The 81973-nt window shown below is 44.5% G+C and carries 71 protein-coding genes, 1 tRNA gene and 1 other RNA gene (1 of these 73 running past the window's edge); 20 read left to right on the top strand and 53 right to left on the bottom strand.

Annotated elements, in window-relative coordinates; all coding sequences use genetic code 11:
• Positions 1–150: 150 nt before the first annotated feature.
• From panD to pcnB, 6 genes are all read right to left on the bottom strand, one after another.
• A complete protein-coding gene (panD, locus tag AC4IE7_RS18150) occupies positions 151–531 on the bottom strand; it encodes an aspartate 1-decarboxylase (protein ID WP_490778278.1) in 381 nt (126 codons plus the stop codon).
• A gap of 332 nt (positions 532–863) precedes the next feature.
• Entirely contained in the window at positions 864–1721 is an 858-nt protein-coding gene (panC, locus tag AC4IE7_RS18145) for a pantoate--beta-alanine ligase (RefSeq protein ID WP_490778277.1), read from the bottom strand.
• Positions 1718–2518, bottom strand: coding sequence for a 3-methyl-2-oxobutanoate hydroxymethyltransferase (panB, locus tag AC4IE7_RS18140; protein ID WP_490778276.1), 801 nt, complete (start codon positions 2516–2518; stop codon positions 1718–1720). Before panB ends, panC begins: the two co-directional genes overlap by 4 nt.
• 14 nt (positions 2519–2532) lie before the next feature.
• Complete coding sequence (locus AC4IE7_RS18135; protein WP_490778275.1) at positions 2533–3186, bottom strand: deoxynucleoside kinase; 654 nt, start codon at positions 3184–3186, stop codon at positions 2533–2535.
• Positions 3170–3652 (bottom strand): 2-amino-4-hydroxy-6-hydroxymethyldihydropteridine diphosphokinase, encoded by a 483-nt coding sequence (folK, locus tag AC4IE7_RS18130; RefSeq protein WP_490778274.1) that lies wholly within the window; start codon positions 3650–3652, stop codon positions 3170–3172. The genes AC4IE7_RS18135 and folK overlap by 17 nt, the downstream gene beginning before the upstream one ends.
• A gap of 7 nt (positions 3653–3659) precedes the next feature.
• Positions 3660–4970: a polynucleotide adenylyltransferase PcnB gene (gene pcnB, locus AC4IE7_RS18125; RefSeq protein ID WP_490778279.1), complete on the bottom strand. Its 1311-nt coding sequence runs from the start codon at positions 4968–4970 to the stop codon at positions 3660–3662.
• Positions 4971–5124: 154 nt separating this feature from the next.
• On the opposite strand from pcnB, the gene AC4IE7_RS18120 reads away from it, so the two are divergent.
• Positions 5125–5199 (top strand) — tRNA-Glu (locus AC4IE7_RS18120).
• Positions 5200–5245: 46 nt separating this feature from the next.
• Here AC4IE7_RS18120 and galU read toward each other — a convergent pair.
• The 11 genes from galU to hrcA form a co-directional block, all read right to left on the bottom strand.
• On the bottom strand, positions 5246–6130 hold the full coding sequence (gene galU / locus AC4IE7_RS18115; RefSeq protein ID WP_490778273.1) for a UTP--glucose-1-phosphate uridylyltransferase GalU: 885 nt from the start codon (positions 6128–6130) through the stop codon (positions 5246–5248).
• Positions 6131–6261: 131 nt separating this feature from the next.
• A complete protein-coding gene (gene pyrF, locus AC4IE7_RS18110) occupies positions 6262–6969 on the bottom strand; it encodes an orotidine-5'-phosphate decarboxylase (protein WP_490778272.1) in 708 nt (235 codons plus the stop codon).
• Between the two features lie 51 nt (positions 6970–7020).
• A complete protein-coding gene (lapB, locus tag AC4IE7_RS18105) occupies positions 7021–8196 on the bottom strand; it encodes a lipopolysaccharide assembly protein LapB (RefSeq protein WP_490778271.1) in 1176 nt (391 codons plus the stop codon).
• 111 nt (positions 8197–8307) lie between these two features.
• Positions 8308–8592, bottom strand: a complete 285-nt coding sequence (locus tag AC4IE7_RS18100; protein ID WP_490778270.1) for a LapA family protein — start codon at positions 8590–8592, stop codon at positions 8308–8310.
• Positions 8593–9015: 423 nt separating this feature from the next.
• Positions 9016–10041 carry a flagellar hook-length control protein FliK gene (locus AC4IE7_RS18095; protein WP_490778269.1) on the bottom strand — a complete coding sequence of 342 codons (1026 nt, stop codon included), beginning with the start codon at positions 10039–10041 and terminating at the stop codon, positions 9016–9018.
• Positions 10042–10100: 59 nt separating this feature from the next.
• Positions 10101–10592 (bottom strand): hypothetical protein, encoded by a 492-nt coding sequence (locus AC4IE7_RS18090; protein WP_490778268.1) that lies wholly within the window; start codon positions 10590–10592, stop codon positions 10101–10103.
• A gap of 34 nt (positions 10593–10626) precedes the next feature.
• A complete protein-coding gene (gene dapB / locus AC4IE7_RS18085) occupies positions 10627–11430 on the bottom strand; it encodes a 4-hydroxy-tetrahydrodipicolinate reductase (RefSeq protein WP_490778267.1) in 804 nt (267 codons plus the stop codon).
• Positions 11431–11511: 81 nt separating this feature from the next.
• Complete coding sequence (gene dnaJ / locus AC4IE7_RS18080; RefSeq protein WP_490778266.1) at positions 11512–12648, bottom strand: molecular chaperone DnaJ; 1137 nt, start codon at positions 12646–12648, stop codon at positions 11512–11514.
• A 158-nt stretch (positions 12649–12806) separates the two neighbouring features.
• A complete protein-coding gene (gene dnaK / locus AC4IE7_RS18075; protein WP_490778265.1) occupies positions 12807–14744 on the bottom strand; it encodes a molecular chaperone DnaK in 1938 nt (645 codons plus the stop codon).
• A gap of 81 nt (positions 14745–14825) precedes the next feature.
• The gene (gene grpE / locus AC4IE7_RS18070; protein ID WP_490778264.1) at positions 14826–15443 is read right to left on the bottom strand and encodes a nucleotide exchange factor GrpE; all 618 of its coding nucleotides are present in this window, start codon (positions 15441–15443) and stop codon (positions 14826–14828) included.
• A 77-nt stretch (positions 15444–15520) separates the two neighbouring features.
• Positions 15521–16579 (bottom strand): heat-inducible transcriptional repressor HrcA, encoded by a 1059-nt coding sequence (hrcA, locus tag AC4IE7_RS18065; protein ID WP_490778263.1) that lies wholly within the window; start codon positions 16577–16579, stop codon positions 15521–15523.
• 201 nt (positions 16580–16780) lie between these two features.
• Here hrcA and AC4IE7_RS18060 point away from each other — a divergent pair, with 201 nt between their 5' ends.
• Positions 16781–17674: an NAD(+) kinase gene (locus tag AC4IE7_RS18060; RefSeq protein WP_490778262.1), complete on the top strand. Its 894-nt coding sequence runs from the start codon at positions 16781–16783 to the stop codon at positions 17672–17674.
• The gene (recN, locus tag AC4IE7_RS18055; protein WP_490778261.1) at positions 17668–19338 is read left to right on the top strand and encodes a DNA repair protein RecN; all 1671 of its coding nucleotides are present in this window, start codon (positions 17668–17670) and stop codon (positions 19336–19338) included. Before AC4IE7_RS18060 ends, recN begins: the two co-directional genes overlap by 7 nt.
• Positions 19339–19340: 2 nt before the next feature.
• On the opposite strand, the gene fur is transcribed toward recN, so the two are convergent.
• Positions 19341–19760, bottom strand: coding sequence for a ferric iron uptake transcriptional regulator (gene fur, locus AC4IE7_RS18050; RefSeq protein ID WP_490778260.1), 420 nt, complete (start codon positions 19758–19760; stop codon positions 19341–19343).
• A 37-nt stretch (positions 19761–19797) separates the two neighbouring features.
• Here fur and AC4IE7_RS18045 point away from each other — a divergent pair, with 37 nt between their 5' ends.
• The gene (locus AC4IE7_RS18045; RefSeq protein ID WP_490778259.1) at positions 19798–20286 is read left to right on the top strand and encodes an outer membrane protein assembly factor BamE; all 489 of its coding nucleotides are present in this window, start codon (positions 19798–19800) and stop codon (positions 20284–20286) included.
• A gap of 112 nt (positions 20287–20398) precedes the next feature.
• On the opposite strand, the gene AC4IE7_RS18040 is transcribed toward AC4IE7_RS18045, so the two are convergent.
• The 3 genes from AC4IE7_RS18040 to AC4IE7_RS18030 are packed head-to-tail and all read right to left on the bottom strand — an operon-like array spanning position 20399 to position 22535.
• Positions 20399–20692: an RnfH family protein gene (locus AC4IE7_RS18040; protein WP_490778258.1), complete on the bottom strand. Its 294-nt coding sequence runs from the start codon at positions 20690–20692 to the stop codon at positions 20399–20401.
• Positions 20689–21132, bottom strand: coding sequence for a type II toxin-antitoxin system RatA family toxin (locus AC4IE7_RS18035; RefSeq protein WP_490778257.1), 444 nt, complete (start codon positions 21130–21132; stop codon positions 20689–20691). The genes AC4IE7_RS18040 and AC4IE7_RS18035 overlap by 4 nt, the downstream gene beginning before the upstream one ends.
• Positions 21133–21134: 2 nt before the next feature.
• A complete protein-coding gene (locus AC4IE7_RS18030; protein ID WP_490778256.1) occupies positions 21135–22535 on the bottom strand; it encodes a sodium-dependent transporter in 1401 nt (466 codons plus the stop codon).
• A 161-nt stretch (positions 22536–22696) separates the two neighbouring features.
• Here AC4IE7_RS18030 and smpB point away from each other — a divergent pair, with 161 nt between their 5' ends.
• The 3 genes from smpB to AC4IE7_RS18015 all read left to right on the top strand — a co-directional run bounded on the left by smpB (position 22697) and on the right by AC4IE7_RS18015 (position 25004).
• Positions 22697–23176 carry an SsrA-binding protein SmpB gene (gene smpB, locus AC4IE7_RS18025; RefSeq protein ID WP_490778255.1) on the top strand — a complete coding sequence of 160 codons (480 nt, stop codon included), beginning with the start codon at positions 22697–22699 and terminating at the stop codon, positions 23174–23176.
• A 90-nt stretch (positions 23177–23266) separates the two neighbouring features.
• Positions 23267–23632, top strand: a transfer-messenger RNA (tmRNA) gene (ssrA, locus tag AC4IE7_RS18020).
• Positions 23633–23795: 163 nt separating this feature from the next.
• Positions 23796–25004 (top strand): tyrosine-type recombinase/integrase, encoded by a 1209-nt coding sequence (locus tag AC4IE7_RS18015; protein WP_490778254.1) that lies wholly within the window; start codon positions 23796–23798, stop codon positions 25002–25004.
• A gap of 183 nt (positions 25005–25187) precedes the next feature.
• On the opposite strand, the gene AC4IE7_RS18010 is transcribed toward AC4IE7_RS18015, so the two are convergent.
• From AC4IE7_RS18010 to AC4IE7_RS17980, 7 genes are all read right to left on the bottom strand, one after another.
• A complete protein-coding gene (locus AC4IE7_RS18010; protein ID WP_490778253.1) occupies positions 25188–28394 on the bottom strand; it encodes an RNA-directed DNA polymerase in 3207 nt (1068 codons plus the stop codon).
• Positions 28395–28527: 133 nt separating this feature from the next.
• A complete protein-coding gene (locus AC4IE7_RS18005; RefSeq protein WP_490778252.1) occupies positions 28528–31620 on the bottom strand; it encodes a type I restriction endonuclease subunit R in 3093 nt (1030 codons plus the stop codon).
• Between the two features lie 10 nt (positions 31621–31630).
• On the bottom strand, positions 31631–32557 hold the full coding sequence (locus AC4IE7_RS18000; RefSeq protein WP_490778251.1) for an FRG domain-containing protein: 927 nt from the start codon (positions 32555–32557) through the stop codon (positions 31631–31633).
• Positions 32554–33957: a restriction endonuclease subunit S gene (locus AC4IE7_RS17995; RefSeq protein ID WP_490778250.1), complete on the bottom strand. Its 1404-nt coding sequence runs from the start codon at positions 33955–33957 to the stop codon at positions 32554–32556. The genes AC4IE7_RS18000 and AC4IE7_RS17995 overlap by 4 nt, the downstream gene beginning before the upstream one ends.
• A gap of 91 nt (positions 33958–34048) precedes the next feature.
• Entirely contained in the window at positions 34049–34972 is a 924-nt protein-coding gene (locus AC4IE7_RS17990; RefSeq protein WP_490778249.1) for a virulence RhuM family protein, read from the bottom strand.
• Positions 34969–37179 (bottom strand): type I restriction-modification system subunit M, encoded by a 2211-nt coding sequence (locus tag AC4IE7_RS17985; protein WP_490778248.1) that lies wholly within the window; start codon positions 37177–37179, stop codon positions 34969–34971. The genes AC4IE7_RS17990 and AC4IE7_RS17985 overlap by 4 nt, the downstream gene beginning before the upstream one ends.
• An 18-nt stretch (positions 37180–37197) precedes the next feature.
• On the bottom strand, positions 37198–37374 hold the full coding sequence (locus tag AC4IE7_RS17980) for a type II toxin-antitoxin system antitoxin (RefSeq protein WP_490778247.1): 177 nt from the start codon (positions 37372–37374) through the stop codon (positions 37198–37200).
• Positions 37375–37487: 113 nt separating this feature from the next.
• Between AC4IE7_RS17980 and AC4IE7_RS17975 the strand changes: the two genes are divergently transcribed.
• From AC4IE7_RS17975 to AC4IE7_RS17960, 4 genes are all read left to right on the top strand, one after another.
• Positions 37488–38138, top strand: a complete 651-nt coding sequence (locus AC4IE7_RS17975; RefSeq protein ID WP_490778246.1) for a hypothetical protein — start codon at positions 37488–37490, stop codon at positions 38136–38138.
• Between the two features lie 100 nt (positions 38139–38238).
• Positions 38239–38451: a helix-turn-helix transcriptional regulator gene (locus tag AC4IE7_RS17970; RefSeq protein ID WP_490778245.1), complete on the top strand. Its 213-nt coding sequence runs from the start codon at positions 38239–38241 to the stop codon at positions 38449–38451.
• Positions 38451–38690 carry a hypothetical protein gene (locus AC4IE7_RS17965; protein WP_490778244.1) on the top strand — a complete coding sequence of 80 codons (240 nt, stop codon included), beginning with the start codon at positions 38451–38453 and terminating at the stop codon, positions 38688–38690. The genes AC4IE7_RS17970 and AC4IE7_RS17965 overlap by 1 nt, the downstream gene beginning before the upstream one ends.
• Positions 38683–39114 carry a hypothetical protein gene (locus tag AC4IE7_RS17960; protein WP_490778243.1) on the top strand — a complete coding sequence of 144 codons (432 nt, stop codon included), beginning with the start codon at positions 38683–38685 and terminating at the stop codon, positions 39112–39114. The genes AC4IE7_RS17965 and AC4IE7_RS17960 overlap by 8 nt, the downstream gene beginning before the upstream one ends.
• A 390-nt stretch (positions 39115–39504) precedes the next feature.
• Here AC4IE7_RS17960 and AC4IE7_RS17955 read toward each other — a convergent pair whose 3' ends face one another.
• The 6 genes from AC4IE7_RS17955 to AC4IE7_RS17930 all read right to left on the bottom strand — a co-directional run bounded on the left by AC4IE7_RS17955 (position 39505) and on the right by AC4IE7_RS17930 (position 45554).
• Entirely contained in the window at positions 39505–39876 is a 372-nt protein-coding gene (locus AC4IE7_RS17955) for a hypothetical protein (protein ID WP_490778242.1), read from the bottom strand.
• 87 nt (positions 39877–39963) lie between these two features.
• Positions 39964–40767, bottom strand: a complete 804-nt coding sequence (locus AC4IE7_RS17950) for a DUF8606 domain-containing protein (RefSeq protein WP_490778241.1) — start codon at positions 40765–40767, stop codon at positions 39964–39966.
• Positions 40768–41288: 521 nt separating this feature from the next.
• Positions 41289–41429, bottom strand: coding sequence for a hypothetical protein (locus AC4IE7_RS17945; protein ID WP_490778240.1), 141 nt, complete (start codon positions 41427–41429; stop codon positions 41289–41291).
• A gap of 255 nt (positions 41430–41684) precedes the next feature.
• Positions 41685–41867, bottom strand: a complete 183-nt coding sequence (locus AC4IE7_RS17940; RefSeq protein ID WP_490778239.1) for a hypothetical protein — start codon at positions 41865–41867, stop codon at positions 41685–41687.
• A gap of 1549 nt (positions 41868–43416) precedes the next feature.
• Positions 43417–43575 (bottom strand): hypothetical protein, encoded by a 159-nt coding sequence (locus tag AC4IE7_RS17935; RefSeq protein WP_490778238.1) that lies wholly within the window; start codon positions 43573–43575, stop codon positions 43417–43419.
• A 1169-nt stretch (positions 43576–44744) separates the two neighbouring features.
• Entirely contained in the window at positions 44745–45554 is an 810-nt protein-coding gene (locus AC4IE7_RS17930) for a class I SAM-dependent methyltransferase (protein WP_490778237.1), read from the bottom strand.
• A gap of 266 nt (positions 45555–45820) precedes the next feature.
• Here AC4IE7_RS17930 and AC4IE7_RS17925 point away from each other — a divergent pair, with 266 nt between their 5' ends.
• Positions 45821–46003: a DUF4372 domain-containing protein gene (locus tag AC4IE7_RS17925; protein WP_490778236.1), complete on the top strand. Its 183-nt coding sequence runs from the start codon at positions 45821–45823 to the stop codon at positions 46001–46003.
• A gap of 999 nt (positions 46004–47002) precedes the next feature.
• Here the strand turns inward: AC4IE7_RS17925 and AC4IE7_RS17920 are convergent.
• The 7 genes from AC4IE7_RS17920 to xrtD all read right to left on the bottom strand — a co-directional run bounded on the left by AC4IE7_RS17920 (position 47003) and on the right by xrtD (position 56012).
• Positions 47003–47998, bottom strand: a complete 996-nt coding sequence (locus AC4IE7_RS17920; protein WP_490778235.1) for an ExeA family protein — start codon at positions 47996–47998, stop codon at positions 47003–47005.
• Positions 47999–48181: 183 nt separating this feature from the next.
• Positions 48182–49078: a dTDP-4-dehydrorhamnose reductase gene (gene rfbD, locus AC4IE7_RS17915; protein WP_490778234.1), complete on the bottom strand. Its 897-nt coding sequence runs from the start codon at positions 49076–49078 to the stop codon at positions 48182–48184.
• A gap of 7 nt (positions 49079–49085) precedes the next feature.
• Positions 49086–49658 (bottom strand): dTDP-4-dehydrorhamnose 3,5-epimerase, encoded by a 573-nt coding sequence (rfbC, locus tag AC4IE7_RS17910; protein ID WP_490778233.1) that lies wholly within the window; start codon positions 49656–49658, stop codon positions 49086–49088.
• 2 nt (positions 49659–49660) lie between these two features.
• Entirely contained in the window at positions 49661–50548 is an 888-nt protein-coding gene (gene rfbA, locus AC4IE7_RS17905) for a glucose-1-phosphate thymidylyltransferase RfbA (protein ID WP_490778232.1), read from the bottom strand.
• Positions 50548–51609 (bottom strand): dTDP-glucose 4,6-dehydratase, encoded by a 1062-nt coding sequence (gene rfbB, locus AC4IE7_RS17900; RefSeq protein WP_490778231.1) that lies wholly within the window; start codon positions 51607–51609, stop codon positions 50548–50550. Before rfbB ends, rfbA begins: the two co-directional genes overlap by 1 nt.
• A 233-nt stretch (positions 51610–51842) precedes the next feature.
• Positions 51843–54254, bottom strand: a complete 2412-nt coding sequence (locus AC4IE7_RS17895; protein ID WP_490778230.1) for a tetratricopeptide repeat protein — start codon at positions 54252–54254, stop codon at positions 51843–51845.
• A gap of 180 nt (positions 54255–54434) precedes the next feature.
• Positions 54435–56012, bottom strand: coding sequence for a VPLPA-CTERM-specific exosortase XrtD (gene xrtD, locus AC4IE7_RS17890; RefSeq protein ID WP_490778229.1), 1578 nt, complete (start codon positions 56010–56012; stop codon positions 54435–54437).
• Between the two features lie 324 nt (positions 56013–56336).
• Here xrtD and AC4IE7_RS17885 point away from each other — a divergent pair, with 324 nt between their 5' ends.
• The 4 genes from AC4IE7_RS17885 to AC4IE7_RS17870 all read left to right on the top strand — a co-directional run bounded on the left by AC4IE7_RS17885 (position 56337) and on the right by AC4IE7_RS17870 (position 61172).
• Complete coding sequence (locus AC4IE7_RS17885; RefSeq protein WP_490778228.1) at positions 56337–57584, top strand: glycosyltransferase family 4 protein; 1248 nt, start codon at positions 56337–56339, stop codon at positions 57582–57584.
• Positions 57585–57594: 10 nt separating this feature from the next.
• The gene (locus AC4IE7_RS17880; protein ID WP_490778227.1) at positions 57595–58587 is read left to right on the top strand and encodes a sulfotransferase family protein; all 993 of its coding nucleotides are present in this window, start codon (positions 57595–57597) and stop codon (positions 58585–58587) included.
• Positions 58588–58593: 6 nt separating this feature from the next.
• Positions 58594–59694: a DUF1972 domain-containing protein gene (locus AC4IE7_RS17875; protein ID WP_490778226.1), complete on the top strand. Its 1101-nt coding sequence runs from the start codon at positions 58594–58596 to the stop codon at positions 59692–59694.
• A 77-nt stretch (positions 59695–59771) separates the two neighbouring features.
• Positions 59772–61172, top strand: a complete 1401-nt coding sequence (locus tag AC4IE7_RS17870) for a hypothetical protein (RefSeq protein ID WP_490778225.1) — start codon at positions 59772–59774, stop codon at positions 61170–61172.
• A gap of 36 nt (positions 61173–61208) precedes the next feature.
• Here AC4IE7_RS17870 and AC4IE7_RS17865 read toward each other — a convergent pair whose 3' ends face one another.
• The 8 genes from AC4IE7_RS17865 to AC4IE7_RS17830 all read right to left on the bottom strand — a co-directional run bounded on the left by AC4IE7_RS17865 (position 61209) and on the right by AC4IE7_RS17830 (position 71424).
• A complete protein-coding gene (locus tag AC4IE7_RS17865; protein ID WP_490778224.1) occupies positions 61209–62063 on the bottom strand; it encodes a glycosyltransferase family 2 protein in 855 nt (284 codons plus the stop codon).
• A 42-nt stretch (positions 62064–62105) separates the two neighbouring features.
• Positions 62106–63611, bottom strand: coding sequence for a hypothetical protein (locus tag AC4IE7_RS17860; protein WP_490778223.1), 1506 nt, complete (start codon positions 63609–63611; stop codon positions 62106–62108).
• A gap of 219 nt (positions 63612–63830) precedes the next feature.
• Positions 63831–65063: a polysaccharide pyruvyl transferase family protein gene (locus AC4IE7_RS17855; protein WP_490778222.1), complete on the bottom strand. Its 1233-nt coding sequence runs from the start codon at positions 65061–65063 to the stop codon at positions 63831–63833.
• A gap of 49 nt (positions 65064–65112) precedes the next feature.
• On the bottom strand, positions 65113–66519 hold the full coding sequence (locus tag AC4IE7_RS17850; protein ID WP_490778221.1) for a Coenzyme F420 hydrogenase/dehydrogenase, beta subunit C-terminal domain: 1407 nt from the start codon (positions 66517–66519) through the stop codon (positions 65113–65115).
• Positions 66513–68042, bottom strand: a complete 1530-nt coding sequence (locus AC4IE7_RS17845; protein ID WP_490778220.1) for a lipopolysaccharide biosynthesis protein — start codon at positions 68040–68042, stop codon at positions 66513–66515. Before AC4IE7_RS17845 ends, AC4IE7_RS17850 begins: the two co-directional genes overlap by 7 nt.
• Positions 68043–68076: 34 nt before the next feature.
• The gene (locus AC4IE7_RS17840) at positions 68077–68889 is read right to left on the bottom strand and encodes a CpsD/CapB family tyrosine-protein kinase (RefSeq protein ID WP_490778219.1); all 813 of its coding nucleotides are present in this window, start codon (positions 68887–68889) and stop codon (positions 68077–68079) included.
• Positions 68890–68982: 93 nt separating this feature from the next.
• Positions 68983–70584: a GumC family protein gene (locus AC4IE7_RS17835; protein ID WP_490778218.1), complete on the bottom strand. Its 1602-nt coding sequence runs from the start codon at positions 70582–70584 to the stop codon at positions 68983–68985.
• A 321-nt stretch (positions 70585–70905) separates the two neighbouring features.
• Positions 70906–71424 (bottom strand): VPLPA-CTERM sorting domain-containing protein, encoded by a 519-nt coding sequence (locus AC4IE7_RS17830; RefSeq protein WP_490778217.1) that lies wholly within the window; start codon positions 71422–71424, stop codon positions 70906–70908.
• Positions 71425–72520: 1096 nt separating this feature from the next.
• Here AC4IE7_RS17830 and AC4IE7_RS17825 point away from each other — a divergent pair.
• Both AC4IE7_RS17825 and cysC read left to right on the top strand, forming a co-directional pair.
• The gene (locus AC4IE7_RS17825; RefSeq protein ID WP_490778216.1) at positions 72521–73969 is read left to right on the top strand and encodes an undecaprenyl-phosphate glucose phosphotransferase; all 1449 of its coding nucleotides are present in this window, start codon (positions 72521–72523) and stop codon (positions 73967–73969) included.
• A gap of 53 nt (positions 73970–74022) precedes the next feature.
• Positions 74023–74631, top strand: coding sequence for an adenylyl-sulfate kinase (cysC, locus tag AC4IE7_RS17820; protein ID WP_490778215.1), 609 nt, complete (start codon positions 74023–74025; stop codon positions 74629–74631).
• A 200-nt stretch (positions 74632–74831) separates the two neighbouring features.
• Here the strand turns inward: cysC and AC4IE7_RS17815 are convergent, their stop codons facing one another.
• Both AC4IE7_RS17815 and AC4IE7_RS17810 read right to left on the bottom strand, forming a co-directional pair.
• Positions 74832–77021 (bottom strand): AAA family ATPase, encoded by a 2190-nt coding sequence (locus AC4IE7_RS17815; protein WP_490778214.1) that lies wholly within the window; start codon positions 77019–77021, stop codon positions 74832–74834.
• A 355-nt stretch (positions 77022–77376) separates the two neighbouring features.
• Positions 77377–78324, bottom strand: a complete 948-nt coding sequence (locus tag AC4IE7_RS17810; RefSeq protein WP_490778213.1) for a hypothetical protein — start codon at positions 78322–78324, stop codon at positions 77377–77379.
• A gap of 412 nt (positions 78325–78736) precedes the next feature.
• On the opposite strand from AC4IE7_RS17810, the gene AC4IE7_RS17805 reads away from it, so the two are divergent.
• Positions 78737–79450 carry an SDR family oxidoreductase gene (locus tag AC4IE7_RS17805; RefSeq protein WP_490778212.1) on the top strand — a complete coding sequence of 238 codons (714 nt, stop codon included), beginning with the start codon at positions 78737–78739 and terminating at the stop codon, positions 79448–79450.
• A 369-nt stretch (positions 79451–79819) separates the two neighbouring features.
• Here AC4IE7_RS17805 and AC4IE7_RS17800 read toward each other — a convergent pair whose 3' ends face one another.
• Positions 79820–80479, bottom strand: a complete 660-nt coding sequence (locus AC4IE7_RS17800; protein ID WP_490778211.1) for a YceH family protein — start codon at positions 80477–80479, stop codon at positions 79820–79822.
• A 580-nt stretch (positions 80480–81059) separates the two neighbouring features.
• Positions 81060–81251: a hypothetical protein gene (locus AC4IE7_RS17795; protein WP_490778210.1), complete on the bottom strand. Its 192-nt coding sequence runs from the start codon at positions 81249–81251 to the stop codon at positions 81060–81062.
• Between the two features lie 645 nt (positions 81252–81896).
• On the opposite strand from AC4IE7_RS17795, the gene AC4IE7_RS17790 reads away from it, so the two are divergent.
• Positions 81897–81973, top strand: partial view of an ArsC family reductase gene (locus tag AC4IE7_RS17790; RefSeq protein WP_490778209.1) — the 5' portion only. The gene runs 268 nt beyond the window's last position; 77 of the gene's 345 nt are visible here — the first part of the coding sequence; the start codon lies at positions 81897–81899; the stop codon falls past the right edge of the window.

Below are 81973 nucleotides of genomic sequence, written 5' to 3'. Positions count from 1 at the left end.
GGGGCAGGGCCCCACCCTACCGTTCAATTCAGGGCGTAGGGTGGGGCCCTGCCCCACCAAAATAGCTTGGTTACCTCAGAAAATTCTCGCTCTACGTAACAAATCCCCTTAAGTAAGTGCCATTCGTCTATAGGCCTACTTACAGCGCTATTACGCAGCCTGGATAGGAATAGAGTCACCTGTGCGAATAACTTTGTTCTCCTCGTTCAAATAGACGAGGTCAGGCTTGAATCCCTGCATCTGCTCTTCATCCAGTCCGGCATAGGCACAAATAATAATGCGATCACCTGGCTCAGCCTTATGTGCTGCAGCACCGTTTACCGAAATCACACGGGAACCCGACTCAGCCAGAATGGCATAAGTGGTAAAGCGCTCACCATTGGTCACGTTATAGATTTGAATCTGCTCATATTCATGAATACCGGCCAGCTTCATAAGCTCGGCGTCAATGGCACAGGAGCCTTCATAATCCACCTCGGAGTGGGTGACACATGCCCTGTGTAGCTTGCACTTGAGTACTGTCAGCTGCATGGATTCATGACCTTAAATTGATGAAAATTACTATCTTGCCTGCCTAAACGGGCCATAGATCCCTAGTTTAGACTGAAATTTACAGTTAATTATCCGTGAAAACGTCTCAGCTATCAATCAAAAAATGCTGCTATGCAGCAATTGGCCGATGCGAGTCAAATATCGTCTCTTTATTATTTCCAATTTTACCATTTATCAATATGGTTGCAGTTACTCGTTTTTCAAGCTAGATCCCAGAACCCGAGCTTAAACAAGTTAACCAAAACGATCTAATTTTTACTATAAAAACATAATGTTACTAGTTATTTTGCGATTTTATCACAATCCTGCATTTACTCAGAGATGAGATTATCTATCAACCTTGTTTTACCCAGATATGCTGCAGCCAGTACAACCAGTCGTGAGTCATGTTGACTGGGATGTGCCAACCGGTCAGCGCTGCAAATGGCATAATAATCGGGTCTGAATCCAGCGGAGAGCAGCATTTCCTGCGCCTCGGTTTCGAGTTGCTTAAAATCACGCTCACCATTCGAAAGCGCATGAGCTGTTTGCTGTAACGTCTCAAATAACTTAGGCGCCGACGCCCGCTCTTGAGCTGTCAGGTATCCATTACGCGAACTTTTCGCCAATCCATCCTCTTCCCTGACCGTTTTCAATCCTACAATTTCCACAGGCATAGCGAGATCAGCCACCATCTGGCGAATTACCATCAGTTGTTGGAAATCTTTTTCACCAAAAAGAGCAACATCTGGCTGCACCATATTGAAAAGTTTGCATACCACTGTCGCCACGCCAACAAAATGGCCAGGACGGCTAGCACCACAAAGGATATCGGAGATGCCTGGCACTTCTATCCGAGTCTGCTCCTCTTTTCCCGCCGGATAGATTGTTTCTGCTGTCGGAGCAAACAGAAGATCGACACCCGCTTCTGATAATTTCTGTCGGTCTGCCTCCAGGGTGCGGGGATAGTCTTCAAAATCTTCACCAGCACCAAACTGCATAGGGTTGACAAAAATACTGACAACAATGCGTTGTGACCACTTCTTCGCCTCCCTCACAAGGGCCAGGTGGCCTTCATGCAGATTACCCATAGTCGGCACAAAACCGATCTTCTCCCCGCTGTTTCGCCATACGCGAACCCTATCGCGAAGGGTTTTAATTTCGGAAAGAGTTAAAACATCGTCATTCATGTAAAACTATGCTCTTTGGATGGAAAGCTACCCTGTTTGACTGCAGTTGCATAGGCCCTGATCGCCTCTTCGATATCTCTTCCAGAGTGGAGGAAGTTCTCAACGAACTTTGGAGGTTGAGGGTTGATTCCCAACATGTCGTACAGCACCAATACCTGTCCATCGCAATCCACCCCGGCACCGATACCGATAACCGGCACAGCCAATGTCTGACTGATCCTAGCTGCCAGCTTGTCAGGCACACACTCCAGCACCAACAGATCAATACCGGCCTTCTGCAGAGCCATGGCATCATCCAGAATTCGCTCTGCCTCCTGCTCTCCGCGTCCTTGAACACGATAACCACCAAGTTTATGTACAGATTGAGGCAGTAGTCCCAAATGACCACAGACAGGAATACCTTGGCTGGAGAGCTGATTGATTGTCTCTAAATGGACAGCGCCCCCCTCCAGTTTAACCATCTGAGCCCCCCCCTCTTTCATCAACAGACCTGCTGACTCCAGCGCCAATTCGGGGGAGCGGTAGCTCATGAACGGCATGTCTGCGATCAGCAGAGCACTTTGCCTGGCGCGTGCCACATTACGTGTATGGTATATCATCTCTTCGAGGGTCACGGGCAAAGTGCTCTCCTGACCTTGAATCACCATACCCAGAGAGTCACCCACTAGAATTACCTCAATGCCAGCTGACTCTATAAGCCGGGTAAAACTGGCATCATAGCTGGTGAGTGTGCAGATCTTCTCACCCTTTGATTTCATATCCAGTAAGCTTCTGATTGTGATATTTTTTCTACTCATTTGGTTTTACTCGTTCAGAGAGATAGCGTTGGATTCAGGTAGCGTCTGTCAGCGCCCTCGCTACTGATGTGACGAACCAGTAAATCAAAATCCTTCTGCCTCTCCAAGGGATTGATTTCCGCCGCATTGATTATCAATAAAGGGGATTGGTCATAATAGTAGAAAAAGTCTGTATAGGCATCGCAGAGTCGCTTCAGGTAGTCCGCATCTATGGTTTTCTCCTGAGGTCTGGCGCGTTTTTTTATCCTTTTCATCAGGGTATCCACCGGTGCCTGCAAATAGACCACCAAATCAGGTGGTGGCGCTTGCAGAGTCAGGTGCTGATAGACCTGTTCATAGAGTGCCAACTCATCCCTGTCCAGATTGATCTGTGCAAACAAACGATCCTTCTCAAGCATAAAATCTGCAATCAGGCGTTGCCGAAACATATCGTTCTGAACAAGCCCATTCCATTGGCGGCTACGCTGAAACAGGAAAAAAAGTTGAGCCGGCAGTGCTGCTTCACGAGGATTTTCGTAAAAACGCTGTAGAAATGGGTTCTCTTCTGCCCCTTCCAAAAGCGTTTCACTCTGGAAATGTTCAGCCAGACGACGAACCAGACTGGTCTTACCCACGCCAATTGGCCCCTCCACAACAAGAAATTGAGGCATCTCAGGTGAGTCGCTCAACTTCTCCCTCCCCTTCTTCAGTTTTAATGTCCTGGAGTGTGCCCACACCGGGTATATAGAGATCTTCTGGTGCGATCTCCTTAAGTGGCAAGAGGACAAAACTACGCCTGGCAATTTCTGGATGAGGCACTTTCAAGCGGGGTGTTTTGATAACCTGGTCGCCGTATAAAAGTAGATCCAGGTCGAGACTGCGAGGGCCCCATCTTTCCCCTCTGATTCTATGATGACTCTGTTCCAATGCCTGTAGAGCATCCAATAGGATTTCAGCCTCTAAAGTGGTTGATAACCGGGCGACCGCATTGATGAAGTCGGGTTGATCCTGTGGACCAACCGGTTGACTGCGATAGAGGGATGAGTGGCCATCCAGATGAGCGCCATCCAGCCTGGCAAGTTCTGCAAGCGCATGTTCTACCTGTCTTCTTGGGAGATCCAGATTGCTACCCAAGCCAATATAAGCAACCACCATTTAGCAACTACTCATCGATAGTTTGTGGCTTTTTACGACGTCTTCTTCGCCGCTTACCTCGGCCTCTGTTTCCCTGTTCTGTCATAGAGAGCTTTTGCTGACTGTTTGCATCCTGATAGAGAGTCCACCAGTCAGACAACTCTCGTTCAACCTCTCCAGACTCTGCACGCAACAACAGAAAGTCATATGCGGCTCTGAATTTTGGATGGGTCATCAAGCGTTGAGGACGATTACCCTGACGCTGCGTAAAGCGAACCTGAAGTTGCCAGATATCGCGCATTGGATAGCTGAAACGTTTAGGAATCGAGACATGCTGTGACTGTTCAGAAAGTACATCAGAAGCAGCATTCTGTAGCGCCTCCACAGGATGTGCCCCTTGTGCCTGAAATCTTTCAGCCCTAAGCCTGACCGGCTCCCACAACAACACGGCAAAAAGAAATGCCGGTGTGACAGATTTGTTCTGCCTTAATCGCTCATCGGTATTCGCCATACCTCGACTGACGAAGGTGATCGGAAACTCGTGGTCTTCGTGGGACAGAGCCTCTTCAGTAGCTGGGAAAAGCTGTCCAAACAACTCGTAGTGTCTTAACTTTTCAAAACTTTCCAGGGCAGCACCACCCAGAAACAGCTTCAAAACCTCTTCATAGAGCCTCGAAGAGGGGACATCCTTGAGTAGTGGTGCGAGTTTGATAATCGGCGCTTCGGTTTGTGGTTCAATCACAAATCCAAGCTTGGCAGCGAACCTGATCACTCTCAATAGTCTTACAGGATCCTCCCGATAGCGACTCTCCACATCGCCCAACAGCCTGATAATCCCTTGCTGAAGATCTGACATGCCGTTTGCGAAATCGACGACAGAGAAGTTATCCACACTGTAGTAAAGCGCATTAATGGTCAAATCACGCCTTTGCGCATCCTCTTCCAGTGTGCCATAGACGTTATCCCGCAATATCCTGCCATTTTCCATACGACGGTCTCCACCATCGTCGGAGTCTTTGAGGTTACTGCGAAATGTGGCGACTTCTATGATTTCCCTTCCAAAATGGACATGAGCCAGACGAAAACGCCGGCCGATCAAGCGGCAGTTACTGAAGACCTCCTTAACCTCTTCCGGCAAAGCATTAGTCGCCACATCGAAATCTTTCGGCTCCCGGCCAAGTAGCAGATCCCGAACGCCACCACCGACAAGATAGGCCTCATAACCGGATTTACTCAGACGATAAAGTACCTTAACCGCATTTTTACTGATATTTGCGCGGGAAATATTATGCTCATCTCTGGGTATCAATAACACTGACGCAGGATCACCATTATCCAGCCCAGAGGTTTGGGCTGAGCCATTAACCAATCTGGAAAAGGTCTTTTTTAGCCAATTGGCAGCATGTTTCAAGGGTCGATTCACCAAAGATATTTTCGCCAGGTCATTGAGCCTGGCAACCAAGTCAGTATAATACCGCCTTTCGTAAGAAGCTGCTCCCTTCGTCTAGTGGTTAGGACGCTGGCCTCTCACGCCGGTAACAGGGGTTCGAGTCCCCTAGGGAGTACCAATCCAAAAAGGCCGCAACAGTGCGGCCTTTTTGATATTAATCCATTTTACAGCTTTTCTGCTAGATCCTTGATATAGCTCTTAAAACCTTCGCCCAACTCCTCATGGGCCAATCCTAATTCGACTGTCGCTTCGAGATAACCAAGCTTGCTGCCGCAATCATAGCGCTTCCCTTTCACCCGATAAGCTCTGACTTTTTCATATTTAATCAACTCAGCGATCGCATCAGTCAGCTGAATCTCACCGCCGGCACCACGACCAGTCTCTTTGATCAGTGAGAAAATTCGTGGCGTTAGAATATAACGCCCTACCACCCCCAGATTGGATGGCGCATCTTCCGGCTTTGGTTTTTCAACGATAGAGGTGATAGTAGCGGTCTCTCCATCATCATCCTCTACCTCTACGATGCCATATTTACCGGTCTCTTCAAAAGGCACCTCTTCAACCAGGATGACACTGCATTGATAGCGTTCGTAGATCTCTGCCATCTGCTCGATAGCGCCGATGCCGTCATCCCCTTGAATAAGGTCGTCAGCAAGAATAACTGCAAAGGGTTCGTCAGCAACCACCTGTTCTGCGCAGAGCACAGCATGCCCCAGTCCCAACGCCTCTGATTGGCGCAAATAGATACAGCTGACATCGGGCGGTAAGACATTCTGAACCTTTTCCAGCAATGCCGTTTTACCCGCCTCTTTGAGTTCACTTTCCAACTCATAGGCCTTATCGAAGTGGTCAGGAATTGAGCGCTTGTTTCGTCCAGTCACAAAAACCAGTGAGGTAACCCCAGCCTCTTCAGCTTCCTCTGCTGCATATTGAATCAAAGGTTTGTCCACAATCGGCAGCATCTCTTTTGGATTTGCCTTCGTTGCCGGCAGAAAGCGTGTCCCCAATCCAGCAACAGGGAATACCGCTTTACGAATCTTTTTAACCATTACAACTCCTGTATTTTCTAACTGTTTCAACTGAACATAAGAATATGGATGCACAAGACTATGGGGCCAGATTTAGACTGTCAATGGATGTTTCTGAGATGACACCCGATTATCTGCATCAGCTCTACTCTCTATAGGCTCTGCGCAACCTCTGCATTAATTGATTTCAGTGCTTGAATCGGATCTTCTGCCGCTGTGATTGGACGCCCCACGACCAGATAGCTTGAACCTGCACCAATCGCCTCAGCGGGGGTCATCACACGTCGCTGATCATCTTTAGCCGCACTGCTGGGGCGAACCCCTGGTGTAACCAGCAGAAAATCCTGGTTTAAATGACGACGTAGCTCACTCGCTTCTCTTGGCGAACAGACAACGCCGTCAAGCCCTGCTTCATCGGTCAGTTTTGCCAATCGCACAACATGCTCATCAGCTTCACCAGTAAAACCAATTTCGTGGATATCCTCTGCGCCAAGGCTGGTCAGAATGGTTACTGCAACCAGTAAAGGTCTGTTGGAACGGCTCTCCAGGCGTTCTCTGGCAGCCACCATCATTCTTCGTCCTCCAGATGCATGCAGATTCATCATCCATATCCCCAAATCAGCAGCGGCATCGCATGCTGCAGCTACCGTATTTGGGATATCATGAAATTTTAGATCCAGGAAAATATCATATCCCTTTTTTCTCAGCTGCTCGACAAATGGAGGGCCCAATCGGGTAAACATCTCTTTGCCTACCTTAAGCCTGCAAAGTGATGGATCGAGGCGTTCAACCAGATCCAAGGCCTGTTGCTGTTGCGGAAAATCTAGCGCGACAATGACCCTAGAGCCTGTTTCATTCATGGTTAATACTCCTTAACCAGGGTTAGTATTCTGTTGAGTAGCCGGGCAGCATCAACCTTTGATGTTTCTACCCAAACATTGAAGTGGCTTAATCGCGCCCCAGGTCTTACAACTGGGGCAGTGCCAGTGAATTTTTTTCGCAGTGAAACCGCAGTGTTCGCACTGATACGCAGGCACTTGGTCAAGCAGTTTAGAGACGGAACTCAATAACACATCCAATGTCTCCCTTGGACTCTCTTCACTACGCTGCAGACTCAGTCTGACCAGACGCTCCAAACCCTTCAGATCAGGGGTCTCGGCCAAATGGTCGAGGACAGCCTCAACGGCTGCATCTTCCCCATCCGTATCTGCAATCATATCTGTAAGAATCAACATCGCTTCAGTACAGTGGTGCCGCTGATAAAGCTGTTGCAGGTAGTCATACATCTCCTGCTGCTGGCTCAGTTTCCTATAGCACTCAACCAGGCGCGGCAGGGTATCGGAAAGATAGGCTGGATCACTCCCTTCGACCTGTCTCAACAATCGAATGACCGAGCGACAATCACCCCTGGAATATTCTATCTCAGCCTGAAGCATTAATACTCTGACATTGCTGCGCTTCATCTGCTGGGCACGTTTGAGATAGCCCTCTGCCGCAGCCATGTTCTGCTGACGCAACTGTTGTTCAGCCAGTTCGCAGTAGAAATGGGCAATCGAGTTTGGTAATGCCGGATAGTGAGAGACTGTTATTTTTTCAGCTACTTCAAGGCAACGTTTCCAATCCTTCTCTTGCTGGTAGATCTCCAGCAGGAAGACATTTGCCTGCTCATTGTAGAGCTTCAGCTCAGTCAATTCGATGAATAGGTTTTCCGCCCGATCAAATAGACCGGCACGCATATAATCCTGTCCCAGTTCGAGCAGGGCCTGGGCTCGCTGTTCTCTGCTCAGACTTGGTCGTGCAATGAGATTCTGGTGAATTCGTATTGCCCGCTCAACCTCTCCTCTGCGCCGAAAAAGGTTACCCAGGGCTAAATGTGTCTCTACTGTGTCGCTATCAACGTCAAGCAGCTTTATGAAAAGATCGATAGCCTTGTCTGGCTGCTCATTCAACAGATAGTTGAGGCCCTTGAAGTAGACAGGCGATATCTCCGCTGGCTTCTTCTGACTTTTAACTGCCATACCACGCCTTGCAGCATACCACCCAGAGGCGGCCGCAACCGGCAGTAGTAGTAACAGCACCTCATACATCAACAGCTCCCTGATGTTCAAATCCCGCTCGATCAGCAGTCAGAAACAGGTGTCGATTGAAGATGCCTGAGGCTGAGATTAGTAAAGTCAGTTCCATGAACACTACACAGGTTACTCTTTCAATGGCAATGCACGGAGATTATTCACCTCTTTGCTTACCATCTCACTACGCCGTTTGAGGCTCTGTATTTCACGTTTAAGCCCGACGATCCGCCCCATACTGGAGATGAGGCCCAATATCACTCCAGCCCCAAGCACCAGGGTCAACACCAGAGAGAGAGGAAGATCCCGGCTGCCAAAATAGTAATTCACAGGCACAGAATCTGAATTGAGCACGGCAAATACAGCACCGAACATCATAATAAAAATCACTATAAATAGTTTTATGAATCGCATCTGCCATTCCGCATATCTATCACTTTACCCATTTTCGCTTAATGTGCAGGATATTTCATCCAAACAAATTAAATTTTGACAACAGTTTATGTTTTAAGAAGCACCAAGGGTACCTTGGTTAGTAATATTAACCAGGCAATTATGGCAAGATTCCTTTGATCCAGCACCTAAATAGGTCATTTTCATGACCCTCTGAATAGCTTTCATTAAGCGTAATGAATAAACAAATGGTAAAAATGGGCTGCTGCAGGGAGTTTTTCTAAATATGGGCCTCAGAATGAGGCCCTTGAACTGTAGTGATATACTAACCAGGCCATAGATATTAATAGACTCAGGGCTACAGCGGCGTTTTGATGCCTAGCCGTGAGCAAACACTCGACGGCTGAGTGTATTAATATCTATGGCCTGGTTAGTAAGATCAATTCAAGCGTAAGTATCCAACAAACCATTGCCTGATTGAATCCGTGTGGAATTCGAATCAGATGACCAGCCTTCCATTGAACTCTCACTGTCAATCCCAACACCACTAGCTTGAGCCTCCGCACTACCATCACGGCCCGGCTCACCAGTCTGATGCTGACCTACATCCACGTTTGCCAAGTTCAGATTTATCTCACCGAACATCTCACGCAAACGGGGTATTGAAGACTCCAAAGCTTCACGTGTTGGTGCCTGTGCAGCGATGAATGTGACATTGGTTTGATCATTATGTACCGAAATTCTGATCTCCAACGGGCCAAGATTGGGGGGGGTTAGCTTTATCTCAGCCTGCTGTACATTCTGGCTGACCATCCACTGGACACGTTCACCAACAGCCTGGTCCCAACCTGGTTGCCCCACAGGGGTATTCAGCGGTAATGCAATGGCGGGTCGACTGACAGCTGAAGAAGAGGCTGATTGAGATAATGCATTGAGGGAAAATGGAGATACTGAATCACTCCCTCGGGAGACTTCTGGCGAAGCTCTATCGCTACTCTCAGCAGAAATCAGGGGGAGCAGATCAACAGGTTTTTCAGTGTTGATATAATTAACTAAATTGGCGAATTTTGGTGCCGCAACTTCTGTTTGGACCTTCTGAGTAAGTGTTGCTGAGACAGGCGCTGGTAATTCAGTTGCCTGTATTGTCAATAGAGGTTGTTCACTGATTTGCGGCAATGGCTTGCCGTCTGCCTGCTGTGGCAGCGGCAACAACTTGCCATCCTGAGTGAGCATAGGCATAGGCATAGGCAGCGGCTGGTTTTCCACATCGACCGGCATCTGCATAGCAAACAGTTGCACCCCCCCTTCACTATCCTGAGGGGTGAGCAGTTCCTGTAATGCTCGATCGAAGGGAATACCGATAACCATACCCTCTGCAGAGAGGCTGAATAGCTCTGACTCGCTTTCACTGGTTATTGCAGTAGATGAATTTCCACCAGTCATTTGGGGCATAAGAGGTATTTGTGCCATGGCGTTACCTGTCAGTGTGGTCTCCTGTCGACAGATAACAAGCAGATTCCGGGCCAAGATCAGTGAATAAAATCCTCCGGGCCTGCGCGGCGCCAATCAGCCTGAGTTAACAGCCAATCGTCATCCTGTTGTATAAATTTGAGCTCGAGGCGTATCAGGTCACCCCGCCACGCGGCCAAGGAGGGGGCGTTCTCTTGAGGAGAGCCGGCCAAACCGGCAAACAGCAGCACTTTAGCTTTATCCTCGTCTACTATTTCGAGATTTTCGATTTTGGTTAACATAAAAATCGATTTATGACGTAAAAAATAGCCGGCCAGCATTGCCCTCAACTGCCGAAGCTCAAATCCATTCTGATCCTGATAGCCTGCATCAATAAATGCCATGGTTGCAGATAAATCCCGAGCTTTGATAGATGTCTCAGCTTCGCTGATTGTCTGGCGGAGTTGTGCTTCGGGAGAGACTGCACTATCGCTGCAACCCAAGATAACCAGGGCAATCAAAGCAATGGCAGAGTATCTGTATGTAGCACTCATGAAATCTGTTATCGCCATATTGAGCTGTGGGGTAAAAATTCAAGGATTTGGTTTACCGCAAACTTAATACATCCTGCATATCAAAAAGCCCATTTGGCTTGCTGCTGATCCATTTGCAAGCACGGACGGCCCCGCCGGCAAAATTCATTCGACTCGAGGCCTTGTGGGCGATCTCCACCCGTTCTCCTTCCATTGCAAACCAGACGCTATGCTCACCAACAACATCACCGGCACGAATGGTTTCAAATCCTATCGTTTTCCTATCCCGTGCTCCTGTATTGCCCTCACGACCATATACAGCACAGCTTTGTAGATCCCGCCCAAGGGTTTCAGCAATTACCTCACCCATGCGCAAAGCTGTACCTGATGGGGCATCGACTTTATGACGATGGTGAGCTTCGATAATCTCTATATCCGCTTCATCACCCATAACCTTAGAAGCCAGCTGCAACAGTTTAAAGCAGAGATTGACACCCACACTCATATTCGGAGCGAATACTATGCCAATCTCATCAGATGCCTCTTGCAGCACCTTTTTATCATCATCACTTAGACCGGTTGTTCCGATAACCATACGTTTTCCTGCCTGGCGACAGATCTGTAGATGGTTCAGCGTTGCTGCGGGGGATGTAAAGTCGATAACCACATCAAAATTGTCCAAGACTTCATCCAAGCTAGATGAGATGGCCAAATCGAGTCTGCTGAGTCCCGCCAGTTCTCCAGCATCCCGGCCAACCAGACCTGACTCAGATCGCTCAGTGGCAGCCCCCAGAGTTAAGCCCTCAGCTTCATGAACCGCCTGAACCAGGGTTCTCCCCATCCGGCCTCCGGCACCAACCACTGCAATTCTTGTCATCTGCTTACCCCTCGTCCGGAGCCGTTATCCGTTTTTTATATTAAAATCCCACTGAAAGAGGGTTCTGAAGAGTAAAAAACCTTAGAAACCCATGTTCTCGAAGAATTTCTTCACCCCATCTACCCAACTCGTGGAATGGGGGCTGTGTTTCCCCCCACCATGTTTCATAGTTTCATCGAATCGCTTCAACAGCTCTTCCTGTTCGGTCGTAAGTTTCACTGGTGTTTCAACCAGCACACGACACATTAAATCTCCAACAGGCCCACCACGTACTGGTTTGACACCTTTCCCTCGCATACGAAACAGGCGTCCTGTTTGAGTACCGGCTGGAATTTTCAGAATGACTTTTCCATCCAAAGTCGGCACTTCCAGTTCACCACCGAGGGCTGCGATCACGAAACTGATTGGAACTTCGCAGAACAGATGGTTATCTTCCCGACTGAAGATGGTGTGCGGCTTGACTGCCACCTGCACGTAGAGATCTCCCGGCGGGCCACCGCTCTCACCAGCCTCGCCCTCTCCCGCCAGACGAATGCGATCACCTGAATCCACACCAGGTGGTACTTTTACTGAGAGGGTCTTCTGTTCTTGAATGCGACCTTCACCGTGACATTTAGGGCAGGGATTATCGATCATCGTCCCCTTGCCATGACAGCGGGGACAAGTTTGCTGAACTGAGAAAAATCCCTGCTGCATTCTGACCTGACCATGCCCTGCACAGGTTTCACAGGTCTTGGGTGAACTGCCTTTCTTGGCTCCGCTGCCATCACAGGTATCGCACTTCACCAGGGTTGGGACACGGATTTTGACCGTCGTTCCCGCTACTGCATCCTCCAGGGAGAGCTGCAGGTTATAGCGTAGATCGGCACCACGGTGAACCCGGGAGCCACCGCCCCCACGTGCACCACCAAAAATATCACCGAATACATCACCGAAGATATCCGAGAAACTGGCATCACCACCACTGAAACCACCACCCATGGTCTGATCCACGCCAGCGTGTCCAAACTGATCATAGGCAGCACGCTTCTGCGCATCTGACAATATTTCGTAGGCCTCCTTGGCCTCTTTGAAGCTCTTTTCAGTCTTTTCTGAAGCATCACCGGTATTTCGATCAGGATGATATTTCATAGCCAATCGGCGATAGGCCTTTTTGATATCGGCCTCACTGGCGTTCTTGTTAACGCCTAAAACTTCGTAATAATCTTTTTTCGCCATGGTAGGTTCTATCTAAATAACATCTATATTCAATGAAATAGTGATCGCATGAATTCTGATTCAACTGCGATCTCACCCTTTTTTCATGCTGATCCGTATAACGCCAAAAACCGCACACCGGACAAGCCGGCGTACGGTCTGCTGGCAACAGTGACAGACTAGTTTTTGTTGTCTTTAACCTCTTCGAACTCGGCATCGACCACATCATCATCAGTAGCACTCGCGGTGTTCTCCGCTTCCGCCTCTGGGGCAACACCTTCACCGGCATCGGCACCCTTTTGAGCATACAAACGCTCGGCCATTTTGCCTGAAGCTTCCGCTAATACTTTGGTTTTTTCTTCGATAACCTCTTTGTCATCGCTACTCATCACCGCTTCAAGATCCTTGATAGCACTTTCGATAGACTCTTTTTCGCCGGCTTCGAGTTTATCCTCGCCCAACTCTTCCATCGACTTCTTAGTGGCATGGATCATCGAATCCGCCTGATTGCGTACACCCACCAACTCCTGGAACTTGCGATCTTCGTCGGCATGGGCCTCGGCATCATTTACCATACGGTCAATCTCATCATCACTCAGCCCGGATGAGGCCTTGATCACGATCGACTGTTCCTTGCCTGTTGCCTTGTCTTTGGCAGAAACGTTGAGGATACCATTGGCATCGATGTCGAAACTGACCTCAATTTGAGGTACGCCACGAGGAGCCGGCGGAATATCGCTAAGGTCAAAGCGACCCAGGGATTTATTCGCAGCTGCCTGGTCACGTTCACCCTGCAGTACATGGACGGTCACCGCAGTCTGACTATCATCAGCTGTGGAGAAAACCTGTGAAGCACTGGTTGGAATAGTGGTGTTTTTCTCGATCAGCTTGGTCATCACGCCACCCAGGGTCTCGATACCCAGGGAGAGCGGGGTAACATCAAGCAACAGGACATCCTTGACTTCACCACCCAGAACACCGCCCTGAATAGCAGCACCAATCGCCACGGCTTCGTCAGGATTCACATCCTTGCGCGGATCCTTACCAAAGAACTCTTTCACCGCATCCTGTACTTTAGGCATACGGCTCTGCCCACCGACCAGAATAATCTCATCGATCTTCGATGCAGAGATACCCGCATCTTTCATCGCCAGCTTACAAGGCTCGATGGTACGACTTACCAGATCGTCAACCAGCGACTCCAACTTGGCGCGGGTCAGTTTCAGGTTGAGATGTTTAGGACCACTTGCATCTGCTGTTATGTAAGGCAGATTGATATCGGTCTGCTGGCTGGAAGAGAGTTCGATCTTAGCCTTCTCAGCACCCTCTTTCAGACGCTGCAGAGCCAAGGGGTCATTACGCAGATCAAAACCCTGCTCTTTTTTGAACTCCTCAACCAGGTGATCGATGATACGCAGATCGAAATCCTCACCACCCAGGAAAGTATCACCGTTGGTAGAGAGCACCTCAAACTGATGCTCACCATCAATTTCGGCGATTTCGATAATCGAGATATCAAATGTACCACCACCCAGGTCGTACACTGCCAGGGTCTGGTCACCACGTTTTTTATCCATACCGTATGCCAACGCAGCAGCAGTAGGCTCATTGATAATACGCTTTACGTCCAGACCGGCGATGCGTCCCGCATCTTTGGTGGCCTGGCGCTGGGAATCGTTAAAGTATGCAGGAACTGTGATGACCGCCTCTGAAACGGTCTCACCAAGATAATCCTCAGCAGTTTTCTTCATCTTCTGCAGAATCTTTGCAGCAATCTCCGGTGGCGCCATCTTCTTACCATTGACCTCGACCCAGGCATCGCCATTGTCTGCGCCAACGATTTTGTAAGGCACCATGTCAGCATCCCGCTGCACCACATCATCTTTAAACATGCGGCCAATCAGACGCTTGATAGCAAATAGAGTATTTTGGGGATTGGTGACAGCCTGGCGTTTGGCGGATTGGCCAACCAGGATCTCGCCATCATTAGCGTAGGCGATAATTGATGGTGTAGTACGATCACCTTCACTGTTTTCAATCACTTTGGTGGAACTACCCTCCATAACCGCCACACAGGAGTTGGTGGTTCCCAGGTCGATACCGATGATCTTGCCCATGATGATTAACTCTCCGAATTCTTTACTAAATAATAAAATTTCTTACTGACTGTCCCTAATGTGGGGTCATGTCGCCGGCTTTCAAGCCTGTTCGTCTATTGATGTGCTGGATGAGGCCTTGGAAACCATCACCATTGCAGGTCTCAACAATCGTCCATTCAGCAGATAACCCTTCTGCACTACGGCAACCACAGTATTGGGCTCCACATCATCACGTTCCTGCATCGACATCGCCTGGTGGAACTCAGGATTAAAGACCGCTCCCTCAGGGTTGACCTGTTCGATCCCGTGACGGTTCATCACATCCACCAGTAACTTCAGGGTCAGCTCAGTACCTTCACGAATTGTATTCACATCGGCGCTCTCATCCAGAGCTGCCTGATTGCCTAATTCCAGGCTATCCCAGACCTGCAGCATGTCCTGCGAGATCTTGTCCAAGGCGTATTTGTGGGCATTTTCGAGATCCCGCTGAGTTCTTTTGCGTATATTGTCGACTTCAGCACGGGTGCGCATCAACTGATCCCAGTGGTCATCAGCTTTTGCCCTAGCATCTTCCAGCAACTTCATCAGCTCACCATGATCCTGACCGGACACAGAAGCCTCTTCAATCACCTCATTTTCAGCAGCATCCTCAGCCTGAGAAGCCTGGGGTTCATCCACACTTTCTGCTGAATCTTGCGGTTGATCCTTATCTATCACTTGGTTTGACCTCAACTATAAAAATAGAACGTATAACACCCCGCTATATCGGGTTATTCTCTGACAAATTGGGATGATTAATTTTTTTTCAAGGCTGCACTAAGAATTTTTGCCGTAATATCGACTACAGGAATAACCCGCTCATAGTTCATACGGGTTGGTCCGATAACCCCCAACATTCCAACCATCTCTTCATTCACCTGATATGGGGCAGTTACCACTGAGCAGCCGTTGAGCAACTGATAACCTGACTCTTCCCCGATGAAGATCTGCACCCCATCCGCATTCTGAAATTGATCCAAAAGATGCAGAATCTCATGCTTTTCTGTAAATGCATCAAACAGTTTACGCAGCTGATCCAATCCGGATAGCTCTGCAAACTCCATCAGATTGGTCTGTCCGGCAATCATACAGTCCTCTTCAGACTCACTGGCATTGACCACTTCTCCTGCCATTTTCAGCGCCTGAGTCATCATCTGATCAAAATGATCCCGAGCCTCGTTCAGATCCTGCAAGAGGGTATGGCGCACCAGGTCCATATCACGCCCGGCAAAAGAATTTGTCAGGAAATTGGCTGCCTGTTCCAGTTCCACTCGCTCAAAATCCCGGTGGGTATGAAGTATGCGATTGTGTACCTCTCCAGCATCTGTCACCAGAATCCCCAAAACCCGGTGATCAGACAGGGGCAGGAATTCAATTTGACGGAAAGTGGTCTTTTCCCGTCTTGGCAGGGTCACCACACCTGCCATATGAGTGACGCCTGAAAGAAGACGTGAGGCTGAGGCCAGTAGTGCTTTGTTCTCTTCCCCACCCATAATCAGCTCAGAACGTATCTTCTCCACCTCACTCTTTCTCAAATCCTGTATGGTAAGCAGGGAGTCTATGAACATCCGGTAGCCGGTAATTGTAGGAATACGACCAGCAGATGTGTGGGGTGAAGAGACCAGCCCCAGATCCTCCAGGTCAGCCAAGACATTACGCACGGTCGCTGGACTGAGATCCAGACCAGTGTCTTTAGCCAAGGTGCGGGAACCTATAGGCTGACCTTCTTTGATATATCGTTCAATCAACGCTTTGAGAAAATGCTGCGCGCGCTCACTGACCGCGGTTTCATTGACCGATTTTTTCTCTGACAAGGGAGTCTCCGGGTGATTATTAGCACTCATTCCGGTCGAGTGCCAACTAATCAAAAAATTAGCAATTCAAATCGATATAGTCAAGCCTTCTACTACATTGAATGTCCTACTTGGATTGACCTTGACAGCATGCTAACGTTGAGTAATGGTGCATTTTAAGCACTCCTTCAATGACATAACCTACGAGCCATATACCAGAGTATGCATAAACGGTTTCAACAAATCGGACTGATTGGTAAACATGGCGACCCGCTAGTCAAGCAGACCCTACTGCGACTCTACGACTATCTCATCGAGCAGCAACATGAGGTGGTCATTGAGGAGGCTACCTGTCGGATGCTTAACAATAAACCGGTATCCAGTGTACCGGAGATCGATCTCCCAAAGCACAGTGATCTTGTCATTGTTGTCGGAGGTGATGGCACACTATTGCATGCAGCCCGGGTATTATCGAAACAGAATATCCCACTTCTGGGGATAAATCTGGGAAGACTGGGTTTCCTGGTCGATATTTCACCAGATGAGATGACCCAGCAGTTGACTGAGATACTGAACGGTCAATATGAGCAGGAGTGTCGTTTCCTGCTTGAGGTCGGGATGGGAGATGAGTCGTCAGATAAGCAGAATATTCTGGCATTCAACGACGTCGTTTTACATAAATGGAATATCGCAAGGATGATTGAATTTCAGACCTATGTTGACGATCAACTGGTCAATGATCAGAGGTCTGATGGTTTGATTGTCTCAACCCCGACCGGGTCGACTGCGTACGCACTCTCAGGTGGCGGTCCACTGCTCCACCCCTCGTTGAACGCTATCGTTCTGGTACCGATCTGTCCTCATACCTTAAGTAACCGGCCCATTGTTGTGGATGGTGACAGCTTGATAGAGATACGTCTTGATCCGGCCCACGCGGAGGATGTTCAGATCACCTGTGATGGACAAGCCACCATACCGGCCATGCCGGGAGAGGTAATCCGGATTCGCAAGTCGGAACAGATGGTCAGACTGATACATCCCAAAGGCTACGACTACTACAGTATCCTGAGAGCGAAGCTCGGATGGGCTGAAAATCCGAAAAAAAATAGATGCTGATTCAATTACAGGTCCATAATCTGGCCATCGTCTCATCCATGGAGCTGGAGCTGCTGGATGCACTTACTGCATTGACCGGGGAGACCGGCGCTGGCAAATCGATCCTCATCGATGCACTTGGACTAGCCCTCGGTGAGCGGGCTGACAACGGTATGATCAGGGCAGGTTCCGACAGAGCAGAGGTTACCGCTCAGTTTGATATCAGCAAACTTCAGCAGGCCAGTGAATGGCTGAAGCAGCATGACCTGGATGAAGAGGATGAGTGTATTTTACGACGCAGCCTCAACAGAGAGGGGCGATCACGCTCCTTTATCAATGGTCGTAGCGTACCTTTACAGCAACTTCAGGATTTAGGTGGATTATTAGTCGAAATTCATGGCCAGCACGCCCATCAATCCCTGCTCAAACCGAATCACCAAAGAAGCCTGCTGGACGCCTACGGCGGCCACACCGAACTGAGCACCAAGCTGGCACAACAGCACAAGCGCTACCAGAAAGCGCATAAAGAGCTGGTCACTTTAACCGCTGCTGCCGAAGAGCGGGCCTCTCGCCTTGATCTGCTCCGTTACCAGGCACAGGAACTGACCAGCCTGGGTATTACTGCAGAAGAGCTCACAACGATAGAGCAGGAACATTCACGACTGAGTCACCTGGAACAGCTCAGAAGCAGTTGCAGTGAGATTATCTCTTCACTTGATAGCGAAAATCACTCACTACGCAGCAAACTCTCCCATTCACTTGACAATATCAACCAGATGGCGCAGCTGGATGCAGCACTGGCAGACCCCAGAGAGATGTTTGACAGCGCCCTGATACAGCTCGATGAGGCCCTGGCTTATTTACGTAACTATCTGACAGACATAGCTTTGGATCCAGCCGGTCTACAGCAGCTTGAGGAGCGTCTGAGCACACTGCACGATACTTCAAGAAAATACCGGGTCAAAATAGATCAACTGCCTGAAAAACTCCAGCAAATCGAGACTGAGATAGCAACACTTGAGCGAGCGGGCGAAACCCTCGCTGATCTATCGAATCAAGTTGAGGAGCAAAGAGATACATACCTCAAATTGGCTGAAAAACTCTCTTTGAAGCGTCAATCATCTGCAAAACGGCTGAGTAAGGAGATTACCGAAGCGATGCAGACACTGGGCATGCCTGGTGGTCGGTTCACGGTCTCCTTAACCCCTTTGGATTCAACACAAGCTGGTCCCCAGGGCCTTGAGCAAATCGACTTTCAAGTATCTGCTAATCCAGGGTTACCACTCGACTCGTTGAGTAAAGTTGCTTCCGGTGGCGAACTATCCCGCATCAGTCTTGCAATTCAGGTAGCGACCATCCAATACAGCGCCACACCCACCCTGGTATTCGATGAAGTGGATGTAGGCATCGGTGGCAGTGTTGCAGAAATTGTTGGGCAAATGCTTCGTAAGCTGGCTTCTGACCGACAGATTCTATGTGTTACCCACTTGCCACAAGTAGCGGCACAGGCCATGCACCATTTCCAAGTCCAGAAGACAACGCAGAAAAAGATGACCCGTACCGATATTGCCAGACTGGATGATGAAGCGCGCATTCAGGAGATTGCCCGCATGTTGGGAGGCGTAAAGATTACAGAGCAGACACTGGCTCACGCACAGGAGATGGTCTCACTCGCAGCCCATTAATATTAACCCACCTGGCACTTTGGGTTACCGCAATGGCCATAAATAATCAGGGAGTGATCGACGATTTCAAAGCCATGCTCACTGGCAATTTCCCGTTGCCGCTTTTCAATGGTTGTATCGACAAACTCTTCCACCTTGCCACACACCACACATACCAGGTGGTCATGGTGACTGCCACGTTCCAATTCGAACACCGCATGGCCACCCTCAAAGTTATGTCGGGTAACCAGACCAGCTGCTTCAAACTGGGTGAGAACCCGATAGACGGTGGCCAGACCAATCTCTTCACCCTTCTCAAGGAGTAACTTGTAGACATCCTCAGCACTTACATGACGCTGAGCACTACTTTCCAGCAACTCCAGTATCTTGACCCTGGGCAGGGTCACTTTGAGACCGGCTTTTCGGATATCTTGATTATCCATCCCTTCTTTTCTCCAACAAGTGTCTCTTGGATATGGAATGCGTTATTATGACGACTGGAAACAGATTGTACTCGTAATGAAAAAGATTCTCATCTTCATTTTAACTCTTTTGCCTGGACTCAATGGGTGTACCTCCTGGGAGGAGATATCCCTGGTTCACTCACCTGATATTGAACAGGGCAACATTGTTACCCCGGAAATGGTTGCTCTGCTTGAGCCCGGCATGTCTCAACGTCAAGTACGGTTCGCTTTAGGTACACCGATGCTGAGGGATGTCTTTCACGGTGAGCGGTGGGACTATATGCTCTCAATAAAACGCCGCAACGAAGCAGTTGAGATCAAACGTTTTAGCGCCTATTTCGAGGGTGATTACCTGACTCGCTTTGGTGGTGACATCAAACCCGCTGAAAATGTGGAATCAAATCAGGAAAAGCGTGAACTTGTAGCCAGCGTACCCGATTATGACGGGGATTTTGGTATTCTGGAGAGACTTTGGTATTCACTAGGATTCGGTGAGCCAGACTAGTGGGCAGTGTAGTAAATTCATTAATTTCCAGAGCCCACGGTTAACCCGCTCAGGAAAATAATCCAGCTGTAGTTTTCTGAATTTAATTCATGCTGGAGCGAGCAGCAATCGTTCAAGCCCCCCCTTTACGCATCGTCTTACCCTCTGCAGCCCGTTTCTTCCTGGCCTCCTTGGGATCAGCAATTAATGGTCGGTATATCTCTACCCTGTCTCCTTCGGTCAACAGACTTTCAAGTTTGGCCGCCTTGCCGAAAACACCTGTTTTGTTGACTTTAAGGTCAATCTCCGGGAACCGCTCAAGAACGGCTGACTGTTCTATCGCCTGTTGAACTGTCAAGGGTTCACTGGACTCGACCACCAGTAATACCTGCTCGTCCAACTTGCCATAGGCAACTTCATATTTCATTGTCCTGCTTTCCTATAAATCTCGTCTGCACGTTGGCAAAAGGCATCTACCAGCGTATTGGCGATTTGACTGAAGACCCGACCAAAAGCAGCATCAATCAATCGGCCAGCGAATTCAAATTCCAATACTAATTCAACCTTGCAAGCATCTTGTTTGAGTGCAATAAAATGCCAGCTCCCGTGTAATTTTTTGAATGGACCATCCCTCAAATGGATATCCATTCTTTCATCTGTAACCAGTTTATTGCAGGTTGAAAACCGCTGTTTGATACCTACCCGTGACACTTCGAGTTCACCACATATCTCTTCAGGTGTACGGGAAATCAATCGACTAGCGCTGCACCAGGGTAAAAAATGTGGGTAGTCCTCGAAATCACAAACCAACTGAAACATTTCATGGGCTGAGTGTGTAACCAGCGCACTCTTTTTAACAACCGGCACTTTTAAAATATTCCAATAGCATTCAAAAAAACCACCACTACAGCTAATGGCGATACATAACGGATCAGTGTCCACCACAGTTTGTATCGTCCAGGGTCCATCTGAAATTCATCCTGACTGGATGATTTTTTCATCAACCAACCACTGAACACCGCGATCAGCAAACCACCCAGGGGCAACATAATGTTGGCCGTCAAATAGTCGAGCAGATCAAAAAAGGTCATACCGAAGAGTTTCAACTCCGATCCGATATTAAATGAGAAGACAGTACCCAGACCGATAACCCAAGTTGTCATACCAATCCAGATTGAAGCACGAACTCGCGTCATACTGCGGTTCTCAACCAACCACGCTACTGCAGGTTCGATAAGAGAGATCGAAGAACTCCAGGCAGCAAAAACCAGCAGAATAAAAAACAGCGTGCCAAAAATTTGCCCCCCAGGCATAGCCCCAAAGGCGATCGGTAGAGTCTGAAAAATCAGACCGGGACCTGCTCCTGGCTCGAGACCATTTGCAAAAACAATGGGGAAGATAGCCATACCGGCTAATAGAGCAACCGCTGTATCCAATAATGCGATTAATACTGCCGATCCCGCAATTGAGGACTTTTTCGGCATATAAGAGCCATAGACCATGATTGCCCCCATACCCAAGCTCAAGGTAAAGAATGCATGCCCCATCGCAACCAATAGCGGACTGCCACTGAACTTACACTGTTCAAGCCCATCAACAACCTGACAAGTATAAATTAACTTATTGAAATCCGGGGTAAAAAGAAACTCAACACCCTGAACAAAAAAGCCAGTATTCATTGCATATCCGACCAACACAATGAGTAGTACAAATAGTGCTGGCATCAGATAGGTGACGGCCCTTTCAAGACCCGACTTCACCCCTTTCGCAACCACAAACATACTCATCAGCATGAACAGGGTATGCCAGGCCAAGAGTCGTTCTGGACTACCCACCAATCCATTGAACAGTCCCTCGATAGCAACCGCATCCATGCCATTGAAAACCCCAGCACCGGCACGTACCACATAAGCCAACGCCCATCCCGCAATGACACTGTAGTAGGAGAGGATGAAAAAACCGGCTAAAACACCACTCCAACCAACCAGTGCCCAGGCTTTATTGGCACCCTCCTCCCGACTCAGAGCTGCCATTGTGTTGATCGGACTCTGTCTGCCTCTTCTTCCGAGCATGATCTCGGCCATCATGATAGGTATACCTACCAATGCGATACATAACAGATACACGATAACAAATGCACCACCGCCATTTTCACCGGTGATATAGGGAAACTTCCAGACGTTACCCAAACCAACTGCTGATCCGGTAGCTGCCAGAATGAATACCAGCCGTGACGACCACTGACCATGAATGGATTGTCTTTCAGTCATATAATCTTGCCCTTTAACAGCCCCTGAATGAGCACCCCCAAAGCTTAACTGAATATTGCCACGTGAGGTTAGGAATTTAAATGCTGATGATTTTCCTGATTTCGAGGGCATTTCACAAGCCAGCTCTAGCTAGTAGTCTAATACAGCATTAGAATAGCCCGATGGCAAGCAAAGCAAAGAAGAAAGGTCAGGGGCGCCCTACTATAGCGCTGAACAAGAAAGCAACCCACGATTTTTTCATTGAAGATCGATATGAGGCAGGTCTGGCTCTACAAGGCTGGGAGGTCAAAAGCCTACGGGAAGCACGGGTTCAAATCAAAGAGAGTTACGTCACCATCAAGGATGGTGAGGCCTTTCTATTTGGTGCCCATATCGTTCCTCTGAGCACCGCCTCCACCCACATCCACCCTGATCCAACACGCACCCGTAAACTCCTGTTGCATCGCAGTGAGCTGAATAAATTAATCGGGCTTGTGGAGCGCAAAGGCTACACACTGGTACCAACCGCGCTCTACTGGAAGAAAGGCATGGCGAAACTGGAAATAGGCATAGCCAAAGGCAAGAAGCTCCATGACAAAAGAGCGAGCGATAAAGACCGTGACTGGAAAAGAGAAAAAGAGCGCCTCTTTAAGCACAGCTGATCCCATTTTCACAGCTCAGCGACACTAAGCATATTTTCATTGGTCAGGAACCACTGCCTGGCATATAATGTCTGACTCACTAACCGTTACGGGGGCGACGTAGGCTTCGACGGGGGTTGCAAAACCTGAAGTGCATGCCGAGGTGCAGAATACCTCGCAAAACTATCTGCAAACTTATAGTTGCCAACGACGACAACTACGCACTCGCCGCTTAATACCCGGTAGGGTGCCGCCTGACTGGAGCCGTGCTTGTGCGTCCAGCTTTTCAGGCGTCATATCTCACAAGATCGCGTTGAAGCTCGTCCGGGGTGGATTCGTTAAAACCTTACCGGAATCGCTTATTGCGCGCCCTGTCCGTCGGGTGGTAATCGGCTAAATATAATAGGCTGGACTAAGCATGTAGAACTTTTGGCAGAGGACTCGCGGACGGCGGTTCGAATCCGCCCGCCTCCACCATTTCCCGATTCAAAGAAATCCAACAAGATCCATAAGCCAGCGTAAATGCTGGCTTTTTTATTGCCTGCTCGTCCGTTACCGTCTAGTATATTCCGGTAACAGCTACCCCCAAATGACGGTAAGTATGGCGGTAACTCTACTTACCGTCACAGGAGTTACCGTCATGCCACTAACCGACAGCGCCATCCGCAACGCCAAATCGAAAGAGAAAAACTACAAACTCGCCGATGGAGGTGGCCTCTACCTGCTGGTCACTACTAAAGGAGGAAAATGGTGGCGATTGGATTACCGGTTTAACGGTAAGCGGAAGACCCTCTCCATGGGCGTCTATCCGGATGTCTCACTGAAATCTGCCCGTGACAGGAGATCTGAAGCGAAAACCCAGCTTGCTGACGGTATCGACCCGGGTGAGATCCGTAAGGCAACCAAGGCTTCTCAGTCGGATGCAGATGGCTTCGAGGCAGTTGCTCGTGAGTGGTGGGGACAACGTGAGCCGACCTGGTCTAAAACTCACTCTTCCAGGATCATTCAAAGACTAGAAAAGGACGTTTTCCCCTGGGTTGGCAATCGGCCCATCGGAGAGATAAGCGCGCCTGAACTACTCACTGTTTTACGCCGTATCGAAAACCGTGGTGCATTGGAGACTGCACACCGCATTCATCAAAGCTGCGGTCAGATATTTCGTTACGCAGTCGCCACGGGCAGAGCAGAGCGTGATCCTTCTGCAGACTTAAAAGGTGCCCTACCCCCTACTCGACAGAAACACCATGCCAGCATCACTGATCCCAAGAAAATAGGTGAACTACTCAGAGTGATAGATGGTTATGAGGGCTCACTTGTCACACGCTGCGCCCTTCAACTTGCATCACTAACATTTGTCCGCCCTGGTGAGCTTAGACATGCCGAGTGGTCGGAAATAAACCTAGAGAAAGCTGAGTGGCGCATACCCCCCGAGAAAATGAAAATGAGAACGCTGCATATTGTCCCGCTCTCTCAACAATCTCTCGCGGTTCTGAATGAAATCAAACCACTTACAGGACGAGTAAAGTATGTTTTCCCTGGAGTCCGCACAAACAGGCGACCGATGTCAGAAAACACCGTGAACGCGGCATTACGACGGCTGGGTTACACCAAAGAAGAGATGACAGGACATGGCTTCCGTTCCATGGCATCCACCATTTTGAATGAGCAGGGTTGGCATAGAGATGCGATTGAACGGCAGCTTGCCCATGCGGAAAGAAACTCTGTCCGTGCTGCATATAATTATGCGGAGCACATGCCAAAGAGAATCAAAATGATGCAATGGTGGGCGGACTACCTAGACAATCTTAAATCAGGCGCGGAGATTCTACCTTTCAACTTAAAAGCCTGACCTATTTATTTGGCACCCCACCACTACCACTTCTACTCCTGTTACTTTTTGGTAGGGCTTATGGCTTCCCAAGCATTTCCTGCAAAGACTCTGGTCGGTATTGCCTAAAAATAATTGGATCAACCTGACTCGAATAACACGCAACCCCACAACCATACAAGGCCTCTGATAACCAAATTGATCTTATTTCGGTGGCTTTACCTTTCTCTGCCTGTTCAACATGAACCCCTCGGGTACCGGCTTAAACTGATCTGACTTCTCTGGCCAACGCTTAGCCCTGCTCTGAAACGCCCTAAGATCTTTGACATTGAACTTTACAGTCACACAATAATCATTTTCGCCGCCTCTTAGGCGCGCCAAATCGCGGAGAAAGGATTCTTTCGCAGGAGAACGAACGCGGCTATCGCCATATTTTCGGTTGTTTACAAGAACAGTGTAGGCGTGAACATCAAGGGCAGTTGCTTCTACTAAAGCGGAAAATGTGTCGAGATCCTGATTCCAGGAGAGTACCATTAACGCATCCACTTTCCCCTGGTAGCTCATCCGCGCTTTACTATTCTGAAGCTCAGAACAAACCATTACCCCGAAATAGAAATCGTTATGCCTGTAGACTCGCCGTCTACCGCGCAGACTGGATGCCCAGGCCTTCCCAAATTTTGAGGTTAGTTCCTTATCCTCACTCACTGCTGGTTTCCGCTTCTCCTGCCATATCCGGACTGGTGTTGAGAACCCCATACGATTATCAATCAACTGAAGATAGGCATGACTAACAATTGATTTGGTATCTGGGTGCCAATATTCTGTACCCGCTATCAAATTGATGCCCGCTGATGTCAATCGACTTGACAAGGTATAGACCCACTCTCTTGGCAAACTCAACTCCGGCAAAAGCAAATAGTCAGGTTTTGGTCTGACGTTGATCGCCTGATTCACTAAATCAGAAATTCTCTTGTACCGATCTAGTGTGAGTTTCGGCTTACCACAGGCGCTCGCGGCCCACATCTCATCAGTCGTGAGCAAATTTGTAACCGCGACTATAACACTGTCCTTTACACGATCACCTATATGGATTATTTGTTTTCCTTTAATCTTGTCACCTCTATCTGCTCTCTCCTCTCCGAGTAAAGTAGGCTTGACCCAAACCCCTCGCAACGCACGCACCAACCTCGCCCAATGTACTGTCGAAGCATACTTTTTAGGTTTACCCAACCCTACACACCATGGTACTAATTCAGCGACTTCCGCTGGTGAGTACGGCCGGGTCGGAAAAATATATGGCCTCAACGCCTCACATGACCGCTTGCCTTTTTCTATGCTATGCAGACGAAGTGAGCGTGAGTCATTTAGAAAATCTGACAGGGCATCAGTATCCAGTAACCCGGCCTCCTTAAACGCCCTCTCTAGATCACGATCTTTCTTATCCCGTTTTTTTCCACCGAACAGCGCCTTTGACGAATTTCTCTTTAAAATTTCCTTATAGGGAACACGCGCCAAATCACTGCAAGCCAAAAGCGGCGCTTTCTCATAGAATTCATCCACACCAAAAATAAAGTTTAAGAAATCTTCTATCGAACGCACTTCTGTAGATCGTTGCTCCAAAAAGATCTTCGCTAAGCGTTCCACCCGTTTTGATGGTGGCTTTCCAAGCAAGTTGTCTGGATTGTAGAACCGGGCCGCAGCATCGATGAAGCACCAAGCAAGGGCACTTTTGACGTAATCCCATACCTTACGCTTACCAATAAATGGCTTGCCATTTACTTCGATTCGATTGCCATCGCCCGTTGCAACTTCCAGTTGCTCAAGAGCTGCAAACGATCTACCCACAATGGTCTCTGCCTGTTCCCATTCGTCAAGGGCGATAGCAATTCCTAGTAGGCGTGGCAAATAACTGAAATGATCAAAAATCTTGTCTGGCCTTAACACATGATCATTGGCAAACTGATAGAAATCGTCACGCTGCTTTTTCCACGCTTTCGCAGGAAGATCACGACTCAACGTCTCAACGTGCCGCAGTTGCAACGACCAGCTTAACCGGCGAATGGTCAAATCATCCGCACGCCTTAAGTTATCAGCACCTTCAGCAACAGACTCGGCGGCAGACAACACCTTCGCGGCTGTCGTTTGTTCCAACTGATCAGGCGAAGGCATAAGTCGGTATTCGCTGGAAAGTTCGTGAATCTCCTTCTCAATGGTATCCAATAGATCCATGCCAGACTGCCCTCTAAGCACAAACATTTTTTGCTTTTTCGCTTGAAGGTGAATCACCGTATTTTTTTGGTATTTACTACCGAGCTCAATCTTCCAAATACCACTTTCGTAATTATTATCTTCCTTGAATCTACGGCGACTCAATCTTTTTTGTAGAAATATCATCAAGTCTTTCATGCCTGAAATATTTCCCGGGTCACGAATCACTAAGAACATGTCGTCGACGTATCGACCATAATGAACCGGCGAGAGCTTCTCCTGCACCAGCCTATCCCATCGCTGAAGCAGCACATTTGATACGATCCGGCTTGCAGTCAGTCCTATCGTCAAGCCACCAGTCAGCTCTATATCACCATCCTTTTTAACCTTCTTTGCAAACTTTTCTGCACCATGCGCCCAACTAACTAGAAACCTGGATAGCTCGCGTGTAAACTCAATTTCCTCCTCTTCCAAAGAGTGTTCGCCCTCAAGCCCAATAGCCTCAAGAAAGCCTTTTTCTCCAAGAAAAGCAGGATCGATCTGATGGTAGAAACTTCGAAGATCCAGTGATACTGCGACGACAGCCCGCTCTTTCTCTAATTCACTACGAATAGCCTTCAAGCCATCTGATCGCCAGCGCTTATATGGCTGGTAATAGGGCTGAAATGAACCCACGGCAGTGATGTGAAAGGGGCGCTGCGCCTTATCGTTCACTAGGTTCTCGGTGCGAACACGGCGAAGGCGTGAACCGTATACAGTGTCATCCAGGCAAGCATCAAGCTTGTGCCCTACCATGTTAATCCAGAGGGCAGAAATTACATGCGCATCAACAGGGAAGTCTCCGACAATGCGGAAACCTGGCTTCAGATTACGGCGTTCTAAAAAACTCTCGAATGCACGGCTGGCATCAGAGAAATGGACATGCCCTTGTGGCGCACCCTCTTTCTCTTCGAGCGCAAGCTTTTTCGGAACAAGGCGAAAATCACCAAGCAAAGTTTTATCTTTCGCAAAACCCTGCTGTTTTTTTAACCGCTCCAGTAGATCATCTAGATGTATGAGTAGGCCTTGTTCGTAATCAGCAAACTTAATAGCCGTAGGAAAACTGTTTTCAAAGAACACATCGGCTTTCGCCTTGCGATAGGCCACCAATAAATCCGATCGTTCCAGTTCATCCCATCCCTTGAAATCTGCTTGGTAGCTCATAGTCTAGTGCTCATAATTACGGTACAAATCGATGGCCACGGCCAGCATGATCAGTCACTAATTTTTTCCAAGCCACCGCTTACCCCTCGAGTGCACAAACTCTTAATGCGAGAGGCCATAACGAGCCTATTCTTTACTCATTATTTGGCGGAATAGCTTCATAAATCACCTTTGATAACACTTCAAACGCGATATCCTCAAAGACTTTGTCATCCATGTAGCGAGACACAATCTTATCGTTCTCACCCATACGCTGAATCATCAAGTCCTCTAACATCTGACGCAATCCAAGCTGAAATTTGTCGAAGGGATTTGCCTGGCGCAGCCTTACCACTTCGGGGCTATTCGCCGCCTTCTCCTTAATCTGTTCGAAAAACAGCCGGTCTTCTTCGGTGAAGTTGGTGCCAAAGCGATCATTGAGTACCTCGATGATTTCGGATAGAGGCGCTTTCTCATCGTTGGCTTTGCGGCTGCCCACATCCGTGGGACTCTTGACAGCGTATTCCGCACCGTCACCGTCTTTCAAGTCGATGGCGCCGGAATAGACCCGTTGTAAGCGGTAATACTGCAAACTCACCTCATCGCCCAGCTTGACCGTGCTGGTGTCTCTATCCAGCGGCAAATGAGGCAGAAGAAAACGTCCATAACTATAGAGCATCTCCAGGTCCTGATCGCCATAGGGGATGATCTGGCTCAGGAAACTGTAAAGCTTCACGTAGCCGCTCAACTTGTCACGGAACTCGTCACGCTGGTCGTTATCCTGCATTGTCTTGAAGCGATCCACCGCCGGTTGCAGATGACGCTGCAAATGGGCGTGATCGGCCGGATTCTGCTTATTCGGCGTGCGGTAGAAGATACGCGCGAAAGCCTCCACCTCATTCCAGTGATAGACCTGAAACGCATCTAGCTCGTGTTTCAACTGCTCAAGCTGGATCGGATCTGAACTCTCCTGCAAGCTGGTCGCGTCATAGTAAGGTTTGAAGGCGGCATAGATGTCCTCAGCCTCGTTGACGAAATCGAGCACAAACGGCGCCTCCTTGCCCGGAATCATGCGGTTGAGGCGAGAAAGGGTCTGTACCGCCTGTACCCCATCCAGCCTTTTATCGACGTACATCGCCATCAACAGCGGTTGATCGAACCCGGTCTGGTATTTATTGGCAACCAGCAATACCTGGTAGTCAGACGAAGAAAACCGCTCCGGCAACTGTTTTTCACTGATCGGTTTCCCGCTCACCACATCGGTATTCATACCCGGCTCGGTGTACTCTAGCCCGGTTTTCTCGTCTCTCACCGTGCCACTGAATGCAACCAAAGGGCGTACATCAGCATAGCCCTTTTCATCGATATATCGCTGGAATGCCTCCATGTATTTCACTGCGTGCATGCGGGAGCTGGTGACCACCATCGCTTTGGCTCGTCCGCCCAGATGGGTGCGCACATGATCGCGGAAATGCTCGACGATCACTTCAATCTTCTGGGCAATATTGGTGGGGTGCATCACTAAAAACTTGGACAATGCCCGCGCTGCTTTCTTCTTCGGCATGTCCGGGTCATCCTCCACCGCCTTGACCAGCTTGAAATAGGTCTGGTAGCTGGTGTAGTTCTGCAACACATCGAGGATGAACCGCTCCTCGATGGCCTGACGCATGCTGTAGAGGTGAAATGGATCGGGTGTATCCTTGGCACCCACGCGGCCAAACAGTTCCAGCGTCTTGCCCTTCGGAGTAGCAGTATAGGCGAAAAAGCTGAGATTCGGCTGGCGTCCGCGGGAAGCCATGACCTGATTCAGGCGATCTTCCCAGTCTGCCTCTTCATCATCGCCATTACCGCCCGTATTCGCACCCAGAATCGCCTTCAGCTCTCGCGCCGTCTCGCCGGTCTGTGAAGAGTGCGCCTCATCCACAATCACTGCATAGCGGCGCTTGCCGATCTCCCCCTCCCAGGCCTTGGCCCGAGCCTGAGCCGCCTCATCCGGTGCATCGACATCCTCGGCCCCTGCAGCATGCAGCAGGCCACGCAGCACAAAGGGAAACTTCTGTAAGGTGGTGACCACAATCCGCGTCCCGTCGATCAGCGCCTCGGCCAACTGCTTTGAGTCCTGATCGATGGCCTTCACTACCCCCTGCGCGTGTTCGATCTGGTAGATGGCATCCTGCAACTGGCGATCGAGCACCTGTCGGTCGGTAATGACGATCACACAATCGAACACCTTGTGATCCTGCGTGTCATGCAGGCTGGCCAGCCGGTGCGACAGCCAGGAGATGGAGTTGGTCTTGCCGCTCCCCGCCGAGTGTTGAATCAGGTAGTTCTGCCCCGCCCCCTCGTCGCGGGCGGCAGCGATCACCTTTCGTGTGGCATCGAGCTGGTGATAGCGCGGGAAGATCATCGTCTCCTTCGTTCTCAACCGGCTGCCGCCTTCTCCATCATCGATCTTCTCGTCCTTCTTCTCGATGAAGATGAAGTGACCCAGAATGTCGAGAAAACTCTCCCGGTCCAGCACCTCTTCCCAGAAATAGCCAGTGCGATAGCCCGATGGATGCTGTGGATTGCCAGCGCCACACTCCAACTCGCCGGGATGACTGCCTCGATTGAAGGGCAGGAAAAAGGTCTTGCCACCCGCCAGCCGGGTGGTCATGTGCACCTCGTTAGGATCAGCGGCAAAGTGCACCAGTGCCCGCTGCTTGAATTCGAACAGCGGTGCTCGGGGGTTGCGGTCCTCCTTATACTGCTTGATCGCATGCCGCCAGCTCTGACCCGTCCAGGGGTTCTTCAGCTCACAGGTCGCCACCGGCAGGCCATTGACCGCGAACACCAGGTCCACCGTGGAGTGATCGCCGGGGTGGCAAAGCACCTGCCGGGTCACGGTCAGACAATTTGCCCGGTATTGCGCCAGCACCTCTTCGTTCAGGCCGTGAGCAGGCTTGAAATAGGCCAGGTGAAAGGTCTTGCCGTAAAACTTAAAGCCGTGGCGCAGCACATGCAGGCTACCCTTGATGGCCAGCTCCTTGACCAGGGTCGCCAGCAGCATGACCTCCAACTGCTCGCCGTGCTGCCCGCGCATGGTCTCCCATAGTTTGGGCTGGGTCTCGGCGATGAAGTCGGTTATGGCCTGTGGAAAAAGCGCCCTATCCTTGTCCCATTCGCTGGCTGAACCCTGCTGCCACCCTTTAGCCCACAACATCTGCTCAACGTAGGACTCGAAGGCCTTTTCAGTGGTCTGCTGCATGGTGCTTCCCTCAGGTCATTCCGTTAATCTCGAACACCCGATACTTCAGCCACTTGGCAATACCGTCAAGGTCGGGGAACAACTGCTTGTCAAAGACGCCGTACTGATCGAGCCGGCGGCGGATATCGTCATGGGCCTGGTGGCTGATCACCAGCTCCAGCACATCCTTCTCCTCCAGCGGTTGCATTGGCTGATAGCAGGCCAGCAACACACCGTCCTGGGCGCGGATGCGTGGCGACACATGCGGTGGATCGTAAATGGTGTTCTCGTCTATATCAAACGGCCGGGGTAAGCCATTCGCAGCTTCCCAAACGTCTTTTTCGGCCTTCTCAATGACTGTTTCATCCTCAAGATAGGTATCGTCAGAAACTGAATCGTCTGCGAGGCCGAAGTCATCGTATGGATCATCATCTTCTTCCGATAATGTCTGCGACGCGCTATCCTTCACCGGCCTGATCTCTTTTTCCGCCTCCCGTCTAAGGTCACTCAACCGCTGAGGCTCGCTGATCAACACATAGACCGCACTATCGAGCGGATCGCCATTCCTGTCCTTCTTTGAATTGCGGCAGGCGAAGTAGAGCGCCACCAGTGGATTGGTAGTCCAGTCCATGAAGCGTGTGGGCAAGCCGTGATGCTGAGCGATGGCAAGCGCTTCCCAGTCGTTGCGCGGCAGATGGGTCACATAGGCCAGCAGGTGATTGCTGAATGTTTCCAGTACCTCGTTTTCAATCGTGTCGCGCTCAGCTAGAGAACAGTTTTTCAGATGCTCATACCGGCCGATGGAAGGTTTGAGGTCGTAGCCGTTGCCGGGAATGGCGCGTTTACTCTGGCCGCGAAAGTAGCGGCGCTTGCGTTTGCCATCTTGCTCAGAGACGCCAATCTCATCGCGCACGATGCGGAGATACTCCTCAAAGCTGTCAATGGCAAACTCGTTCATGCTGCTACCTCACGAACGTCGATTTTACCGGTGACGGCGGCGGTGATCAGGGCTGTGCGGTATTCCTGTAATCGGTCGATTGCAACTTCCACCTTCTCCACAAGCTGGTCAATCTCAGCAACCTGAAGATCCAAATATGTGGCAATAGCAGATTGTTCTAATCCATCTGGTATTAGAAATGAAAGCGTTTTTTGGTCAAGTAACCCTATATACGCTCTTGTTGATCCTAGTCCTGCTAGCAGCCTTAGTTGATCCTGCCAGAATATGCTTTGCATAAGCCAAAACAGAAATCTATTATGGACTTCCCTCAAACAACGGTAATACGTCACTTGGGGGGTCAACATTACATATGGATATTCACTCTCCTGGACCATCCCAACACGGCCGATAGTACCTTTGTGCGTAAGAAGCACATCCCCTTCGTGTGAAAAGCCAATTCTCAATGCATCTGCCTGTTGCTTGTCAATGTAGTTACATTTTCCAAAATCCACTTTTCCATTGATTATGTGATTTGCCATGACAAAAGGAATTCCTTCTCTCACGTAGTCTTCAGCTTTCGGGTGCAGTTCACCGTGATTTCCATCTTGCAGTTCAATATTTCTCGATACTCGTTCAATCCACACCTTTTTTACCTTCCACCCTTCGGACACTTCCCCCAACCATTCGATACCGGAATCCTTGAAGCGTGTATGGGGTTCGAGGCCAAATTCGCGGGCGGCGTCTTCGGGTAGACCACGGGTGACGGTGCGGGAGATGAGCGCGGTGCGCTTCTCCTTGAGCAGCGCGATCAACCGCCGCTTCTTCGCCACCAGCGTATCAATCCGCCCCGTCTCCCGGTCGAGGAAATTGGCGATGGCGGTTTGTTCGGGGAGTGGGGGAAGAGGTAATTCCGCTTCTCCGATTGATGCTTTTGGCAGTCCGTAGCGAGTCACGCCACTTGCAGCAATTTGAAACTGCTGATTTACAGCGCACGATTGAAATGCTCGTAGGAGATACCTTCCATCAAGCCTATGGATAACCGGTGAAATGATTGCCAAATGATAGCCACATACCAAATCAGGCGCTGTCTCGGCAACTCGGGCCGGGACAGCAATATCTCGCCAATCCTCAGAGTCCTTCGTGATAACAATGTCGTCGACTTGCAAATGAAACCTGCTTATTTCCTCTAGTGTGGCCGTGGTCTCCATCAGTTCCATATCAGGCGTGATGTGGTCGTAATAGTAAACATTAGTGTAATTGCAGAGCCGAACCGGTAACTCATCTTCTTTCGGAACTTTATCGACGTTACTGACCTTGTAAGTGGCAGATGTTTTCAGCCGATTCACCTCCCAGTGCCCTGGCACCTGCCCCAGCCACTGAACGCCGCTCTCTTTATATTCAGGGTAAACCTGATACCTCATGCCAGCCCCCTTTTTTGTCCACGGAGGACATAGAATTCACTGAAAAAAGAATTCCTGTCCGTGTCTTTCCTTGTTTTCCGTGGACCCAAATTCATTTCTCACCCCTCTTCTCTTCAAGTTGTTTTTCGATGCGCTCCATGGCTTCACGCGAGACGCTGCCGGCGTGGGTGAGCACGGCCCTTTCGTTGAAGTCCAGCAGGCGGTCAACATTCTGCCGCCAGTAGTCGAGGGTGAGCTGCTTGCGCTCTTTCACCCGCAGTTCGGCCTGTTCCAGGAAGATGACCACCAGCCGGTTGAGGGTGTCCACCTCGTCGGCGCTGAGGTAGTTCTTGGCCACGATCACGTCGTGCTTGCGCACTCGCGAACCGCTCCAATTGGTGAGCGCCATGTTGGGGGCGTTCGGGTCGGCGCGGGCGACGACGATTTCGGCGGCGGTCTGGCCGGTGACGGCAAACAGCAGCTTGTTTTGCGTTTCGGCGAAAAACAGTTGCGCGTTGCGGTCGTCGGCGCGGTAGTCGGCACTGAGGGCGAAGAGGTCGCGCACCTTCTGGTTGAAGCGCTTCTCCGAGGCGCGGATCTCGCGGATGCGGGCCAGCAGTTCGTCGAAGTAGTCCCAGCCACCGGGGTTCTTGAGCCGTTCTTCGTCCATAACGAAGCCCTTGACCAGATACTCGGCCAGATGGGCGGTGGCCCACTGGCGGAACTGGGTGCCCCGCGGAGAACGTACCCGATAGCCCACCGCCAGGATCATGTGCAGGTTGTAATGCTTTGTTTGGTAGCGCTTTCCATTGGCGGCAGTTGTCAAGTAATCCTTGACAACTGAAGCTTCGAGCAGCTCCGCTTCTTTCAGGATGTTCTTGATATACTGGCTGATGTTCTGCTTGGTGTTATCGAACAGCTCGGCTATCTCGCCCTGGTTCAGCCAGACGGGGCCGTCGAGGGCTTGCAGCCGGACTTCCGCCTCTCCGTCCACGGTGCGGTAGACGATCAGCTCACCTCGTTCAAGTGCGCTCATGCCGTAACCTCCCGCAGTAGGTCGAGAATCTCGCCTTCCAGCCCCTTAATCTCGGCCTCGATCTCGCTTAGTTCACGCGGTGGCTCATAGCGGTAAAAGTGACGGTTCAGGGGGATTTCGTAGCCGACCTTGGTCTTGCTGTGGTCGATCCAGGCGTCGGGCACGTGGGGTAGTACCTCTCGTTGGAAGTACTCCTCGATGCTCTCCTTGAGGGGTACGGTCTCGGTGTCACGCAGGTCGCTATCCGACTCCGGCTCGCCCTTTTTGTCATGGCAGATTCCGGCAGTTTCGTCGCGCTCACCCAGGGCTGCCAGTACGGCCTTCAATTCGGCGGACGAGAGCTTGACGCCACGCGCTCGGTCTATCTCGCGCAGGGCGATAAGAAACTGTTTGCGGTCCTTGAACAGGGTTTCGCCATGCTGTTCAGCAAACGCCCCCAGCAGGTCGCGGAGGGTCTGCTGGCGCGCCCTGCCTGCCTCGATCTCCAGCTGGCGGACGGTTTCGTTCTTTTTCTTGCTAGTGGCGATGTTCTTGAAGGTGGTCTGCTCCTCCAGCCGGGCTATTCGCTCCACCGTTGCCTGAAAGTTCAAGCGCAGAGGACGCTCGACGGTAATCTTGTGATAGCCGAAATCTTCGTTGTCGAAGAGTTTGCTGACGGTCAGTTGTTTTTTCTTTTGCCCCTTCGATTCATCAACCGCCGGTTCTTGCTCGCTGACACCTACTACCTTTTCGTCTTTCGTAAAAACAACCCAGCGATTTTCACCATCGGCAAAGTTCTCGTATACGCGGGTGATGTCGGCAATGTGGCTGGGGTCGCGGGGGTGGTTCGTATCATCCGGATCACCGATGCGGCGACGCTTGTTGCCGAGGGATTTCTCCATCGGCACCCAGAAGTTGCGGGCATCGATCAGCTGCACCTTGCCTTTACGCTGCCTGGCCTTGCGGTTGGTCACCACCCAGATGTAGGTAGCGATACCCGTGTTGTAGAAAAGCTGTTCCGGCAGGGCGACGATGGCCTCCAGCCAGTCATTTTCGATGATCCAGCGACGGATCTCACTCTCGCCACTGCCTGCGTCACCGGTAAACAGGGGCGAGCCGTTGAAGACAATGCCGATACGGCTGCCCTCTTTATCCCCATTTGCATTCACTGGGGGGCGCATCTTGGAAATCATGTGTTGCAGGAAGAGCAACGCACCGTCATTGATACGCGGCGTACCCGCACCGAAGCGCCCGGCAAAACCCAGGGTATCGGCCTCCTGTTTAATGTACTTTTGTTGCTGTTTCCACTCTACGCCAAAGGGGGGATTGGCCAGCATGTAGTCGAACCGATCGGGGCGCCCTTGCTCGTTACCTGGCCGAAAGCCGTCTTTGGTGAAGGTATCGCCTTGAATGATGTTGTCGGCATCCTCACCCTTGATCAGCATATCCGCCTTACAAACCGCCCAAGCCTCATCGTTCCAATCCTGGCCATAAAGATGAGGACGCGCCTCGCTATTAAGCTGGCGGATGTATTCCTCGGCCACTGACAACATGCCACCGGTACCACAGGCCGGATCATAGATGGTCTTCACTACATCGCTTTTAGCAAGATCTTGCTCCGGCGCCAGCAACAGATTGACCATCAGCTTGATCACCTCCCGTGGGGTGAAGTGCTCACCAGCCTCCTCGTTCGACTGCTCCGCGCCGATCCGGATCAGCTCCTCGAACACATAGCCCATTTGCATCTGATCTACACGCTGGGGCGATAGGTCAATCTGTACGAAAGCCTTGACCACCTCGAACAGGATGTTTTTCTCCGCCATGTGGGCGATCTGCTCGCCGAACTTAAACTTCTCCATGATGGCTCGCACGTTGGGGGAGAAGCCGTTGATGTAGCTATTGAGGTTGGGCGCGAGGTTGTTGGGATCATCCAGCAGGGAGTGGATACCCTCAGCCGGCAGTGTTAACTGCATTCGCGACAGGTTGTAGAAACGATGACCGGTAACCTGCTGCAATCGAGCCTGCTGCACGCGCTCGGGCTTGGTCTTCACTGACTTGAACTCTTCCAAAGCTGCCTGCCTGGTAGGCGCCAGCAGACATTCAAAGCGTCGCAAAACAGTGAGCGGGAGGATCACCTTGCGGTATTCGTTGCGCTTGTAAGGGCCGCGCAGCAAATTGCATATACCCCAGATAAAGTTGGCCAGCTGGCTATGGGTTTCGCCGTTCATTCTCGGTGCAAGTCCTTCTTATTTAATTGGTTTTTCTTCGGGAATCAGGACGTCATTACGCTCGCAATAGTCCCGGATCATCACCTCGATCATATTGGCCAGGCTGCGCCTCTCATTTTCAGCGACGGTTCTCAACCCCTCTTTCACAGCTGGATGTACGCGAACGGTCAGGGTCGTGGATTTGGTCTCACCCATCGGTAAACCTCAGTTTGGGAGTAGCATTCAATTGTACTGCGGATATACTACACAGTACGTCTTTGGATGAAAATAGCTTGTGCTGAATCCGACGATAGGAAAGTAGTGAACATATGCCGACCACCATAACTGAACCTGTACCAGATTTTATTCGCGAATATCGAATCAGGAACCTTGAGCGTTACAAGCTATTCAAACGTGGCGAATACACACTTTGGGCGGATGTACCAGAAAGGCTTGTTTTCTTACGAACACTGAATAGACAGCCAAAAATCAAGAACCTTTTTTCAACGTTCAGCAAGGTTCAGGCTTACCGTTTACTGGATTTTTTATGTGAAATCCGATTTTATGTAGAGGTTGGTAATAAAAGAGGCGTAAAAGCATTTATAGATCTTGTCAGAATACAGCTCGATTACGTGAATAACCTCGAGCAGAAGTTGTCTGAACTCCCTCCCCTCCTTTCTGCTGAAGATCAAGAGCGTCTAGATGTTGTACTTCAAAACACACGAAAGGTACAGAATAAATACAGGAATAAAGTTACCTGGTACTTTGCTGATAAACCACAAAACATAGGCACTAGTGGTAAAGCTGCAAGTAACCTGAAAGGACAATGGCTCGGCTACTTCAGCCGCACTTTAGCCGAATCCTTTATTCCTGAAAGTTATCCTGGTCGTTACCAATTAATAGCAGATTTAGCCAATCTCTGTGGCCTAGAAACCAGCCGCCAAAATATTCGAGGGATATTGCTCAATGGAAGAACATAAACGCTCGAAAAAATAAACACCTATTTTTCAGTCATTTCTTTTTCGCGGTTTGATTAGTCGACAATCTCAGAATGTTTAACAAGTACTTCTGAGGTGCAAAATGTCTACGAGAATCTTACGACTGCCCACTGTTATAACCCGTACCGGGCTCTCCCGCTCAACCATTTATCTGCGCATCTCAGAGGGGCGATTTCCAAAACCGATCTCCTTAGGGAGCCGTGCCGTAGGTTGGATCGAGGCGGAGGTAAATCTGTGGCTGAATCAGCAAATCGAGGCAAGCCGCAGATCTCTCGAACTTGGGGAGGCAGACTAGTGAGTAAAAGTTTCCATATTATTGCATACATCGAACAAGCATATCGATTGCGGGGCAGCAAAGATAAGCATGGCCTCATTATTGCTCTCGACGTGCTCATGAACTCCCATTGGAATGAGCTTCAGCAGTTTCATGATCCCGGTCACGTGGCAAATATGATTGTAAAACAGGGTGTTGCTGTAGATCACGCTGAGGCTCTTAATCTCCTGAATAGCGTTCACGCCAATGGCAATGGATAGGCGAAAAGCCAAAGGAAGGCGCGAGAGTGGAATCTTCGTGCCACTACCCTGCTCCGTATTGAACCATCCGAACTTCACACGATTGTCCGCTAAAGCAGTAAAACTGCTCATTGATATGGTTTCACAACTTCGTTTTAGGTCAGGAGGAACACGAAACAACGGTGACCTGACGGCAACCTGGAGCATTCTGAAAGAGCGGGGATGGAAGTCGAGAGATTCACTTCATCTCTCTTTGCAAGAATTGCTCTATTACGGCTTCATCAAACTGACAAGACAAGGTGGCCGACACCTACCTTCATTGTATGCTGTGACTTGGTGGGCAATTGATGAGTGTGGCGGGAAACTTGACATCCCGGAAACCAGGGCACCTTCAAATGAATGGAGAATAGATAAGAAGCCCTGGCAACGCCCAAAGCGAAATTAGAACTACTGCCCCGTTTTCTAAGATCATTAACACGTATAACGGGGCAAAATGATCTTCTTTACTGTGTCGTAGGAGCGAAAACTCTCTGATTAACCCGTATAGCGGGTCAATAATCCAGTTGAATTAACCCGTATAGCGGGTACCTTCTTAGATCTACCATAAGGGTAGTCTGTATTTAGATGAATAATGCGAGCTATTTCGAATATCAGTTCAGATTTCAAAAGTAGAAAACTCTGCGAGGAGTCCAATCCATACTGTATTCCCTAACTCAATTCTCATCTCTTTCCTTTATTGACCCTAACGCCCACGCTTTAGGGTATTCTGCGAAGCCTGGCGTCGCAGTGAGGAGCAAAGTATCGGACAACCAACGCCATTTGTTATTTGCGACACTCACTTAAACTCTGTGAATTCCATTCTTTTTCGACCTGGATCTTCAGGGGGACGAACATAGCGAACAATAATTTCATCACCCCATTCAGATTTCAGCCGCTTGGCTAATGCCATTCCTTGTTCATTGAATGCCGCCCAATTAAAATTAATTGGTACTTCGATTAATAGCGTGTTGCGTAAATATTCTTCGGCCCATTTGCAAAAATCAGAGAATAGAGCACTCGACATTATTGGATCGGGATCGGATCTATCCATAAGTGAATAGACATTGGCACCGCACAAGGGAATAGGAGCGTCGTTGTCTTTGTACCAAAGAAACTCTCCAACGCCGTTATCGGCCATCACTACATATATTCCTTGATCAGGCTTCATACTTATTGCTCATAACGCCACCAGCAGGGGGAGACAAAGCGCACGGAACCTCCCACAGCGATTTGGCTGTCCTTCTGACTGGCTTTGTTATGCCAAGAAATCTGTAACATTGATTGAAAACTCCGACTCTAAGTATTTTACTGTTGTCGGCTGACCATCCAATGAAGCTCGAACAAGCTGCGATGTGAACAACCCGCTCTTTGATTTCCATTTAGCCTCCTTACGCGAAACAACTTTAATCCAGTTTACTAATGCGACATATTCTGATTTTTCAGGGTCGTTTGAATTGTCTGCGATATTTGGAGATGCGAGCTCTTTTTGAAGTAATGGAACATTGCCAACCAAGACATCTCTTACCGGCAATGCACATTGAACAATTTGACCAATACCAACAAAACCATGTCCTTTTAAATAAGCAGCAATAAGATCACCTTTTTGCAACCCTAGCATGGCGTCTCTAAATCTTGGGGCTTGGCCAGCAGAGATAAATCCATACTTGACGTAATCTTCCCAATTCCTATGGATTCCCTCTCCGACATTGTAATAATAAAACCCATTTTGAAAATCAAAACCTCCAAGCTTCTTATGTAAAGAGTCATGCGGTCTAAAGTTGTCAGCATAATGGCCTGAAGAAATATTTGTTAATTGCTTACCCAATTTCCATAGTAGCGTCTTTTCTACCAATAGCGCATCATGCTCGGATAAGTTTCTCGCAATCACTCGAATTATGGGTTCAAGTCCTTCTATCTTAATATCTCTGATTCTTCGAGATTTTTCACTATCTGAATTTTCGGTCAGGTGAGCATCCTTTCGAGAACCTTTGCCCTTCCCATAGTAAAACTCCTCATAATTTCTTGGATCAATATATACGTAAACGTAGTAATTATTCATGGGACATTAAAGGCATAACGCCCCAGCTCACAGGAGAGCGAGCGAATCCTGTGGAGCTGATTGTTAGGCTACTACTCATCATTTGGCTTTGAATTTGATAGTACATAAACGTTGACATATCCTGTTCCTATATACTTCCTATATTCCGCTGCTTCTGACAAAGTCTCAACAATGAGCAATCATGGAATGCTAATACGCTTACAAGATAGCACTCTTGCAGCGCAACCCATCAAACCATTATCGCAAAATATATTGAGCATCTCATCAAGAATACCCTCAGAGCTTTTATCCTGATCGGTTCTTTTTACCAGCATCAAGGTGATATCACCAATACTGAATGATGACCAACCGCAGATTTCCCTGACCAGCTTCCATTATCGTGGCTTACGCGCCTGGTCAGAAGGGTAATTCAAATAAAACCGAACATTTTTAGTCAAACTTTTATCGATTGCTCCCTTTTGCACCGCATGGCGTGCTTGAGCAGGTCATAATTTCAGAGTCGGGTAGGTCACTCTACTTGATCAGATCTTTGGCGCCACCATTTCACGACATATACGATTTAGCTTCATCTCAAGCACTTCACCAAACAGCTTGCCCAAGCCATAATGTGCATAGGTCTCATGGAACAGCAAGCGCTCAACGTCTGCCCCGCTCTCCATCATGGACCGTATAACATAGGCTTAGCCCAAGAAGGAAACACCATGCGAATCTTTGAAGCGTGCGCCCGGTTCTTTCGCCAACTTTGTATTCGGCGCAAGAAGTCTAGTTTAGTCGTCAAGAGCAACAATCTCCGGTCTATCTTTCCGACTGCCGGAGATTCCATTAAAGATCGAGTCGAATTCTTCAGAAAATAGCTGCTTGCTCACACTGGGCAGCTCTACACTCTTATGAAGTTTCTACACTATCCTGTGCTGGGATTACTCTTCCTGATCCTTTAACAGTTGATTCATGATCGCCACGCCCTCCTGATACAGTCTTACTCCCTCGCTGTACTCTTCCTCGTCCTCCAGGCCCGGTTCCTCCGGAAGAAACAGATACCGCTCCCTCACCATCTCCCACGCTTCATGGTTCTGGTACCCAGCCTCCTCCAGTTCGCTCATCTCCAGATGTGTCTGTTCGGCCGCTTGCTGAAGTGCCTACTCCAGTTGCCCCGACTCCTTCAGCTCCTGGTACCTGGTCGGCTGAAACTCCTTCCAGTGTTCCTTGGCTTTGCTGATCCAGTTATGCAGATTCATTGGTATATGACTCGGTTATCATCAATCAAAGTCTAGAAGTCTCTACCTACTTTTCGACTTCCGGTATCAGTATAAATTCTTCAAGGCGATACTTTTCAGGATTAGAAACTTCCTCTATCCATCGTGAGACGTTGTACGGTTTTTCATGAAGTTTATTTTTATCCCACAGAAAGCAGTCTTCTTGTTCAACCATATGCCAAAAAACTGGCCCAAATGGGTTACCGCCATCTTGTTCCATATAGTTTGGGACGGGATTATAGTTACTGAAAATCTCAAGGGTCTTGTCTGATAAACAAACAAAGTGCGATTCAAATCATCCCTTTCGGCGTTGAATCCAAACTCTAACGATTCAGCGTTTTCTGCAAATATCTGTTTTTCTAGATAATATTGCAGTTTCCTTATGATAGAACACTGTATTTCATTCAGGCCTTTTTGGGCAATCAGCCATTCTCCTAGGGAGTTAGCAGCATTGATAATTGGCAACTCGCTAGGTGCAAATGGAATTTTCCGAATTGAATTTGATGTAGCAGAGAAAAATGTAATCCTTTGATTATCAAGTACACAAAAGTCCGTACACAAAACTTGTGAGCTTAGGATATTTTTACTAATTTTTACTAACCGTAGAGCTTGACCTAGATCCATCATTAGTCATTTTTGTCTGACCGTTGGGCATCGGTATTCATCAGGGGGGATAGACATACTCAGCCCAATGCCTACCCCCCCGATGTCCTTGGTTAGGTATTTGTAGTACCCTTTCTTGCCCTATCCCGAGCAGTTTTTCCCGGGCGCGCTAAACCAGTCTTTTTTAAGCAATTGGAATGGTAAGTAGGCAGGTTTTCCATCGATTTAAGCTGTGCCTTTGTCATATAGTCCCTGAGTGACTTTCTGTACGCAGTTTTCACAAATCTCTCCGTTATCAATACGCGATATTTCGCGTGCCGCAACAGAATCCAGCACTCTTAATTGCTGCTTTTCAGCAACAAAATGCCGTTACCAGTTACTAAACCAGTAATTGCGGTCTAACGGAGGTAAAATCGTCAACTCATACTATTAAAATTTTTCTCATCACTTGGTGTTATATATTTAAGGTCTCGGATGGGAGCGAACCCCACCATAAATGTCCGGCACATTTACCCCATTCGCCAGCACGCTTGGTTTTGGACCGGACAAACGTCTGCGAACGCACTGGGCTATTTAACAATCACATGCTACTTTTTGTTGCTGCTCAATCACACCCTGACAAATCCGACTCTCGTCTTTTCTTGCGGGATTATGGATTCATGATGAGAGTCGGGAATCCACCCCGTGCACTAGACAAAAAAACAGCGGTGAATAGTATTGACATTCAATGGCGGGATTGCAAGATTGATTGTGGATCTCAAACTCCTGAGATTATTGCGCTAGATTTCTACAATTAAACACTTTCAGCTTGTTCTCGTCCTTTGCCTATTGCAGCATCTGGACTCTTTGTAGAATCGCTTTGTCGAAGAGTTCGCGTCTGACTTTCCTTTCTCATATTCTTCTGTTTTTGTGCTCGCATAAAGGCAGCAACCTGTTTGGCTTTTTCACCCATAGCAAAATCTATTTATCCCATATATTCAGTTGGTTATATTGAAACCACATTCACAAAGACTCTACCACAATCAACATACTTTAGTGATTAATTACAATGCACTTAATACCAGGCTTCACAGGAATATGCTTTCAAGCTAGAACTCAAAGTGACGGTAACATTGACGGTATCTTGTGATTTATTAATTATATTTTTACTTATTATACAAACACTTGTGATTATTTTTCGAGTGAGCCCGCCCCACCATTTCCACTTCCAAAAAGATCTATAAGCCAGCATTTTTGCTGGCTTTTTTATTGCCTCATCATCCGTTACCGTCTATTTTTTATAGTTACAACCACCCAAAATGACGTTAACTCTACTTATTCCTGCCATTGGAGTTACCGGCAGCGCCATCCTCAATGTCAAACCGAAAGAGAAAAACTACAAACTCACCAATGGCTGTGGCCCCCAATTGAAAAAGGTGAACTGACCAGCACAGTTCACCTTTTTTATGCCCACAAACCGCGCTACAGACCTTATGAGAAAGGCATTCCCTTCATTGGACTATTAATCAGTTGGCCGCTCCATTCTTATATCAGGTTCCTGATTCTGTTAAAAATAGCTTCGATGCACCTGGTCACCTGTTGGATGAATCACTACAGCGAGAATTGCACACTTAACGCCGTCCAGCTGATCTTTTTAGGATTATACTTACAAGGACAAATGGTGGGGAATTGATAACTGTGGCAATAACCTTCGAATGATCGCTTTTATCCAGTTTGTCCGAACCGTATGTACGCGAAACACATCGTTACTCAAGCTGATACGATGTAAGCATCCAGCCAAAGATAGGATTCCCTCACTCACCCCCCTATGTGCTTAATTAATATTCCAGGGCAGCAATGCTGCACGTTCTTCATTACTTACTGCCAAAGGATAGCACTCGAATAACACGCTTAGTCTCAAGGTCAGCGGCCATATCTCGGAGCCAGGTGGTTCACTACACCTTTCCGGGTAGAGGACTTTCACCCCTAATCTCTTGCCGATTTCGCTCGGCACACTGGATATCCCCTTTTTCTCTAGGAACAAACGGTGCTTTTTATGGTTGGCTGATTACATGCGTAAGCTGACATTTTGATACAAAATATCGACATGATTGTATGGTCACGATGATTTACTAATGAGTTTTAATTGAATGACCGTGACCTACAAAGGCAAAGATGATTTCCATGCCCGACAAACTTCTGCATTAATTGCCATGTTACGCTGGGGAATCTGCGTAACACATCAAATATAAGTTTCTTTGGTCGCATGAAAGAACTCAAAAAACCAGGATCAAAAGATTCTGGTGTTAAGAACGCGTCAGCACCAGGTGGGACTATGCTTAGGACTAGACGAGACGAGACGATATCGAGATTAGCTGCATCTAGCAGGCTCTCGTATCCTCTGGCGGTGAAAAAGTTAACGTGACCGTCCGGATGGCTCTTGCCCTGACAAACCGGTGGCTTATTGCCACGCAAAATCCCACTCGTCTCCAGAGGAGTGATTAACATCACATATTTGCTTCTAGCAGAAACCTGTCGAAGAAAGGTCTCTGGATCAACAATATGCTCAACCACATCAAACAAGGAAATGAGATCGAAGCGGCTAACATCGCCATTCCATTGTCTAAACTCCGTTTTGACGAAAACAACGTTTGGTAATAGTAACTTACCTATCCTCACGAATTCTTCTGAAAGCTCGAAAACTACTGTCTTCGGTGAGGTGCCTTGTCGCTTTGATATCTGAAAGGCCATCGAGTTAGCACCGAAGCCAAAACAACCACCAATATCCGCATAGGTAGCAATCGTACCAATGTCATTCAAAACACACTGACCATACAGACCGAACATAAGAGTACTTTTATAAGCCGCTCGAGCGGGATAACCTGGCCGAGCAATCACCTTATTTGGGTATGATGCATAGAATTGTATGGGATCGAACGTATATTCATTCATAATATAAAGTCCTTTTAGTGTGTAAGCTAACGAGGCTGTAGAATTATCCTATTTCAGTAGTGCCCGGAACATTTTTACTTAATTGTCTACAACTATATGTTTCTCTAGTGAAATGATGCAGTACAGACAGTGACCGACTTGAACTGCCGAACCAACTGGAGCCACGCTCTAGCTTGGCACTCAGAGTTGGAGCGACTAAGCGATGCACACAGACAAACTCTTTTTCGCGCAGGCGTTCGAACACATGCCGCTGCACACATTTCGACGTGTGTGTTCAGTGCTACAATGGCAATCACCACATCGAGCACTTTATCTGCCAAGATCATGACCTGAGTATAGCCTTTGTGCAACTCACCTATCGGGAGAAGTTGCTCGATATCAAAGTCTACCTTCAGGTACAGAGCAAAAAGCTCTATCACATGGGCATCCGTTCAAAGGTCTCTCACTGACTCTAGCCGATGCCAACAAAAAATGCGATTGACTGATCTAGGCCGACTTCGTCAGTCTCTGATCCTAACGAGCAATGAAAATAAACAAAAATAAATAAAATAAACATGACACCCATCTAAAAAAATATCTTTCTCAATTACGATAAACAACCAGGCCTGAAAATGTGAGGTTCACCTCCTGTTGCAAAACTCGGTGATTTTCAAAGGAGTAATGATTAAGTTTTGGACAGAATGGTTGCTGAACTTCGTTAAATTATCAGCGTTAGACGCATATAACTCTCAGCATTTGATGATCTTATACTTTTTGATGGTTGCCACTTCAGTCAAGTGATGACTGTGACCGCCTGAGCCTTAATCTGAGTTCATCGAGTCTCAGAGGCTGTGCTGCTATCAGATTCAGGAGTGTCATCACTCGCCTTCAGCGGCTCTATGAGAGATATTGAGGGTAGTAGCAAACACCTGTGACGGTACCATTGACGGTATCGTTGAAATTCACATTCCTACTTTAGGAGTAATATCATATGGTTACATCGGCTATGCGGATGACGCCGCCACCATTTCAGCATTAAAAACTTTTTAATCCAAAAGCCCGTACAACAACCGGCTTTTTTTATGCCCAGGCTGCAAGTCAAGCTTGAATATCAAATGTTGGATTATTCGCAGGTATAAGTAAGTCAGCAGTTAGAATTACACTAAAGTTTGCTGCTGACGGAGTAGGAATAGGAGTATTCAAGCCAGATAAAAAAATTGTTGTTACAGTTGGAATCTCCCATGTATAAGCAACATCAATCCGAGAAGTGATCGTTTTTGTAGGTGATCCAGAGCTACTTATTCCTTAAACATCTCTATTACGAGCCTGATCCACTAGCACCCCCCTAATTGGCCAGCTGCTAAATTCGCGGATACATATGAGTAAGACGCCCCACCATCTATGTTTAATAAAATTCGTGAGAAGGAAGGGATATCTTAAAACCGTGTAATTTAATTGGGAATCCCAATTTATGAATCGTGATAATATTTCTTGAAGAGTAGCTTGGCAGAATCTCGATTGAAATCTGTTATGCGCCTACCTGATTTACCAAGTTCTCCATGATCTTCACGCTGAGGCCTTACGGAATCAGCCTGGCCGCCCGCTAAAACAACTGGCTTGACGATGTTGGACGCATCCTGATTACTCTGAGTGTGGCCATTTCGAGCCTTGGCTTTATCTTCTAAAACCGAGATGACCAGTTTGCTATCCAATAGTGTTTTCTGATCGGCGAATCCATAAACCAGAGCCGCATCACAAACTGTATTGATAACCCGGGGGATCCCCTGACTGGCACGGTAGATCAGAGTAGATGCGCCCTTGGTGAAAAGAGGCTTGTTCCTTCCTGCCAATCGGGTTCGGTGAAAGATATAGGCCCGCGTTTCATCTTCACTAAGTGCAGATAAATGGTAATCAACTGAGACTCTCTGTTGAAATTGCAGAAAATCATCATGTTTTAGCATACTGCGTAACTGCGGCTGGCCGACAAGCACAATTTGTAACACTTGATGCTTATCTGCATTGATATTCGATAGCAGTCTTAATTCTTCCAGAACCTGGGCTTGCAGATTTTGAGCCTCATCGACAATCAGTACAGTTCGTCTGTTTTGAGCGTATTGCTCAATGAGAAATTGGGTGAAAACATCATGTAGAACAACCCGTTCCTTTTCACGGTAATCCAACCCGAATGCCAACAGTACCCACTGAAGGAGTTCTCCCATATCGTGATGGCTGGTGTTCACCAGTCCAACAGTAATATCTTCATCCAACTGGTTGAGCAAATGACGGATCAGTGTTGTCTTACCACTGCCTACTTCACCTGTTATTACTGAAAATCCTGCCTGACTAACCATCCCATACTCAAGCATGGCATAGGCAGTACTATGCTTTTTCCCTAAAAACAGGAAAGAAGGATCTGGAAGTAAGGTGAATGGTTTTTCAGTAAAACCGTAGAAATCTTCGTACATCCGTGCTCAGGCTCAGGAAAGCAGCCACTTCTCCAAATATTAGGTTATGGTTCTGTTATTATCTCACGCAACGCTGATTTACAGCAATAATCAGATCGACATTTTCACTATTTCAGCTGAAATTCTGTAAGTTGTTGATTTAACTATGATATGTCAATTAAGGACTGTTAGTTAGCTGTTTTTTTATAGCATGACCTCATCTTCCATAGATCTTTTCAGGGAGCTAATCCAATCAGGCAAAACTAAGTTAAATTGTTGATTTAACTTTGAATTATCAAGTACTGAGTAGGCTGGACGCTGTGCCGGGGTTGGATATTCAGAGGTAGTTATGGGTTTCAGAGAACAAGATTCTCCTGATAGAGCAAGAATCTGACTGGCGAAGCCATACCAACTGGTTACTCCACCTCCTGTCATATGGTAGAGCCCTTCCACTTGATTGATCTGCTTTAAGCCCAGATGGAGTTGGAGAATAATTTGTGCCGTTGCCTCGGCTATCATACGGCTCCAGGTTGGCGCCCCCTTCTGGTCGTCCACCACACTTAGCTCATCTCGTTCCCTGAATAACCGCAGCATAGTTTTCATGAAATTCTGGCCATGATTGCCGTATACCCAGCTTGTTCTAATAATCAAAGCATTCACATCTGCCGCAAGAATACGGCGCTCACCTTCCAGTTTAGTCTCTCCATAGACACCAAGTGGGGCGGTTTCATCATCCTCCGTGTAGGGTGTACTGCTTTCACCAGAGAAGACGAAATCTGTCGAGTAGTGGACCATCACTGCACCAACTTCAGCAGCCATATGCGCCAATAGCTCAGGGGCCTCAGCATTCAGTTGATGTGATAGCTCGATTTCAGATTCTGCTTTATCAACCGCTGTATGTGCAGCTGCATTAACAATGTAATCAGGCTGTAGAGTTGCAACTGTCGTTTTTACAGCTTCTGTATCCAGAAGATCCAAGGCATAACCATAGCTACCACAAAGCGAAGTTGCCGCCACATCGGCAAATGTAGCCATTGTCCGCTGGAGCTCCCAGCCTACTTGGCCATCACAACCAATCAAAAGAATTTTAGGACGAAGCATGACTACCTTACGAGGAACTTTCAGGTTGGTATATAGGGAGCAACTCTGTCTCTATTTCACTGAGGAGAGGTGCATCCCGGTCTTTTTCGGCCAACAATGGGATTAGATCAGATGGCCACTCGATCCCAATCTCAGGATCATTCCATAGCACTGAAAATTGGGTTTCTGGATGGTAATAATCGCTGCACTTATATGAAAATATGGCGTCTTCACTGAGCACAAGATAGCCATGGGCAAAACCTTCCGGCACATAAAACTGATGGTGGTTGGATTCTGAAAGATGTACACCGACCCACTGCCCAAACCAGGGTGAGCCTCTACGCACATCGACTGCCACATCAAAAACTTCACCACGAATAACCTGTACTAGTTTTCCCTGACCAAAAGGATTCTGAATATGCAGGCCACGTAAAACCCCCCGCTCTGAATAGGCTTGATTATCCTGTACAAATCGCTGTGGCAGACCAAATGATGCATATCGATCACTTTGCCAGCTTTCCATAAACCAGCCACGCTGGTCACCGAAAACCTTGGGCTTAAGAATCAGCACCCCCGGAATTTTTGTCTCTTGCACATCCATGTCTACATTCTCCGCTCGCAGAGGCTAAGCAGGTATTGTCCGTAGCCGTTTTTGCTCAGGGCCTCTGCCATCGATTTCAGCTCCTCTACACCGATCCAGTCTTGAGTGAAGGCAATCTCCTCTGGACAGGCGATCTTTAATCCCTGGCGTAACTCTATTGTTTCAATAAAATTACTGGCCTGGATCAGGCTCTCATGAGTACCGGTATCGAGCCATGCAATCCCACGCCCCATCTTTTCCAGCTGCAATTTACCCATTTCCAGATAACATTTATTGAGATCTGTGATCTCCAGCTCTCCTCGTGGTGAAGGCTTGAGGGACAATGCCAGATCTGTTACCTGCTCATCGTAAAAATAGAGGCCGGTAACTGCATAGTTTGATTTCGGTTTCTCTGGTTTCTCTTCAATCCCGCTGACCAGTCCCTGATCATCAAAATCAACAACACCATAGCGTTCTGGATCCTTAACCCAATAGCCGAAAACTGTAGCACCATCCGTAGAAACGGCAGCCCGTTTCAGCGACTCAACCAAACCATGGCCGTAGTAGATATTATCACCGAGTATGAGACAACATGGATCCCCAGCTATAAACTCCTGCCCGATAATAAAAGCCTGGGCCAACCCACCTGGTTCAGGCTGCACCGCATATGTGATATTAATACCCCACTGTTTACCATCACCTAACAAGCCCTCGAAAAGGTGAGCATCTTGAGGGGTAGTAATAATCAGGATTTCCCGAATTCCTGCCAACATCAGTGTGGAAAGCGGGTAGTAGATCATCGGCTTGTCATAAACCGGGAGTAACTGCTTTGAAATCGTGAGCGTGAGTGGGTGGAGACGAGTGCCTGAGCCACCAGCCAAAATAATACCTTTGGTTACAGTTTTTTCCATCACTCGCCCTGCCCCAGCCGTTCACCACGATAGCTACCGTCCAGAACCCTTTGGCTCCAGGTCACATTTTCCAGATACCATTGAACAGTTTTTCTCAATCCTGTCTCAAAGGTCTCCTTGGGCGTCCAACCCAGCTCACGCTCAAGTTTGCCTGCATCGATCGCATATCGCTGATCATGGCCTGGCCGATCATTTACAAAAGTCTTTAACTGATTGTGGGGTATATATTCAGAGTCAGGGGCCAATTCATCCAGTAAGGCGCAGAGGGTATCCACCACCTCCAGGTTGGACATCTCATTATTACCCCCAACGTTATAGACCTCTCCAGCCCTTCCCGATTCAAGTACCCGCCAGATAGCACTGCAATGGTCTTCAACATAGAGCCAATCCCGTACATTACTACCATCGCCGTAGATAGGGAGCGGCTCACCAGCCAGCGCCTTCTGAATGAAGAGCGGAATAAGCTTTTCGGGAAACTGATATGGACCATAGTTATTTGAACAATTTGTCGTCAATACCGGCATGCCATAGGTGTGATGCCAGGCACGTACCAGATGGTCAGAGGCCGCTTTGGATGCTGAGTAGGGTGAATTCGGGGCATAGGGCGTAGTCTCGGTAAACATCCCCTCCGCCCCCAATGAGCCATAGACCTCATCGGTGGAGACATGTAGAAACCGGAAAGAGTCAGCTTCATCAGCAGACAAGGTCTGCCAGTAAGATCTGGCACACTCCAACAGGTTGAAAGTACCACCTATATTGGTATCAATGAACTCGGCAGGGCCATCGATTGACCGGTCAACGTGGCTCTCAGCAGCAAAATTGACCACAGCATCAGGTCGAAAGCGCTCAAAAAGGCTCGAAACCAGCTCCTGATCCTGAATTTTTCCCTCTACAAAATGGTGATTCGGATGATCTTGCAGCGATTGCAGAGTATCCAGATTACCGGCATAGGTCAGGGCGTCCAGGTTCACAACACGAGGCGGATTCTCCAAAGAGAGGAGAAAGTGGACAAAATTACCACCGATAAAACCGGCACCACCGGTCACGAGAATTGTTTTCATTATGTAACTACTTTAAATAATTGAAAATTATAGATTAGGCAACAAAAAACACAGTGCGGAATTATACAGAGATAAACACAAGCCAACTATGTATATTTTTGCTTTGATAAATACTATCACGTCGATTAAATACCTTTTTCATTACCACGGCTCCTTCCATTCCATACGCTATAGAACTAAAAACACGTCGACAGCATAAGCAAATATATTGTTATCAAATAGTCACAATACGATTAATTCATTAATTCCTGACTCAATTTTCTGGCCTCAATCACCCCCTCAAATGACTTGCCTGATGCTAATGCTGCATCAAGATGATCTTTTGCCGCCCCCTTATCCCCTTTCTGATGGTAAGCCAAGGCGAGATGGTAATCTATTTCAGGTATCTCAGAACTTTTACTATGAGCCCGCCTGAGTACTGATATGGCCTGATCTGTTTCCCCGCGTTTAAGGTAAGTCCACCCAAGCGTATCAAGCACAATTGGATTCTCGGATGTGACAAAACCCTGGACCAATCTCAATGCCTGATCCAGTTTATCCTGATTAGGCTCTCCCCTTAGGAGAATCATTGCCAGATTATTGGCTGCCAACACATGATCAGGATACTTAGTAATAATGCGCTGGTAGATTTCAATCGATTCTTCAACCTGCCCGAGCTGATCCTGTGCATTTGCCAGTTCGATACCCAAAACCGGGTCATTTGTATTCCCAAATCCTCTCTTCAAAACGGCTACAGCATCAGAGTGGTTGCCTTCCAAAAGCTTTATTTTAACCAGGTTACGATAGGGAACAGGCCACTCATTTTTGATGCTGAGACTATGCTCGAAAGCACGTTCAGCTTCCTTAAACCGCTTCTGTGAGAGGTGGAGCTCACCCAACAAATTATAAGCAAGGAAGTGGTTTGGATCTGCTTTCACCGCCTTATCAATCTGTTTAAGCGCCATATCAGCCTGCTTCAATCCCATATAGCTTTTCGCCAATGTTACAAGCACATCTATTGCCCCGGGCTTAAGTTCTAATGCGTGCGTAAATTGAGGTACACTCTCTTCCAGTTGCCCCCTACTCTGGAGGATCTGCCCCTGATAGTAGTAACCCAAAGCTTCATCTTTATGTTCTGATTGAAGAATTTTTGCTACATTCATCAATTCATTCCAGTTCTTTTGTTTGAGATAGACGATTCCAAGACCTCGAAGCACTGTAATATCTTTGGGCGCGAACCGACGCATCTTTTGCAATACAACTGCTGCATCATCAAGTTCTCCCATCTTAATCAGCAGTTGGACTAACTCAAAATTGGTCACTGATTCCTGAGGCTGAATCTTGATAGCATCCTCCAGACTCTGCCGCGCCAGTTCAATCTCCCCCTTCTTTAAGTGAGATCTTGCCTTCAAGCGATGTGCTTTTACATAACCCGGATCTTCACGGAGTATTGTTCGTAGATCAGCAATGCCTCGATCTGGATCATCACCAACCAGGGCTATACCCGCACGCACTAAAAGTGCATCCTTATATTTTGAGTCTGCCTCAAGTACCTCATCGACTAATTGAGCTGCCCGATCAACCGAACCCTCCTTTACAAGAATGCTAGCCTTGAGGGTTTTGGCTCTCAGCCCTTCAGAATTAGATCCAGTCTGATCAATAACATCAGACAGAACTGTGAGCGCCTCGGCCTTTCGGTTCACACTGACATAGTATCCCGCCAGCTCAAGTTTGAAGGCTTGATTCTCAGGATACCGGGCTGTGTACTCACTCAATAGCGACTCAGCACCATCTAAATTATTGATACTTTTCAGATAGTTAACCAGCCCCATTTTCGCTACCACACTATCAGGCAAATCCAGTACAGCCTCCCTCAGGACTTTCTCAGCCAAGTCATTTTTTCCTTTCTCTTTGTAGTAACCAGCCAAGTGCAAGCGATGCTGTAGTTCAGTTGGCTTGGACTGAATTAAATCAGTTAGCACTCTAACAACGTCTTCATCTCTATTCGCCTTCGCATAGAGCTTGGCTAATAGCAGGTATGACGCAACACGATCGTTATGTTGTGCCAATGAATCCTTGGCTATCTTGATTGCCCGATCGATCTCACCTTTATCCGCATATAGTGCCGATAGAAGTGAGGCGGCTTCTACGTTACCCGGGTCAGATGATATCGCATTTAAAACATCATCTATTGCTGCATCACTCTTGCCAGATTTCGCTTGCGCAAAACCTCGCAAGACGAGTGCTTCAGCGTGATCCGGGGAGACGGCAAGAACCGTACCAGCCGCCTCAAGGGCCTTTTCCGTCTCTCCAGCCAAAACATAAATTGTTCCTAGATGTACTTGAGCATCCTGATGTTTTGGATTCAATTCAACTGCGCGAAAAAAAAGGGAAAATGCCTTACGCCAGTTCTCTTCCTTTTCTTCCAATAGACCAAACATAAAGTATGCGTCAGCGTCTTTAGGGTCGATCTGTATAACATTTTTGAATTCGAGAAGTGCCTTGGTGTAATTACCTTGATTGTAAAGTTCCATTCCTCGATCGAAGTAAGCTTGCTTTCGATCTTCCTTACTGGAGCATCCCGAAACCAGTGTAAGGGCAGAACATAGTACTATTATGAATAGGGAGTTTTTAAAATAGAAAAAAAGATCCATTGTCGCCTTCATTGACATATCCTACTTATCCGAGAATGTCCACCTTGCATACATCAGAGGTAGAACATTAATTTATCACTTTACAAGCTAACTGTTGTGATTCCGTTACCAAACAATTCACTCAAGAAGACAGTACATCTGATTCAATATTATGCGTGCAATTGTGAAGATGCATTTCCATCAAGAAAACTATCATTTAGGAATAAAGTCATCCAACAAGGGAGCTACCTGAGTAGCAAATGCCTCAAGTTTTTTGTCTCCATCTAACCATCTTTCTCCATCACCAATAGAAACCGTCAACCTAACAAGAGCACCATCAGTTCTATGCTTGGTGAGGCTGTCCAGAAACAGATACCATTTTACCAGCCATTCGTTTGTAATCACACGACCTCGTTGCTGAAACCAGTAGTAGACCAACTTTTTTGCTTCACCTCGCCTGATCATTAGTCGATTTGCTCTTAGTGGTTCACTATTGACCTTAAGTCCCGGTATTTCTACTTCAGTTACATTATCAATTTTCCAACCTCCACCCGGGATACAAGAACGCGGGCTGTGTGCAGCTGAACCAGCCTGTTGAGATGCATAGTAGGCGACATAGAAATTAACAATCGTATTAGCCGAATTAGTGTAGTTACCAATTAAATAATCATCTAACTTTAATGATTTCAGATAGAACTCCTCCAACATACCTTCATCACCCTGCCAGTTTCCTATTTTTATAGGAAAATCAGTGAATTGCTGTCGATTAGGCTGAACCTCATCCTGGTAATTTACATAGATTGAACTAGTTGCAATTAAGAATACAGAACCTAGAATGGCATAATGGACAGGGGTAACAGACCGGAGTTTAAGTGTCATATCTTTAGGTAGAGCTTTAGGCACCTCTATGCCAAAGACGTCACGGAGTTTCAGACTAGACCTGCCAATTTTTGCCAGTAGCGCCATTTCCAGCAACAAAATTAACAGACAGGACATGAATACAATCCAGCCTTCAAAATAGTGTAAAAAACCATCTGCTTGATCATTCCCCCAACGATCAACCAGCACACCAATGACGCCAATTCGAAAACTGTTCATGAATACTGTTATTGGAATACTAGATAGGAAAACAACAACCCTTTTCCAAAGCTCGACCCGATATAGATAAGCAGCAAGGTAAGCAAGACTAACTAGTGGAAATAGATATCGTAATCCATTGCAAGCTTCTACAACCTGAAGTTTATAATTACCTAAATCGATGACATTTCCTTCAAGAAATACACTGATCCCGAACAAACGAATAACCTCTACACCTATTTGTGATGAGATTAGTTGTAAGTTTCCTGAAAGATTGTTGTAAATGAAGGGAGGTAGAGGAACAATGAAGAAAAGTAGAAAAAGAGGGCCGATGACTTGTTTGAAAGCATGCCAACCTAGTAGTGCGTATGACATACCGACAATAGTCAATATCAGGGCATACTGCACTAATGTAAATGTAGTAGCTATTTCTCCTATAAAGAAAAGAAGACCAGCTCCGATGATAGTGGTAACACCGATATAAGAAGGGTTAAATTCAAGCTTAATCAGTACTTTTTGCCGCTGCCATATCAGATAAGCCGTAATGACAGGCAAGAAGTAAGCATATCCGTACTCCTCCTTTTCTGACCACCGTACTACCATATCGCTTATGCCATTCCAATACCCGAAAGTCAAGAGTAATACAGAAATTGCCGAGATAATCCATATTAGATTTGGACTGCGCCAGCCTGTGATAGATTCTGAGGGTACCATTGTAATGAATTTAATCCTTCCTTTATAAAATAACTATCAATCCCTTATATAATATTCGTCGTCAGTTTAAACAAACATTTATTACATAATTCACAATTATCGAATAATATCACTAATGTTTAAAGTATTTATGATGAGCTTTTAGTGTTCTTATCAATTTTTATTATAGTAGTCTAGTGAATTTAATATTTTTTTTCATGCATCAAATCACAGTTTATTTGACAGTTTGTCGAAGTTTATGGAACATATATAGTATAATAATTTAGCACTGAAATAAATCCTCACTGCATATTAAAATCTACAAAGAAAAGGACTTTTATCAACGTGCCGCTTATAACCAATAGTACCCGTCCAAAAATACTTTCTATCAATAATTACAATTACAGGCGCGGTGGATCTGACGCTGTGTTTATAGATCATGACAGAATGTTTTCTGACAATAGTTGGGATACGGCACTATTTTCAATGCATCACCCTAAAAATGCGCACTCTATTTGGTCAGACTATTTTATTAATGAACTTGAGTTTGGCAGTACATATAGCACATATCAGAAATTATTAATGAGCAGTAAGGTTATTTACTCTTTCGAAGCAAGAAAAAAACTAAATCAACTATTAAATAAGTTTCACCCTGACATTGCTCATTCACACTGTATATATCACCATTTGTCACCTTCTATTTTAAGTCTATTAAACAGTAAAGGCATACCAAGTGTAATGACCGCACATGATTTAAAAATAGCATGTCCAGCCTATAAAATGTTAAATAGTAATGGTATATGCGAAAAATGCAAAAAAGGAAACCTTTTTAATCTTGTTAAAAATCGTTGTATTCATAATTCTCTGTCAGTTAGTTCACTAGTTGCTATTGAATCAACATTTCATAAGCTTTTTGGTTTATACAGAAATAATCTTGATTATATTGTAACTCCAAGTCATTTTTTTCGTAAAAAGTTAATAGAATGGGGTTGGAATGAGAAAAAATTAGTTTACATACCAAACTTTATTGATAGTTCTAAAATAGTTCCAAACTATAACCCAGGAAAGTACTTCCTATATTTTGGTCGTCTCGCACCAGAAAAAGGAGTCGACACACTTATTGATGCTGCAATTAGTGCCAAGATTAATCTTGTCATTGCGGGAACTGGTCCTTATGAAAAACAATTAAAATCTATTTCTGCGGAAAATGATAACGTAAAGTTTGTTGGATATAAGTCAGGCAATGCACTTTGGGATCTTATACATAATTCGAGAGCAATAGTCCTACCTTCAGAATGGTATGAAAACGCACCTATCAGTATTCTTGAAGCATACGCTGCAGGAAAACCTGTATTAGGAGCTAATATTGGAGGGATACCTGAAATGCTTCAGGATAATATTACAGGTTATATTTTTAAAAGTAATGATACAGAAGAGTTGAAAGATGTTTTATTAAAAATGCAATCTATGCCTGATCAAAGCATTTCAACAATTGGAAAAAATGCTAGGAATTTTGTCGCTAACACATTCACACGTGAAAGGTATTATAACGATATGACAAAACTTTATAGTTCACTAGGCGTTAATCAGTAACAATACTATTATGGTTGCTCAATTAGATAGTACGTATAAAAAATACGGTATTCGAAAAATACTTAGGCGCATTATAAGTTATAGCCTATTTGAGGGTCGACCTCATACGACTAAGTGGCAATGGATCAATCCGGTTGTTTTTGCATTTTTGCGTTTGATTAAATCAATTCCTGGTACGCCTTCGTTAATAAAACCTATTTTTATTACAGGGCTTGGAAGGTCAGGTACAACCATTCTAGGAGTAATATTTTCTTTGCATGAAGATGTCGGGTTCTTAAATGAACCGAAAGCTATATGGAGTCTTGTGGACTCTCGACACGATATAAATGGTGATTATTTTCCATCCGGTGGAATATTTCATTTAACTAAAAATGATATTACTAGTAATTCCAGAACTATATCATATAGACTTTTTTCTAGATATCTTAAGTTCATTAATTCAAGCCGACTTGTCGACAAATATCCTGAACTTATTTTTCGCACGGAGTATATTCTGGAATTATTTCCTGATGCGAAAATTATATTTATTACACGTAATGGCTCTGATGCGACTCATTCAATTGATTTATGGTCAAAAAGACTGGGTATTATAAAAAATCAAGATTCAGAAGACTGGTGGGGAAGAAATGATATTAAATGGAACTACCTAAAAGAGCAAATTATTGATAAAGACTCATACTATGAAGATATTCGAAGTGTTGTAACAGAAGATTTGAATCATACAAATCGTGCTGCATTAGAGTGGATAATTACTATGCGTGAAGGGTTAAAACAAAAATCCATACACTCTAATTTTATTTATAAAATAAAATATGAAGATCTTCTATCTTCTAAATCAACAGTATTACGTGATCTATTTGAGTGGTGCGACCTTGAGCATGATGAATCAGTCTACGAATATAGCGAGCAGATATTGTATACTAACAAATCAAAACCGTATCCTGATCTTCTAGAGCCAATTGACAAATTATTTAATGAAACAATGTCAAAACTTAATTATTAAATACTGATGAAAAAATCAATAAGTATACTTGGAACTCGTGGGATACCTGCAAGTCATGGTGGCTTTGAAACTTTTGCAGAATATCTATCAAAATATCTTGTTAATAAAGGATGGGAGGTTACTGTATACTGCCAAAAGCAAGGAAAAGGTAAAATTTTTAATGATAATTGGTTAGGTATAAAGCGTGTAAATATTCCTGTAATGAATAAAGGCGCATTAGGGACTATTATATTTGATTTAAAATCGACACTACATGCAGCTAATAGTAATTCACTACTGCTCACACTTGGATATAACACAGCAATATTTTCTCTATGGTATCGTTTTAAAAATAAAATAAATATTATTAATATGGATGGCATTGAGTGGAAAAGACCTAAATGGTCACTTTTAGAGCGAAGTTGGTTATATATAAATGAACGTTTTGGATGTTATTTAGGTAACCACTTAATTGCAGATCATCCTGAAATATTAAATCATTTAAGTACACGCGTCAGTCGAAATAAGATTTCTATGATACCTTATGGCGCTGATTCTATTAATTCTGCAGATGTATCAAAGATTAGATCACTAGGTCTAAATCCAAAAGAATATTTAATTGTTATTGCAAGACCTGAACCTGAAAATTCTATACTTGAGATAGTCACTGCATTTTCTCGTGAGAAACGCGATAAAAAACTTGTTGTTTTGGGGAACTATAATACTGGAGATTTAGAATACTGTAGTAAAGTTAAAGATTCTGCGAGCGATGAAGTTATTTTTCCTGGAGCTATATATGATAAATCTATTGTACAAGCCCTTCGCTTCTATTCTTTAGTTTATATACATGGCCATCAAGTTGGAGGTACCAATCCTTCTCTAGTAGAATCATTAGGTGCAATGAACCCTATTCTTGCTCATGATAACAAGTTTAACAATTGGGTTGCAGGTGGAAGTAGTAAATATTTTAGTACTATTGAAGAGTGCGATTCACTATTAACTGAGTTATTGAGAGATAGTGCGAAGCTTGAATTACTCAGTAAATCTAGTCAGAAGCAACATTTAGAATTATTCACTTGGGACGTCATTCTAAGCAAGTATGAATCACTACTTTCTCAATATTTATGATATTGATCTAATAATTTAATATTAAGCTTACTATGCTGATATTTATTTTATCTTAGTAGATCATTAAATTCTTTATTATGAATTCATTTATTTCAATCAGCACAGCATTACTTCTTAGCTTAACTTCTATTATCAGACCTGATATAGGTATAAGATGGATTCTTATAGCAGCAGTTATTGTTGTTGGATCAATAGGATATTTTTTGCCACAGTATAATTATATAAGTTATGGTGTTGGTTTCTCTGGTATAAGTCTATTATTGATTGCAGCAACACATTTTTTAAGTAAAAGCCATAAGTCTCTTGACAGTATTTCTATTTCCTTCATCGCATTTATCTTCTTTCTAATTATACCAACTATTTCCAATGCGAATAATCCTTTGCAAGTTATAGCGTTTGGTAAAAATATTATACAATATTGGGGCTTCGTTCCATTAGCAGCACTTGGTTTTATGCCTGTTAACTCAAGATCTAAAATTATTAGACTAATAATAATATTTATAGTTATTCAAGCTGTTGTATCTATTTATCAAGCTGCTTTTATTGTTGACTGGGCAAATCGTATTGCAGGTGGCGATTCAGTTGTTGGGACTTTTGGTGGCACGCCGGATGGCGGAGGATCTAGTGGAGCTCAAACAATATTTTTAACAGTAATTATATCAATTGCACTTACCACATATATCAGTAAGCATATAAAGTTGTTTCATTTGTTAATAGTATTGGCAATGTCATTAATACCTATATCCTTAAATGAGACAAAAGTTTTTTTTGTTTTGATGCCTATAGTACTTATATATATATTATTAAGTGGATTTAAATCTCATCCTACACGTACTTTACAAGTTACCCTAATCGGGATTTCATTGGTAGTTACTATTTTTACAATTTATTTTTTATTTTTACAACACAGTTATACAGGTAATGATTCAAAATCTATAAGTGAATATACTGATCGTATGGCAGGTAGTACCAGTGGCTTTTATATTGGTAAAGGTCAAGATGCCAGCAAAAGTAGGCTTGGTTCCATTAAATTTTGGTTTGAAGAACAGACAAATAAAGGCAACTATTTACAACTTCTTGTTGGGTATGGCTTAGGTGCATCAAAATACGGAGGCATCTTTCCAGGTAATTTAACAAGTAAAAATGGACCCTACTATGGATTAAAGTTAGATCGAACTGGATTGTCTAGTCTTTTATGGGATATTGGTATCTTAGGAACTTTTATTTTCTTTATTATATTTATTACAGCGTGGACACTTGTTAGGAAAACTAGAAGATTATTATCTGATGATGATTACAATAGATCCATACTATGGGGTGTAGAATGTGGAATTATAATTCTTGCTCTAACCAATATTTATGATAGCTATTTTTTTACAAATCCAGGATTAAATGCATTTACTATGATTTTATTTGCATTTGCAGTAAGTACATTATCTTCTAAACGAATATCAAATGCAAAAATTCGCACATTTTAATAATCTATTTACGATTACCATCTAATTGAAATTGTATTATGTTAGTCCTTTTAATATTCTTGTATAGATCGTATACGTTGTTGCAGACACACCACATCTTTTAATTGTCTGTATTAAACTTTTTGTTTTGTTTTTGTTTCTCTTAAAGTCTCTTAAAAGAATAGATGCAATATTATAATTAAACCAAAATTTACCATATATATGTTGATTTTTGTAAATAAATTTCAATCTCTCTTCTGATGCAGATTGATCATTACTATTTTCAGTTGTTATTCTTTCATGATCACCAACATTTACAAAATATAATATTTGACTAAAATACTGTATTTTTAATCCATAACTTATTAATCTAAATAAAAAATCAATATCTTCACCAACTCGTAAGTTATCATCATATTTTACTTTTTTTGCAAATACTGACTCCACAATTAATCCACTATTTATAGCTATATTTCTATCTTTTTTTATTTCATTTATTTGTAATTCTGGACAATTTCTTTTTTTAAATGAATTATATTGTGTAAAGAATCCACACAATGCAGCTGGATATTTTTTAATATAATGTAGTTGTTTTTCCAGTTTAGATTCCATCCATATATCATCATCATCTAAAAACGCTATATATTCTCCTTTTGCTAATTCTATACCTGTATTTCTTGTAGCAGACGGCCCTCTACTTGTACTATGTCGTATATATTGTATACGATTATCATTAAATGAAGTGACAATATTATGTACATTCAAATCCGTTTCTGAACAATCATCAACTACTATAATCTCTATGTTTTTATGTGTTTGTGCTAATACACATGCTACAGCCCTTCTTGCTAAGGATGGTCGATTGTGTGTTGGTATAACAACACTAACACAAATATTTTCTAAATTTATCATTAATATGATCTACTTAAGTTAATTGTATATATCTAAAATGTATTAATAGAATTCATCTTCAATAAGAATAGTTGTTACAGCGTATTTATTATTATATGTTACAGTTTCACCATACTTATCAAACTCTAATATTATATATTCTTGTTTTGGCTTTATTTCTCTATAAGAGGACTTATTATTATCAGTTAGTCTTTCACTATAAAGAGATGTAATTTTAGCTTTTACTTTTTTTGAAGCTAATTTAGGTATTTTTAGTCGAACTTCTATTTTTGATGACGATCTGTTAACCATCCATATTTTATATTTTTTATAATCTCTGTTCGTGAATACAGATGCTCGAAAATCATAACCACCTAAATAAGAAGAGTTGTTTAAAGACTCTATATCTGTCTCTAGTACATTTGGCATGAAATCATTACGAAGGAGTTTAATAGACCAATATACAAGACTTGGTTTTACTTTTTTATTGTTAACGTGAAATAACGACCATGGCCCGTTGCTAGATGACAAGCTATGTATGAATGCACCTTTTACTCCTGATATCTTGGAAAGACCAGTCAAATAATCTGCCACACTCAAAGCACTTTGTAAATCATATGTTTTTTTATAATCGTCTTTCCATCCTTTTTTTGTAATTTTAACTGGTGCTCTCGCATGCTCAGTAACCCATATAGATGGTGAATCTCTCTTTTGTTTTTCTACTTCCTCTACACATGAACATAAATACTGCAATCTATTTTTAACTGATGGTCCTCCATTAGGTTGATCATAGTATTGATGTAAGGCAAACTCTGATAATGCATCATTGTCTTTTTTAATAAGATTTCGATTATATGAATATGAGCTTTTTTCACCTTCAACGTCAAAATCTCTTAGAAATAAGACATATTTTGCTGTTGGTTTTGAGCGTTTAATTGATTTCTTTATTATATTTGCTCGTTGTGAATACTTTGAAAATGTCCATTTATACTTTCCTCTATCTAATTCATTACCGAGCTCCCATCTCAATATTTTTACGTTTAAGTTATTTGTCTCTTTTACCCAGTCAAATGCTAAATCTGCTAATTGTTCTATATCATATTCAGTAGAAAAACCACCATGTAAGTTTGTTACTAGCCATGGTATACCATTAACAGAATCTAGAAATTTTAAATATTCATTAAAACCAAATTCAGTAGTCAATGGATCACTCCAATTTACTGCTTTTTGTTTTGTCCTATTACCTACCTTACCTGTACTAAATTTCCAATTAAAATGATTCGATACCGTTCCACCTGGATATCTGTATATAGCACCTTTAAAATCATTATTTAAAAAATCAATAACATCAGCGTTTACTATCTTATTTTTCGAGTCCCAATGGCTATATTGAAACCCTACCCATTCAATATTAAAACTAAAAAATGATGGCTTAAGGTTATTAATAAACTTATCTTTTACAATTATCTTATATTGTGATGATTTATTAATTTTTATATTATCAAAACATTGATGATCTGTTAATTCAGGTAAATTTAAACCTGCCTGTAATACACTTGGGATTAGCATTATGTATGTTATTGTAATTATCGAATATTTCATATGTTTAGCTTATCATCATAACTCTACAAGCATGTAAATATTACAATTGTATTTGATATAAAATAAATATATAAATCACATAAATATAATATCTTATCTATTTATTCTTATTGTCATTAATATTTAGTACACACATTCAATACAACTATTTCTCTAATATTCGAAGTAGTTAATATATAATAATAATTATTTGTCATCTAAGCATTTTTTCAAAGTCATAACTGAGTTACTTGCTAGACTTTTCCATTGTGGTAATTTCTTATTTAATGTACTTTTTATAATAATTTCATCTTCTATAATTTTTTCTAAGGATAAATACAAACTTTCTGCATTCACATCTATAGTGTTTAATACGTATTTTTCATGGCCAAAAAGATCTTTGTTAATACCAATTGCCTTAATACTATATGCAATAGATATTGTAGGAATAGATTGAGATAAAGCGGCAATTGTTGAATGAGTTCGTGCGCCTATAAAATAATTACATTCACCAATTATGTATTTTACTTGAGATGCATTTATCGATGGTGGCACGAGAGTAACTCGTCCTTGTTTATTGTGAATATTGTTATATATATTCTTTAAGTACTGCCAATCTGAATTATGTTGTTTAATATCGTTATAATCGACATGTGAAATCAGTAATATATTTAATTTCGTATTTTTAATTATTTCATTTATAAATTTTATAATTTCATCCTCTAATTCACTAGCATGATTTTTATCTTTACGAAATTTTCTAATTAATGGACTAACATTAAACCCTAGTTTTTCATTATTTTTATCATTAAATTCTTCTTTTAAAGAATATTTTTCTTTGAATAGACAAAATGCGGGATCCGCTACTAGGTCAACATTAACTACACCAATTGATTTTAAATAATTATATGATACCGACTCTCTCACAGTAATTGCTGAATACTTGTTTAAGTGTTTAACCATACTTTTTTCAATATCTGGATTTTTGTTAAAAGGACCAACAGAAGCGGCCCATAATATCGCAGGCTTACCAAGTTCAATCGATTGCTCTGCTATTGAACACCACTGGAATAATGCCATTACACCGTAATCTAATGTTAAATTATCTCCACCAGTCATTATTAGAACATTTGATTCTTTAAGGTATGAAACAGTTTTTTCGTCCATATAAAATTTTGGAATACCAAGTTTTTCAATAGGTATAATCCTGTTTATGCGGGACCACCATTTAAACAATATAGAAAACTTCGGGCTTGTAATGAATTCCACATTAAACTGCTCTGCTTCTGGCCATTGTTTCTTATCATGAATAATATTATCTAACGGACATAGTATATTAGCTTTTGGAAACTCTTTCTTGATAAGGTAGACACTACTTCTAACTAGCGCTTCACAACCACGATTGCCAAAATTTGTTTGTCCTGCAAGATAAATTTTCACACAATATTCCTTATTTTTTTCGAGTAACTATATACATTAAATAACAATCTTATTTGACAATAGCATTCTTTAACTTTCTTAATGTTCTTATAAAAAGTGGCCTTGATGTCTTTAAATACTCTTCTGAAAGAGGCACGATTTTGTTAAAAACAATATTTATATCATTTTCTTTTTTTGCTTCTAATAGTAAATTATGGCTTAATTCTGCAAGTTTAATTCTCAGTCTGTGTCTTTTTTTAAATCTAATTTTATACTTATAGTTTTGAGCTTCTATTCGTTTTATAGGTCTCCATTTTTCTTTTGAATCAGCAAACCATAGCCTATATGCTAAACCTTGCCTTCGATGTTTATAACCAGAACCTTGCGACTTTACAACTTCATCAGGACTAATCTTATCTAATTTTATTGTTCCAGTATTTATACCTTGATTAATAATTTTTATGATATTTTTATTACGAATAATTACAATATTAGTTCCGTTACTATCTTTTATATACTGCGGTAGCCATGCATCTCCGATTGTTACGTCTGCTGTCTCAGCTACAACATCATCACAGTAATCACATGCTTTTAATTTAAATAAACCCATCCCCCAGTCTTTACCAAATAAATTATTCATAGACTCTGTACGTTCTACAAATTCACCTTTTATTTTACCTGATGCTAAAACATTATATTGATTTGCATTGTGGTTTTTATTCTTAATACGGAAGTCAAAATATGTTAGATTTTCAGGATTTATGCCCATTTGCCAGCCAAGAAATTCTGCAAACCCACAACTCTTCAAGTGACCGCAAATAAGCCCAACACAGTAAATAATAGATTTACCAAATTCAGAATCTTCCCTAGATAACTGTCGAATTGCTTTAATAAAACATGGTACCCCAGTTATTGCATAACGCCCAGGTGTCTCACGAATTTGCTTAATTACATTATCTAAAGTTATTGGATAATACTTAGATTTTGAATTACGTGATAATTCATCACTAGAACTACATACTTTGTATCCGTACATCAATCCATTAGTGCTTTTATCTAATTTACCTACATTAACAACATAGTCGACATGGCCGTCAGTCAATAATTTATCTAATAACCACGAACCCATACCACCAGAACTACCATTTTTACGAAACTCTTTGTCTATAACATGGCCGGCATATGTTTCGAGATATCTACCAAGTTGCTTATGAACTCTATTATCTTTAAACAACTCAGCTGAAACCTGATCTTCATTCATTGAAAAATCGCTAAAAGGACAGACACGAGCAGCTTTAAGTTCCTCATTAATATTATATTCCCTAGTATTAGCCTCTATAGTCCCTATTGATGTTACTTCCATTTTATATTTTGAATTCTTTATACCTGCACAAGCACCACAACCAACACAATATCCGTGTTCTATAACAGATTTAACACCTGTTTCTTCGATTAGTCTCTTAACAACCATTACCATACAAATATTCTTCTTTTGAGTATTTTATTTAAAATGTCTCTTTCGTTATCTGAAAACGGCTTATATATATAAGTAAGTATTAAATAAAGTAAGACAGTTAGTATTGCGAGTAAAATAATACTAACAGGAGTACTAACATCTATCACTTCTCTTACTATTAATAACATACATCCTGTCAATAAGGCCGATATAGTCATCTTTATATAACTAAACCAATCAAAGTTAAATTCAAGATTGTAAACTCTCAGTTCATTTAACACCCAATAATTATAGATCACACCACTGATGACCAAACCAAAACAAAATCCATATGCACCAAATGTAAAACTTAAAATTATACCAACAATAAGACCAATAAGACTTAACAAAGTTGCTTTTAAAGGAGCACGCGCATTTTCTAAAGCTAAAGCAGTTAAACTTATAACTGATCTCATTGTTTGAACGACTAAAACAGGCATTAATGCAATCATGTAATTCCCAGCCTCTGGGTAACGGCCAGCAGTCAATAATATTGTTACTTCATTGCTTAATGCAGTTATAAATACGATTATTGGAAGGAGTGCAAAAATATTCAGTTTAAAGACTAATGTAGCCATCATAGGTAGTCGTTCTTTATAGTCTGTCCGCTGTCTTGCTTCTACAAATAACGGCCGAATCATACCTACTAGAAGATTCATTGGTAAATATCTGTTAAACATTGAAATTATTGTTAGTGCAAAACCAAAAGATGCAAATTGTATAGCTGGAAGAAGGCGAGCTGCTATCAATTTAATAACGTCCTGACCTGACACCAGCATTATGCTTCCAGCAATATATATAGGCATTGCATAATTAAAGTATCGTTTATACTCTATGCCAGCATTCTTTCCTGGATATGATTTTGAGTTTTTTCGAAGAAATTCCCATAATTTTGTTGCACCCCATATAGATCCAGTTATAGAGGCCACAATATCGATCATAATCCATGTATTCAATGAAATTGAGTCATTTCCACTTCCATATGTTAGATAAATAACAGGTATCAGTCTTAAACCAGCACGTAACAACATTGATATCTGAGTTACGCCCTGCATTAAAAATGAATCAAAAATAATATCTAGAAATCTAGAAAATAATTCAAAAATAACAACAATTAAAAACATTCTCAACTGAGGTGACATCCCAGCCAAATTAACCGCTGTGGTAAAATAGTCAGCAAAAGGATATATCAATAGAGATATAATAATAAATGAAACAAATCTCCATAAGAAAAGTTTAATAGTTATCTTATAGAGAGTAATCCCTTCATTACGACTTAATAATTCTGGTAAGAATCTTTGTACAGTAGGTTCAAACCCAAATGATGATATTTGATTGATTATAATAAGCAGTGCTTGACTTATTATATAGAATCGATAAGCATCTACATCAAGAGCACGGACAAGAGTAAGAAGAAGACCAATTCCAAAGACAATTCCTAGGCTTTTACCAATTACAAAATAGGTAAGACTACGACGAACTCTTGATACTGAGTACGCTGACATAATAGTCTTTCAGAGTTTACTCTAAGATTACAAGTCAATATGAATAGACAGATACATCCTCATGAGACTTATTCAAAACTGTACCTATAAATTTCTCTTTGTCCATTAATTGATAAGCTCTCTTCATTTCTTCTTTTTTAGTTTTCCCATCTTCAACGACTAGTATTGTTGAGTCAATATATGGTGAGAATGCCAATAAATCATCACATGCTAATACTGGTGGTAAATCAAAAATAACTATCCTGCTTTTATAATAACTCTTTAATTCATTAACAAGATTTAACATTCTTGGTGATGAAAGCATCTCTGATGAATTGGTATATGATTTATTTCCTGGTAGTACAACTAATCTTTCAATACCTGGATTGAACAATATCTCTGATATTTCCATACTACCATCAAGATAGTCGCTAATACCTGGTAATTCTTGTGATGAAAAGTATCGAGCAATTTTTGGTTGCCTTAAATCAAAATCGACCAATAATACAGTTTGGTTAACCTCTTTAGATAAGCTAATAGCAAGATTAATTGCAGTTATTGTCTTACCATCTCCCCCAGTTGGACTAGAAACAGCTAATGAGTTCCATTTATTATTACGCATGCGTTGCAATACTTGTGTACGTAGTACTTTATAGGCATCAGAGACAAGGTCATTATCATCTCCTGTTAAAATACGATTATTTCGAAGATAGTCTATATGTACATCAATCTTTCTTGTATGCTCGTATTGTATTTCTGTAATAACATCATCATGATTTGTTTTTTCTTTATTGCGCGTACTGGAAAACACAGGTGTTTCACTTCTTGTAACACTCGCCATTTCTAATGCTTTTTTTATCTTTTCCATACTAGTAAACAGGAATCTCTATTATAAAGTAAACACAAAACCATAAATTTTACTATTACATGTAAAATTTATACCACACTTTGCACACCATACTTATCCATCTATTCCAATTTTTCTCAAAACTACAGCCAAAATCACATCTATTGGCATAAAGAAAAAGTGGACTGAAATAATACACAAGCAAAACACAGCTGTACTAATTGTAATTAATGAATATTTTTTATATTTATTTACCGACAGATCTTTATTACTACGTATATATGGAATCACTGCCAAAGGTTGTACTTTAGTGATTAACTCAATTCCACTTTTTCCATGTATCGCATCATCTAGACTTTCTCGTATAGCCACATTTCCCACACCACCAAAAATGCCAAACACAACCCCTATAATAACAATTAATATTCGATTAGGTTTATTTGGTTTTTCAGGAGTCTGGGGGGGCTCTATGAGAGAGAAACGCTCACCTTTACGCTCACGCTCAAGTGACTCTGACAACTCAGCCTCTAACTGCTTAGCTTTAATTTCTCGGTATTTCGTTAAGGCATTTTCATAATCACGGGTTAGGTTTCGGTATTCACGTTCTACCTGAGGACTCTGCATTAAACGATTTTCAAAATCTTTTATCTTCGACTTCGTCTCACTCCTCATCTCTTTGAGAGATACCAGTTCACTCTCAGCAGCCTGTAACTGTGTCTGTAGTTGTAGATATGCAGGGTTATCCGATCGGGTAATTTCACTCTCAGAACTGGAAGTAACACCAAGCTCCTTTTTCAACGCATCGATCTCACCCTTCATTTTAACTAGTGTCGGATGCTTGTCTGTGTAACGTGTCGAAAGGCCAATGTACTCCGTCTGTAAGGCCTTAAGTCGATCTTCTGTTCCCATCACCCTATTGCCACTGGAGTTATACAGATCACTGGAAGGATTCATCTGTGCTAATTCAGACTGCAGGTAGATCCTCCGCTCTTCGAGGTTGCGGATCTGCTGGTTTGTATCAGATAACTCCCGCTCATTTCTCTCCATGAGCTGAATATTAAGCTGTTGAAGCTCTGGTAGATTGCTGACATGTTTCTCTTTAAATGTCGCCAGTTGTGATTCCAGCTCAGCTATCTGTTTGTTGAGCTTATCAGCCTCAGCCCCAAGAAAAGTCGATGTCTCAAGAGCTGACTGAGTGCGTCGTTTCATGTTTGCATCAAGATAAAGTGAGACCAGCTCATTTGTTACTTTCTGGGCAATGCGTGGATCCTTGTTGCTAAATGCCAACTTGAAAGCAATTGTGGCTGTTGTGGGACGACCGCTGCGAGGATCTACTACATCCGCACTGACCATCTCAAGCTCAATGTCATCATTGAGCTCTTTAGCCAGCAATGTCATGCTTGTATTGTCCCGCTTGTCCTTGTAGAGACCATAGTCATTAATAACCTTACCTAAGTTTTCAGTCGTCATTACACGTTGACTGATCACCTGAATCCGTTCACCGGCATAGGAGGTTACGGTGGAACGAACAAGCTCTGTTGGGATTTCCTGCTGTTCGATCAGGATGGTGGCTTCTGCGCGATAGATTGAGGGTAGCCCTACTGCAAGCGCAATACTCAACAGTAGTATGATCGCAGCTGGCACGATGAGCTGCATTTTCCTTCGTTTAAGAATGGCCAGGTAGTCGCCAATTCCCAGTAACTCTTCTTCTTCCATTGTCCCTGTCACATCACATTACCAAGACGCGGATTGTATCATAACAATTCACCTTTAGAAGAAATTTCTAATATTTACCAGCATAAATTCAGATCCTTCTATATCAACACTTTTGGATAAAACGACAAGTTTTTCTTGATGGACTTCACACTTTAATTTTCCCGTAGAGCGGAATATATTAAAGAAGGAGATAAGCTACGCATTTCGATAATAGAAACGTTATTAATAAAAGACTCAGGGCTCAAGTCTCACTCGACGGGGTTTAATTTAGAGTGCATGTTTTTGAATCTCCATCCTTGGAGTGCTCTTGATATTGTAGATTTATACAGACCTTCTCGCGCTAAAGGCTACAAAGCCTATGAGAGCTGATCCAAACAACCAAGCTGCCGCAGGCAACGGCACTGAACTGGCTGTGACATCATATGCAACTCCAAATACACCATTGGCATCACCAAAAAATTCCAATGTGTAAAGACCAGCAGATAGTCCCGCCAATGTGAATGTAGCGCTGGTTAGGTCCCCGCCTATGCCTGTGGAGAACAACGCAATGGATGCATTATCAAATACCGAAAACTGTGACACATTCAACAAATCGATAAAACTTGTTGTCAACTCATTGTCCCTAATCGATAAGCTGACCGAGCCTTTATCAGCTATCTCAAAGGTTCCCCTGTCTGTAAAAGCACCTGAATAATCTTCGGTATCTGTAACTAAGTGATTGAATGTATGCGTTTGGCCAAGTGTAAGCGCTGCATTGTAATTGATTGCCAACACACTTCCAGAACATATCAGGCCCAACAGACCAAATGTTAAAACAGAAATCCATTTATACAACTTCATCTAATTGCCTCTTTAAAATGTCCTATTTATCAACGCGAAGCATCCGTTAGTAATCATCCCTAATGGGTAGACACAAACTGATTCTGCTAAGAGTGCGTCACGATCACATACCTCTGTTATAAAATTTGACGTGATCACGGAATAATAATGCAACAATCATGCCCAGCAAGACATGACTTTATATAACTTATTGAAAGTATGGTTATTAATCTACAATCCTAATTAAAAGTTACGCAGGTTAATATTGGTCTTACTTATAAGCACTGTAAGCATTCCCGACACTTAGATGGGTATCAATTAGATTCATCTTGATCGCGCACCAATTTGATACAATTGCTGCAATGGAGAGAATATAGCTGGATACTATACTCAACTTCTCTATATTACTGTGTTTTTCTTATTTTTAATCAATACTTTATATCTATTTGTAATTTGAGCGATGTACAATTATCACCATATTCAAACACTCAATAACCTAGATAGCGGTTACATTTGATCTTGAATCAAGAATGGTAAAGTTATAAATAGAATCTATTACACTTTCTAGTCATTTACTTCTTATATCGGCGAAACTGGGACACTTTGATGGTGTTAAATAAATCGACAGCGTTTGGTCTATATAGCCGTTTCGCACTCTTTGAGTGCAAATCTCTAATTATCAACGTAGACCTCTACTAGCTGTAACTTTCGATATTAACCTTCATATAAGCGACTACTATCAAGAAGCTTGTAATTGGTTCTCTCTGCATAGTGAGGTGCTGTCAAAGCAAATCGCGAATATTCGCAAAACTAATTTTGTACATAACAACGCAAATTCCTACGCTTTTCAGACTTAAATTGGTGCAGCAGGGCCGCACCCTACGATTTTTAGTAATACCTAAATTGGGTGATCTAATTTCAGGATCAGCCACGAATTACACTACTAGATATTTGAGATATCAGATCAACCTTGGTGTGATATTTCTACTAGTAATAGAGTAGAACTGTGACGCTGTTTGATTAGTGAGTTTTATCATATTAGCTTTCTTCTCCTATGCACTAAATCCCTCTTGTTATCTCACATCACTTTGGATCATAATCCACAGCTGGAGATACCATGACGGACACAGCAGTTCAGGAGGAAAGGGATTTGCTCGATGTCAAACAAACAGAACGGTCACTGTTACAGCGACGGAATAGTCTGACGACATCATTACAGGCCTTTCTCGATGGTCTGGCTGTTTTGGTTCTGATACTCGCCCTGCTGTTCACCCTGCATGGGGAATTGACAAACCAGTATATTATTCTAGCCCTGGCTCTGCTGGGCAGTATGTCTGTCATCTATGACCGGATGAATATCTATCGTCATCACGGCACCATGACCAAAAAGGCCTTTAAACTCCTGAAGGCCTGGAGCAGTGCCTTCGCCTTTCTGCTCCTGTTAGCATTTGCCACTAAACATACTGAGACCTACTCAAGGACTTTGGTACTGCTTCTGTTTGTAACTGGTTACTTTGTTCAGGTTTTCCTTCACTTTGGTTTCCGCCTGTTGCAACGACGCATGGCCTCTCAGGAAGCAAACACCAAGGCTTTGATCATTGGCAATGGCACATTGGCCGAGCATATCTACTACCGCATCAACCAAAATCCCTGGATGCCGGAAGAGATTGTGGGTGCCGTACTGACCACTGATTGCAAACCCATGCAGGACTCATCAAGTGATACCGACCTGCCTGTACTCGGGGATTTGGAAGATATCAAGCACCTGATTAAGCGGCATGAGATCCAGACTATATATATAGCCGTTTCTCTGGACAGCTCACCAATGATCCAGAAGATCTACTTCGACCTGTTGAATGAGAATGTAAATATCCACTGGGCACCCAACATTTTCGCCCTAAATTTGATTAACCATAGCGTGAAAGAGTTGGCCGGCATTCCCATTCTGACTCTTTCAGAAACCCCTTTGATCGGTACACATCTACTGATCAAGACTATTGAGGATCGTGTACTGTCACTGATTATTCTAATCATGGTCAGTCCAATTATGTTGATCACCGCGATACTCATCAAGACTGAATCCCCGGGTCCGGTTTTTTTCAGGCAGGAGCGTACTGGCTGGGATGGCACAAACTTCAGGATCTGGAAATTCCGCAGTATGAAAGTACATCCGGAAGAGGATGGTGTTGTGAAACAGGCAACCCGGCAAGATTCCCGTATTACACGTGTTGGTCGGTTTATTCGTCGAACCAGTATTGATGAACTGCCACAACTGTTTAATGTACTGACCGGCCAAATGTCACTTGTTGGGCCTAGACCCCATGCATTGCAGCACAATTTGGAATATTCAAAAAGGATTGAAGCCTATCTTGCTCGTCATAGAATCAAACCAGGTATCACTGGTTTAGCTCAGATAAGAGGGTTTCGTGGTGAGACTAAGGAGCTTGAGCAGATGGAAAAGCGCGTAAAGTACGATTTGGAATATATTAACAACTGGTCCCTCTGGCTTGATCTCTCAATCTTGGTGAGGACACCATTCTCACTTAAAAGTGACAATGCATATTAATCTCATTAACAGGATAGAAATAGATTTTTCTGATTAGATGAAAGGTGTAAAACATGGATGATAATGTCATCTGGCATCAAGCCACTGTGACCCGTGATCGACGGGAAAAGATGAACCTGCATCGAGCTAAACTGCTCTGGCTTACCGGTCTATCCGGATCTGGCAAGTCGACAATAGCCCATGCTCTCGAAGAGCGTCTGCATCAAAGAGGATGTCGAACTTACGTTTTCGACGGTGATAACGTGAGACATGGATTATGCAACGATCTGGGCTTCACTATTGAAGATCGTACTGAAAATATTCGCCGTATCGGTGAAATGGCAAAACTGTTTGTGGATGCCGGAGTTATTGCACTCACTGCCTTCATCTCCCCTATACGCGAGGATAGGGAGAAGGTACGCGGACTATTTGAGGAAGATGATTTCATCGAAGTCTATATAAAAGCTTCGGTTGAAACCTGTGAGTCGAGGGATGTAAAGGGGCTCTATAAAAAGGCACGTGCAGGTGAGATTAAAAATTTCACCGGCATTAACTCACCCTATGAGATACCTGAGAAACCGGAAATAGTTATCGATACTGAAAATCGGGAAATTGATGAGTGTGTAGACTCGCTCTTAGCAGCTTTGGAAGAACAAGGCATCATACCTAACATTGTTGTATAGGCTTGCTTCGACTGATGCTGATGGAAATGAGGCGAGTGGCCGGGATATCAATGGATATCCATAGCCTTTTGGTGCGGCAGGGCCGCACCCTACGTTTCGAACTTCTATTATCCTTGAGATATACAGATTAAAAGCTCTGCCATTCCCTGAGTAAGGTGAGCATAGCAATGGGTGAAATTTGAACTCTGAAACTTGATTTCTTAATTCAAGCCATCACGCAAAACAAGCTCTACTCTCTTGTTACCCAAATGTTTCTCCAGTGCCTCTTGAGCGCTATTCTCGCTGACTAAAATAGGACTGTGCCCTTCTATTTGTATTCTCGCCTGATCGATGCCCCGTTCGATAAAGTAGCTAGACACTGTCTGCGCCCTTTCAAGTGATAGGCGCATATTCTGAAGAGGATCGTCATTGGGGTCGGCGTCTGCATAACCACTAATTTTCAAACTGGCCTGCTCGTTCAATGACAATACGATATAGAGATCATTCAGCATCTCTTTAAACTCTTCAGGTATCTCTGTGTTATCTAATTCAAAGAATACTTGAAACTTCCGCTCCCTAACGGTCTCCACTATCGGAGGGGGCCTCTTCTCCTTGACGACCACCTGCTCATATTTGGATTGTGTGGCAACGTAGTCATCTCCGGCGTCTTTTACGGTTGAAGTGAGTTCATCGCTTTGCTTCTCTTCAGATTGATTTTGAACAATTGGCGCGCTGTTTATCTGTTCAGGTGCCTCTGATAGGACCTCTTTCTCAGATGATTGGGTCGCCACTTCAGATTGAGAAGAATCTGATTTTGGTGTAAACAATGCTGGAATAGTGCTATTTAATTCATCAATGAATCGGTTTATCTGCTCTGGTGGCAATACAATATATCCAATAAGAGGAAAGCCCACTAACACGATAAGTAGAACGTTACGTATAGAGCGTGCCAAGCCACCCGAGAACACCTCATCTTTCTCTACCAGGTCATCTGATACGATCAATCCTCCGCTGGCCTCTATTTCATGCCGGCGTCTCTCAGCGCGCATGGTAGGAGTGTTTAGGATCTCATCTGCTTCCAATGTGAAATCCTGATTGTTCTCAGCATCGGATGACCATCGCCTTACCGTATCATCTTTCTCGTCTGAATCATCACCGTTCAGCTGGACGTCAGCTCGCGCTTCTATTGCAAGTTCATCAGCCACGAAACGGTTTGCATCAACAATCTTTGAAGTAAGATCATCTACTTCAGCCGAGCTCAAATGGGTCTTTGATTCTGGAAACAGCTGAGATGTATCTTCCTCTACATAACTATCGGTTTGCTCTCTATCTGAAGAATGCTCCGACATCAGCTGAATTGAATCCAGGTTATCAGCATCAGCCAGTTCAATATTTAAATCTGATTGCTCTGAGCTTTGACCTCCAATCTCAGGAACAATACTATCCAAATCTTCTTGATCAGCACTCTCTTCTACAACTTCCTCTGATTGATCCTCTTCCCTTAATAGATCACTCTCCTGCTCACTCTCTTCTAGCTCATTTTCAATTGAATATCCCTCTTTGAAGGATTCAAAGGTCTCACCGGATTTTAGAGAGAGACGCTCCTCGCCGAATAGCTCTTCAGCGATGATCCACACATCATCCTCAGTAAATTTATGTTTCTCTTCCAGTGCACCATAGAGCAACAATCGGCTGGCAACGTGATTTATTTTTCTTGGAATCCCTTTTGTTATGTAGTGTATGAGCGGAAAGATGGAGGACTCAAGTTCAGGATCTCCATGCCAACCCACGATTCCCAGCCGGTGCTCAATATAACCCTCTGTCTGAGAAACAGACATAGGCTCTATTTGACAGGAGGCAATCAGGCGTTGTCTTACGTGCTCCATTTTTGGATCAAGAATAACGCCCCTTAACTCATCCTGCCCCACCAAAAACACCTGAAACAGCGGGTTACTGCCTGACTGTAGATTTGAGAGCAGTCGCAGCTCTTCAAGGCCATTAAGTGTCAGATTCTGGGCCTCATCAATAACTATGATTGCCCGTCGGCCATTCTGAGACTCTTTTTCGACATATTCTTCGATATGGGTTAACAGCGTGGCCTTATTATATGTCTCAGCAGGTAATCCATACTCCAACGCCACCTTGCGAAGCAACTCCTCAGCCTGAAGCTGATTGGTCACCAGATTAATCGCCAAGGTTTTGGATGAGTCAAGTTGCGACAGGATATCGCGTATCAGGGTGGTTTTACCGCAGCCAGGTTGGCCTGTGATCATGACAAAACCTTCACCCTGCTCCAGAGCGTAGCTTAGATATGACCAGGCCTTTAGATAATTTTTATGAGCAAAGCGAAAGCTCTCATCGGCACTTAACCGAAATGGATTTTCGTTTAACTCGTAATAGGATTCAAACATGGTTCCGACAAATAATTCATAGATCCCAACAATGATCGTATATTAGACAGCTTCAGATATATAGTCTCTATGAAATTATCTACCATCTGGCGTTTCTACAGCACGTATCAAATTCAATTCTAAATAAATAATCCTCTGCACGGTCATTCTAAGCCATTGGCTCAAAAGGGGAATATCCTCAGCAGATGAAAGTTGGCTGCATTGGTGTCTCATTACTCATATCAGGAAGTGAGACGGACAGAGTAACTATCTGAGGCACATCATAACCAAATTGAATTCTTCCATTAATAACTATTATCCAGTATCGCAATACCTAGTGGGCCGCTAGGTAAATTCGGTAACACCCAGAGGTAGACTAGAGTGACTTGATTTCAGCAGAGATGGTACTGGATATTGGTTTACGACAAGCTAAATAGGCGTGGCATCTATCAATATACTCTTTGGTGCTCTTCGGCATAGAGACTCTGGCCCGAGCAATATGTGTGATTAAATCTGTACCATCCTTGAGCAGACGTTGCCCCTCATCAGCCTCCCAACATGCCAGACAGGAGTTAGATGTCTTTTCCGCTGGACCTATCGCCAGTAGTTTCTCCCCTGCAACTGCAAATCTTGACCAGACATCAAATATTACGGGGTCGGTACGCAAAGTCTCGCATTTCAGCTTTGCAGTATCTGCAAGCTGGCTGATCAGAACCGAGGTATTCTTAAAAAAGAGACTGTCTTGAAATGCCTTGATCATCGCTGACGATATGCGATCAATATCATGCATGGTCTGAGCGATTTTGATATAGCGAGTCTCATAAAAAGACTCAATAGGCACAGTGAAGGCACGAAAAGGTTCACCCCAGAGCTCATCGATACCCTCATCGCCACTGCGGTGTTTAACCATTTTACCCAGTTCCAATGCCTCCAACAGGTATTGCCCACACTCATGGAGCATCTCTCTCCCTCTACCGCTCTTGATACTTTCGTCCTCAAGTTTTACAAGCTGACGAAATATTTCAGTACCACGATTAAAGAGAGAACCTGCCAGCATCGCCCCTTTAACCCGCTTCAGGTCTTCGTCCTGTTCGGATTCATAGGCCTCTCTGGCCTCATCCAAACGATTACCGGGAATATTGATTCCATGCTCAACATGATTGAACAGGCGCCGGGTCAGTGCCTCAATAAGGTATTTCTTGGTCTCCAAGCTATCTTCCATGGGCTTGTAGTGCTTAATCCAATAACCATCGTAGAAAATAGCGGTTTTGCCATCGATTTCCCGTATGGTTCCATTGGTAACGTTTTCTAAAGTTTGCATCATAACAACCTGACATCGGCTATATGTGAAATTTGACCCTATCTAACTTGGTTTGTCACATAGATTATGACTTTCGGGCGATAAAAAAATTACTTTTGCCTTGCTGAAATAATCTTTAGCAGATCAATCACCTCATCCGTGAGACCAATGTATGAAGAATAGGCCATTTTTCTTACTATTTCCTTTACTCGAATATCCAAAGTTCTGCCCCAGAGTTTCATCCTTCAGATAGACGCTTCTATACCACAAAATGGACTGGCTAACACAGCGACAGATTCAACCGTCTAATCCCAGATTCCGTAGTTTTCCTCTAATATCTGTCGTAAGGTGATGATATGCCAGATCAATGGTGGTATTTATACTCAACCTCCGCAGTTAGGAGAAGTTAAAACTATCACCAAAACGGAGAGAACTCGTGTCAAATCAATCAGTTGCCATAGTTACAGGAGCCAACCGCGGATTGGGCCTTGAAACAAGTAGACAGTTGGCCGAATTAGGCTGGCATATTGTCCTTACCGCCCGTGATGTAGAGTCAGGAGAGACGGCGGCAGAGAGCTTAACTACTGAAGGACTTGATGTTGAATTTTTTCCACTCGATGTTACGAGCACAGCATCAATAGCAAACCTAGTGCAACACCTCAAAGAAAATCATAACGAAATTGGCATACTTGTTAACAATGCCGGTATCTTTCCCGACCCCCCTCCTTCTGACAGTCAGAGCACTATTCTCAGTGCCAATCTGGAATCAATAATGGACGGATTTAAAACCAACACCCTCGGGCCACTTCGCTTATGCCAATCTCTGATTCCTCTTATGAATGGCCAGGGAGCTGTGGTAAATGTCTCATCTGGCATGGGTCAACTCAGTGAAATGAATGGCTGCTGTCCAGCCTATCGCCTTTCCAAGACCGCGATAAATGCAGTAACGAGAATTCTTGCTGATGAGTTGAAGGAGACCCGGATTAAAGTCAACTCGGTCTGTCCAGGCTGGGTCAGAACTCGTATGGGGGGTGATGAGGCGACACTTTCTGTCCAAGAGGGAGCAAAAGGTATTGTCTGGGCTGCAACACTACCTGAAGATGGACCGAGTGGTGGCTTTTTTCGCCATGGCGAGAGGATACCCTGGTAAATCGATTTCACTGCTATCCCATTAAAGCCACTCTATAGCAGAAGCAGGTATAGAACCCCCTCGCCCATGATGGGAGAGGGTTTACGTCAAGCGTTTGATGAAATTGATGCGTAAACCGTCCTACCCAATCAATCCTTGTATTGTGGATTGTAGATGAAAATTCCCCCCTCTCCCCCAGCCCCTCTCCCGCGAGGGGAGAGGGGAGTAACGACGTACTGATTGCATACTCTCCCCACCTGTTTGACGATCCGATGGTTTATTTTTTCCAGCCCATCATCCTCTACTGTGAAGTGCTTTTCCGTGCCCATTCCTCACCCGACATGAGAAACCAGGAAGCCTATGATTTTTTCTGTTTTGCGTGGCCGCTGATCAGTTCAAACCAAGTTGATCCTTTATTTCATCAAGCTCCTGTCGCAACATTTCAACCTGCCGCTCTAGCTGCTCTATTCTTGACTGGTCATCCTGAGGCAGTTGATTCTGCACAGTATCAGAGTGACTCAACTCCTGCTCTTCAACTACCTCGCCACTTAACAGATGGGCATAGCGGGATTCCCTTTTACCTGGCTCACGAACAAGTCGAGTCACAAAAGGGCCATCCTCTCTGCGCATCAAGTTTACCAGCACCGATTCTGTCTCTTGGACATCTGAAAATTCACATAAGCGGTTGGTACGACTTCGCAGTTCACCTGGTGTTTGTGCCCCTCTCAAGAGTAGCACGCAAATAATACCCAACTCTTGAGGCGAAAATTCCAGTGAGCCGAAGCCTAAATTACAGAAGCGGTGTTGATATTTGGTCACCCGACTACCAAAGCCACTGCGATCACTGACCAGATGCTTTTTTCTAAGATCGTCAAGAGAATTCTGTACCTCAGTCTCAGTGAGCTGTAGAACCGGATCACGACTGCTTTTTTGATTACAGGCATGGGTTAGAGCACTAAGTGACAGAGGATATTGATCAGGGGTGGTGATCTCTTTTTCCAAAAGGCAGCCAATAATTCGAGCCTCTAGAGTGGTCAATTCAATTCGCATGAGATAATTTCTCTTTCTTATTAAAAAATAGAGTTCCTGGATGACCTACATACTAACCAGGCCGCAAGCATATCACCTACCTCAGTTCAGCTAGCTCCAGTGCCATTGAGTTTAGATGGAAATATGCCGACATATCTCCGCATTTTGATCAAAAATAGTGTTGGGTGCAGAATCACTCTATATGAGGTGGCCGGTAATCACAGGTTTTGCCTAGTGGAAGCACTAAAATTTGGGTTCAATCTGTTCTGGCAAGATTGAGACAAGGATCGCTGAATGTCATAAAACTATTGAAGAGGAATCCATTTCCTGAGGCGTCGCCACAATACTTAAGTGCTCCCCTATCGTTTTGACTTTATAAATAGAGAAGTAAAATCTGAATGATTGATGGCGAACGGAGAAAATCGTGACGAGTTTCCACAGATTGAACTCAGTAACCCGTGGGGGGAATCGAACAACCCTGCACAGTTGACCGTACAAGCTGGAAAGAGCAAAACTAAAAGCAGCTCTTGAAAAGAAGCCCCGCCAAGAACACCGCTTCCCTTATGCGGATTAATTATCCTATTTTTTCAATTAGATAGATCTACCGGCTAGCGAGAACTTCTTCAGCTTTCGTGACCATGTCTCTTATATCCCGAATTGTGGCCTCGACTGGAAAGTGCTTGATGCCATAAATATTATCCCCTTTATATTCGGCTTTAAAACCGTTTTGATGGGAGATTAACTGTTGGTCGGCATTCACTTGCCAGCCAGTGTCTTCGTTGTACTTGCTCATAGAAAAGTCCTTTTAAGAAAACCTTTTCAGCGTTGGATGAATTGGATACTACCACTATTTATTTCCGTGATTAATCCTCTTATTGAGAAAATGGAATAAACGGTAGCAAATCCAGGACGAGCTATATCGGTTGTATGGTTATCCCCCAATCAGAAACCGGAATTCATACTAACCAGAGCATAAGTATCCGACACCCAGGGCAACAATAATGGCTCAGCCCAAGGTATGGTCGACAGGTAAGCGCCCACATCCGCAACACCGTGCTGAGCCGTTCTTATAGCCCTAACCTATTGATTTTTAATGACAGCGCATCGTGTGGTTGCACACAGCCTGCGTTATCAAAATTTATTTTAGGGGGGACGTGCTACGACGGCGCTATGATTTCTTGCAGTGAGCAACCACACAATGGCAGAGTGTTGAGATCACTATGGTCTGGTTTATAGTGTCTATGTATGAATTTAACGACATAATCAAGCATTACAGAGCTCTCTTGATCTACAGATGTTTTTGGGATAACAATTCTGGATAGTTTATTAAGGCAATTGTTAGCCCTTAGCAAGCAGCTCACTGCTTTACTTAAGCTCTTGAAATACATTAAAAACAGTCCGCATAATGCAGATTAACAATACGGGTTGCAAAATAAAGATGGTCAAAATTTACGGGATCCCAAACTGCGATACGATCAAAAAAGCTCGCATATGGCTTAGTGACCACGGAATCGG

It is taken from the genome of Candidatus Thiodiazotropha sp. AKAK3, assembly GCF_058244645.1.
The sequence above is the reverse complement of the archived record's forward strand: the minus strand, read 5'-3'. Positions and strand labels throughout refer to the sequence as shown.

Excerpts from the sequence above, each read along its gene's own strand:
- AC4IE7_RS18010 (WP_490778253.1), bottom strand. The coding sequence starts at position 28,394 with ATGAGCTACCAAGCAGATTTCAAGGGATGGGATGAACTGGAACGATCG.
- AC4IE7_RS17865 (WP_490778224.1), bottom strand. The coding sequence starts at position 62,063 with ATGATAAATTTAGAAAATATTTGTGTTAGTGTTGTTATACCAACACAC.
- AC4IE7_RS17895 (WP_490778230.1), bottom strand. The coding sequence starts at position 54,254 with ATGAAGGCGACAATGGATCTTTTTTTCTATTTTAAAAACTCCCTATTC.
- AC4IE7_RS17920 (WP_490778235.1), bottom strand. The coding sequence starts at position 47,998 with ATGTACGAAGATTTCTACGGTTTTACTGAAAAACCATTCACCTTACTT.
- dnaK (WP_490778265.1), bottom strand. The coding sequence starts at position 14,744 with ATGGGCAAGATCATCGGTATCGACCTGGGAACCACCAACTCCTGTGTG.
- AC4IE7_RS17875 (WP_490778226.1), top strand. The coding sequence starts at position 58,594 with ATGAAAAAATCAATAAGTATACTTGGAACTCGTGGGATACCTGCAAGT.
- AC4IE7_RS17980 (WP_490778247.1), bottom strand. The coding sequence starts at position 37,374 with ATGGGTGAGACCAAATCCACGACCCTGACCGTTCGCGTACATCCAGCT.
- AC4IE7_RS18090 (WP_490778268.1), bottom strand. The coding sequence starts at position 10,592 with ATGGCGATAACAGATTTCATGAGTGCTACATACAGATACTCTGCCATT.
- fur (WP_490778260.1), bottom strand. The coding sequence starts at position 19,760 with ATGGATAATCAAGATATCCGAAAAGCCGGTCTCAAAGTGACCCTGCCC.
- AC4IE7_RS18045 (WP_490778259.1), top strand. The coding sequence starts at position 19,798 with ATGCGTTATTATGACGACTGGAAACAGATTGTACTCGTAATGAAAAAG.
- pyrF (WP_490778272.1), bottom strand. The coding sequence starts at position 6,969 with ATGAATGAAACAGGCTCTAGGGTCATTGTCGCGCTAGATTTTCCGCAA.
- panD (WP_490778278.1), bottom strand. The coding sequence starts at position 531 with ATGCAGCTGACAGTACTCAAGTGCAAGCTACACAGGGCATGTGTCACC.
- AC4IE7_RS17870 (WP_490778225.1), top strand. The coding sequence starts at position 59,772 with ATGAATTCATTTATTTCAATCAGCACAGCATTACTTCTTAGCTTAACT.
- AC4IE7_RS17815 (WP_490778214.1), bottom strand. The coding sequence starts at position 77,021 with ATGTTTGAATCCTATTACGAGTTAAACGAAAATCCATTTCGGTTAAGT.
- rfbB (WP_490778231.1), bottom strand. The coding sequence starts at position 51,609 with ATGAAAACAATTCTCGTGACCGGTGGTGCCGGTTTTATCGGTGGTAAT.
- lapB (WP_490778271.1), bottom strand. The coding sequence starts at position 8,196 with ATGTATGAGGTGCTGTTACTACTACTGCCGGTTGCGGCCGCCTCTGGG.
- smpB (WP_490778255.1), top strand. The coding sequence starts at position 22,697 with ATGGCAAGCAAAGCAAAGAAGAAAGGTCAGGGGCGCCCTACTATAGCG.
- cysC (WP_490778215.1), top strand. The coding sequence starts at position 74,023 with ATGGATGATAATGTCATCTGGCATCAAGCCACTGTGACCCGTGATCGA.
- AC4IE7_RS17990 (WP_490778249.1), bottom strand. The coding sequence starts at position 34,972 with ATGAGCGCACTTGAACGAGGTGAGCTGATCGTCTACCGCACCGTGGAC.
- AC4IE7_RS17940 (WP_490778239.1), bottom strand. The coding sequence starts at position 41,867 with ATGAGCGAACTGGAGGAGGCTGGGTACCAGAACCATGAAGCGTGGGAG.
- rfbC (WP_490778233.1), bottom strand. The coding sequence starts at position 49,658 with ATGGATGTGCAAGAGACAAAAATTCCGGGGGTGCTGATTCTTAAGCCC.
- AC4IE7_RS18100 (WP_490778270.1), bottom strand. The coding sequence starts at position 8,592 with ATGCGATTCATAAAACTATTTATAGTGATTTTTATTATGATGTTCGGT.
- AC4IE7_RS17935 (WP_490778238.1), bottom strand. The coding sequence starts at position 43,575 with ATGGGTGAAAAAGCCAAACAGGTTGCTGCCTTTATGCGAGCACAAAAA.
- AC4IE7_RS17945 (WP_490778240.1), bottom strand. The coding sequence starts at position 41,429 with ATGATGGAGAGCGGGGCAGACGTTGAGCGCTTGCTGTTCCATGAGACC.
- folK (WP_490778274.1), bottom strand. The coding sequence starts at position 3,652 with ATGGTGGTTGCTTATATTGGCTTGGGTAGCAATCTGGATCTCCCAAGA.
- AC4IE7_RS17800 (WP_490778211.1), bottom strand. The coding sequence starts at position 80,479 with ATGCGAATTGAATTGACCACTCTAGAGGCTCGAATTATTGGCTGCCTT.
- dnaJ (WP_490778266.1), bottom strand. The coding sequence starts at position 12,648 with ATGGCGAAAAAAGATTATTACGAAGTTTTAGGCGTTAACAAGAACGCC.
- rfbD (WP_490778234.1), bottom strand. The coding sequence starts at position 49,078 with ATGCTTCGTCCTAAAATTCTTTTGATTGGTTGTGATGGCCAAGTAGGC.
- recN (WP_490778261.1), top strand. The coding sequence starts at position 17,668 with ATGCTGATTCAATTACAGGTCCATAATCTGGCCATCGTCTCATCCATG.
- rfbA (WP_490778232.1), bottom strand. The coding sequence starts at position 50,548 with ATGGAAAAAACTGTAACCAAAGGTATTATTTTGGCTGGTGGCTCAGGC.
- AC4IE7_RS18015 (WP_490778254.1), top strand. The coding sequence starts at position 23,796 with ATGCCACTAACCGACAGCGCCATCCGCAACGCCAAATCGAAAGAGAAA.
- panC (WP_490778277.1), bottom strand. The coding sequence starts at position 1,721 with ATGAATGACGATGTTTTAACTCTTTCCGAAATTAAAACCCTTCGCGAT.
- AC4IE7_RS17850 (WP_490778221.1), bottom strand. The coding sequence starts at position 66,519 with ATGGTAATGGTTGTTAAGAGACTAATCGAAGAAACAGGTGTTAAATCT.
- AC4IE7_RS17845 (WP_490778220.1), bottom strand. The coding sequence starts at position 68,042 with ATGTCAGCGTACTCAGTATCAAGAGTTCGTCGTAGTCTTACCTATTTT.
- AC4IE7_RS17960 (WP_490778243.1), top strand. The coding sequence starts at position 38,683 with ATGGATAGGCGAAAAGCCAAAGGAAGGCGCGAGAGTGGAATCTTCGTG.
- AC4IE7_RS17840 (WP_490778219.1), bottom strand. The coding sequence starts at position 68,889 with ATGGAAAAGATAAAAAAAGCATTAGAAATGGCGAGTGTTACAAGAAGT.
- xrtD (WP_490778229.1), bottom strand. The coding sequence starts at position 56,012 with ATGGTACCCTCAGAATCTATCACAGGCTGGCGCAGTCCAAATCTAATA.
- dapB (WP_490778267.1), bottom strand. The coding sequence starts at position 11,430 with ATGACAAGAATTGCAGTGGTTGGTGCCGGAGGCCGGATGGGGAGAACC.
- galU (WP_490778273.1), bottom strand. The coding sequence starts at position 6,130 with ATGGTTAAAAAGATTCGTAAAGCGGTATTCCCTGTTGCTGGATTGGGG.
- AC4IE7_RS17955 (WP_490778242.1), bottom strand. The coding sequence starts at position 39,876 with ATGAAGCCTGATCAAGGAATATATGTAGTGATGGCCGATAACGGCGTT.
- AC4IE7_RS17995 (WP_490778250.1), bottom strand. The coding sequence starts at position 33,957 with ATGAGGTATCAGGTTTACCCTGAATATAAAGAGAGCGGCGTTCAGTGG.
- AC4IE7_RS17975 (WP_490778246.1), top strand. The coding sequence starts at position 37,488 with ATGCCGACCACCATAACTGAACCTGTACCAGATTTTATTCGCGAATAT.
- AC4IE7_RS17810 (WP_490778213.1), bottom strand. The coding sequence starts at position 78,324 with ATGATGCAAACTTTAGAAAACGTTACCAATGGAACCATACGGGAAATC.
- AC4IE7_RS18060 (WP_490778262.1), top strand. The coding sequence starts at position 16,781 with ATGCATAAACGGTTTCAACAAATCGGACTGATTGGTAAACATGGCGAC.
- AC4IE7_RS17830 (WP_490778217.1), bottom strand. The coding sequence starts at position 71,424 with ATGAAGTTGTATAAATGGATTTCTGTTTTAACATTTGGTCTGTTGGGC.
- panB (WP_490778276.1), bottom strand. The coding sequence starts at position 2,518 with ATGAGTAGAAAAAATATCACAATCAGAAGCTTACTGGATATGAAATCA.
- AC4IE7_RS18040 (WP_490778258.1), bottom strand. The coding sequence starts at position 20,692 with ATGAAATATGAAGTTGCCTATGGCAAGTTGGACGAGCAGGTATTACTG.
- AC4IE7_RS17825 (WP_490778216.1), top strand. The coding sequence starts at position 72,521 with ATGACGGACACAGCAGTTCAGGAGGAAAGGGATTTGCTCGATGTCAAA.
- AC4IE7_RS18000 (WP_490778251.1), bottom strand. The coding sequence starts at position 32,557 with ATGAACGAGTTTGCCATTGACAGCTTTGAGGAGTATCTCCGCATCGTG.
- AC4IE7_RS17970 (WP_490778245.1), top strand. The coding sequence starts at position 38,239 with ATGTCTACGAGAATCTTACGACTGCCCACTGTTATAACCCGTACCGGG.
- AC4IE7_RS18030 (WP_490778256.1), bottom strand. The coding sequence starts at position 22,535 with ATGACTGAAAGACAATCCATTCATGGTCAGTGGTCGTCACGGCTGGTA.
- AC4IE7_RS17835 (WP_490778218.1), bottom strand. The coding sequence starts at position 70,584 with ATGGAAGAAGAAGAGTTACTGGGAATTGGCGACTACCTGGCCATTCTT.
- AC4IE7_RS17985 (WP_490778248.1), bottom strand. The coding sequence starts at position 37,179 with ATGAACGGCGAAACCCATAGCCAGCTGGCCAACTTTATCTGGGGTATA.
- AC4IE7_RS17880 (WP_490778227.1), top strand. The coding sequence starts at position 57,595 with ATGGTTGCTCAATTAGATAGTACGTATAAAAAATACGGTATTCGAAAA.
- AC4IE7_RS18005 (WP_490778252.1), bottom strand. The coding sequence starts at position 31,620 with ATGCAGCAGACCACTGAAAAGGCCTTCGAGTCCTACGTTGAGCAGATG.
- AC4IE7_RS18095 (WP_490778269.1), bottom strand. The coding sequence starts at position 10,041 with ATGGCACAAATACCTCTTATGCCCCAAATGACTGGTGGAAATTCATCT.
- AC4IE7_RS17950 (WP_490778241.1), bottom strand. The coding sequence starts at position 40,767 with ATGAATAATTACTACGTTTACGTATATATTGATCCAAGAAATTATGAG.
- AC4IE7_RS17860 (WP_490778223.1), bottom strand. The coding sequence starts at position 63,611 with ATGCTAATCCCAAGTGTATTACAGGCAGGTTTAAATTTACCTGAATTA.
- AC4IE7_RS17795 (WP_490778210.1), bottom strand. The coding sequence starts at position 81,251 with ATGAGCAAGTACAACGAAGACACTGGCTGGCAAGTGAATGCCGACCAA.
- AC4IE7_RS17930 (WP_490778237.1), bottom strand. The coding sequence starts at position 45,554 with ATGAATGAATATACGTTCGATCCCATACAATTCTATGCATCATACCCA.